The 115,343-nt window shown below is 40.5% G+C and carries 93 protein-coding genes and 1 riboswitch (1 of these 94 only partly in view); of the genes, 78 read left to right on the top strand and 15 right to left on the bottom strand.

Going from position 1 to position 115,343, the window contains the following annotated elements; genetic code table 11:
* The 4 genes from I6N96_RS09610 to I6N96_RS09595 all read right to left on the bottom strand — a co-directional run.
* Positions 1-758 carry the start of a helix-turn-helix domain-containing protein gene (locus I6N96_RS09610; protein ID WP_245186912.1) on the bottom strand. The gene continues 760 nt to the left of window position 1, outside the view, so only the first 758 of its 1,518 coding nucleotides appear in the window; it begins with the start codon at positions 756-758; its stop codon lies off the left edge, out of view.
* Positions 759-913: 155 nt separating this feature from the next.
* Positions 914-2,269, bottom strand: coding sequence for a branched-chain amino acid transport system II carrier protein (gene brnQ, locus I6N96_RS09605; RefSeq protein ID WP_209557359.1), 1,356 nt, complete (start codon positions 2,267-2,269; stop codon positions 914-916).
* Positions 2,270-2,504: 235 nt separating this feature from the next.
* Positions 2,505-2,996: a GNAT family N-acetyltransferase gene (locus I6N96_RS09600; protein ID WP_209557358.1), complete on the bottom strand. Its 492-nt coding sequence runs from the start codon at positions 2,994-2,996 to the stop codon at positions 2,505-2,507.
* Between the two features lie 12 nt (positions 2,997-3,008).
* A complete protein-coding gene (locus tag I6N96_RS09595; RefSeq protein WP_209557357.1) occupies positions 3,009-3,329 on the bottom strand; it encodes a MazG nucleotide pyrophosphohydrolase domain-containing protein in 321 nt (106 codons plus the stop codon).
* A 124-nt stretch (positions 3,330-3,453) separates the two neighbouring features.
* Between I6N96_RS09595 and I6N96_RS09590 the strand changes: the two genes are divergently transcribed.
* Complete coding sequence (locus tag I6N96_RS09590) at positions 3,454-4,068, top strand: histidine phosphatase family protein (RefSeq protein WP_209557356.1); 615 nt, start codon at positions 3,454-3,456, stop codon at positions 4,066-4,068.
* A 76-nt stretch (positions 4,069-4,144) separates the two neighbouring features.
* Entirely contained in the window at positions 4,145-4,714 is a 570-nt protein-coding gene (locus tag I6N96_RS09585) for an LOG family protein (RefSeq protein ID WP_209557355.1), read from the top strand.
* A gap of 52 nt (positions 4,715-4,766) precedes the next feature.
* On the opposite strand, the gene I6N96_RS09580 is transcribed toward I6N96_RS09585, so the two are convergent.
* Positions 4,767-5,507, bottom strand: coding sequence for an amino acid ABC transporter ATP-binding protein (locus I6N96_RS09580; protein ID WP_209557354.1), 741 nt, complete (start codon positions 5,505-5,507; stop codon positions 4,767-4,769).
* 11 nt (positions 5,508-5,518) lie between these two features.
* Positions 5,519-7,129, bottom strand: coding sequence for an ABC transporter permease subunit (locus I6N96_RS09575; RefSeq protein ID WP_209557353.1), 1,611 nt, complete (start codon positions 7,127-7,129; stop codon positions 5,519-5,521).
* 77 nt (positions 7,130-7,206) lie between these two features.
* A riboswitch (Lysine riboswitch) is annotated at positions 7,207-7,379 on the bottom strand.
* A 477-nt stretch (positions 7,380-7,856) separates the two neighbouring features.
* Here I6N96_RS09575 and I6N96_RS09570 point away from each other — a divergent pair.
* The 48 genes from I6N96_RS09570 to I6N96_RS09335 all read left to right on the top strand — a co-directional run bounded on the left by I6N96_RS09570 (position 7,857) and on the right by I6N96_RS09335 (position 66,083).
* Positions 7,857-8,468: a YczE/YyaS/YitT family protein gene (locus tag I6N96_RS09570; protein ID WP_209557352.1), complete on the top strand. Its 612-nt coding sequence runs from the start codon at positions 7,857-7,859 to the stop codon at positions 8,466-8,468.
* Positions 8,469-8,584: 116 nt separating this feature from the next.
* Positions 8,585-9,754, top strand: a complete 1,170-nt coding sequence (gene queG, locus I6N96_RS09565; RefSeq protein ID WP_209557351.1) for a tRNA epoxyqueuosine(34) reductase QueG — start codon at positions 8,585-8,587, stop codon at positions 9,752-9,754.
* 394 nt (positions 9,755-10,148) lie between these two features.
* Complete coding sequence (locus I6N96_RS09560; protein ID WP_209557350.1) at positions 10,149-11,612, top strand: sensor histidine kinase; 1,464 nt, start codon at positions 10,149-10,151, stop codon at positions 11,610-11,612.
* Entirely contained in the window at positions 11,606-12,355 is a 750-nt protein-coding gene (locus I6N96_RS09555; RefSeq protein WP_209557349.1) for a LytR/AlgR family response regulator transcription factor, read from the top strand. The genes I6N96_RS09560 and I6N96_RS09555 overlap by 7 nt, the downstream gene beginning before the upstream one ends.
* Positions 12,356-12,920: 565 nt before the next feature.
* Positions 12,921-14,027: a tyrosine-type recombinase/integrase gene (locus I6N96_RS09550; protein ID WP_209557348.1), complete on the top strand. Its 1,107-nt coding sequence runs from the start codon at positions 12,921-12,923 to the stop codon at positions 14,025-14,027.
* A 371-nt stretch (positions 14,028-14,398) separates the two neighbouring features.
* Positions 14,399-15,112: a winged helix-turn-helix domain-containing protein gene (locus tag I6N96_RS09545; RefSeq protein WP_209557347.1), complete on the top strand. Its 714-nt coding sequence runs from the start codon at positions 14,399-14,401 to the stop codon at positions 15,110-15,112.
* A gap of 114 nt (positions 15,113-15,226) precedes the next feature.
* Positions 15,227-18,091 (top strand): lectin-like domain-containing protein, encoded by a 2,865-nt coding sequence (locus tag I6N96_RS09540; RefSeq protein ID WP_209557346.1) that lies wholly within the window; start codon positions 15,227-15,229, stop codon positions 18,089-18,091.
* A gap of 15 nt (positions 18,092-18,106) precedes the next feature.
* Positions 18,107-18,469 carry an LPXTG cell wall anchor domain-containing protein gene (locus I6N96_RS09535; protein ID WP_209557345.1) on the top strand — a complete coding sequence of 121 codons (363 nt, stop codon included), beginning with the start codon at positions 18,107-18,109 and terminating at the stop codon, positions 18,467-18,469.
* Positions 18,466-19,272, top strand: coding sequence for a WxL domain-containing protein (locus I6N96_RS09530; RefSeq protein WP_209557344.1), 807 nt, complete (start codon positions 18,466-18,468; stop codon positions 19,270-19,272). The genes I6N96_RS09535 and I6N96_RS09530 overlap by 4 nt, the downstream gene beginning before the upstream one ends.
* Positions 19,273-19,303: 31 nt before the next feature.
* On the top strand, positions 19,304-20,071 hold the full coding sequence (locus tag I6N96_RS09525; RefSeq protein WP_209557343.1) for a WxL domain-containing protein: 768 nt from the start codon (positions 19,304-19,306) through the stop codon (positions 20,069-20,071).
* Positions 20,072-20,153: 82 nt separating this feature from the next.
* Positions 20,154-21,254 (top strand): WxLIP family cell surface protein, encoded by a 1,101-nt coding sequence (locus I6N96_RS09520; RefSeq protein WP_209557342.1) that lies wholly within the window; start codon positions 20,154-20,156, stop codon positions 21,252-21,254.
* Between the two features lie 23 nt (positions 21,255-21,277).
* Positions 21,278-21,946, top strand: coding sequence for a hypothetical protein (locus I6N96_RS09515; protein ID WP_209557341.1), 669 nt, complete (start codon positions 21,278-21,280; stop codon positions 21,944-21,946).
* Between the two features lie 24 nt (positions 21,947-21,970).
* On the top strand, positions 21,971-22,696 hold the full coding sequence (lepB, locus tag I6N96_RS09510; protein WP_209557340.1) for a signal peptidase I: 726 nt from the start codon (positions 21,971-21,973) through the stop codon (positions 22,694-22,696).
* A gap of 18 nt (positions 22,697-22,714) precedes the next feature.
* Complete coding sequence (gene lepB, locus I6N96_RS09505; protein WP_209557339.1) at positions 22,715-23,437, top strand: signal peptidase I; 723 nt, start codon at positions 22,715-22,717, stop codon at positions 23,435-23,437.
* 21 nt (positions 23,438-23,458) lie between these two features.
* The gene (locus I6N96_RS09500) at positions 23,459-26,089 is read left to right on the top strand and encodes a YfhO family protein (RefSeq protein WP_209557338.1); all 2,631 of its coding nucleotides are present in this window, start codon (positions 23,459-23,461) and stop codon (positions 26,087-26,089) included.
* Positions 26,086-27,021 (top strand): DUF5067 domain-containing protein, encoded by a 936-nt coding sequence (locus tag I6N96_RS09495; protein WP_209557337.1) that lies wholly within the window; start codon positions 26,086-26,088, stop codon positions 27,019-27,021. Before I6N96_RS09500 ends, I6N96_RS09495 begins: the two co-directional genes overlap by 4 nt.
* A gap of 9 nt (positions 27,022-27,030) precedes the next feature.
* Positions 27,031-27,771 carry a hypothetical protein gene (locus I6N96_RS09490; RefSeq protein ID WP_209557336.1) on the top strand — a complete coding sequence of 247 codons (741 nt, stop codon included), beginning with the start codon at positions 27,031-27,033 and terminating at the stop codon, positions 27,769-27,771.
* 644 nt (positions 27,772-28,415) lie between these two features.
* Positions 28,416-28,994, top strand: coding sequence for an aggregation-promoting factor (apf, locus tag I6N96_RS09485; protein ID WP_209557335.1), 579 nt, complete (start codon positions 28,416-28,418; stop codon positions 28,992-28,994).
* A gap of 239 nt (positions 28,995-29,233) precedes the next feature.
* On the top strand, positions 29,234-29,773 hold the full coding sequence (locus I6N96_RS09480; protein WP_209557334.1) for an HdeD family acid-resistance protein: 540 nt from the start codon (positions 29,234-29,236) through the stop codon (positions 29,771-29,773).
* Positions 29,774-30,001: 228 nt separating this feature from the next.
* Positions 30,002-31,018, top strand: coding sequence for a lipoate--protein ligase (lplA, locus tag I6N96_RS09475; protein WP_209557333.1), 1,017 nt, complete (start codon positions 30,002-30,004; stop codon positions 31,016-31,018).
* Between the two features lie 10 nt (positions 31,019-31,028).
* Positions 31,029-31,760, top strand: a complete 732-nt coding sequence (locus I6N96_RS09470; protein WP_209557332.1) for a methionine ABC transporter ATP-binding protein — start codon at positions 31,029-31,031, stop codon at positions 31,758-31,760.
* A complete protein-coding gene (locus tag I6N96_RS09465; protein WP_209557331.1) occupies positions 31,757-32,431 on the top strand; it encodes a methionine ABC transporter permease in 675 nt (224 codons plus the stop codon). Before I6N96_RS09470 ends, I6N96_RS09465 begins: the two co-directional genes overlap by 4 nt.
* Before the next feature lie 11 nt (positions 32,432-32,442).
* Positions 32,443-33,273, top strand: a complete 831-nt coding sequence (locus I6N96_RS09460) for a MetQ/NlpA family ABC transporter substrate-binding protein (protein WP_209557330.1) — start codon at positions 32,443-32,445, stop codon at positions 33,271-33,273.
* A 469-nt stretch (positions 33,274-33,742) separates the two neighbouring features.
* Entirely contained in the window at positions 33,743-35,506 is a 1,764-nt protein-coding gene (locus I6N96_RS09455; protein WP_209557329.1) for a glucosaminidase domain-containing protein, read from the top strand.
* 255 nt (positions 35,507-35,761) lie between these two features.
* Positions 35,762-37,117 carry a metallophosphoesterase gene (locus tag I6N96_RS09450; RefSeq protein WP_209557328.1) on the top strand — a complete coding sequence of 452 codons (1,356 nt, stop codon included), beginning with the start codon at positions 35,762-35,764 and terminating at the stop codon, positions 37,115-37,117.
* A gap of 230 nt (positions 37,118-37,347) precedes the next feature.
* Positions 37,348-38,511 (top strand): coiled-coil domain-containing protein, encoded by a 1,164-nt coding sequence (locus tag I6N96_RS09445; protein WP_209557327.1) that lies wholly within the window; start codon positions 37,348-37,350, stop codon positions 38,509-38,511.
* Positions 38,512-38,528: 17 nt separating this feature from the next.
* On the top strand, positions 38,529-39,770 hold the full coding sequence (locus tag I6N96_RS09440; protein WP_209557326.1) for a hypothetical protein: 1,242 nt from the start codon (positions 38,529-38,531) through the stop codon (positions 39,768-39,770).
* 616 nt (positions 39,771-40,386) lie between these two features.
* On the top strand, positions 40,387-41,106 hold the full coding sequence (locus I6N96_RS09435; protein ID WP_209557325.1) for a winged helix-turn-helix domain-containing protein: 720 nt from the start codon (positions 40,387-40,389) through the stop codon (positions 41,104-41,106).
* 183 nt (positions 41,107-41,289) lie between these two features.
* Complete coding sequence (locus tag I6N96_RS09430; protein WP_209557324.1) at positions 41,290-45,237, top strand: pectate lyase-like adhesive domain-containing protein; 3,948 nt, start codon at positions 41,290-41,292, stop codon at positions 45,235-45,237.
* A 15-nt stretch (positions 45,238-45,252) separates the two neighbouring features.
* The gene (locus I6N96_RS09425) at positions 45,253-45,642 is read left to right on the top strand and encodes an LPXTG cell wall anchor domain-containing protein (RefSeq protein ID WP_209557323.1); all 390 of its coding nucleotides are present in this window, start codon (positions 45,253-45,255) and stop codon (positions 45,640-45,642) included.
* Positions 45,643-46,452 (top strand): WxL domain-containing protein, encoded by an 810-nt coding sequence (locus tag I6N96_RS09420; RefSeq protein ID WP_209557322.1) that lies wholly within the window; start codon positions 45,643-45,645, stop codon positions 46,450-46,452. It begins immediately after the preceding gene.
* A 35-nt stretch (positions 46,453-46,487) separates the two neighbouring features.
* Positions 46,488-47,258: a WxL domain-containing protein gene (locus I6N96_RS09415; RefSeq protein ID WP_209557321.1), complete on the top strand. Its 771-nt coding sequence runs from the start codon at positions 46,488-46,490 to the stop codon at positions 47,256-47,258.
* A 103-nt stretch (positions 47,259-47,361) separates the two neighbouring features.
* Entirely contained in the window at positions 47,362-48,441 is a 1,080-nt protein-coding gene (locus I6N96_RS09410) for a WxLIP family cell surface protein (protein ID WP_209557320.1), read from the top strand.
* A 37-nt stretch (positions 48,442-48,478) separates the two neighbouring features.
* A complete protein-coding gene (locus I6N96_RS09405) occupies positions 48,479-49,156 on the top strand; it encodes a hypothetical protein (protein ID WP_209557319.1) in 678 nt (225 codons plus the stop codon).
* Between the two features lie 16 nt (positions 49,157-49,172).
* Positions 49,173-49,934: a signal peptidase I gene (gene lepB / locus I6N96_RS09400; RefSeq protein ID WP_209557318.1), complete on the top strand. Its 762-nt coding sequence runs from the start codon at positions 49,173-49,175 to the stop codon at positions 49,932-49,934.
* Positions 49,935-49,956: 22 nt separating this feature from the next.
* A complete protein-coding gene (gene lepB, locus I6N96_RS09395) occupies positions 49,957-50,568 on the top strand; it encodes a signal peptidase I (protein WP_209557317.1) in 612 nt (203 codons plus the stop codon).
* A 24-nt stretch (positions 50,569-50,592) separates the two neighbouring features.
* Complete coding sequence (locus I6N96_RS09390; protein ID WP_209557316.1) at positions 50,593-53,199, top strand: YfhO family protein; 2,607 nt, start codon at positions 50,593-50,595, stop codon at positions 53,197-53,199.
* Positions 53,189-54,187, top strand: a complete 999-nt coding sequence (locus I6N96_RS09385; protein WP_209557315.1) for a DUF5067 domain-containing protein — start codon at positions 53,189-53,191, stop codon at positions 54,185-54,187. Before I6N96_RS09390 ends, I6N96_RS09385 begins: the two co-directional genes overlap by 11 nt.
* A 12-nt stretch (positions 54,188-54,199) precedes the next feature.
* Entirely contained in the window at positions 54,200-54,940 is a 741-nt protein-coding gene (locus I6N96_RS09380; RefSeq protein WP_209557314.1) for a hypothetical protein, read from the top strand.
* A 558-nt stretch (positions 54,941-55,498) separates the two neighbouring features.
* Positions 55,499-56,512, top strand: a complete 1,014-nt coding sequence (locus tag I6N96_RS09375) for a methyltransferase (protein WP_209557313.1) — start codon at positions 55,499-55,501, stop codon at positions 56,510-56,512.
* A 706-nt stretch (positions 56,513-57,218) separates the two neighbouring features.
* Entirely contained in the window at positions 57,219-58,511 is a 1,293-nt protein-coding gene (locus I6N96_RS09370; protein WP_209557312.1) for a hypothetical protein, read from the top strand.
* A gap of 297 nt (positions 58,512-58,808) precedes the next feature.
* Complete coding sequence (locus I6N96_RS09365) at positions 58,809-60,122, top strand: hypothetical protein (RefSeq protein ID WP_209557311.1); 1,314 nt, start codon at positions 58,809-58,811, stop codon at positions 60,120-60,122.
* A 201-nt stretch (positions 60,123-60,323) separates the two neighbouring features.
* Entirely contained in the window at positions 60,324-61,007 is a 684-nt protein-coding gene (locus tag I6N96_RS09360) for an ABC transporter ATP-binding protein (RefSeq protein WP_209557310.1), read from the top strand.
* A complete protein-coding gene (locus tag I6N96_RS09355) occupies positions 61,004-62,293 on the top strand; it encodes an ABC transporter permease (RefSeq protein WP_209557309.1) in 1,290 nt (429 codons plus the stop codon). Before I6N96_RS09360 ends, I6N96_RS09355 begins: the two co-directional genes overlap by 4 nt.
* Positions 62,294-62,457: 164 nt before the next feature.
* Positions 62,458-63,054, top strand: coding sequence for a nitroreductase family protein (locus I6N96_RS09350; RefSeq protein ID WP_209557308.1), 597 nt, complete (start codon positions 62,458-62,460; stop codon positions 63,052-63,054).
* 309 nt (positions 63,055-63,363) lie between these two features.
* Positions 63,364-63,870, top strand: coding sequence for a DNA-3-methyladenine glycosylase I (locus I6N96_RS09345; RefSeq protein ID WP_209557307.1), 507 nt, complete (start codon positions 63,364-63,366; stop codon positions 63,868-63,870).
* Between the two features lie 468 nt (positions 63,871-64,338).
* Positions 64,339-65,163, top strand: a complete 825-nt coding sequence (locus I6N96_RS09340; RefSeq protein WP_209557306.1) for a leucine-rich repeat domain-containing protein — start codon at positions 64,339-64,341, stop codon at positions 65,161-65,163.
* Positions 65,164-65,258: 95 nt separating this feature from the next.
* A complete protein-coding gene (locus tag I6N96_RS09335; protein ID WP_209557305.1) occupies positions 65,259-66,083 on the top strand; it encodes a hypothetical protein in 825 nt (274 codons plus the stop codon).
* A gap of 113 nt (positions 66,084-66,196) precedes the next feature.
* Here I6N96_RS09335 and I6N96_RS09330 read toward each other — a convergent pair whose 3' ends face one another.
* Positions 66,197-66,955, bottom strand: a complete 759-nt coding sequence (locus tag I6N96_RS09330; protein WP_209557304.1) for a MerR family DNA-binding transcriptional regulator — start codon at positions 66,953-66,955, stop codon at positions 66,197-66,199.
* Positions 66,956-67,207: 252 nt separating this feature from the next.
* On the opposite strand from I6N96_RS09330, the gene I6N96_RS09325 reads away from it, so the two are divergent.
* Positions 67,208-69,430: an ATP-binding cassette domain-containing protein gene (locus I6N96_RS09325; protein ID WP_209557303.1), complete on the top strand. Its 2,223-nt coding sequence runs from the start codon at positions 67,208-67,210 to the stop codon at positions 69,428-69,430.
* Between the two features lie 237 nt (positions 69,431-69,667).
* Here the strand turns inward: I6N96_RS09325 and I6N96_RS09320 are convergent, their stop codons facing one another.
* The 3 genes from I6N96_RS09320 to I6N96_RS09310 form a co-directional block, all read right to left on the bottom strand.
* Positions 69,668-71,098 (bottom strand): 6-phospho-beta-glucosidase, encoded by a 1,431-nt coding sequence (locus tag I6N96_RS09320; protein WP_209557302.1) that lies wholly within the window; start codon positions 71,096-71,098, stop codon positions 69,668-69,670.
* Positions 71,099-71,295: 197 nt separating this feature from the next.
* A complete protein-coding gene (locus tag I6N96_RS09315) occupies positions 71,296-72,627 on the bottom strand; it encodes a PTS sugar transporter subunit IIC (protein ID WP_209557301.1) in 1,332 nt (443 codons plus the stop codon).
* 304 nt (positions 72,628-72,931) lie between these two features.
* Positions 72,932-73,693, bottom strand: a complete 762-nt coding sequence (locus I6N96_RS09310; protein WP_209557300.1) for a MurR/RpiR family transcriptional regulator — start codon at positions 73,691-73,693, stop codon at positions 72,932-72,934.
* Between the two features lie 300 nt (positions 73,694-73,993).
* Here I6N96_RS09310 and I6N96_RS09305 point away from each other — a divergent pair, with 300 nt between their 5' ends.
* The 6 genes from I6N96_RS09305 to I6N96_RS09280 all read left to right on the top strand — a co-directional run bounded on the left by I6N96_RS09305 (position 73,994) and on the right by I6N96_RS09280 (position 79,828).
* On the top strand, positions 73,994-75,319 hold the full coding sequence (locus tag I6N96_RS09305; RefSeq protein ID WP_209557299.1) for an MATE family efflux transporter: 1,326 nt from the start codon (positions 73,994-73,996) through the stop codon (positions 75,317-75,319).
* Positions 75,320-75,417: 98 nt separating this feature from the next.
* Entirely contained in the window at positions 75,418-75,951 is a 534-nt protein-coding gene (locus tag I6N96_RS09300; RefSeq protein ID WP_209557298.1) for a dihydrofolate reductase family protein, read from the top strand.
* 185 nt (positions 75,952-76,136) lie between these two features.
* Positions 76,137-76,586, top strand: a complete 450-nt coding sequence (locus I6N96_RS09295; RefSeq protein WP_209557297.1) for a CopY/TcrY family copper transport repressor — start codon at positions 76,137-76,139, stop codon at positions 76,584-76,586.
* A 1-nt stretch (position 76,587) separates the two neighbouring features.
* Complete coding sequence (locus I6N96_RS09290) at positions 76,588-79,050, top strand: heavy metal translocating P-type ATPase (protein ID WP_209557296.1); 2,463 nt, start codon at positions 76,588-76,590, stop codon at positions 79,048-79,050.
* A gap of 201 nt (positions 79,051-79,251) precedes the next feature.
* Positions 79,252-79,503: a hypothetical protein gene (locus tag I6N96_RS09285; RefSeq protein ID WP_209557295.1), complete on the top strand. Its 252-nt coding sequence runs from the start codon at positions 79,252-79,254 to the stop codon at positions 79,501-79,503.
* Between the two features lie 118 nt (positions 79,504-79,621).
* A complete protein-coding gene (locus tag I6N96_RS09280) occupies positions 79,622-79,828 on the top strand; it encodes a heavy-metal-associated domain-containing protein (RefSeq protein WP_209557294.1) in 207 nt (68 codons plus the stop codon).
* A 199-nt stretch (positions 79,829-80,027) separates the two neighbouring features.
* Here the strand turns inward: I6N96_RS09280 and I6N96_RS09275 are convergent, their stop codons facing one another.
* Together I6N96_RS09275 and I6N96_RS09270 are read right to left on the bottom strand one after the other, a co-directional pair.
* Positions 80,028-81,407 (bottom strand): DUF5808 domain-containing protein, encoded by a 1,380-nt coding sequence (locus I6N96_RS09275; protein ID WP_209557489.1) that lies wholly within the window; start codon positions 81,405-81,407, stop codon positions 80,028-80,030.
* Between the two features lie 20 nt (positions 81,408-81,427).
* Positions 81,428-81,799 carry a GntR family transcriptional regulator gene (locus I6N96_RS09270; protein WP_209557293.1) on the bottom strand — a complete coding sequence of 124 codons (372 nt, stop codon included), beginning with the start codon at positions 81,797-81,799 and terminating at the stop codon, positions 81,428-81,430.
* Between the two features lie 192 nt (positions 81,800-81,991).
* Here I6N96_RS09270 and I6N96_RS09265 point away from each other — a divergent pair, with 192 nt between their 5' ends.
* Positions 81,992-83,320 (top strand): C1 family peptidase, encoded by a 1,329-nt coding sequence (locus I6N96_RS09265; protein WP_209557292.1) that lies wholly within the window; start codon positions 81,992-81,994, stop codon positions 83,318-83,320.
* Between the two features lie 158 nt (positions 83,321-83,478).
* Here the strand turns inward: I6N96_RS09265 and I6N96_RS09260 are convergent, their stop codons facing one another.
* Positions 83,479-84,078 carry a recombinase family protein gene (locus I6N96_RS09260; RefSeq protein ID WP_209557291.1) on the bottom strand — a complete coding sequence of 200 codons (600 nt, stop codon included), beginning with the start codon at positions 84,076-84,078 and terminating at the stop codon, positions 83,479-83,481.
* 625 nt (positions 84,079-84,703) lie between these two features.
* Here I6N96_RS09260 and I6N96_RS09255 point away from each other — a divergent pair.
* The 12 genes from I6N96_RS09255 to I6N96_RS09200 all read left to right on the top strand — a co-directional run bounded on the left by I6N96_RS09255 (position 84,704) and on the right by I6N96_RS09200 (position 103,130).
* A complete protein-coding gene (locus I6N96_RS09255) occupies positions 84,704-85,471 on the top strand; it encodes a signal peptidase I (RefSeq protein ID WP_209557290.1) in 768 nt (255 codons plus the stop codon).
* 162 nt (positions 85,472-85,633) lie between these two features.
* Positions 85,634-86,758, top strand: coding sequence for a BsaA family SipW-dependent biofilm matrix protein (locus I6N96_RS09250; protein ID WP_209557289.1), 1,125 nt, complete (start codon positions 85,634-85,636; stop codon positions 86,756-86,758).
* A 40-nt stretch (positions 86,759-86,798) separates the two neighbouring features.
* A complete protein-coding gene (locus tag I6N96_RS09245; RefSeq protein WP_245186911.1) occupies positions 86,799-87,557 on the top strand; it encodes an LPXTG cell wall anchor domain-containing protein in 759 nt (252 codons plus the stop codon).
* 85 nt (positions 87,558-87,642) lie between these two features.
* On the top strand, positions 87,643-88,521 hold the full coding sequence (locus I6N96_RS09240) for a BsaA family SipW-dependent biofilm matrix protein (RefSeq protein WP_209557288.1): 879 nt from the start codon (positions 87,643-87,645) through the stop codon (positions 88,519-88,521).
* Between the two features lie 13 nt (positions 88,522-88,534).
* Complete coding sequence (locus I6N96_RS09235) at positions 88,535-89,203, top strand: hypothetical protein (RefSeq protein ID WP_245186910.1); 669 nt, start codon at positions 88,535-88,537, stop codon at positions 89,201-89,203.
* Between the two features lie 28 nt (positions 89,204-89,231).
* On the top strand, positions 89,232-91,499 hold the full coding sequence (locus I6N96_RS09230) for a VWA domain-containing protein (RefSeq protein ID WP_209557286.1): 2,268 nt from the start codon (positions 89,232-89,234) through the stop codon (positions 91,497-91,499).
* A 455-nt stretch (positions 91,500-91,954) separates the two neighbouring features.
* Positions 91,955-92,665, top strand: coding sequence for a winged helix-turn-helix domain-containing protein (locus tag I6N96_RS19950; protein WP_209557285.1), 711 nt, complete (start codon positions 91,955-91,957; stop codon positions 92,663-92,665).
* Between the two features lie 981 nt (positions 92,666-93,646).
* Complete coding sequence (locus I6N96_RS09220) at positions 93,647-96,655, top strand: SpaA isopeptide-forming pilin-related protein (RefSeq protein ID WP_209557284.1); 3,009 nt, start codon at positions 93,647-93,649, stop codon at positions 96,653-96,655.
* Positions 96,656-96,861: 206 nt separating this feature from the next.
* The gene (locus I6N96_RS09215) at positions 96,862-97,071 is read left to right on the top strand and encodes a mersacidin family lantibiotic (RefSeq protein ID WP_209557283.1); all 210 of its coding nucleotides are present in this window, start codon (positions 96,862-96,864) and stop codon (positions 97,069-97,071) included.
* A 146-nt stretch (positions 97,072-97,217) separates the two neighbouring features.
* Complete coding sequence (locus tag I6N96_RS09210) at positions 97,218-100,319, top strand: type 2 lanthipeptide synthetase LanM family protein (RefSeq protein WP_209557282.1); 3,102 nt, start codon at positions 97,218-97,220, stop codon at positions 100,317-100,319.
* A 16-nt stretch (positions 100,320-100,335) separates the two neighbouring features.
* Entirely contained in the window at positions 100,336-102,510 is a 2,175-nt protein-coding gene (locus I6N96_RS09205) for a peptidase domain-containing ABC transporter (RefSeq protein ID WP_245186909.1), read from the top strand.
* A gap of 35 nt (positions 102,511-102,545) precedes the next feature.
* A complete protein-coding gene (locus I6N96_RS09200; RefSeq protein ID WP_209557281.1) occupies positions 102,546-103,130 on the top strand; it encodes a recombinase family protein in 585 nt (194 codons plus the stop codon).
* A 197-nt stretch (positions 103,131-103,327) separates the two neighbouring features.
* Here I6N96_RS09200 and I6N96_RS09195 read toward each other — a convergent pair whose 3' ends face one another.
* Positions 103,328-103,912, bottom strand: a complete 585-nt coding sequence (locus I6N96_RS09195) for a lytic polysaccharide monooxygenase (RefSeq protein ID WP_209557280.1) — start codon at positions 103,910-103,912, stop codon at positions 103,328-103,330.
* Between the two features lie 392 nt (positions 103,913-104,304).
* On the opposite strand from I6N96_RS09195, the gene I6N96_RS09190 reads away from it, so the two are divergent.
* The 4 genes from I6N96_RS09190 (at position 104,305) to I6N96_RS09175 (ending at position 107,401) form a co-directional block, all read left to right on the top strand.
* The gene (locus tag I6N96_RS09190; protein ID WP_209557279.1) at positions 104,305-105,036 is read left to right on the top strand and encodes an acyl-ACP thioesterase domain-containing protein; all 732 of its coding nucleotides are present in this window, start codon (positions 104,305-104,307) and stop codon (positions 105,034-105,036) included.
* A 154-nt stretch (positions 105,037-105,190) separates the two neighbouring features.
* Positions 105,191-106,024 carry a DUF72 domain-containing protein gene (locus I6N96_RS09185; RefSeq protein ID WP_209557278.1) on the top strand — a complete coding sequence of 278 codons (834 nt, stop codon included), beginning with the start codon at positions 105,191-105,193 and terminating at the stop codon, positions 106,022-106,024.
* 17 nt (positions 106,025-106,041) lie between these two features.
* Positions 106,042-106,893, top strand: a complete 852-nt coding sequence (locus I6N96_RS09180; RefSeq protein ID WP_347339078.1) for a Cof-type HAD-IIB family hydrolase — start codon at positions 106,042-106,044, stop codon at positions 106,891-106,893.
* Positions 106,880-107,401, top strand: a complete 522-nt coding sequence (locus I6N96_RS09175; protein ID WP_209557276.1) for a pyrophosphohydrolase domain-containing protein — start codon at positions 106,880-106,882, stop codon at positions 107,399-107,401. The genes I6N96_RS09180 and I6N96_RS09175 overlap by 14 nt, the downstream gene beginning before the upstream one ends.
* Before the next feature lie 49 nt (positions 107,402-107,450).
* Here I6N96_RS09175 and I6N96_RS09170 read toward each other — a convergent pair whose 3' ends face one another.
* The gene (locus tag I6N96_RS09170) at positions 107,451-108,812 is read right to left on the bottom strand and encodes an aspartate kinase (RefSeq protein ID WP_209557275.1); all 1,362 of its coding nucleotides are present in this window, start codon (positions 108,810-108,812) and stop codon (positions 107,451-107,453) included.
* A 982-nt stretch (positions 108,813-109,794) separates the two neighbouring features.
* Here I6N96_RS09170 and I6N96_RS09165 point away from each other — a divergent pair.
* From I6N96_RS09165 to I6N96_RS09150, 4 genes are all read left to right on the top strand, one after another.
* A complete protein-coding gene (locus I6N96_RS09165; RefSeq protein WP_209557274.1) occupies positions 109,795-111,516 on the top strand; it encodes a septation ring formation regulator EzrA in 1,722 nt (573 codons plus the stop codon).
* A 174-nt stretch (positions 111,517-111,690) separates the two neighbouring features.
* Positions 111,691-112,839 (top strand): cysteine desulfurase family protein, encoded by a 1,149-nt coding sequence (locus tag I6N96_RS09160; RefSeq protein ID WP_209557273.1) that lies wholly within the window; start codon positions 111,691-111,693, stop codon positions 112,837-112,839.
* Positions 112,840-113,184: 345 nt separating this feature from the next.
* A complete protein-coding gene (thiI, locus tag I6N96_RS09155; RefSeq protein WP_209557272.1) occupies positions 113,185-114,396 on the top strand; it encodes a tRNA uracil 4-sulfurtransferase ThiI in 1,212 nt (403 codons plus the stop codon).
* 212 nt (positions 114,397-114,608) lie between these two features.
* Entirely contained in the window at positions 114,609-115,253 is a 645-nt protein-coding gene (locus tag I6N96_RS09150; protein ID WP_209557271.1) for a redox-sensing transcriptional repressor Rex, read from the top strand.
* Positions 115,254-115,343 lie beyond the last annotated feature (90 nt).

Below are 115,343 nucleotides of genomic sequence, written 5' to 3'. Positions count from 1 at the left end.
ACAGGACCTAATACTTTATTCAGACGCTCGAAATCGTAATAGGGATTATCCTTCATCAAGAAATCATACTTTGGATCGTACGTGACAAACAGTTTTTTTCTTATACGAGATAAGAAGATAGCGGCAAAATAAGAAAGCTCCTGAGCCCCTAGATAAGTTCTCGATGATGGAAAATATTCAGAGAAAGATTGAACTAGTGCGACCGCTTCGGATTTTTTTACATTCTTAAAGGGCCAGACAGTACCTCGTGTTCCCAACCATAACGTATTGAACAAGGCAACACGTACAATACGCTCATCACCAATTAGATTCGCTTCACGGTAGCTAAACCGTAAATTAAAGCGCTTTACATGCTTTTTAAGAGGCCCCATTTTTCTTGAGACAGTGGATTGGCTGACATAATGTCGGCTGCAGAAGTCTTTGATCGTAGGCTGTTCATGATTCAAGAAATATAGGATAAACATAAATGGAATAGATTTTTTTAATAGCAGATAGCGATACTCATCAATACTGACGATAAGAGACGCTGTATTTATTTTACCGGCCTTTTTTAAGATGGACGGTTGCCTTTTAGAGTAGTCGGTAATCTCCTGATTGATTTCAGCCAAAATAATCAAAGCCTGCTGATAATTCAAATCAAAAGCTGCTGCTAACTGAGCGATAGAGAGAGTTGTCTGCTTTAGGTTGTAGATTTTTTTATAAATCTTGAACTTCATCAGCGTATTACTATCCATCATCAGCTCTTCAAATAGCATCATTTGTATACATCCCTCCCTGTTGATTATTGTAGTAAAGAAAACCCAATATGCCCATTATAATACATAAAATTAATGAAAATTACTTTTTTCTTATAAAAATTATAAATAAAAAGAATCATCTGTAAAAAAACAGACAATTCTTTTGTGCATACATATTAATTGAAAGAAATTTGATTCGGTTTGAATTTGCTCCAGATCAAGCCAAGGGCAAAACCGATGATTGCAGGAACGATCCACCCCATGCCGATTGAGAAAAATGGAAGATATGCATCAGCAAAATCAATAATAGAGGAGACGATCGCTGTACCCTTGATAAAAGCCGGTGCGCTGTTCAAGGCATCAAGCAATGCCGCAAGTAGCGTGACATACGTTGTCATCCGATATACACTGGAATGATGTTTGAATAATGGACTGAATATGACCAGTAACATCAAGGTAATTGCTAAAGGGTATAAAAACATCAATACAGGAATCGAGAATTGAATGATGTTTGTTAATCCCACATTGGCGAATAGGCAAGGTAAGACGCTAGCCGGAATAGTATAGAAGGAATAGCTTTTTTTAGGAAACAGTTCTGCAAATGTTTCAGAGAAAGCAGTGATCAGTCCAATCGCTGTTTTTAAACAGGCGACAATAATGATCAACGCCAGAAGTAAGCTACCCCAATTGCCCAGATAATGATTAGCAATTTGAGCTAACGCAATTCCGCCATTATCGCTTAGCGGGAAGGTACCGACACTCATTGCGCCCATATAAGCTAGTAAAGTGTAGATGATACCCATCAGGATAATACTGACAGCTCCGGATTTGATAGTATCTTTTGCAATAGCGTTCGGCTCCTCTACCCCCATGCCACGGATCGTTGTGACAATAATGATCCCAAAAGCAAGGGAAGCGAGAGCGTCTAAGGTATTGTAGCCTTCTGTAAACCCTTTGAAGAATGGCTGTAGGCTGTAAGCTTCTCCCACTGGTGCCGAAGCAACTGAACCTAGTGGATTGATAAATGCCAGCAATAATAATATGCCTAGCAAGATCAAAAAGATCGGGTTTAAAAATTTTCCGACGTAATTCAGGATTTTGGTAGGCTTTCTAGAAAAAAACCAGGCTGTAAGAAAGAACAGCACAGAGAAAATTGCTAAAATCAGCGGTTGCTGTTTTTGCTCGATAAAGGGAGCCAGACCAATCTCAAAGGAAGTCGTTGCCAGTCTTGGTAAAGCAAAGAAAGGGCCAATCGTCAGGTACAATAAGGATGTAAAAATAATAGCATAAGATCGATTTACCCGATTCGCCAGCTCAAACACACCGTTGCTTTTGGAAATACCGATAGCGATGACTCCCAGAAAAGGTAGACCGATTCCCGTAATCAAAAAGCCGAGGTTGGCAGAGAAGATGGCGGATCCCGCTTCTTGCCCCATGTGTACAGGAAAAATAAGGTTTCCAGCACCGAAAAACAGGCCGAATAGCATGGAGCCTACGTATAGGTATTCCCGCCATGATAATTTTTTATTCAATAGAAGTGCTCCTTTTGATTTTTTGATGGGTGTCGTTTTTGGCTGCTGACGGAATATTCACTGCTGTTTTTTTACAGGCTTGTATGAATCAAGTCAGCTTTTTCAGAAAGAGCCATTTTCTTTAGTCCATCTTTATAAAAATAGCAGAATTAAAAGAGACAGGCAAGCAAGAAAATCATGAGAAGCGATTTTTCTTAAGCTGTCTGTCTCAGAGATTCACCATAAACTGTGTTGATCAATCATTCAGGATATAGGCAAATAAATAATCATCACAATAAGATCCGTTCATATAGAACTCATCCTTCAGCAGGCCTTCTTGGATGAAGCCGTTCTTTTTATAAAAGGCGATTGCTGCGGTATTGGTTCCCATAACCCGCAAAGAGATCTTGTGGATGCCATGATCTGGTGCGATAGTTTTCAAATGCTGCAGCAGTAATCCTCCTGCCCCCGAGGATTGGAAATCAGGATGGACACCAATTCCCAGCATCCATTGCTGACGATGTGATGGCAGCGGAGTAGGATGATGAACATCAATGAATCCGATAACTTGTCCATTTAAAACGGCAACAAATACTTGTTTTTCTCCCATCCGTTCTTGGTAGTCAGCCACATTGTCGTAATGATGGACAATTGGCGAATTTTCAGTTGTCCAAATCTGATTTTCAATCGCCATCAGTTCCGGATAATCAGTATCCTGTACACTTCTTACAGATATATCAGTAATCATATTCATTCCTCCTTATTGATCGGCAAACCGATCCGTCAGTTTATTTTTATGAGCAACCATGATGTCTTCCAACTGAATATCATATTTATCAGCTAAGATGAAAATATTATCGAGAACATCTCCAAGCTCCTCAGTTAGCTGTTGTTTAAGCAGTTCAGGAGATTTTGGTTCCTCATCAGGTCTGTCACGGCCGATTTCCAATGCACGAACAGCTTGGGCCACTTCACCGGTCTCTTCTGACAGGAAGCTGACACGAATGAAGGGATCAAGAGCGTACCACCCGCGTTCTTTATAAAAAGTACTGATCCATTTTTGATAAGCGTGTATATCCATTTGTTCCCCTCCTTTTTTCATTCCTATCATATCATAAGATGAAGAAAAGAAATGAATAAGACAGATAAAAAAATAACTGATATAATCGAAGGAGAACTAGGAAAAAAGCGGGAGAGAAGAGAAAATGACGACATTTTATTTTGTAAGACATGGAAAAACCGAATTAAATGTGTTAAACAGTTTTCAGGGTGGAGGGATCGATTCCCCATTACTTCCTGAAGGCATCCAGCAGGCTGGAAAGCTTGGGCAGCATTTATCAACGATTGTTTTTGAGGCAGTCGCAGTCAGTACACAAAAGCGGGCGATGGATACAGCGACCTTCATTTTAGCAGAAAATCTGAATTTAGATGGCTTATCTGTTAACTACCACGATGGGCTGCGGGAGCTTGGCTTCGGAGACAAAGAGGGAATGGTTGTAGACTTTGACAGTCAGCAGACACAGTATTTACGAACAAGACCGGATTTGTATGATCCAAGTGGTTTTTCCGGTGAAACCTATGATGAATTGATTCAGCGCTTGATCCCAATCATCGATCGATTGGAAGCCAAGCATCCGGAGGGCAATGTTTTGGTAGTCGCTCATGGCGTGGTATTGATCGTGCTGATCAACTATATGATTGGAAAAGAAAAAAGTGACTGGCGGACAAACGGACCGTTGGAGAATACCAGTCTGACAATATTGAATAAAAAAGATGAGGCATGGAGACTAGAGACATTTAATGATATTTCTTATCAGTAAGCAGAAATATCATATGGTTTTTCACGTGAATCACTAATACTTCAAGTACATGTAAAAAAAGTATGGAGGGCAGCAATTGAAACGGATAGCAGTTTATTGTGGAGCAAGTATGGGTAACAGCTCGGTGTATCAGGAACTGGCAGAAAAATTGGGGAGCTGGTTGGTTTCTCAAAAACTTGGTTTAGTTTATGGCGGCGGGGATGTCGGCTTGATGGGTGTAGTCGCAGACACTGTTTTAGCATCTGACGGAGAAGTGATTGGTGTAATGCCGACGTTTCTGGTAGAAAGAGAAATCGCTCACCCGAAGCTGACAGAGCTGATCATTGTAGCGGATATGCATGAGCGAAAAAAGAAAATGATGGATTTAGCGGATGCTTATATTGCCTTGCCGGGCGGACCGGGGACGCTGGAGGAAATTTCAGAAGTGATCTCGTGGGCACGTGTCGGAGAACATGCCAATCCTTGTGTTCTTTTGAATGCAAAGGGGTATTATGATTTACTAGCGGCCTTTTTTGATAATATGGTAGCAGAAGAATTTTTGTCTCAGGATGATCGAGAAAAGATTTTGATTACTGAATCGTTGGATGAAATGGCGCTGTTTATTGATAATTTTACAGCAGCAGATGTTAGAAAGTATGAAAAATGAAAAATAAAGGAAAGAAGCTGCTCACCCGAGAGCAGCTTCTTTCCTTTTATAGCTATTCCTTTGATAGAATCCGCTTAAGAAATTCTTTTGTTCGTTCTTCTTTTGGATGAACGAAAATATCCTCAGCAGTACCTTCCTCTGCAATGACACCCTTGTCCATGAAAATGACACGATCAGAGACTTCACGGGCAAATTCCATTTCGTGTGTCACGATCACCATAGTCAGCCCTGTATGGGCCAGGTTTTTCATTGTCTTTAACACTTCTCCTACCATTTCAGGGTCAAGTGCAGAGGTTGGTTCATCAAATAAAAGAACATCGGGGTTCATAGAGAGCGCACGGGCAATTGCCACGCGCTGCTTCTGTCCGCCGGAAAGCTGGGCAGGCTTGGCTTGAACAAAACGAGCCATTCCTACTTTTTCCAGATTTTCCAACGCAGTTTTTTCTGCTTCGCTTTTTGACCGCTTCAATACAGTTAGCTGTCCAGTCGTGCAGTTATCTAAAACATTTAAGTTGTTGAACAAGTTGAATTGCTGGAACACCATACCAAGATGCGTCCGGTATTTTGGCAGATCATACCCAGGCTCCAATACATTTTGATCCTGATAAATGATTTTTCCTGCTGTTGGTTTTTCAAGAAGGTTGATGCAGCGCAGCATCGTTGATTTTCCGGAACCGGAAGAACCAATGATCGTTACGACCTCTCCTTTTTTGACAGTCAGGTTGATATCTTTTAAGACTTCGTTTTCTCCGAAGTTTTTTTTCAAATGCTCAATTTCAATAATCGAATTCATACGCTGCCTCCTTATTTATCTTCGCCTGTTGCTACAGCCTGTGTGCTTTCTTCAACCGGAATATAGGCAGAAGGTCCGTCCATCCGTTTTTCGACCCAACGCAGGATACGCGTGATTGTAAACGTCAATACAAAGTAAATCACACAAATGATTGAGAACGTTTGGAAGAACTGATAGTTTGCTCCGGCGGCGGAATTTCCCTGGAAGAATAGATCTGATACAGAGATAACACTCAGCACGGAAGTATCCTTGATATTAATAACAAATTCATTACCGGTTGCCGGCATGATATTTCTAATGACCTGCGGCAGTACGATTTTTGTCATTGTCTGGCTATGTGTCATACCAATTGCCTGAGCGGCTTCAAACTGTCCTTTATCAACAGAGAAAATCCCTCCACGAACGATTTCAGACATATACGCACCCGTATTGATGGATACGATGAAGAAGGCGGCAGCCATTCGGTTTAAGTCGATACTGAAGGCCAATGCGATACCATAGTAGATAACCATTGCTTGTACCATCATAGGTGTGCTTCGGAAAATCTCAATATAGGCAGATAACAGCCAGTTGATGATTTTTTGGAACGCCCGTTTTCCCTTGCTTTCAGATTCAGGAATTGTGCGGACCACACCGATCAATAAGCCGATCAATGTACCAACGATTGTTCCAACCATCGCAAGCAGCAGGGTTGTTCCTGTACCACGAAGGAACAGAATCCCGTATTGATCCAGAATATTTTTGAAATCATTAAGAACGCCAGTCTTCGCTTCAGCGTCTTCGCCTGTGTTTTCAGCAGCTGGCTGATCCACGATTGCCTGATCCATGATTTTTGTACGTTCTTCAGAAGAAATGCCAGCTAGAATTTCATTGATTCGGTCAAGGTTAGGATCATCTTTACGAACACCAACAGCAATTGTCGTGTCTGCTGGATCAGTTTGGAACCCGTTTTCTTTGCTAAATTCCACCATTTTGATGTCTGGATTAACCGTTTCAGCGGTTACACCTTCAGGTCGTTCGCTGACATAACCATCGATCACGCCAGAAGCCAGAGCAGTTCGCATTGCGCCAAAATCAGCCTGTGCCTGCTGTTTTTGCACATCCGGGATTTGATCGATCACGCTGTAATGGAAGGTATTCAGTTGTGCAGTGATTTTTGCACCCTTGAAATCAGCAATGCTTGTTGCATTGGCAAATTTACTATCTTTTCGTGTAACGATCACGAGGTTTGATTCATAGTAAGCATCGGAAAAGTCGATTTCCTTCTTTCGTTCCGGTGTCGGGGACATACCCGCTATTACTGCATCTATTTTTCCAGATTGGAGTGCCGGAGCAAGTCCATCCCACTTTGTTTTAACAATAACCAGGTTTTTATTCAGTCCGGCAGCCACCTTTTTCGCTATTTGGACATCGTAGCCCCCAGCATAAGAATGATCGCCTGGAATAGGGACAGCACCGTTGGCATCTGTTGTCTGTGTCCAGTTGAAGGGGGCGTAACCTGCTTCCATCCCCACTCGGAATTCCCCGTTGGTATTCCCTTCAGCCTGACCAGTCAGTGGTGTGTAGAACATCCCTACAAGCAGTGTGACGAATAAGCTGAAAGATAAAAATCGTCTATTCATATAACTCTCCCTTTCTCTAATAAAAACAAAAAAACAACCATACGCCAGCTGGTTGTTGAAATCAAAGGATTCCTCAACAAGAACATAGCGCAACTTAGCATTACTGCTAAGACAGTCCATCAGCTATTTGCATGATGTCCCAACATACAACAGGAAGGCTGTTGTATGTTTCGGCGATTGTTCCTAGGCTTGCTTCAACATGTCCTCTCACTCCACAAGATTAATAAAAATCGCGACCTCTACCTCATATTGAGGTACTATTCAGTTGTCTTTCAAGTAGTAATTAGTCTACGTCATCTAACTAAAAATGTCAACTACTTATCGGAAAGGAAAAGCCTTGATCAAGCAATCGAGATTAGGGTAGTATGAGATATTTTTTAGAACATGCTGATATCTAATGATCACTTTCACAGATAAGTCGTTCGCCGTATTCTTTAAAAAAGGATTTTCGTGATAGGAAAATGTGAGTTTTTTCATGATTCTTAATGGATTTTCCTGTATTATAGACAATGAACGTGTGACATAAGTGTGTTAGGAGTTCATTGTAAGATGCTATGAAAGCAGTTTCTTTATTTATAAACCACATCTACTTGGAAGTATGTGAGTTTAACGTTGAGAACCTTAACGGATCACTTGAAATCTAACGCTCTTGTCACAGAAAAGTATAAATAAAAGTTGCGGTACTTTTGGGGAAACTGCAAATAATTAAAGGAAAATGTGAATAGAAATGACAAAATTAAATCCGGTATATCGTATTTTTTCAGTATTTTTTGGAACAACATTGACAGCGTTTGCTATTTTTCTGCTGTTGAAAAGCGGCTTTGGTACAGATACTTTAAGCGTCTTTTTGACAGGGATACAACAGCATGTTTCGATAGAATTTGGCTATCTTAGTATGCTGTTCAATCTGTTGGTGATCATCATTGCCTTTTTTGTTCAAAGGGACTTGATGGGTGTCGGAACGATCCTCAATGGCTTTGGTTTGGGGCTGATCCTAAACTTTTTCTTCTATATTTTGGGTGACTGGACGATGTCACAGCCCTTACTGTGGGGCTTGCTTGGTGCAGTCCTATATGGGATCGGAATTGGTTTCTATGTATCGGCGCAAATGGGTTCGGCAGCGATTGAATGTTTGACTTTTATGCTGGAAGCAAGAAGTAAGTTCAGCTTACGGACAGTGCGTATTGCCATAGATACCTCTTTTGTGATTTTAGGTTTATTACTAGGAAGTAAGGATTTCCATATTGCGACCTTTGTTTGCCTTATATTGACAGGTCCTGTGGTAGAATGGATGTTGAAAAGAAGTATGAAGATGAATAGTGTTGAACCGACGAAATAATTGAAGAGAGCTATTATTTTCTATATAGTTTGAATGAGAAGCCTTGATAATTTAAAGGCTTTTCTTCGTTTATTGACGCAGCACGATTACATGGATCAGTAGGAGGTGGAACAAGGATGGCAACATTGAAAGAAAAAATCATTGCAGAGAGTAAACGTCTGGGGATCGATAAAATTGGGTTTGCCTCAGCTGAACCCTTCGATCATTTGAAGGAGTCGTTAGAGGAACAGGCCAATCGAGGCTATACCTCCGGTTTTGAGCACCCGGTGATTGATGAGCGGATATATCCTGAGCGAACCTTTGAAAATCCTCAAACAATCATTGCCATCGCTTTGGCTTATCCTACCAAGTCAAGAGAAAAAATCCCTCGTGATGAGAAGAGAGGTCAGTTTGCCCGTGCTTCATGGGGGATCGACTATCATGATATTTTACGTGATCGGCTGAATAGGCTGATTGATTTTATCCGAGATCAAGCTGATTCATTAGAGGAGCAGGAAAAGTGGCAGTTTAAGCCGCAGGTTGATACAGGGGAGCTAATCGATGTAGCGGCAGCGCAGCGTGCAGGATTGGGCTTCATCGGTAGAAATGGTCTCTTGATCACTGAAGAATACGGCTCTTTTGTTTATCTAGGTGAGATATTGACGAATATCTCCTTTGAGCAGGATGATCCAGTGCCTTTTGGCTGCGGTGAGTGTACACGCTGTATCACTGCTTGTCCGACAGATGCTCTTTTAGGGGACGGTAGGATGAATGCCAAACGCTGTTTGTCATATCAGACGCAAACAAAAGGAATGATGCCGCCGGAATATCGAAAGAAAATGGGCAGTGTGATTTACGGCTGTGATATTTGTCAGTTGGTTTGCCCTTATAATAGAGGAAAGGATTTTCATTTTCATGAGGAAATGGAGCCTGATATTGAGGAAGTCTATCCAAAGCTGCAGCCAATGCTGAAGCTGTCCAACAAAGCATTTAAAGAACAGTTTGGACATCTTGCTGGTTCCTGGCGAGGGAAAAAACCGCTTCAGCGGAACGCATTGATTGCATTAGCGAATTTAGGTGGTAGAGAAGCGCTGCCTGATATTTTACAGTGTATAGAGGATGTTCGACCAGTGATCCGTGGGACGGCGGTTTGGGCGATTGGCAAGCTTGGTAATCGTGAACCGAAAAAATGGCTGGCGATCCTGGAACAGATGAAGCAAGAGGAGCAAGATGAAGAAGTTCTATTAGAAATAACAGCAGCTGTTGAGCAGCTTAACCAAGCGAATGATAGACAACAAAAAAGTTGAGTCATTCTTGGTGTTATTAATAAAGAATAGAAATTCGCTATATGATCTACTGTTATTACTATTCTAAAGGATAGAGATGAAGTCTAATTGACTGATTCATCTATCTTTTTTTTCTGACTGTAAATAATAAAAATCTGTACACTGGTTACAAGAGGGAAATACCCTAAAAATAATGTACAAAAATCTATAGAAAATAGCATGAGATTAAGCTATTATTCAACTAAATAAGGGAGAATTGCTGTCCCTGTTAAAGGCTTTGTACTAATAGAATTATCTTGTCCTGTTTGGAATCAGTTTTGTAAAGTAAGCATCATAAGCGATATGCTTGGCTCTAATCTGATGGAGAGAGAGCTTCATGGTAAACTACTTTAATTTATTTTGAGGGAGTGGGCAGATGGCGTACACAGTAGTTGGTAATCTATTTTCATTTCAAGCAGTATTTCTTTTCAGTGTTTATGTGACAGTGTTATTAGTAAGTATATTGATTCCTTTAAAATCTGTATTGAAAGAGGTCATCACACTGAAACTATCATTGATCGTGTATGGGGTCTTGTATTGCTTCTTTTATATCTGTGCAATTTTTTATGAACAGCTTTTTCCCTATTGCATGGTCATCAATGGCCATCAATTGATTGCTGTAGTGCTATTTCTGTTTTCTTTTTTTAATATTTATATTTTCGGAAAAGAAATCAAGGTTCAATTTTTTAGTGTATGGGTTGTGCTGCTTGCAAGTATTTGGCTATATCTAAGTCAGTTAATGAGCATTTATTTTGCAGACTGGGTCAACCAGCCGATATTGCTCATTTTTTCAGGATTGATGCTTACTTTTGTTCCAATAATAATAGCTATTAATCATTTTTTTGATGTCAGTCGATTGATAACACTCTCAAATACGATCATACTAACAGTACTCTATGTCTTGTTTTTTCTGGTAAATACCTTTTGGCTGATCATTTCTTCTGATTATTTTTCCGAACCGCTGCGAATTTTTATTTCTAGCACGTATCCGTATAGGACATTTCTTCAATCCTTAAACTCAACTGTTGTTATTGCCTCTAATGATGTGGGGTGGGAGGTAGTTTTAATCATTCTTTTTTGGGGGATTGCAACGATTCCGACTGTGTTAATATTACTTTTGCTGATAAAAGAAAACCGCGGGCGGAAAAAAATTTATGAACAGGAGCAAAGAGAGAAGGAATTGTATTCATATATTGGACTCATCGAGTCCTTTAATGATGAGCTTAGAAAAATTCAGCATGATTACAGGAATATTTTGACGACATTAGGTGGACATATTTATAACGAACAAGTAGATGTTTCAGAGCTGAAAGAGCATTATGAAACGATTATGACATCGTTAGATATTAAAAAATTCGAATTCGTTCATTTTTCGAAAATCAGAAATATCAATAACCTTGAAATTGTCAGTATCCTTGTCGCAAAGATTGTGAAGGCCTCTGACTCAAATATTTCACTTACTTTGGAAATTATTGAACCTGTTTACTTTCAGTCCAATGATATAATGAGACTAGTAAGAATACTGGGGATTTTACTAGATAATGCAATCGAAGCAGCTATAGAATGTGAAAATCCTGAAGTAGATATAGCGTTTATTCAAATAGACGCAGACACAACTGTTATACATATTCAAAATAATACGGTAAATGAACAGCTGATCAGACAACTGCTGTCTAGAGAAAAGAATTTTTCAACGAAAGGAGAGCATAGAGGGCTGGGATTGGGGATTGTTTATGAGTTGGTTGATGCCTCAGACTGCCTGAAGCTGGATTTTCAACAGCAGAATGAAATCATTTCTTTTAGTTTATTTGTCAATTGTAATGAGGGGAAACGATGGTAAGAATTTACATTTGTGAAGATAATCCAAATCACTTGAAAGAAATAAACAGACAGGTTGGCTACTATTGTTCTTTTTCTGATTGGAACATGAAGGTAGTTTCTGCGACACGTCATCCGGAAAAATTGATTCAGCAGCTCGTGGTAGATGAGGAAATAAATATTTATCTACTGGATCTGGAATATTCGATGACAAATGGAATGAGCGGTTTTGAATTAGGGAAGAAAATCAGAAAACGGGACCCGTTAGGCTATATCATTTATTTAACCTCGCACATTGAGATGTCCTATTTGACCTTCCAATATAAAGTCAATGCGATTGATTTTATTATTAAGGATGGACCTGATGATTGGAAAAAGCGTCTTACGGATTGTTTAAAAACGATCGAAAGCCAATTGGAAACGATGAAAAGAAACAAACAAAAGGATATTATTGAATTAAATGTTGGGTATGGGATGATGTCCTTTTTTTTAGATGAGATTCTTTTTTTTGAAGCGGCAGTTGCCCATAAAATCTATGTGTATACAGAAAAGAAGACGATCACCGCTATGAAGATAACGCTAAATGAGATTGAAATGATGTTGGCAACAAAATTTATCCGCTGTCATCGCAGCTTTTTGATCAATAGAGAAAAAGTAGCAGCAATAGAAAAGAATTATTCAGAGCTTATTTTGACTAATCAAATGAAGATCCCAATTTCTACAAGAAAGAAAAAAGAGGTAAGACAGCAGTTTCCGCAGAAATAACTACTGCTGAAGGGGTGGACACGCCTAAAAAATACAACGAAATCGAAAGCCATTGTTTTTCACGTTTTTCCTAACTAGGGAAAAGCGAGAAAAGCAATGGCTTTTTTTAGAAATTAAAAAATAACATGCGCTTAGGAATCTTAAACGTGATTTATCGAGAAAATTTGAAGCGCTTGGGAATGAGGAGAACATATTTTTAGAAAAAAATAAAAAAAATGAAATGTATAATTAAAATGAATGTAGAGACTGGTTGGACTTGAACAGGCTTTGTATCAAAGTTTTGATGGCTATCTATTTTTTATAAGAAAAGAATTAAAAAAATCTTGTTTCATAGAGAAACAAGAAAGAAATTTTAAAGTATGCTCGTTTGATTATTTTTTATATTTTTCTGAAAATGAGCTAAATAACAAAAAATAGGAATGTTTCACCGCTCGTTTTTCATTATACACCATTTAAAAAGAATTTTTTTCTCAAAAAATTATAAATTTCGAAAGTTTTTTGAGAATAAGCGGCTTTTTCGTTGCGTAAACCGTCAACTACGCCGTCATATAAAAGAAAGGAATGAATGGCATTGTCAAAAAAAGGCGAAAATATTTATAAACGAAAAGATGGACGATGGGAGGGACGCTACATAAAATCTAAGCGAGAAAATGGGCGTATCCAATATGGCTATATTTATCGTCATTCCTATAAGGAAGTAAAGCAGGAATTGATAAAGAAAAAAGCTGCCTATCAGTTCAAAGTATACCCAAGAGAAATATTTGCAGGCAATATTTGCGATTGGCTGAATTACTGGTTGATCATTCAAAAAAAGAAAGTACGTCAGAGCACATACGCTAGCTACAAAAATAAACTTTTTACCCATGTTCTCCCGATTTTGGGAGAAATTCGACTAAGTAAGCTTGATGAAGCAATGATCGATTGTTGGATCGATGGTCTATGCTGTTCTCTATCCAGAAGCTCTGCTAATGCGGTTGTAAAGGTTTTGAAAAATGCACTACGCGATGCTCAGAAAAAGGGTTACTGTTCAAAGAATCTCTTTGATAATGTTTCCTTTTCAAAGCCTGTAAAAAAGGTTATCGCTCTGACAAAAGAGGAGCGAATCGATGTTGTCCAAGCAGCTAAAGAAGATAGTGGTTACCTGCCCATATTGCTTGCTTTGGAAACTGGCATGCGTATTGGAGAGATTTCCGGATTAAAATGGAGCGATGTTGATTTTTCCCGAAAACGAATATCCGTTCAGCGAACCTTGCAGCGAGTCACGATAGAAGGTAGAGAGAACCGAACAGAGGTTGTTGCAACCCCGCCAAAAAGCAGACAGTCGGAACGAGTAATCCCGATTTCAACAGGCTTTTCTGATTACTTATTGAAATTGAAAAAACAAGTAGATGGAGAGTTTGTTGTCTCCCAAAAGGGTAAATACGTTGAACCAAGAATGATTGCTTATCGTTTCAAGAAATTATTGAAGCAGCTGTCTATCCCATCCTATCCCTTTCATTCTCTACGGCATTCATTTGCAACTCATTGTTTGGAGCAAGGGGTGAATGTTGCGACGATCAGTTCTCTTTTAGGTCATAGCTCCATAAAGATGACCCTAGATGTTTATACGAACTCCACCTTGCTGGAGGAACATTCTGCTATTGAGAAAATCAGTTACATAAATGAACAATAATAGTAGAAAAGTTTTACTCCTGCTCTTAAAAGAGCGTGAAGAATTGCTGTTGAGATAGTCGGGAAATTGGCTGTGATGATTCATTGAATAGAGGAAAGTAAATAGTTTTAACTAAATTGGATAGTATCAGAAAAAAGTGGAGCAGTGATTGCTTCGCTTTTTTTGCACCGTCAACTGCCGTCAGCCTTGTAGTATCTTCTTGTTTAATCAAGGCAGATAGGGAGCTTTTCTTGTTTCTCTATGAAACGAGAAAATATAGTAACAAAAAATATTTTATGTCAGGTCAGTATTTTATCAAAAAAATTATGGATTTGCACGAATTGCGCTTAAATCTAAAAGTATCAACTTATATCAAAAAGGAGGAAGAAGGAATGTATAAAATCGGGATTTTGAACATAGGTGGGAATTTGAAGGAAAGCTACATAGAAGTTCTTAAGAATCATAAATATGAAGTTGTTCAATTTACAAGAGAAAACTTGGATGATGAGTTATCTCAGGTGGATGGTGTGATTATTTATGATGATGAGCAGCAGCATGTCAGTGAAACGTGCAGCCTCATCATGAAGATCAAAGAACAGTCTGAGGCATTAGTATGGGTTGCGGCGAAGCAAACAAAGGAAGTCAACCGAATCATTTACCTTCAATTAGGAGCGGATGCCAATATTCAGGACAGCCATATCGATGAATTCTACTTGATTTTACGTAATGGACTAACTGTGAAGAATATCGATAGTTCAAATACGGAAGAGAAGTTAAATCGTGTAGAGAATGAAAAGGATGAATTGGCACATCTTTTCAAGCTGATTCCAAGCAATCAAAGTGTATTGCTGAATGGCGACCGTGAAATCATTTTGACACGATTGGAATATAAAACTCTGGATATGCTTTGCAGCCAGCCGAAAAAAGCCCTCAGCTATGAAGAACTGTATCAACGAATTTGGGGCGATGGTGAAGTGAAGAACTGCAAGCCTAGAATCGCGAACATCATTTTTCATGTTAGAGGAAAAATTGAAGAAAATCCGTTAAGTCCTAAGTATATTAAAACAGTTCGTTCGAAAGGGTATGTGTTTAGTCCTACTTTATAAAATTAAAGATGGTTTCTATTTTTCTAAATGATGATTTTCATCTAGGAAAATTGAAATAAATAGTATGTAGATTTCTGGAGCATACAAAAATCATAAAAGAAAGGAGTTGAAAAAATGGGAAACAGAAAGAAAGGATTAGGTGCTCTATTACGTAAAGGCGTTCTTGGAATGTTGAGTTTAAGCTTTGGGGCAGCTGCACTTGGCTTAGCACCACTTTACTCTGAGGCTCTCACGTATACAATGACTTTGACTGAGAGAGGCAGACTACCAGCTACTCCGACAGAAGCTGAAGGAAGTAAAGTGGATTTCCGTGATGCCTTTCTCTTTGCCGGAAAATTTGCCTCCGATAAAATTCCGCAGCCTGGTGGCGGCTTTGATGTTTTTAATGCCAACCATGCATACCTGAGTGCAGAAAGACCGAATGTCGTTGTGCTATATGATGGCGTAAATAACGATCAAAAGGCTTCAGCGTGGTACACACAAAAAATCAGCTTGAATCAGCCGTTTGAATTTGAGTCGTATGTATTTTTATCAAATGCAACTGTTTTAGCGGGCTCTTTGGGAGTACCGGATGGAATGACCTTTGTCATGCAAAATGACCCTGCTGGTATTGATGCGATTGGAACAGCAGGTGGAGGTCTAGGGGTTTTTCCAAGAAATACTTCAACAGCAAACATGATCTATAATTCAGTAGCCATAGAGTTTGATACATTTAGTAACCAAGGTACGGATGAAACGAATTTTGATCAGAAGCTTATTAACAAAGGATACCCTGTTTCTTGGCCCCATGTGGCGGTTGCTTCAACAAAAACAAGCGTCAGCTATGGATTTGTAAAGAATACAGTAACACTGGCTTATAACGAGTTTGATCACATGGTACCGACTGTTCCAGCTACAAGAGCAGAAGGGAATACTTGGTTTGGTTCATGGAAAAAGATCAATGTGAAATGGCAACCTTTAGCTGATGGGATTCACGGCAATTTGAGCTATACATTTGATAATTATCCGGAGCAAACGGTGCAGTTGGATATCGATAAGTACTTTAACTCTACACCAACAGCAACTTGGGATCGTAAAGTAACTTGGGGATTTACTGGTTCAAATGGTTTAGCCGGAAATACCTTTGGTGCAATGATCACCAAATTACCGCAAGAACCAGATGTTGATGTTACTCGAAAAGTTCGAAATGTTACAAAAGGTGAAACAGAGTACAGAACGGCAACTATTGCTGACGTGGGCGACCAACTTGAGTATCAGGTCAACGTCAAGAACCAAGTAGTTGAAGATATGGATATTCCTCTGAAAAAGGCGAATATCAGTGAAGACCTTCAAACGAATAATTATGTATCTGGTTCATTCAATTTTACTAATTCTATGAATAGTGGTGCGGTTGCACAACCTATTGTTACGATCGATGGAGATAATCATTTTACATTTGAAGATACAAACTACGAGTATTTACCGGGAGCGAGCTTTGGCTATACGTATTCAGTCACTGTAGGAAGTGACACAACAGAGTTTATCAATGATGTTGCGATGTCCAGCACCTATTCAACAGAGCGAAATTATGGTGAAACAACAGTCAACGTTTTACCGAAAAATCTAGAATTGAAAAAAACGGTGAATAATGCCCTCAGTGCGAATCCAATCGTTGGCGATGAACTGACAGTTCAAGTGGAGCTAGCAGCCGAAAACGGTGTCTATCTAATGAATAAATTGACTGACTCTGTTCCAAATGGCTTCGATATTGTACCAAACAGTACATATATCTATAACAAAGGGGCTGCAGTGCCTAATGAGCTATTAGTAGATAGTTCTGTTTGGTCTGGAAATAACTTGACTGTAGAAAGAGCACCGACTGGTTGGAACGTTATTGGCAGTCCAGAGAACAATACAATGGTTGTTGAATATAAGATCAAACCGACTAGTGCAGTAAAAGGAAAAGAAGTTACATTTGCTAAAGCTGCAACGGATGGAACCAATCAGTATATCACAGCAACGGATAAACAAGAATTTCAAACAGAATCAAATACAGTAACTGTCAAGGTTAAAACAGATGTTGTTCTTTCGTTCAAGGATTTAGATGATAACCTGCTGGCAGCGAATAAAATCATCAGCACCAATACTGATTTTAATGGGAAGAACCCAGTCACGCTTTATTACAACACAGGGGACAGTTTTGATCTGACCTCGATAATCAACGAGATTTCCGGGCATATCTTTACGAACGATCAGTTGACAAAAGTTTCAGTTGACGGCGATATCGTTGAAACAGATTTAGCGGAAGTCGGATCGATCATCACTATTTTCTATAGTGCTAAAACGACATTGACCATTAACTTTGTCAATGAAGTCGGCGCACAGCTAAATGCGCCAATAACACAGGAGCACAACATCGGTGATTTCGTTGATTTAACAACGGATCAGGATGTTATTGATGTGATTGAAGCCATTGAATTACGGCAGTATGTCATGGCTGAACGACCAACGGATGAAGATAATCTAGAGATTATCGTTGGCGGGACCGAAGTAACCTATAAGTTTAAAGGGACCCTGATCTTGAGCTCTGCACCGGATAAGATCGACTTCGGGCTCCATAATACCGGCAGTTACGGCGCCTTCACAGCAGATAAGCCTACGTATGATAATCCGTTAGTGGTCAGCGACAGCCGAGCAACCTTAACGCGCTGGACCTTGACGGCAACAGTAACTGAGGTAATGACATCTGCTGAAGATCCCTCTTACAAACTTCCTGAAGCGCTGGTTTACAAAAGTGATAGTGGTGAAGATATTCTAGAGCTGAATCAGGCAAGAGTGATCACGACGCATCAGCATGCCAGAAATGGCAGCTATAACGTCAGTGAAGAAGAGTGGGAAAACAAAGACAATGGTTTTGAAATGAAAATTTCCAGCACCCAATATAGAAAAATGAGCGAATATAAAGCAACTATTCTATTTACAGTCAGCGAAACACCATAGAAAGGGGTAATAGTTATGAAACGAAAACAGCTATTGTGTCTGCTATTATCTTCCTTTGCGCTGATAATAGTCTGCGGTATCTACATTCAACCAGCCCAAGCGCAAGAAGGCGTTGGCGGAGCTGTTCAAACCAACGGAGAGATCGGCTTCTATGAAGAAACACAGCCTAGTACCTCCAGCTCCACTAGTACATCTTCTTCGAAAACGAAAACGAGCAGCTCTCGAACCGTAACTTCGGAAACAACGACAAAGCCGACAGGGAAATATCCTTCTACCGGTGAATTGATAAAAACAAGCCTATCAATTAGTGGCGTGGCCATTATTCTACTTGCTATACTCTTTCTTTTTATTCGAAAGAAAAAGGAGGTAAGTGAATGAAGCGTTCACTGATTTATATCATGGTTTTCCTATGTACAGGAAGTGCTGCCTGCTTTTTGGCAGAACAAGTTGAGGCGACAGATGATGATGTAGCCGGATCAGGACATATCACGTTCACCGGCGATTACTCAGATGTTGGCGTCAGAGATCCGGAAAATCCTTCTACAGAAGTAGATGCCGGAAATAGTCCCAGCACACAGGGAAAACTGCGTATTGATTTTGTTCCCCAATTTCAGTTTACAAGCGTAAATAAAATTTCGGATAAGGATATGACTTATTCAGTAAATGCTCAGTTATTCAACGATGAAACCGAAGCAAGAGGGAATTTTATCCAGATTTCTGATTATCGGGGGGCGATGTTAGGCTGGACGCTTCAATTGAGACAGGAAATGCAGTTTCAAAATGCGCAAACAGCGAATAGTCAATTAGACGGTGCTGTTTTGTCCCTAGATTACTCGTGGACAAATTCTACCCAGGATGCCGCTCTATCTCCAACTATCTCAAAAGAAGTGATTCATTTAGATAACATTGGTGCTACCTATAATCTGGCTGAAGCCTCTCCGGGAACCGGCGCAGGCACCTGGTCGATCTCATTTGGCGGCTCTGCTGATAATCCGGCAGGAATTGCAGAGACCTTAACGCCAAAAGTAGATCAAAATGGTCATGCGATGCTGGATGCAGCCTATGGAAACAAACAGATGCACGAGAACAGTGCTATCACTTTATCAGTGCCGGGTGGAACGAAAAAAGATCCGGTTTCTTATTCAACGGTGTTAACTTGGATATTAGCCGAGTTGCCATAAATAAAACAGACAATCTTAGGAGGAAACAAAAATGAAATTATCACACAAATTATGCGGAGCTGCATTAGTAGCGGCTGCTGGTGTTGCATTAGCTGCACCGAATACAACAAAAGCGGTAGATACAAAAACAGGTACAGGTCACATTGGCTTTACTGTGAATACAGATCCAACAGATACATCAGGTGTTGTCCCAACTGATCCGGGTGTTACAGATGGAACAACAATCACAAATATTCCATCAGTAGTAAACCCAGGCTCATTCGGGATCATCGCAATCACACCATTGGAGTTTGAAACACATGATGTATTGACTGCAAACACACAACGTGATTACAATGCGTCATTCTTCCATGCAAACCAAGGAACGACAGATTCAAACTATCCTGCATTTGATGTGCAAAACTTCGTGAAGTATCAAGATTTGCGTACGATGGAAACACATGCGTATAAACTGTCAGCAACATTGACACAAAACTTTAAAGATACTGCATCAGGTGTTGAGCTGAAGGGTGCAAACATTACGTATAAAGAAGCGAATTTAACACAAACAGGAGATGCAGCGTTGACACCAAATGCCAGCGATGTAACAACACAAGGAACAATTAGTACAGCAAGCCCAACCTTTGATTTCATCAAGAATCAAGGGGCAGACGGAAAAGGTTATGGCCAGTTCGAATTGAACTTTGGTGATAAAACAAGTGGAGACAAAGCGGTAACGCTGAATATCCCTGCGAGTTCTGCAATCGGTGCTGGTGATTACAATGCAGTAATCACATGGACACTATCTGAAACACTTTAATTTTTAGACTAATCAATAAGTGAGGTTTGCCGACTCAAGAGAGTCGGCGACCTTCTTTTATGAGGAAGAGGAGCAGAAGACAATGAAGAAATGGCCAGTTTTGCTTTTTATCATGAGCCTGTACATAGTCGGACTTGGGTGCATTGCAGCACCAACATATGCAGAAGAAACCACGGGACAAGAAGAGAGCGGTGCCGGACCGCTAGGATTCAATTACAAGGTGATTCAACCGGAAAATCAGCAGAATACGCAAGTGGGTTATTTTGATTTGCGAATGGAGCCGGGGCAGAATCAAACAGTTCAAATCGAGCTTTCCAACGACAGCGATGCGGACACAGAGGTAATGGTCAGCTTGAACGGAATCAAGACAAACGGAAATGGCGTATTGGAATATGGACCAAGTGCAATCGACAACGACAAGTCCTTGAAATATGATTTTGTGGATATTGTTCAAGGACCGGAGTCAGTGATTGTACCAACTATGGGAACCGCTATAGTTGATCTTGTGATCTCAATGCCGGAAGCCAGCTATGACGGGATGATATCGGGTGGTATTCAGCTGAAGAAAAAGGTAGATGAAGAAGCACGAGAAAAAGAAACCGGTGTAATCAACGAGTACGCCTTTATGATCGGTATGGTACTGACAGAGACAGACACTGTAGTTGAGCCTGAATTGGAATTGAACAGTGTTTATGCTGGACTAAATAATTATCGAAACAGTGTCTTTGTTAATTTTTCCAACGTAGAGGCCGCTTATCTGAATGACTTGACTGTTGAAGTGCAGATCATGGGTAAAGATTCAGATACCGTCATTTATGATACCAAAAAGGCAAGTATGCGGATCGGACCGAATAACATGATCGATTTCCCTGTCAGCATGAACGGGGAAAAAATGGTGCCAGGTGATTATCGGGCGAAGATATTGGCTGTTTCCGGGGAACGAAAATGGGAGTGGGAGCAGGAGTTTACCATCTCAGACGAGGAAGCAGATAAGTACAATACACAAGACGTTGAACTAATACAAGAGCAAGGAATCAATTGGCTGTTGGTGGGGATCGTTGTCGGCGGAATGCTGCTTGTTGTATTGATCATATTCATTGTTGTGCGAATAGCAAATAAGAAGAAACATAAAAAAATTAAGAAGAAAAAAGCACCCAAGCGGAAGAAAACGCAGGAAAATTAGAGGAAGGGAAGGAAAAAAGAGGCATGAGTGTATTAGACTGGTCTTTTGTCATACTGTTGTCAGCAGCCCTTCTTTTTTTCCTTTTGGGTATACTCTTTTTCTTCAGCTTTTTGCTGGCAAGCAGAAAGTTTAAACCAGTAAAAAAGAAACGACCACCAAAAAATAAAAAGAAACGACGACAGTTTTTGCAATTGCGTAAACAATTAGATAAAAAGAGAAGGAGTCGACGTTTATGGAGCATCCTGTTTCTGCTTATCGCAGCCATGTCCTTAGGCGGCGGCTTTTATTCACGTTATTACCAGCAGAACAATTTAGGCGGAGACGATTCAGAGGCGTTGGTTCAAAGTTACTATCTACTTGAGGAAGCAGTACTGCAGATCAATAACGTTCAAGCAGGGGAGAATCCCCAGAAATCAATCAAGAACCTTCAGGAGGTAACGTCGAGATTGGCAAGTTATGGTGCCCGTAAAGCGGCAATGAGTCTGTCGACAGATGGTCAGACATTGTTGAATCGACACTTCACCATGCTAAGGGAACTAGGGGTGAATCTGAATGGTCAGACGGTTGAAAGTCTGCAGAATCAAGGAACATCTGAAGGCTATTTAGAAGATATTGAAAAGGTACGGGAAAGTCAAAGTAAGGTATTCAAACGCTTTAATGTCAATGAAGGCGCTTTGAAGAAAAAGCAATAGATGAGGCGATTTGAGGTGCTGAAAATGAATAAGAAGCAGCAGCAGTCATCCCCAAAAAGGAAGCCGAAACCATCAAAAAAACAAACGCAGAAGAAACATCAGCTTGTAGTCAAGAAAAAGAAGCGGAAACAAATCTCTGGAAGCCCTCAAGACAGACTGAAAAAAGGTGCTGTTAAACAGAACAGGAAAAAACGAAAGAAGCGATTGGTAAAAAGGAAGAAAAAAGGAATCATCAAGGAGTTGGCAATCACTCTTAGTGCAGCGGTCTTGGTTTTTCTGACAATTTTTACTTTGACTGTACGTATACCAAAGGTAGAAGGATATGCGATGATTCCAACAATCAATGATCAGGATCGTTTGTTTGTATATAAATGGGGAGAAATACGTCGGTTCAGTCTGGTTTTCTTTAAAGATCCGGCGGGAGATGAGTCGTTGATTCGGCGAGTGATCGGGCTTCCAGGCGAAGAGCTTTATTATCAAGAGGGGCGTCTATTTGTCAACGGAGAGGAAATACCGGAACGGTTTCTTTCAACGAATCTGGCGGAATTTTCAGATGAACCACTGACTGAAGATTTTTCATTGAAGGAAATTATTGAGACGGGACAGGTTCCGAAAGACTGCTACTTTGTTTTGGGAGATAATCGCTCCTATGCTACAGACAGCCGTTATTTTGGTTTTATAAAGAGAAGTGAGATCACTGGTGTTGTAAAAGCACGGATTTTTCCTATTCATGCTATGCGCCAGTTCTAGAAGAAATAGAGGAAGACAATGGTGCGAAAGAAAAAAACAATCAAAGAGAAGGCGACTAGGTCAAAAGGAAAGCAAGGGAAAAAACAAGCATTCAAAAAGAAACGACGAAAATCTCTGCAAAAAACTGGAAAAAGGAAACGAGTCACACTAAAGCAGCGAGTCCTTTCATTGAAGAAGCGCAGGACATGGGAAAAGCTGCTCTATTCTTTTCTGCAGAAGGAGATGATTGGACTTGTTCTTTTATTACTGGTTCTTGTTTTCTTTTTTCGGAGCTGTGCGCCGCATCAAATTGATGGGCAGTCAATGGCGCCAACCTTCCAATCAGGAGATCGAATTATTATAGCAAAAAATCGGAGAATCCAACGATACACTATTGTGACTTTTGAACCGGCAGGTATTCCCGGAGAGTCTTATGTTAAAAGAGTGATTGGTTTACCAGGAGATCAGATTTCAGTGGAAGGTACGGCTCTTTTTCTGCTTCCTAAAGAGAGCAGTTCGGAAGCAAAAGAGCAATTCTCTGAAGGGCTTCCTGACGGGACAATAAAAGTAACCCTATCAGAAGAGGTGGCACAGACACTTGCCCTCCATGATGAAATTCCTGACAACCAGTATTTTGTGCTGGGAGATAACCGACTGCATTCAGATGATAGTCGTGTGTTTGGATTAGTAGATGAAAAACAGATTGAAGGAGTGGTCATGTATCGCTATTATCCATTTTCAAAAATCGGATTCCTTCACTGAAAAGAGAAAGAGAGAAACTGAATGAAACACTTAATAGTATGGATCAAGCAACATTATCTGGCGATGATTCTCAGCTTCAGCATCCCTTTGCTGTTGATGGCTATTGCGTATTACTCTATAGGGATTTATCCGGGAAGCGAGCGCAGCATCCTCGCAACGGACTCTTTTGCGCAATATGCCAATTTTCACGCTAGCTTTCACAATGTATTACATGGAAAACAAAGTATTTTTTATAGCTGGTCAGGCTCGCTTGGTTTGAATTATTGGTCGTTGGCTGCGTATTATCTAAATGGCTTATTCACACCTTTAGTGGGACTGTTTGATAATTCTGTCATGCCGGACACGCTGTATTATCTGACATTGCTGAAATTTGGCGCCAGCGGCTTGTCCTTTTGGTTCTTTGCCTATCATACCTTCAACATCGATCGATGGTTGACGATTGGACTGAGCGTATCCTATGCTTTGATGTCTTATGCCGTTGGTTATTCAGAGGTGATCATGTGGCTGGATACATTTGTCTATTTGCCATTGATTGTTTGGGGGATTCATCGACTGATGGATGAGAAGAAGCCTGTTTTATTGTTTGTCAGTTACTTATTATTGTTCCTGTCGAACTTTTATATGGCTTTTATGGTCGGAGTATTCACCTTCTTATATACTCTGATCCGTACGGTTCTTGACTGGCGAAAATACAGAGGGCGATTTGCGGCTTACCTGCTGACTTCGTTTCTGGCTGGCGGCGCCTCAATGCTCACGATCCTTCCAACTGTGTTGGATTTGAGTAATAACGGGGAAAGTATGACGATCATTGACCATCTATTTACTCAGGATACCGGCGTGTGGGATATCATTGCAAAAAGTATGGTGGGTGTATATGACACTGCTAAATATGAAAGCATGCCCTTTATCTATATTGGTCTGCTGCCGTTGATCTTTTGTGTATATTACTTTTTATGCGGGAAAATTCCATGGAAAAATAAGGTCGGTTACGGCAGTTTATTAGTGTTTTTGATTGCCGGTGTTTATATCTATCCGTTGAATTTATTCTGGCATGGTATGCATGCACCGAATATGTTCTTGTTTCGTTTTAGTTTCCTGATCTCTTTTCTGACGATTTTACTGGCAGGATTTGGACTGGAAAAATTTTCAAAGGAAGAAAGCAATCGCCTGTTAAATGGTGTATTGGGGATCGGCGGTGTTTTTGTCCTATTCCTGATTCTATCCAACAAGAAACGCTATGATGTGATTTCCTTTGAATCACTAGCTGTGACGATTGGTCTGCTTTTCCTGTATTTATCCATCTGGTTGTTCTTTCAGTCCAGCTTCAAATGGAAAAAGTGGCTCCCGCTGCTTCTGGTTGTTCTGATGTCGGGCGAAGCATTATTCAATGCGAGGTCAATGGTAGTAGGGATTTTGTATGATTGGGGTTATCCAGATCGATCGTACTATACAAAATCGTATGAGGATGTTCAACAGTTGGTTGATGAGACAAATCAGGAGGACAGTTCGTTTTTCCGTTTGGAAAATCTGGATGTGGAGTCCTTGAATACAAGCTTTAATTTTGGGTATCATGGTGTGTCGATGTTTTCATCTATACGTAATCGTCACTCTTCGCAATATTTAAATGCATTGGGTTTCCGATCGCTAGGAACGAATTTAACGATCGACTATGCCAACAATACCCTGCTTGCCGATACGATTATAGGGATGAAGTACAACATATCAAAAAACGAACTGAATAAATTTGGCTATGATAAGGTTTCGGAATCCGGCGAGTATACCTTGTATGAAAATCAATATGCTCTCCCTCTGGGCATATTAACAGATGAGGAAATCTACGGAGAGGGATCAGTCAAAAATCAGACGGAGCTATTCAATCAGCTTTCCGGTATGGAGGGTGAGCTATTCAGCTTTGGCGAAGCAGCGTTGATCGATTCAGCAGACGCGATCGTAACCGAGACTGAGGAGATCATCAGTATTGGTGAACAGGAGGCAAGTCTGGCAAAGCAGGTTACGTGGCTTGTGACGATTCCAGCTAAAACACAAGCATACCTGAGTTTGGTTCCATTAGACTGGGCGAAAACACAGGGAGTGGATATTGAATGGACCGTGGAGGGAAACACTAGAAAAAATAAATTGAACAATACAGGTCAATACTACAATCTAGGCTACTATGAAGACCCGACAACGGTTAAATTGACTGCTTCTTTTTCCGGTGGAACGGAGCAAAAAGTAGAGCTGTATCGTCCGGATGCGGTATTTTTGAACACGGATCGCTTTGCTGAAGCGGTGGAGAAAATTCAGAAAAAAGGCGTAGATCTTCAAGTAGATGGTCGAAAAGCTAAGGGAACCGTAAACTTAGAGAAGGAACAGGTTTTACTGACCACTATTCCATATGATCGTGGCTGGAAAGTCCTGATAGACGGAGAAGAAGCAGACATTCAGACATTTAAGGATGCGTTTCTAACGGTGATTGTGCCTGCCGGAGAGCATGAAATAGAATTTGTTTTCCTGCCGCAAGGCTTTATGGTGGGAGCTGCTTTGTTTGTTTCCTGTATTCTTATTTTTACTGGCTATGTCCTGTGGGAACGGAAACGGAAAAAAACGCGCTATTATATAGAAGAAAAAGATCAAAGCGAGGCAAGTCTATGAAACAAATGACTCAACTAATCATACTCTGTTTCTTCCTGTTAACGAGTGTAGGCTGTCAGAAATATGATCTGATGAATGAGGAGGAACAATTCTCTACTGATGGGAGCTCCTTCAGCTTTCGACTACCCTCCGGCTGGCAGGTAGAGAAAGACTATAAGGAAGTATTCAACGAAGCCGCACTATTTGGTGCAGAGGATACGAATAGTCGATCGGTGATGTTCATACGAGCACAGAAAAGTGAGCAACTGAACGAGCAGCAGCTGGTGACACAAACAAAAACAGCGTTGAAACAATATTATTTGGTCGATGAAGTAGAGGAGGAGACGTTTCAGATAGCGAACTTTTCGGCAGTTTACTATCCGTTGAAGAGTGTCTACGATAATAGAGCTGTCTGGCTGGATAACTATTTTATAGCAACGGAGACACATGTTGTCGAGTTTCTATTCTATCGCCCTAGACAGGGAGGAACAGAAGGCCAGCAAGAAATCATTCGTCAATCCGTTGAAACCTTGAAGCAATTGGAAACAACTGCGAGCAGTGAAGAGAAGCGAGAAGAGATAACAGAGCAAAAAGTCACAACAGACATGCTCTCGATTCAGCTGACTGGCCATAAGATTCAAGGGGATAAACTGATCCTAAGGTATGTGTTGACGAATAATTCTGAAAAGCAGTTGATTCCTCTGAAGGAATGGGAAGAACTGATGGAGGTAACAGAGGCTGAAAGCTTATTGGACATTACGAAAGTAACGGATGAGTCGGATTCTGAGTTGACCTACCTGCAAGAGCGAAGCAGTCAACGTCTGCCCGCAGGAGACTCAGTAGAGACTGTAGTTGTTTATGAACTGCAGCAAGATCAGGGAGATATAACGATCCAGGCAGATGAGCAGCGAATAAACGGAGATAAGCCTGTAGTATTAAAAATCGAAAGATAGGGGTATGGAATGAAACGATGGACGATCTGGATTCACATGCTGCTGCCAATCCTTCTACTAAGTGCCTGCAGTCAATCAGCGAAATCAACAGTCGATGAACCGTTAGCTGAGAACGAAGCTGCCTTTACTTGGTGGGAAGAGCGTTCGCACGCCTTTGGCAGCTATGAATATACAATCAGTGATGAAGCAAAGGCCGTATCTGATTTAGAAGATAAATTTGCTCTTCAGCTGCTGCCCTCTTTTGACAGCTTCAGATCTTTGATCAAAACAGATTTTTTGATCGATGGGGTAACACAGGAACCGGAAGAGTTTTCCCTTTATTCCTCTGATTCAGAATTGAATTTTGCAAGTTTGATCAAATTTAAGGACCAACAGGGACAATTTCTTTCCTATGGAACAGTAACTGTCCAATACCACTATATAGAAAGAATCAAAAAGGTGAAGCTGTACAGTCAACGAATGGAAATTTACAATGCAACAGCTGATAATCGATACAATGGAAAAGATTTGACGAAAACCTTGACCTCCATCGGTGAGATACTGAAACTGAAGGACTTGGCTCAGCTGCTGAAAGAGTTTAGCGAATCAACTGCTGCCCCGGAAAAGTTGGCAGGCCAGGATATCGTGATTTATGAAGATTATCAAAAGGGCAAACAAAATCAATTATTCGGAAAATCATTTGGTGTAACCTATAATGAAAATGGTATTTTAGAAAAGATTTATGTGGTTACATATGACTATCGGATATAAATACCTGAAGAAAGCATAGCTAGTTGCTGATCCTTTAATAAAAATTTGAAGCTGAACCATTATCACTGTGATGAATGGTTCAGCTTTTTTGCTGATTTCCTTATTTCATAAAGATCAGTTGAAAAAAATCTTCTGTATAAAAGTAGAAGGATATCGAAAAGCGGCATAGTAATAGCAGTTGCTAAAGCATCTTAGCTGTGTAACTATTGGCGAATGGATTATTTAAGGAAGAGGGAGAGTATATGATAAAAAATGAATAGATTTATTGAAAATATCAATAGAAAGTATCTGAAAAATGACTGAAAACAGCATAAATCTTGACTTTCCACATTACATTTTTGATATAAAAGGACCTTTTATTGAAAAAATGCGACGATTAATACAAGAAAATGATTAAAAAAAGATAAGCAATTTATAATTTCTAAGATATTTTATAAAAAATATAGGTTTTTTGAAATTGGAAACCAGCTATGAAAACTCCTTAACAAAGGGTTTTGTCGCCGTTTTTTTTACAAAGTGTTACGAAAAATAAATCCTTGTAATGAATTGTCACGATATTTTTACCTATGAAATACGGAGGGATGATAAAGTATGGAAAGTCTCATACGAGAGATAACAAAACATTTTTATGGAGGAATCGATTAATGCGATCTATTAAAACAATTCTTGTAGGAACAATTTTAGCAGCAGGCTTTGGAATCTTTGCCGGAACAGCGGACGCACATGCAGACACTTTATATACAGTACAATCAGGAGATTCACTTTCTAAAATCTCACAACAATTCAGTGGAGATAACTCACTGATCGAAGCAATTGCTGCAGACAACAATATTGCAGATATCAACATGATTTTTGCAGGTCAACAATTAGTTGTCAAAACAGAAGACGGCACAGTCGTTGAAACGGCTGCACCAGCAGTACAAGCAGAAGCACAAACAGAAGTACAAACAACAACAGAAACAGCTGCAGCAGCAACAACAGCTGAATCCACATATACAGGAACTTCTTCTTCAGCGAAGGAATGGATTGCTCAAAAAGAATCAAGCGGTTCTTATACAGCAACGAACGGTAGATATATCGGAAGATACCAATTAGACTCTTCTTACCTGAATGGTGATTACTCAGCAGAAAACCAAGAACGTGTAGCAGACCAATATGTAACGCAACGTTACGGTTCATGGGAAGCAGCACAAGCATTCTGGTTAGCTAACGGCTGGTACTAATCAGAGAATAAGCAACAGCAAAATGAAAAAAGACAGCGAGCCGGCATTTAGAATCATTTCTAAATGCTGGCTCGTTTTTTGTATAAATGTATACGTCACTACCGTAGTATTCAATGAACACGCGAAAAAGACAAGAGCGATCAACGGATTTTGAGAACAACTTGCTGAGTTCGATTCAAATTAGTAGTGTTTATGGGAAAAACTTTATACAATAAGGAAAAGAAAGTGGGGGATGAAAAATGGATACACTCATTCATTCTATAAAAAAATATGCGTTGCTCAGAGGAATCATCTATATTCTATTAGGACTAGCAGTAGTAATCAATCCATCGGCAGTATTCAAAGTAGCAGTTTATGCAGTTTCAGGTTATCTGGCTTTTATGGGGATTCTTGATTTGCTGGATGGGATCAAAGAAAAACGCACTTCAGGTGTTTACAACAGCAGCTTTGTTCTAGGTATTTTTCTACTGATCGTTGCAGCAATTGTACTGATTTTTGCTAAAGGAATCGTCAGTATTCTACCAATATTTTTAGGCTTGTTGATTGCTGTTTTTGGTCTTTCGCGCATCGTGCAGTCATTTAATCTAAAGCAATATGTTAATGTGAACTGGACATTATTTTTCATTTATGGAGTCATTTTACTGATTGGTGGACTGCTCTTAGTATTTAATCCGTTTAGAAGTGTTCTGTTTCTTTTCCAATTATTCGGAGGGATTCTTATTTTCATGGGGATATCAGAATTTCTTACCTTTCTCCAATTACGAAAAATCGATGACTGACAGAATGAAAAAAGCCTCGGATGACCGGCAATGGTCTCCGAGGCTTTTTTGTTTTGAAAAGCTGAAAAACAATTGTACTAATGTAATAAACTGTTATATAAAAGCTTTGCAAAGCTATGAATAATAATGGTTTGTAGGCATAAAAAGTGTGATTTAATATTGCCGATGATATAATGAATCCGTTGTTTTATGAGCCGCTGATAAGGCTGAAAGAAATGGAGGAAAGCTATGTATTATGTACTGCTTGAATCAAGAGATATAAGAGAAAATTTAGCTGCGGAGCAGTATATATTGAATCAATTGAGTTTTGATGAGCCTTTGGTGCTTTTTTATATTCAAAAACCTTGTGTGATCATAGGTCGGAATCAGAATGCTTATGCTGAAATCAATATGACATATGCGAAAGAGAAGCATATCACTATCACAAGAAGGCAATCAGGCGGTGGTGCAGTCTATGACGACTTAGGAAATGTCAGCTTCAGCTTTGTGATGGAGGCTGCGAATAGAAGTTTTGGAGATTTTAGAACATTGACTCAGCCGATCCTGACAGCTTTGCATCGAATGGGTGCTGTGGGAGCCGAGATGAATGGTCGGAATGATCTGTACTTAGATGGGCAAAAATTTTCCGGTAATGCCATGTACAAAAAGGGCAAGAAAATGTATATGCATGGCACCTTGATGTTCGATGTTGATTTAGAAGAAATGTCGAAAGTATTAAATGTATCAAAGATAAAAATCGAATCAAAAGGAACGAAGTCGGTCAGAAGTCATGTGACAAATTTGAAGCCGTATCTTAGCAGGAAGTATCAGGATATATCAATCGAGGATTTTCGAGACCAGCTGTTGCTGCAGCTATTTGAAGCTTCTGATTTAGAAGAGATTCGAGGGAAAAGGTATGAACTGACGACCGCTGACTATAGAGAAATAGCGAAGTTGGTCAAAGAAATTTATGGAAATAAAGAGTGGATTTATGGGGAGGCCCCGGAATTTACGATCCATAGAGAAAGAAAATTTGGCGGTGGTCTTGTTGAGGTTGGACTATCAATTGAAAAGGGAAGAATCCATCAGATAAAAATCTACGGAGATTACTTCAGCCAAAAGGATACAAAGGAGATCGAAGCGTTGTTGACGGGGTGTGTATACGATCAGCCGGCGATTAAAGAAGCCTTGGCTGCGATTAACTTTGATGAGTATTTCACTAATATTTCCAGAGAGGAGTTTATCTGTCTGCTGACGGATAGATAGAGGCTGACTGATGATTGTTTTTGATAAGGTAAGCAAATATTACGACTACAAAGGAACTAGAAAATACGCATTAAAGGAGCTAAGTGTATCAATTCCTTCAAAGGAAATTTTTGGTGTGATTGGAGAAAGCGGCTCTGGGAAATCGACTCTGCTAAAGTTGTTGAGTACTTTGGAGAAACCGGATGCCGGAAAGATTCAGATCAGCGGACGGGATATTTTATCTGGTTCCAAAGAAGAACTGCAGTGTAAACGGCGCACAGTGGGGATGATCTTTCAGCATTTCAATTTGTTGTACAATCGAACAGCATTGGAAAATGTTGCTCTTCCCCTAAAGCTAGCAGGAGTAAAAAGTCAGGAGAAAGCAAAGGAAGTACTGCGTTTTGTGCGGTTGGAGGAGAAGACGGATCATTACCCGAAACAGCTGAGTGGCGGTGAAAAGCAGCGGGTTGCTATTGCTCGTGCGTTGGTAAATGATCCGACATTGCTTTTGTGTGATGAGCCGACTTCAGCTTTGGATGGTCAAAATGCCTATGAGGTGATGGAACTGCTGCGGCAAATCAATCAGGAGCTGGGGACGACGATTATTCTCGTCAGTCACGAATTAGAACTAATCAAGCAGCTCTGCACTCAGGCCGCAATTTTGGAGAATGGCAACCTATTGGAAACTGTTTCTTTATCCCCCTTGCCTAAAGAAGAGAACTTTCCTTCTTATTATGAGCGAATAAAGGAGCGGTTGAAATGAATGATTACCTGGCGCAGCTTTCCTATTATCTGCCTGAGTTGCTGAAATCATTGGTAGAAACTGGAGAAATGCTGCTTTATTCCGTTTTTTCAGCGTTGCTGATTGGGTTGCCGTTAGGCACATTTTTGTATCTTGTGAGGCGAAAAAAGAATATCTCTTCTAAGGTGATGATGACGCTATTGAATCGGTTGGTAGATGTGATACGCTCTTTCCCGTTTTTGCTGCTGGTGATTGCGTTGATTCCTTTGACAAGAGCGGTGTTGGGCACTGCTTTTGGAACAAGAGCTGCCGCCTTTCCTCTGGGTTTTGTTGCAGCTGCACTTTATGCAAGATTGGTCGAGCAGGTATTGCTGGATGTTCCGGAAGAGGTAACTGATTTAGCGAATGCACTGGGAGCCGATCGGCGTCAGCTCGTGATTCAGTTTCTTTACGTAGAAGCAAGAGCCGGTCTGGTTTTAACGCTGACTTCAGTTGTTGTCAGTATGGTCTCTTATTCCACTGTTATGGGTGTTGTAGGCGGTGGCGGGATTGGAGATTTTGCTATGCGTTATGGGTACCAAAGATATGAGTATGGATTGATGTATACAGCTATTTTTATCATGATCATAGTGGTGAGTGTTATCCAGATCGGCGGCAGTCGACTGGCAAAATATTTAGACAAAAAGCATTAGGAGGAAGAGAAATGAAGAAGTATACAGGAATAATTTTAACTATAGGGCTGATTCTATTTATTTTTGCAGGCTGCAGCAGTGAAGAGAAGGCGGATGGAAAGAATAAAGTAGACGAAAATAACGTGATAAAAGTAGCATCGCATATGCCCCCGATGACAGATGTAGTGGCAATCGCTGGTGAAGTAATCAAGGAAGACGGGTATGAAATTGAGCTGGTTCAGGTAAATGATAATATTCAATACAACGAGCTACTTAACAATAAAGAAGTGGATGCAAATTTTGCGCAGCATGAACCATTCATGGAGAAATTCAACAGTGAGAAAAAGGCTGATTTAGTCATGGTACAGAAAATATATAATGCTAAAGTTGGTTTTTATTCAAGAGAATACACAGATGTTGAGCAGATACCTGACGGAGCAAAGGTTGCACTTCCAAGTGATGTTTCGAATGAAGGGCGTGCGTTGGCAATCTTGGCAGATCAAGGACTGATTGAGATGAAGGCGGGTGTAGGCTTTGATGGAACAATCAAAGATATCACTGAAAATCCTAAAAATCTGGAATGGCTGTCTGTAGATTTATTGAATCTTGCCGAAGCATACAATGAGAAAGACGTTGCTCTTGTCTATAACTATCCTACGTATATTGCTAAAATCGGTTTGACACCGGATGATGCATTGTTCTTGGAAAAAAATATTGATGATCGTTTTGCAATTAGTCTAGTTGCCCGTAAAGATAATCAGGATTCTGATAAAATAAAAGCCTTGAAAAAGGCCATGACAAGTGAACGGGTTCGTGCGTTTTTGGTAGAGGATCATAGCGATACCTTGCTGCCCGCTTTTTAGTGGTATTGTAAATTTTCTGAGCTTTCCGGCGTTCGTTGTCAATTGCTGTTTTTTTGAATAAAGTGGAAGCGTGAGACTATTTTTTCTCACGCTTTTTTCACTATTTGTTTGTAGGAGGAGCTGTTGACGAACGGAAAAGAGTTGTATAGTATTCTTTTAGCGTGTTTTTTTGTTCTCGTCCTTTTCGAAAAATGCAGATTAATTGTTATTTTTTTTACGCAGAAATGGTTATTCAATACCACTATAGCAAGGATGATCTGGCAATTGCATGAGAAAAAAGGATATTTATTTGTTTGTCTTCAAAATTTTAGCGATTTTATAAATTTTTGAGAAGAAAACGGTCATATTTTCTGGTATAATGGTAACGAGTGTCCTGGGGGATATTGGTTATCAGTAATTAGTGGATACATAAGATAGATAAGTGTGTAGACAAACAAGAGAACGTTTATGTGCTGAAAGGAAGAAAAACATGAAAAGGAAAAAAAGTCTAAAAAGAATATGTCTTGCCAGTGCCGGACTTTTGACTGCTTCAACGGCTTCCGCTTTTACAGAAAGTACGATTATTTCTGCACAGAATAAAACTGAAGATTCCGTGATTGAAAGTACCGAACAGAATCAGGAAGTTGTATTAGAGACGGAAGTAACAACAGAGTATGGAGATTTTGAAGCAAGCCCTTCTTCTGAAACGGCAGCAACAGAAACAGCCGATGTGGAAGAGCCTATTGTTGATGAATCAACAGAAGAAAGCAGTTCAGAAGAAAGTAGTACTGAGGCGAGCAGCGAAGAAAACAGTTCAGATACAACGGAAGAGTCGACTTCTGAAACAGAGGAGAGCACAACAGACAGCAGTACGTCAACCTCTACATCAGAGAGTTCGTCGTCTTCATCAACGAGCAGCAGTTCAGGAACTTCTACAAGCTCCAGCAGCTCAACTAGTTCAAGTACATCAAGCAGCTCAAGTACGACAACAAGCTCAAGCAAACCGAACAAACCAAATAAGCCGAGCAAGCCAAATAAACCGAATAAACCAAGTGTCTCTAACAATAATCAGCAAGGCAGTACGATAACTGGAAATAACTCATCTGCCGGTATTGTTGGGCCTACACAGGTAGCGACAGAGTACAACCAAACTTCAAGTACTGCAAGCACGGGTCAGTATGGTATTTCCACAGCGGTATACTATATTCCTAGGAATCTGACAACACAGGCATTTATTGATGAGATTGGTGATGACGCACGCGAAATCGCCGGTAAAAACAATCTTTATGCTTCTGTAATGATTGCTCAGGCGATCCTTGAGAGTGGTTCAGGCAACAGTGCGTTGGCTTCGGCACCAAACTATAATCTATTTGGTATCAAGGGCAGCTATGAAGGAGCAAGTGTTAATTTCCTGACACAGGAAGACACGGGCGGCGGAGACATGATCAGTATTCGTGCCAGCTTCAGAAAATATCCGTCTTATAAAGAGTCTTTGACAGATTATATGAAATTACTGAGTGGCGGTATCAGTGGAAACGATAGTTTCTATAACGGCACTTGGAAGAATAAGACAGATGAATATAAAGACGCTACTAAGTTCTTGACAGGGCGTTATGCGACAGATACCAGCTATGCATCTAAGTTGAATAGTTTGATTGAAGCTTATGAGCTGACGCAATATGATGAGCTGACAGAAGGAAGCGAAACATTTGCCAGCATGGATAAAGATGTTAGACAAAAGAGTGCTAAAACTGACTTATCCAAAGATGGAAACGATGAAAAATCAGAAGAAAAACTGAATATTATTTATCATATTGTTAAGAAGGGCGATTCATTAAAAACAATCAGTGAGCTCTACAATATTCCGGTTTCTGCTATTTTAGAGCGAAATCAGTTTGAGCGGCGCATGATTTTTGTGGGTCAGAAGCTAGTTATTCCTACTACTGAGATAGAGGAAGAGACAACTGTTGTCAAAACAGAAGAGATCGTTGATCGCTCTCTGCGGAGTGTGCAGCGAGTAATCAATTCACTACGTGGCGAACAAAGCAATGAGAAATCCTCTTATAATCTAACTGCATCGAAGCAAAAGAGCTCCAGTGTATATGAAGTGCAGTCAGGCGATACCTTGGCGAAAATTTCCAAGAAAACAGGGATTTCAGTTCTGTCACTGAAGGAATGGAATAATTTGGATCAGTACTTCTTGACTGAAGGTCAGGAATTGGTCTTAACTCCGCCGTATACGACCTCTCTTTAAAGAACATGTAATCGAAAAAAGAAGGGCGGGACAGAAGTTGCTTCTGTCCCGCTGTTTATTTTGTGAAGCAATAGTTTTTATGATCTGTATAGTGAGAGGAACATCTTACTTTGGATTACTATGGAATCAACTGATTACAAAAATTAACGAATGCGGTTTCTTGATGAAAAATTCAATTTCATGGAAACGATCACTTTTCCAGCGGTATTCTTTTACTGGAATGAGTATGGACTATATAATGTAGGTGGCGGATAAATGAAGAAAAAGTTTGTGATACTACTCTGCATACTGTGTGTGTTGGGCATTGGTCTTTTTTCTGTAACAGCATTTAGAAAGAAACAGCCGGCTCGAGAGATCAAAGCAGCAGAGGCGTTGTTTCAAAAGGAAAAAATGAACTTTTGGATCATGACAGATCCTCATTATATTGATGAAGCACTCTATGATGATGGAACAGCGTTTGACTACATCAAAACGACAGCAGCGGGGAAAGACCTGACCTATCAGAAGGAAAGCCTGCAGGCTCTGGTTGCGGAAGTGCTTAAGGAAAAGCCGGATGGACTGATCGTTACGGGAGATATTACACTGAACGGTGAATTCATCAGCGGAGAAAAGTTTGCGGAGCTGCTTGCTCCGATAAAAAACGCTGGGATCGGAATTTTTGTTATTCCGGGAAATCATGATATCCATGATGGCTGGGCCAGAAAGTTCACAGGAGATAGTCAAGAAAGAACACCTCAGATATCATCATCAGAGTTTAAAGAAATGTTCTCTGACTATGGTTATGCACAAGCAATCAGCCAAGATGAAAACTCATTAAGCTACTTGGTTTCAGTAAATGAACGATATGATTTCATTTTTCTGGATACAAATATTTACACGCTGGAACCGTCCACACGTAATCCGACGACTGCAGGTCGAGTAGATGAAAAAATGAAGCAATGGTTGACGGAACAGCTTGAGCTTGGTGAGGAAAGCGGAAAGCAGACATTTGTTTTCATGCATCATAATCTGTTCTCGCATAATGAGCTTGTCAATAAGGGCTATGTACTGAACAATGCAGAAGAGATACGCACTCTTTTGAAAAAGTATAAGGTTCCTGTGTGTTTTTCCGGTCATATCCATGCGCAGGATATCCTGACAGATGAAGAAACGAATATCACGGAAATCGTGACTGCCTCTTATGCAATTACACCGAATCCAATTGGTTCGATCGAATTGGATAATCAGACAATAAAGTACACAAGAAGAGCAATTGATGTGGCTCAGTGGGCTAAAAGCAATCAAGTAGATAATGAGGACTTGCTGAAATATGATGAGTACCTAAAGGACTTATTCTTAAAGGAAAGTCGCAGTTTAGGTTATCGCTATTTACTGCAGGCCGGTTATACGGATGATGCATCGCTTGACTTGGCGGCTGAATTGGTAGGGGAGTTGAACTTACGATTTTTTACCGGGGAGGATTTTATTTCGGATAAGGAAGCGGAATCGATTCGAGAATCTGAGGCATATCAAATTATTTCAAATGAGTCCTCTGAGTTGAAAGACTATCTTGAATCCATCTTACAGGACAAGAATGAAAATGATATTTTGTTCGAACGATCGTTACCTTAGAAGAGGATGTTTATCCTTGCCTGATTGACCAATAAAGCCTCCTGTCGAAGTGATAAAAAATGATAAATCATAAAAATATTATAGAAAGATACGACCAATAAGCGACTTATCTCTATAATTTATATAAAACTACAAAAAATTGATGAATGGCACGATTGAAGTGAAAAGGAGGATAGGATAAAATAGATGTGTAGCGATTTTTTAATATAAACTAGGAAGGCTGTGAATACATGTTCTCTTTTTTAAAAAAAGGCAAAAATAAATCTAAAAAAGATTATGATGATTACGAAGATGAGTACTACGATGATGACGAGTACGATGACGATGATGATTATGATGATGAAGACTACGACGACGATGATTATGATGATGATGATTACGACGACGAAGATGACGACGACGATGATTATGATGATGATGATTACGACGACGAAGATGACGACGACGATGATTATGATGATGATGATGATTACGACGACGAAGATGACGACGAAGATGATGATTACGACGATGAAGATGATGACGAAGACGACGATGATGATTTCGATGAAGCACCAAAACGCTTCCCATTCAAAAAGAAAGAGAAATCAACACCGCCTGCACCTAAGAAGAAACGTCCAGTACGCGTAGAAAACGAAGAAATGGATGAGCTTCAGGAAGAAAATGAATTATTGCAGGAAGAACTGCGTCAGCTGAAAGCCGAACTACGTAAAAGTCAACGCGCAACTGCTAAGATCGAGGCAGAAGCCGCTGAGCTGAAAGCAGAAAATGATTCATTAGAGAACGAGCTGGCGACTGTCCAAGCTGTTCCAAAGGATTACGAGGCTCGTTTTGTTGAGCTGCAGCAGCTGCAGCGTCAATACGATGAACTATCAAGAGATCATACCCGTCAAACGGATGAACTTGATTTAAATCGTAAGAAAGCAGAGCGTTTCTCTCAGAAGATTCGTCAGTATGAACAAGAATTGCTTTCTAAACAAGATGAGATCGATAAACTGTCTGAGGATCGCATCGTTATTATGTCTAGTGATCCGGTAACGACAGATACCGCTACGTATGAAGAACTGTCTCGGGTACGTCAAGAGCTAGAGTCAGCGAGACGACGTTTGGCTCAACAAGAGCTTTCACATGAGACGAAGCTTTCGAAAGAAGATATTGGTGAAGTATTACTGGAAGCGAAGCGTCAGGCGAAAGAGATTATCAATCAAGCGAATCATCGTGCACAGCTAGTTAATGAAGAAGTTCAAAGAAAAGCTGTGATTTTGAAGCGTCTTGAAAGAGCCGAAAAAGAATATACGAATTACTATAACCGCATCAAGAACGTGAAAGAAGAGTCAGAATTGGCGTTCAATCAAATCATTGAATTAGTCAAAGACGACCAAATGGATATCTAAAAAGGAGGAGAAATTCCGTGAATGAGGCATTTGATGTTTTTTTCCACCAAAGAGCAATTCCCGATCATTTTGGAACGACCATAGTTGAACAAGAGTCTGTGGAAGAGCTTGCAGTTGAATGTGAAGCTATCTATAGCCGAGTAACTGGAAAAGATTTGTCTTTAACAGAAGGTGATGATCTGTTGAAGCAGCTGCAGCATTCACAGAATTATCACCACCATCTTGAAATTCAGTTTTTTCAAGTACAATTGGATGAAGAAGCATTATTAGATGAACTGAAGGAGCTTTTCCCTCAGTTTGTCTGGGTAAAAATGGCTGAAGAAATTGAAGATGAATTCAGTACGTATGCCTGCGAGTTCATTCCATTAGCTTTTCGTGCTGAAACTGAAGCTGAACAGCAGCCAATCGTGTTCAACTTGAAAGCGAGCCTTCAACAAATGAATGGTGAGCTTAAACAGTCTATCAGTGAGCAAGTAGAAAATCATCTTCATAAGATTCTAAGTGACGAAGAAGATACCAGTTTTAGTGTCGGTGAGCTTTCTTTTCCAGTAGACGTAACAGTCGCTCCGCCCTCTGTTCCTGAGGTTGTGGAAGAGCCTGTGAGCCGTGAGGTAAGTAAGAAGACTAAAGCTGCTAAGCCTTCACGCAGAACACCCAAAGTTCAGGAAGTCAGTGAACATCCTGTCGTTCGTTCGGAAGAAAATGAAGTGGTTTTCCTCAAAGAAAGCTTGAAGCGAGAAAAAGCGTCAAAGGAACGTGTGCGGGTAGCAAAAGAAAAATTGGAACAAGAGCTGCTCGCTATAGAAAATAATCTGCTGGTCAGTGGATTAAAGAGATTCAAGAAAAATAGAAAGATAAAGGTAGACGAGGAAGACTGGTATAAGCCGGTAAAAATCGATCTGATTCATTATGATGATTTATACAAAAAGGCGAAATTTATCGAGCAATCATGGAAACTAAATAAGGAATTGGTAACAATCACTGAGAAGATGACTGTCACCAATAACGAGTTGACATATGAACGAGAACGAGTTGAGCGAATCAAGAACAGCGTATCTGAAATGGATCTTCAGTCAATGATGGAGCAATGTCATTTGATTAATAATAGAGTGAGGATCAACCGAGGATTTTTCTTCCTGATCAAGCCTCATGTCAAGCTTTACCAAATTGACTATGAGCAGTTGGAAAGAATCAGTGCATTCTTTGATATCATTCAAACAGAGAATCGCTTACTGGAACAAATCATACTTAAATCTTAAAAAGTAAAGTGCAGTTGAGAGAACAGATACTCAACAGGTACTTCAGAATTCTCTTATGGAAAAGCTGAGACGATATTTTGTCTCAGCTTTTTCTGTTTATAAAGAATAGAAGAGTCTAACAGCCGGCATACCAGGTATATTGTTTGCCTGATATATTTCACAGCTGCAATCGATCGGGAGGTTTATCGCCATCCGGTCTTTTTTGTTGTGTCCGAAGATGGAAGAGCTTGTGAAGAAGGAGAACGGGGCGCATTGTCGCAGGGGAACATCTTGAAAAAATACAGTTATGTAAATAATATCCATAATTTCTCATCGAATTCACATTTTTTGGCGTGTAAATCATGAAATAAGTAGAAATTTATTTTTCATCAAGCATTTGTCTCTGAAATGATTGGAAGTACAAAGGCAATGAAATGCGGTGTTTATACGACCTTTTAAAACGTATATCAAAAATAAATTAAAACGAAAGATGAAAAAATATTGAAATCCAAATGATATTTATCATCAAAATATATTTTTTAATGATAAAAAAGTGAGAGCGAAAAGAGAAAATAATTTGATATAATTAACAAGAAAATTTGTTTCTTTTGATAAAAAAGCTAAAGTAGGTGAGTTAATGAGCATTTCTTTAAGGTTCGTTGATTTCTCAAATGAGGGAGAAACATTTGAGAAGATACAAAAATTTTTAAAAAAAGATTTTTCGATACATAGAGTCGGTAAGGATGATTTGTTTGATAAGGATGAATTGGCTCAAGGAAACGCAGTCATTATAAACATAGGCGATGAAGATAGTTATGCTGTTTGTGAAACCATTACGAGTATCAGAAACAGTCGTTTTGGAATGCTTCCGATTTGGGTTTTTGGTGATCGTGAATTGACGTATGAGCGCCTGTTATTTCTGCAATTAGGCGTGAATGGCGTGTTTGATAAATCATTCAGTCTATCAGAGCTATTCCTGTCTATTGATAATTCTATTAAATATCCTCATGAGCTTCAGGAGCAGACGAAGGGGATCGATAGTGGAGAAGAAAACTGTGACATAAGATTGCTTCATAGTAATTTTTCAGTCAGTCTGGAAGGGAATTCAGAGATAGAGCTCACTAAGATGGAATTTAAGCTATTGGAATTTCTATCAGCGAAGCCTAAGTGCACTTTTGCTTATAAAGAAATTTATGAACACTTGTGGCATCAGGAGTATCACAGTAGTAAACGGTATCGAATCAGTAATACGATTTTTCGTATAAGAGAAAAACTGGGGGACTTGGACGGCTCCCGATATATCAAAACGGTCCATTCAAAGGGGTATTTACTGAATGTAGAAGAGGTACAGAGGTAACAATCGTTCTATAACTAAGAGGTAAAAATGAATTTGGTTTCTCTTTTTTGGAATTGGCAGGTTGAGGTTGGTTAGGCGGTATAAGGATTTAGCTTCCGATCAGCCATCCAAAAAATTGAAATATATAGTGTGTTGGACAAGCATGCGAATAATCTTTTAATTGGAAAGGAGTTGAAATAAAAAATGAAAATCGGAAAAAAGTCGTATCTGTTGATAATTATGGCGCTGGTATTATTGCTTGGCAGCATTCCTTTTCTGGGGAGTACAAATTCCATCAAGGCATCTTCAGAGGACTATAAATTAGAAATCGTCAGAGTGCAGGAGTACAACAAGCTGGTTATTGCAAAGTTGAGTGTAGCGAAGCTGTCAGGGCAGAAGCTGCAATTGAAGGCAGAAGGAACGACCTATGTTCCTGTCGAAGGGCTTTTCGAAGAGTTGGCTTTAGAAGATTCCGAACGGCTATCTACTAATGGGACCGATCGGAGAGACTTGATTGATATTGAGTTTGTCGATGACGGCAAAGCTTTTACAGCCTTTATCACAATGGATATTGACCGAAATAGTACTTTGGAAGAAGGAAATATTCAATTGCTGACAGAAAGCGGAAAGGTTGTCGCTGAAACAACGTTTGAAATCAATAATCAAGGTGAGTTGAAAAAGGCAGCTGGGAATAGTCCGGCAGCTGCGCTAAAGCAGGAGCGGAATGCAGCAGAAATCGCAGCTTTTGATTTAGCCATACCTACTCCCGGTGTGACTGCAGATGTAACGAACTGGGCAGATTTTAAATCTGCAATGGAATCTCCTACTATAGATTGGATCAATATTAAAGGAGATTTAACTGCAAGCTCGACAATAAGTAATGTAGGTGTTTCGAAGGTCATCAATGGTAATGATAACGGGACAATCAGAAAAATCGATATGGGCTCTGAGAAAGTTACCTTGGTAGCAGCTGCAGCGGGTTCACAACTTATTTTGACGGATGTTGATTTGGTTGGAACCTCAGATGAGCCTATGCTCAGCGCATCTACTCCAGCCAATAGTGCCAATTGGACGGTTGCGACAAATAATGTCAATGTCCTTTCAGGGAATCAACGGCCGCTCGCGCATCTTGATGAAGGAAACATTACGTTAGCTGGTACCAGTGATTTTCAATCGACAGGCTTTGTACTGACAACATTTCTTCGAGCGAAGAATCTATTAGTGGAAGAGAATGCAGATATAACAGCAAATTTGACAACGAAATTTTTTGAAGCAGTAACAGACAACGCCAGCATGAATGTAACGAATGGAAAGTTGGTAGTTTCAGTTGATGCTGAAAATGCTGCGGTCAGTTTTACTGGTAAAGCAAGCTTGAAATTTACCGGTAGTAAAACGAATGTTATATTTTCTGCCAATCTTACTACTTTAGCAACGACAACAGGATCTAATCCTAATGCTATCCATGCGAATACAGCAGCAGCTCTTGCAATCAGCGATCTAATAGGCGGATCTGAAATTTTGCTTGATGATCAGGCGCAAGTAGTTATTGAATCGCGTGCTGTTAGTAAAGGAACGCCTGCATTGTTGATTTTAGGTATAAACAGCAAAATTGAAGTATCGAATGATTCTAAATTGACGATCAGCGGAGAAAGTGCAGATTCTAATAGTAACGCCGCACTGATTCGTTATGGTAACTCTACTGCCAATGTTGGTGGAGGAAACAGTATAAAAGCCTCTAATGATTCAGAAGTGATCATTGATAAAAAAGGTGGTGCATCACCGGGGATTCGGATGTATGGAGATGCAAATGAGATCAACATTGAAAGTGGTTCAGACTTTATTCTTCATAACGTTGGTGATGGACAAGCAAAGGACCCAGGTGCGAATGCCAGGAATCAAGGAATTCAATATCGGAATGGAGCTGCTGGAAATACAAGTAGTTTTTCCGTTACTGGCGACCATTCCAATGTATCGATCATCACAACTAGCGGTGCAGCAATTGACTGTAACGCACAAATGTTGGATGTGACTGCAGGAGAAGGTTCTTACTTCATCGTTCGTGGTAAAACTGAAAGTCAGGCAAGAGGTGTTTTCAGTGCCTCTGGGAATAAGCTGACCTTTAACATGGACAAGCCGAAATACTTCGATTTCCGAAACGATCGTTCTGGCGGTGGATATATCTTTGAAGGATCCGGTGATTCTGAATTCAATATGATTCAATCGGATTTACAGGTGTGGAAATCCGGAATAAATCTTGATGGAAACCCAAGTGATTCATGGAGCTTGATCAATAGTAAGTGGTCGGATGTAAACTTCAGCACGGGGATTACAACGAATGGCGTTGAGTTTGGAAATTTTGAAGGAGCACCTGCTTATTCAAGGATGACAGCAAACAATCAAAAAGCCATCATTGATGAATTACGTGTTCCGACAGATGCGGACAAATACATCTGGGGACATGCGACTGTGCCGGAAGGGAAATACGATCCGATTCGTGCAGCTTATACAGGCGAGGTTGGTGTGAGAGTTTCTGTATCTGAAGCAGGTTCAGTTGCGGCATCTACAGCTGCTGGAACTATTGTTGAAGATCCGAGCGGAACAGGAGCAGTATCTGTTTATGGCGATGATGCACGTGCAGGGATTTTCAAAATTCCAACTTCAAATGGGGACTTTTTAGTTAAGGGCCAACGAATAGAAGTAGTGACGGCTTGGCGTGGCGCGCTGGCAGATGAAGGTGGTTCGAATGTACATATCAGTGATTCGGGCGACATCCAAACACCACAGCGTACAGTTCTTGATGTAACGCCGCCGCAGCCGACCAGATTAACGGATGAGAATTTGAACAATGCAGCAAATATTCTTTCCGGAACAGGAGCTGAAGCAGGAGCGACTGTCTATATCTATTATGATACCGGTGATCGAGCTTCTGGGACTTTGTTGGGAACAACAACGGTTCTTCCTGATGGTTCTTGGTCTTATCAGCTTACAGATTACTTGATTGACACAAAAGAGTTAAGTGTCTATTTAGGCGATAACGTCATTCAGCATGCTGCTGCCCAAGTGGTATCAGGAGCTGGAGAAACACCCATACTTTATGATCAAACAGGATTGATCAAGCCGCCAGCTACAAATCAAAGCGGAGGCAACATCAATCCATATACAAACTATTCTTACCACGATGCTGTGTTTGAAGGTGTCAAAAAGTACATTGTGGCAGATGTATTGCCGAATCTTCCAATCATGACCAAAACAGTAGTTGCGGATAGCGGAAGTACTACTGATGCGGATATTGGAGAAGAGCTTACCTATACATTAATTGCTAAAAACGATAAGCCGACTTCTGTTGCGACAACCTGGAAAGGTGTCGTGGTTACAGACGTACTGCCAAGAGGACTGACATTTACACCTGCGACTGCTGAAGTTGCAATCAACGGAACCCTTATTAGCCATGCGGCAGGGACTCCAAATGTGAATGAATACTCCTACGATGCAGGAACACGTTTATTGACAGTCAATATAGGCGATCTGAACAGTGCAGCAAGTGCGACAATCACCTTTAAAGCGGTTGTTGCAGGAACAGCTTCCGGCTCGATCAACAATACAGCAACGGCTCTTGGCGAGTCGCCTCGTTTTGCTGATGGACCTGAAAGTGTGACTGGTGAGTATGAAAAAATATCTGAAACAGATAATGCCTTGCTGACAGTAGCAGGTACCTTGAGTATTGCTTCTGTGCCGGACATTGATTTCAAAATCGAAGAAGCTAAGCTGAACGAAGGGACAAGGGTGATCGATCCTAAGATTACTGGAAACTTGGTTGTGGCTGATAATCGTGTGAGTCAAAAATCATGGACGTTGACAGCTAAGCTATTGGCACCTATGAAAGCGGTCGGTGAAACAGATTCAAGGTATATCCTTGAGGATGCTGTTCGCTATGACACAGGGACAGAGGAAAAAGTCATTACAATTGATGGGACGAATATACTTACCCATACACATGATAGTGCGGGGGAATATAACGTTAATTCACGATGGAGTACGACAGGCGAAGGCTTCAAGTTTTATATTGATGGTGGAAAAGTGAATAAACTAGGTAAATATGAAGCGATTCTTGAATTTACCCTAGAAGATACACCGATACCACCTACACCATAGGATGGGGGAAGATACATGAAAAAAATGCAAATTGTTTCTTTGATTGCTTCCTTCATTCTGGGGTTTGCTCTTTGTTTTGTCATTCCTGTAACAAGTGAAGCAACCACTAATGGTGGAGCGGTTCAAACAAATGGAGTCGTTGGTTTTTACGAAGAAGGCTCAAGTGGCAGCAGCTCTTCTGACAGTTCTTCTTCCGATGGCAGCAGCTCTTCAGAGAGTACGTCTCAATCAACACTGCCTCCAACTGGCGGTACAACCAAGCCGACAGGCAGCTATCCTTCTACCGGTGAGCTAGTCAAGAACAGCTTGACGATCAGCGGTGCAGCCTTGCTCGTTATTGCTGCGGTATTCCTGTTTTGGAAGAAAAAGAAGGAAAAAGAGACGCAGGGAAAGGGGAATCGATGAATGAAGAATAGACATTTGATCCCCGCTGTCCTTTTTATTGCCTTGTTTGGCTTATGTGGAACAGAACAGGTGCAAGCTGAATCTAATTCTGCAAAGAATAGGGCAACAGTTGAATTTTCCAACACAGATACAGAAATAGATGATATTCGAGATCCGGAAAATCCGGATGTTTCAGTTGATCCGGGAGAAAGTCCAAGTACAAGCGGTCCGCTGCGGATCGATTTTGTCCCGCAATTGAATTTTCATGTCAATGCAATCTCGGATAAGGATGTTTCTCTTCCTGTCAATGCGCAGTTGTTTTTAGATGGTCAGACGACAGCCAGGGGAAACTTTGTGCAGGTGTCGGATTATCGAAAAGCTGCAAAAGGATGGACCTTGCAGCTGCGTCAGGAAAGTCAATTTAGTAATTTTGATACAAAAAACAGTGTTCTGAATGGTGCAGTTTTGTCGTTTGATAAATCTTGGACAAATTCTGTCAATAAGGATACTGTTGCTTCTCCGTTGGTTTCAAAAGAGATCATCCGGTTGGAGCATGTAGGCGAAACGTACAATCTAGCAACTGCTGAATCGGGCGGAGGCACAGGTACATGGAGTATCAGTTTTGGTGCTTCTGCTGAAAATCCGGCAGAATTGATTTCTACGCTGACTCCAAAAGCTGACAAAGAAGGAGAGCCGGTTTTGGATGCTGTCTTTAATAATCAGCAGGTACAAGAAAATAGTGCGATTCGTCTGTCTATACCGGGAAAGACAGAAAAAGACCCGGTCAATTACTCAACGGTGTTAACTTGGATATTAGCCGAGTTGCCATAAATAAAACACACACAATATTTTAGGAGGAAACACAAATGAAATTATCACACAAACTATGTGGTGCAGCTTTAGTTGCTGCAGCAGGAGTAGCATTAGCTGTTCCAAATACAACAAATGCATTGGAGCATGCTCATCAAGGGAATGCGTATATCGAGTTTACTCGTGACTCTTCTCGTGAAACAGATGTGACACAAATCACTAAACCAACAGACAGCACTGGATCTAAAGCAACAGATATCGATCCTACTGATGTACAACCAACAAATCCAGGGGACTTCGGTATTATCTTTGTAACACCATTGAACTTTGGTCAGCATGAAATCATGAACGGTACAGTAACAGAAGATTACTTCGCTGCACCATTCACAGGAAATGCGAATGCAGCAGACGAGTGGTCTTCACCAAACTTTGTTAAATTCCGTGACGATCGTCAAACATTGGATCACAAATACAAATTAAGCGTTCAAATGATTTCACCATTTACAGGAACTGTTGATGGCGGCACACACACATTGAACGGGGCGACAATCACTTACAACAACTTGAACTTGGCTTCAGTTGATAACCCTGCTCATTATCCGACAACACCACAGTTTGAAACAAACATTACGATCGCTGACGGACTTGAGAAGCAACTTGCTTACACAAACGTTGAAGCAACAAAAGGTATTGGTGTTTATGAGCTTTGTTTCGGTGACGATACAACAGCTGATACATCTGTAAAATTCCACCTTCCTAGCGATGAGTTGGCTTATACTTCTGCTTACCAAGCAGTAGTTGAGTGGACAATGGAAACAGTAAACTAATCCGTAATTGAATTAAATTTTAATTTATGTGAAGCAGAAGAATCTACCGGTTTTATACAAATCGGTAGAGTTCTTTCTGTTTTAACTGAAAGAGGTAAGAATAATGGTAAATAAAGAAAAGAAAATCATTCCCTTTTTTCTTCTGTACATAGTTCTATTTTTTATGGCTGGTATCCCTACATATGCAGAAGAAGCAACTACTGAAAACGGCGCAGATGCCTATGGAGAGTTTAACTATCGGGTGATCCTGCCGGAAAATCAGTATGATCCGGAAGTCAGTTATTTTGACTTGATGATGACGCCGGGACAGCAGCAGACGCTTCAAATCGAGCTGGAAAACGCCTCGGATCATGAAATGCAAATCGAGGTATCCCTCAATGGGGCGAAAACAAATCGGAATGGTGTCATTGAATATGGCCCTTCAGATATACAAGATGATAAGTCGTTGAAGTTCAAGTTCACTGATTTGGTCAAAGCGCAGGAGCGAGTAACGCTGGCCCCAAAATCTAAGACAATGCTGGATGTGACGATCGCTATGCCTGAAACTCACTATGATGGATTGATTGCTGGTGGTATCAAGCTGAAGCAGGTGATTAAGAGAGATGGGGCACAAGGTGGTGTCGTCAACGAATTTGCGTATCTAGTCGGCATGATTTTACGAGAAAGTGAAACGCCCGTTTTACCTGAGTTGGAATTAAATGATGTTTATCCAGGTCTGTCTAATTATCGGAATGCGGTGTATATCAATTTTTCCAATATAGAAGCTGAATACTTGAATGATATGACTGTTGATGTGCAGATATCACCAAAGGATTCTGAGGAAGTGCTTTATGATACGAAAAGTGCGGGGATGCGTATGGCGCCCAATTCTCTGATTGACTTTCCTGTCACGATGAATGGAGAGCGGATGGTTCCGGGTGATTATAAAGCTCATATTATTGTAACCTCTGGGAATCGAAGATGGGAATGGACCCGAGAATTTACGATAACGGATGAAGATGCGGATAAGTTCAATGGACAGGATGTTTCTTTAGTTCAGGAAAAAGGGATCGACTGGAAGCTGATTGCGTTGCTTGCCGGAATCGCCTTCTTATTGTTAGTTTCGATTTTCTTTGCTGTGAAAAAAGTAAGAGAAAACAGCAAGAAGAACAAGAGAAAAAATAGACCCTCAAAGAAAAAATAATCGATTGTTTTGAAAAGTCAAAACAGGAGGAAATGAAATGAATTTGAATATGAGTATGCTGGATATGACTTTTGTAGGGTTATTATCTTTCGGCGTTCTCCTACTGTTATTTACTGTTTTGTCTGTTGTTTTGGGACTTAAATCAGGTAGCCAGTTGAAACAAATGACCCGCAGACGTCCGAAAATGAAGAACAAGAGAAAGCGCTGGAAACGTGCATGTCATACGTTGAATAAACAGAGGAAGAGTCATTATCGAACGGCGATAGTCGTCTTTTTACTAGGACTATTACTAGGTGGAAGCGGTTTTTATGCCAGACATTATCAGCTGACGAATTTAAGCTCTCCGAATGCTGCGGCGATTTCCAAATGCTACTATTTGTTGGATGAAGCCCAGCAGCAGTTTGAGAATTTGAAGGGTGGAGCGAGTCCGGAGAAAACAGTAAAAAATCTACAGGAGCTTTCATCACAGCTGGCTTCGGCAGCTTCAGAAACGCCGTATGGCGGTATGTCTGCTGACTATCGCTTGCTGCTGAATAAGTATTTTAAGAAAAATCTTGATTTGGCTATCAACTTGAATGCGCAAACGGTTCAAAGCCTTCAAGACACAGAAAACATAGAGATTTATATGAGTGATATCCAAAGTGTGAAGGAGCAGCAGCAGAAAATCATCGAGGAATTTGAAGTCAATGAGCAAGCCTTGCTGCAGAAAAAATAGAAGTGGGGTGTAGAAGATGACACAGCCCCATGAGAAAAAGACTGTAAAAAAGAAAAGAAAGCCCGTTGAGGGAATAAAGAAAAAAAAGAATGCATCTTCGAAGACGAAGAAGACTGTTGCAAGAGGACGTAAACGATCTGAGAACACCAAAAAAGCACCGATTAAAAAGCACCGAATGACTCCTGTAAAGCGTAAAAGAAAAAAGAAACCCGGAAAACAAGGTGTGCGAAGGAAAAAACAATCCCCTAAAATCATTCTTATAGAAATCGGAATCACGGTGTTCATTTTCCTTTTGGTTGTATTTGTTTTGTCCAAGGTGACATTTACAACAATCAAGCTGGAGGGGTATTCCATGACGGAGCAGTTGAATGATGGTGACCGCTTGTTCATCAATCGAATGAAGTCGCCTTCTTCCTTTGATTTAATTGCGTTTAAGGATAGCAAGGGCGACGTGTTGGTTCGGCGTGTGATTGGTGTTCCGGGAGATCGGCTTTATTATAAGGATGATCAGCTCTATGTGAATGAAGAAGAGAAGCTGGAACGATATTTGGAAAATGCTGTATCCCTTGCTCGACAAGGTGGTATGAAGGCAACGGAAGATTTTACCTTGACCCAATTGACGGGTGAAAATAGTGTGCCGGAAAATAACTATTTTGTTTTAGGTGATAATCGTCAGTATGCGACAGATAGTCGATATTTTGGTTTTGTTGATAAGAAAGCTATTATCGGTGTTGTAGAATTCCGCTTCTTTCCATTTCATACGCTAGCTGGATTTTGAGAAAATCAGAGGAAAAAGTGAAATGAATAAAATACCAGATCGAAAAAAATTTAAATTGACTAAACCTGAAAGAATAGCGTCGAAAAAGCAGAAAAAAACAATTCTTTCTGCTTTTTTCTTTCTTTTTATAGGAGTGGGACTCATCTTTTTTATACGAACAGTTCGTACGTATCAAGTTGATGGAATTTCGATGGCTCCGACGTTTGAGGAAGGTGATCGGCTATTTATTCATAAAGATAGGCAGCCGGAGCGCTATGACCTGATCACGTTTTATCCCAATCAGGAAAGTAAAACCTCTTATGTCAAAAGGATAGTCGGTATGCCGGGAGATAAGATCCATACAGAAGGGAATGCTTTTTATATCAATGAGCAGCTGTCTGAATCAGGAGAGCTGAAGTCTGATTTATACGCTAAAGAATTACCGGATGGTACGTTGAAGGTAACGATCACAAAAGAAGTATGGGAGATGTTATCAGAGTTGAAAGAGATTCCTCGAGATAGCTATTTTGTGTTAGGAGACAATCGGGGCAATTCTACAGATAGTCGACATTTAGGATTTATAAAAAAAGAGCAGATCGATGGAGTAGTGATCTTCAGGTACTATCCTTTTGACTCTATTGGATCAGTGAAATAGAACAAACATGAATGTGAGGTTTTTATGAAAAATAAGATAGGATGCTTCTTAAAAAATAGAGGGGGGTTTCTGCTGCTCAGTTTTTTGATTCCCTTAGTGGTGATGATAACTGTCTATGCATTAAACGGTATTTATCTGGGAAGCGACAGGATGATTTTAGCGAGTGACGGTTATTCCCAATATGCTAACTTTCACGCCAGCTTCAACAGTATGCTTCGTGGCGAACAGAGTATTTTCTATACGTGGTATGGCTCCCTTGGGCTGAATTATTGGTCCTTCTCTGCATATTATTTAAATGGTTTATTCACGCCGTTGGTATTGCTTTTTGATAATCATTCGATGGCGGATGCGTTGTATGTGATCACGCTGATCAAGTTTGCGTGTATCGGTTTATCCTTTTGGGTATTTGCGGTCAATACCTTTAAAAAAATGGGTCCTTGGTATCAGCTGTCTTTCAGTATCGCGTATGCCTTGATGAGCTATGCAGTAGCCTATTCTGAGGTCATTATGTGGTTGGATACATTCGTTTATTTGCCGCTGGTTATTTTAGGGATCCATCGAGTAATGGATAAACGTAAGCCTACGCTTCTATTTATCAGTTATCTTGCTTTGTTTTTATCCAATTTTTACATGGCATTTATGGTGGGGTTGTTTTCATTCCTGTATTTCTGGGTGCGTCTATTAACGGATAGAGAGCGTTATAAAGGAAGTATTTTCAGTTATTTGATTACCTCGTTATTAGCTGGCGGTGCCTCGATGCTGACGATTTTGCCAACTATCTTTGATTTAACGAACAATGGCGAGGGATTAGATCCGCTGAATAGCTTTTGGACAAGAGATACCGGTGGCTGGGATTTTATTGTAAAGAATCTGGTGGCTGTCTATGATACCAGTAAATACGGCAGTGCACCGTTTATCTATATTGGACTGGTTCCATTATTGTTTGCCATCTATTATTTTTCCACGAAAAAGATTCCTCGGCGGAATAAAATACTGTATGGAAGTCTGCTGCTGTTTTTGATTGCGAGTGTTTATATCGACCCGCTAAATCTGTTGTGGCATGGTCTGCATGCACCGAATATGTTTTTATTCCGATTTAGTTTTTTATTTTCATTTGTAATTATTCTGCTAGGAGGATATGGGTTTGAGCATTTTGAAAAAGAGGATATCAATCAGCTAGTCAATATCGTTTTGGCTGTCGGAGCTGTGGCTATTACTGCCATAGTGTTATCCAACAAGAAACGCTACGATTACATCACTGATTTTTCTTTATATTTAACAATCGGCTTTTTGGCTCTCGCTCTTCTGTTGCTTCTACTGAAAGGGAAACAAGGTGTTTTTCAGAAATGGGTTCCGGTGTTGTTCTTAGTAATGATGGTATCGGAAGCATCTCTTAACGCTAATGCAATGATCCAGGGGATTGGTGCTGAGTGGGGGTATCCGTCAGAATCGGCATTTGACTATGATGAGCGTTCTGAGTCGATACAAACGCTTGTGGATAAGACGAAGGCTGAAAATGATGGTTTTTACCGATTGGAGAATTTGGATCGTATCACTTTGAATGACAGCTTTCGCTTTGGGTATAGCGGTATTTCTATGTTTTCTTCTATTCGAAACAGGCATTCATCGGCATACCTGAACAATTTAGGCTATCGCTCATTAGGGAGCAACCTAAATATAAAGTATGAGAATAATACGCTATTGATGGATTCTCTACTAGGGGTCAAGTATAACCTTTCGAAAAGCGATATCATGAAATTTGGTTATGAAAAGATTGGCGAGGAAGGCGATTATTCCCTATATGAGAATCAATATGCATTACCTCTGGGGATATTGACTGACGATGAGATATTTGAAACAGATGCCGTTAAGAGCCAGGTAGGCTTATTTAACTACTTATCTGAGGAAGAAGAGGAGATGACGAAAGTTGTTGAGCCTAGAAAAGTGGAAATGAAGAATGTGATAGAGACCCAATCAGGGAATGAAGTGACCTATACAGGTGCTGGATTGACTGAACCGAAGGAGATCACTTGGGAAGTATACGTACCGGCAAAGCAGCAGGCGTATCTTAGTATGTATCCCTCTAGCTTCAGCTACTTAGAGGATTGCACCGTTGAGTGGACGGTGAATGATGTTACTCGATCAAGTCCTTTATCCTCAACAGGCCAATATTACAACCTGGGATATTATGAAGAAGGAACAGCAGTCGTGGTGAAGGTTAGCTTTACAGGGACTAGGCTGGTCAATCTGTTTCAGCCGGATGTGCTGTTGATCGATACGCAGAAGTTTGAACAAGCAGTTGAAAAAATCAATGAAAAGGGAATCGATCTTGATGTATCTGATCGAAGAGCAATGGTAGAGGTTGAACTTGAAAAGGATCAGGTACTGTTTACGACAATTCCTTATGATGCTGGGTGGAAGGCGTATGTGGACGGAAAAGAAGTGGGAATGCCGAACTTGAATAAGGCCTTTCTTACGCTGAATATTCCGAAGGGGAGTCATAGGATTGAATTTGTCTTTTTACCGCAGGGGTTTAAACTTGGGGCAATCATGTTTGCAGGATGTCTAGCTATGTTTATTGGTTACAGTGGATGGCTGTATTCTAAAAGAAGGAAGGCATATGATGAATAAAAAACGAGTGATTTGGTTGATGGCAGTGATCGTACTGGTCTTATCAGGATGTGGAGCAAAGCTTTCGGAAGAAAAAGAAGAGTTCAGCAGTAATTCTTATGTATATCAATTTAATTTGCCGAGTACTTGGGTGAAAAGAACGGAGGCTGATTATAAAGCGGAATTTGGCACCCGAACGGTTTTTGCTGCAGAAGATAAACAGAGTAAGTCTCAGATGTTTATTCAGATTTCTTCTAAGGAACAGCTGGACTTGACTGATTTTGGGAATGCTACCCGAGAAAACCTGAAAAAAATCTATGGATACTCCAACTTAGAAGATATCTATATGATGGATTATGAAGCGAATGGAAACCAGATATATAAATATACGTTGAATGGAAGCTATAAGGATGAAAGTGTCTGGGTTCATTCTTACTATGTGATTACGGATGAAGAGGTATTGGAGCTTATCTTTTATTCCGCAGATGATAATAGGTATGAGGATCGAGTAAAAATAATCGATGAATCTGTTGATACGTTGGTGGAGAAAAAACAGAAAAACGAATCAAAAACGAAGGAGTCTGATGCGGCAGTTACGGAAGAATCAACAGAGCTTCCGGAAACTGCAGTTGAAAGTGAACAGATGACGGTTAATGTTGCTGGATTCCGTAAAGTGACTGTAGAAGATCAGGAATATCTAGCTGTTCGATTTAGTATTTTGAACAATAGTGAGAAGGACATCAAACCGCTGATATGGTATGAGAAAACCAATGTGAAGCAAGGAGAGTCTGTTTTGAAACAAGCAGAATTTCCGGATAGCGACGAGGTCGGAAATCTTAAAGTGTTGGCTGAAGACAATAAGAAAACGCTGAAACCTGGCGAAAGTAGTGTTGGACTGGCCTTTTACTCACTTCTTCCTGATGGGGAACAAATGGTCTATGTCGAGTTCCTTGAATCTGAATTTGAGCAACCGGAGCCAATTGGATTTGATCTGAGCACATTTGATTAGGAGATGGATAAGATGAATACATGGAAAAAGATGTTGCTTATTACTGGATCAATATTGGCTTTGGCAGGATGCAGTGAGAAAGAGACGGCTGCAAGAAAAGGACTTTCTGAATCAGATGAATCACTGATCACTATTATAACGCAAGCCAAACCATTCTCGGTGTATCAATTACAAAATGTTGGTAAAAAAGAAGCGGAACAAGCGGTAACGGAAAAGCTGAATCTTAAAATTCCCGATTTTTTAGAAGCGATTGAAGCGCTGACTATTCAGCATCTTGAAGCAGATGAAGGGTTGATTCTGGATGCCGCTTTCTATTCAGTTTCGTCACAGGAGCGAGAAGCGACGTACAGCACAGCTGTTGTTATGAAGAACGAAGAGGGACTATATCCTATCTATAGCAATAGTCAAATTGATTATGCTTATAATGCTGAAAAGGGAACCGTCTACATGGATATTTATAAGCTGGAGGTCATCAACAGTGGGGCAACCGAAAAATACAATGGCGGAGACCTTCAGGAATATATCATGAAGCTGGGAGAACAGGCTGGTATCTCAGAAGAGGACATCGCCGGTGAAGTAGAACTTCTAATGGCGAAATCAGAAGAAGAACTGAAGAACCAGTATATTGTGTTGTATGATACCTTTGAAAAAGCGAAAGAAAAAGGAGTGCTAGGAAAACGACTGCGTATCGCATATGGAGAAAAGGGTATTCCGGTTAAGATACAGCTTTATTTGAAAGATTATTATAGCTGATTCATTCGCTAGTACTGAAAATAGTGGTATTGTATAAAGCATTGATAATAGTATCGCTTATCTTTGGGCGAGTAATAGCGAAATCAAGCTGATATTTTATAATTATATTTGATATCTGTTTAATTATTTCATAGGTAAGTCATAGTGGAAATCACTTTTTTATAGGGGGAGAGCCTCGATAATACGTGATTTTTTACTATGATTTTTTTGTTTTATCAGGCAGCTTACTTGATGATGAGTTCTGTGGTGTTTAGAAAATTATTTACTTCTATTAGTAAATAATCATCATCAATTATAAAAAGTTGAAAAGTAAGCAAAGTGCGATAGGTTACCTGGTTTTAGTCTAGGATGATAGTATAGGTGTCCATTTTATTAAATTGGAAAAGAAGAGATAGAACAGAAAAGTCGCTTGGTTTTATGCGTTTTATATCACTTTATGTATGTAATTTTCCTCGGAAATTAAGAAAATTTTAAGCGCATTTTTTTTTAAGTATAACCTTTGACTATTTTCAGAACACAAAATATAATCAATTAACAATTTGTTAGGAGGAATCAACGATGAAAAATAATGTATACCACGATTATTTAGTAGAAACATGGCGTCCCATCGAAAATGAAACCGTTTTCTCTGCTTTGGAACTAGGATTATTTGATGACATTTCGCATGGATTGAATACTCCGGAAAAATTAAGCAGTAGCAAAGGGTATCATTTACCTACGATTGAAAGAGTTTTGCTAACGTTAAAAAATTTAGATTTTTTAAAAGAGGTATCAGGTGAGTATCAAATTGGGGATAAATATTCTCCATACATACTAAAAGAAAGTCCGTTTTACAATGGGGATATTTGGCTGCTGCACAAACAGTTGATTAGAGATTTAGCAAGTCATTTATCGGAAATGATTGTTAGCGGACAGAGTGGCCTTAATGTATTTGCTTCCAAAGATAGTAAGGTTTGGGAAAGCGCGATGCCGTTTCTAAACTCTTTAGCTAAAATCAGCGCTAAAAGCCTAATTGACCAATTGAAAAATGGATTGCTTGAAGAAGATAATCTGAAAATATTGGACTTAGGCTGTGGAACTGGAATCTATACTACGACATTGCTAAAGGAGAATGAGAGCTGGGAAGGCTTTGCGATAGATATTGATAGCGTTATTCAAATAGCGAAAGATAGAAATGAAGATTTAATATCCCAAAAACGAATGACCTTATATCAGGGGGACATCTTTGATGTAAATAAAGAGGTACCGGAAATTGATCTAGTTATCCTAAGTAATGTGATGCATGGGTACAACGATCAAGAAAACATTGAACTGCTAAAAACGGTCAGTCATTATTTGAAGCCATCAGGAAAAATCATTGTCAATGAATTCATGCTGACGAATCCTTCTGATAATTTAGAATCTATTTTTGACTTGTTCTTTTCGTTAGTTGGAACAGGCAGTTCCTTTACACCTGCGCATTTGCTTCAACTATTTGATGAAGCTGGTTATAAAAAAGTTGATGAGATCAGTTTAAGTGGACCTTCAACGGTTTATTGCTTTGCTAATGATAAGAATGAAAAAATAGATTAACAGGGATGCGGCTGTGGTTAGTACGCTGGAATCATAAAGAAGTATTTTGGTAGTTATGTGCTGGTTCATAGTGTGAAAATTGAACAGAAATGCCATTGATACTATCGAGTCGAGGTGTTTGAATTAAGGGAGCGACAATCAGATACCTACACCGTTGATGAATTTCCCTGGTTGGAAAGTTGAATGGCTAGATCATGTCTTTTGTTAATTGTAGAAAGTTTATCTGGATAAGCAAATTGAGGACAACTGAAGGAAAGTATGATAAGCCTTTAGGTATAATAGCTTTGAAAAATCAGTGTTGAAAATGGAGGTTGACTCTGTTTTCAGCACTTTTTTTGCTTAACTCTGACTTTTATCAATCTCTAAACATAAAGAGTGAAGCGGTTCACTTGTTTTATGACACGAGTTTTACCGAACGCACTGCAGCGTCATCCTTTTTTTGATTTTTCGGGAAAGTTCTGTTTCGTTTTGTTATTTTTTAATCAAAAATGTTATTTTTATATATTTAATGATTTTATTCAATTATTTACCTTTCATTTGTGTAACGTTGGTTTAAAAGGGTTTTTATTTTATTTTATGAAAGAAATAAATTACTGACTTATCATTGTTTTGATTTTATATACAAAAATGTGATAAAACTTATGTTATTTATTATGGTAATATTGTGAATGTAAACAAAATACTCGTTTTTGAAAGGATGAATGTAATGAAAAAAAGAAGTCTTGCAGGAATGCTGGCTCTAGGGTTTGCCGGTGCAATGTTTATAGGAGCAAGTGATGCTTCGGCAGCACAAGTACTAACAGGAAATGTTGATTTGAAAGGGGCGGACTCTACAATTGTTGTAGAGAATGGCGTAAGCTTGTTAAAAACGAAAAGCGCTACTTACGAGTTGACAGAAGATAGTATGATTTACAGCTCGAAAACATTGAAATTAACTTTGAATAACTCTGCTCCAGTAAGTATTGATTCAATCTATACGAAGAATCATTTGAAAATTTACGGAAATGGTGAATTGAACGCAGATGCTGATGGCCAATTCGGTATCAATGTTGGGGACGATCTGGTCGTTGATTCAAAGAGTAAAGCGGTTATCAATTCTAGAGGGAATGAAGCTGGTGTACGTACTTCTTCTCAAATTGAGCAGCATGGCGGAACGATCAATGCTTACGGAAAACAATATGGCGTTTGGGTGAAGAGTGATGTGCAGACGTATACAGGTGCTGTGTTGAATGCGAACTCAGAAGAGAAATTCGGTGTATATGCCGGAGAAGATGTTTTTGTACGCTCAGGCTCAAAATTGACTGCTGAAGGTGAATTAGCTGGTATCTTTACTGGTGAATTGATCAAAGCGGATCATGAAGGCAGTGTGATCACTGGTATTTCACGTAACTTTAACAGCGGTTATGCAGCGTTGCATAATTCAACAACACTACGTGCGAGATGTGGCGGAGTGGTTCGTGAAGTGTACCAAAATCCAACAATTGTTGTAGATAAGAAAGATGGAATCAAAGTAGAAGATATTACACAAGTTGGCTGGCATTTGAAAAATGCTAAAAACTATACTTGGACATCTGATCCTGCTGGTTTAGTAGAATTGAACAATGGAAGATTGTATAGTAAAGAGGGTGCGCCGATCAACATGACGATCACTGGTACTCGTAAAACAGGTTTCTACGCAATCGTAAACAAATATGTTAAAGAAGAATCTGTATGGTTGACATACAACGGTTCTCATCAGGTTGTTTTTGAAGGTGTGAAAACTGCTAATGAAGTAACGATCAGTGTGAACTATCATATTGATACTGATGGCGATGGCGTTTACGATATGACTGAACCGAAAGAGTTCAAATTTGAACCAGGTTCGACTGTATCTATCGAAGAGTTAAAAGCGCAACATCCATTTAGTGCTAGTGCAGATTTTGTTACTGGTAGTGAAGCGGCTGATTTCGATGCAACTGATGATAAAACAATTGATTTTTATTATGAAGGCGACGCGTAACAGATAGCTGTTGAAAGTTTAAAGGAGATCGGTTCATCCGATCTCTTTTTTTGTTTTTTTATCAATTTTTAATTATTGATAAGTGTTTATTTATATATATAATAAACGTAATTAAATTTTATTAATGATTAATTTATCCTAATTGGTTAATCTTATTTCTTATAAGTAATAAATAAATTACTTTTCAATCAAAGGTTTAATTAGTTTGTATAAAAACATGATAAAACCTTTGTTATTTATTGTGGTAATATTTTAGTTGTAATAAAATATTGGTATTTTTTTGAAAGGATGGACAAAATGAAGAAGAGACATCTTGCAGGAATGCTGGCATTAGGATTTGTCGGAGCATTGTTTATTGGTGGTCATGAATCATCAGCAGAAGTATTGAGAGGTTCAATCGATTTAAAGGGTGGAACAACAACGATCGTTACGGAAAATGGCGTAAATGTATTAAAAAAAGGAACGAAGAAGTACGAACTGACAGAAGAAACAGTTATCTACAGTTCTTGTGCGCTTACAGTGAACTTGAATAATACGATTCCTGTGAACATTGATTCTATTTATACAAAGAGCTCTTTGTATGTCAATGGGAATGGCGAACTGAATGCTGATACAAAGCAGGGGCAGTTCGGTATTAATGTAGGCGGCTACTTTAAGCCTTTCTATTTTAGCGGAAAAGGAAAAATCACTGCTAAAGGAAATGAAGCAGGAATCCGTGTCCATAATGAGATCCGTATGAAGGCTGGTACTGTGGAAGCTTATGGAACAAATTATGGTATCTGGTGTAATAACGATATCAAGCCTTTCTTAAGCTCAGTTCTTAAAGGGACTGCAACTGAAGGAACTGGTATCTGGGCTTATCGCGATATCTACGCATGGAGTGGCGCAACAGTTGTAGGAGAAGGACAGGTTTCCGGTGCTCGTTCGGCAATTGCGCACATTCAAGCAGAAGGTAAAGGCAGCTCAATCACCGGTGTTTCTAATGATATCAACAGTGGGGTTTCAGCATTACAAGCAGACAAAAAAATGCTGCGTGCATACTGCGGAGCGGTTGTCCGTGAAGAATATAGAAAACCAACATTTGAAATCAGCTTTGATACGCCAGTCTTCGTTACAAATTATAAGACGGTAAAACGCAACATGAACGACATGAAGAATTACACTTGGGCTTCAGAGCCTGGTGGTGTTTACTTGAATAGTCAGGGTGGACTATTAGCAGATCCTGCTAAAGGTTCTCCATCTTCTATGAGAGTTGTTGGAACACGTCAGGCAAAAAACTGCTGCATCATTAACTACGGTGTGAAATGTGAGCCGACACAATTGAAATATGCAGGTGTTCATCAAGTCGTATTCTCAGAAGCTCCGACAGCATTTAAAGTAACAATCAAAGTAAATTACTGGATCGATGCTGATGGATCAGGGAATTATCATTTGGAAACGAAAGAATTTGAATACAATTTAGGCGAAAACGTATCTGTTGATGAATTGAAAGCTCAACATCCATACAATCCGGGTGCTGATTATGTATCAGGTAGTCATGCTTCAGACTTCGACGCAACAGAAGATACAACGATTGACTTTTACTACGAAGGCGATTTAATGAAAAAATAAAATCATCTATGAGAGGTTGGAAGCTTTTCCAGCCTCTTTTTTTTATGAAAAAAAGGCTGAAATATATCTTTTACTAATTGGAAGGGGATACAAGACTTTAGCCGAGTAAGAAATACATCTCAAGTACCATGACAAATAATCAGCGTTACCTCAAAATGAAAGATGTGATAAAAATGTTAGTGAGAATGATGGAGGGAAAAAATGTCTGTAATTGAAGCTAAAAATCTGAAAAAGAGCTATGGGCGTAATGAAACAAGATTCGACGCCTTGAAAGGAATCGACATACAAATCGAAAAAGGAGAGTCTGTTGCAATCATTGGGAAAAGCGGCTCGGGGAAATCTACTCTGATGCATATCCTGGCACTCCTCGATAAACCAAGCTCAGGGGAAATACTATTGAATGATAAAAGCGTCAGCAACATAAAAACGAAAGAGCTGAATCGTACGAGAAATGAGCAATTCGGATTCGTATTCCAGCAGTTTTTTATGAACCCGAAGGATAGTGTGTTGAACAATGTCATGCTGCCGCTAAAAATAGCGGGTATATCCGGTAGACAAAGAAAAGAAATGGCGCTAAAGGCGCTGAAATCTGTTGAACTGGAAAGTAAAATCCATAACAAGGCAAATGATTTATCCGGTGGGCAAAAACAGCGTGTTTGTATTGCGAGAGCTCTGGTAAATAATCCGGAAATTATTTTTGCGGATGAACCGACGGGAAACCTTGATTCCAATACAGGGGAAAAAATCGAGAATTTATTATTTGATCTAAATAAAAAAGAAGGAATCACGTTGATCATCGTAACACACGATGAGGATTTAGCCGCGCGCTGTGATCGTCAGATTCATATTAAAGACGGATTGATTGTTAAGGGAGAGTTACTATGAAGATAACAGATATTTTAAAGTCAGCAAGTTCTAATTTGTGGAGAAATAAGGGAAGAACGATTTTAACGATCATCGCGATCTTTATTGGTGCGTTCACGATTACCTTGACGACAGGGGTCAATATCGGGGTAAACGATTATATTGATAAACAGATCGGCAGTGTCGGGGGAGAAGATCAGCTGATGATCTCACCGGGAGCGGATTCGATGGGGATCAATGTAGGTAACAGTGATGATCCGGTAGAGTATGATGCAGATAAAGGGAGTGCAACAGAAGCAGAGACCTTGACGCAAAAGGATCTTGATAAAATCAAAGATACAGATGGTATCAAATCTGTGAAACCGTTCTTGATGGTTTCGCCTGATTATATCGAAGGAGAATCAGGAAAGAAGTATGAATTTTCTGTTGCCAGCTCCAGTGATATCAAGATTGATTTAGAAGAAGGAAAAGAAGTTAGTACAACAGGCGATGCGTATGAAGTGAATCTAGCACCTGAATATGTTAAAAGTCTAGGGTATTCTTCTGCCAAAGACGCACTGAATAAAAAAGTGAAAATTGCGGTCACTTCTCAGGCAACTGGGGAACAGGAGATTGTTGAAGCAACAATCGTAGGTGTTCGTAATGTCAGCTTGGTCCAAAACGGGCAATCAATCATCAGCAATGGTCTGACAGACAAGATTGTTGAAATCAGTGAAAAGGGATTGCCGGATAGCATGAAGAATGTGTACTATATGGCTTTTGCTACAATGGAAAAAAGCTATGTAGGAGATAATGATAAAATCGACAAGTTGAAAGAACGGTTGAGTAAGCAGCACTACTCTGCAATGACTGTAGAAGATGAAATCGGTATGATTCGTCAAGTGGTGAACGCAATTACCGGTGTTCTGACAATGTTTGGAGCGATTGCTTTATTGGCAGCCAGCTTCGGGATTGTCAATACATTGTATATGTCAGTACAGGATCGTACACGTGAAATCGGCTTGATGAAAGCTATGGGACTGGGCAGCGGAAAAATCTTCCTGTCATTCAGCGTGGAAGCATTGCTGATTGGTTTCTGGGGCTCCATTATGGGGATACTCGGTGCAATGGGAGTTGGTAGTCTGCTGAATGAGTATGCGTTGAAATCCTTCCTTGAAGGAATGACAGGATTTACGTTGCTGCAATTTTCAGTGCCTTCTATGTTTGTCATCGTATTGCTTATCATGCTGATCGCCTTTCTTGCAGGAACGTTGCCGGCAAGAAGAGCTGCAAAGCTGGACCCAATCGAATCTTTACGTTACGAGTAAACAAGAAAATACTGTATAAATCAGGATCTGACGCCATATTTATGGTCGTCGGATTCTTTTTTTGAAATAAGTGAGCATATTCTTTTACTTACTTTTAATAAGTTAGTATACTGATGTAGTAATAGTAATTATTGACTTGTAAATATGAAAGGATGAAATTAATTATGTCAAATTTTGTTAATCAACTAAAAAACCGTCGTTCTATCTATGCTTTGGGAAATAACTTACCACAATCAAAAGATGAAATCACAGCTTTGGTCAAAGAGGTCGTAAAAGAAAGTCCTTCTTCCTTCAACTCTCAAACACAGCGTGTGGTCTTCCTATTCGGTGACGCACATAAAAAATTATGGGAAATAACAGAAGAAGCATTAAAACCACTTACACCACCAGAAGCTTTTCCAAATACACAGGAAAAATTAAAAGGCTTTGCAGCAGGAGCCGGAACGATTCTATTCTTTGAAGATCAAGATATCGTGAAAAATCTGCAAGAACAATTTGCATTATACGCAGACAACTTCCCAGTTTGGTCTGAACAAGCAAGCGGATTGACTCAGGCGAATGTCTGGACTGCTTTAGCACAAGAAAATATTGGGGCAAACCTGCAGCATTACAATCCAGTTATCGATGAAGCGGTAGCCAAGGAATGGAATATCCCAGCGAGCTGGAAGCTGAGAGCACAGCTGGTTATTGGTTCAATCGAAGCACCAGCAGGTGAAAAAGAATACATGAACGATGCAGATCGCTTTATGGCATTTGGTTAATACAAACTTAGAAAATACCGAAACTGATTTATCATGAATCCGTTTCGGTATTTTTTGTATAGCTGCTATATTAGCTTTAGGAAAAAGAGAGGAACGAACGGTAGGAAGTAAAGAATCAGCAGTTATTTTATATAAGAAAGGTTGATAACTTAAAAACATTTACTCTGACGAGATTGTTCTTTCTAAGTCTATGATACAATAATGTAGGTAAGCACTAACAATAAGGAATTGACGAGCTAAAGGATAAATAACTTTTCTCATATAGGTGTTAGCAAGCGATTGATTGTAGAGTGAAGGGGCGTTTCTAATATGAAAAATTACCAGTGGTATAGTGATCAGTGGGGAGAGCCGACACGAGATGACCGAAGGCTTTTTTTGCTTCTTACAATAGGAGTATTTCAAGCGGGATTAAGCTGGAAGGCCGCTGCCGCGAAAAAAGATGTTTTTCTGAAAAACTTTTGTGATATGGATTTTCGACAGGTGGCTGCACTGTTTCCCGATGATATTGAGCGCATCGCTCATGATCCTGAAATGATTCGAAACCCAAGAAAAATCAAAGCAGTTATCCAAAATGCTCGAGCAATCGTTAAACTGCTTGAAGAGTATGACAGCTTTGCAGATTACCTTTGGGATTTTGTTGGTGGCGTTCCAATCATAAAGCAATATGAATCTGTGGAAGAGGTTGGAAATACGTTGCCGGAAGCGACTGTTATTGCAAGAGATATGAAGAAGCGTGGTTTTTCTTTTGTCGGGCCGGTAATTACCTGTATGTTTTTGAAAGCTGCAGGAATCATTCAGGATCAGGTGCTGATTTAGCGACTTTTCAGCTGGGCTGTGTCAATGATAGTGATAAAATAGGCTAGCACTTCACTCTGTGGTTATTCTCACAGAGTTTTTTTGAATATTAAAAAATAATTTTATTATCACATTTACTTCTCTAATTTATTTGATATAATAAAATTAAATTACCACAAGGAGACCTTTTTGTGAATAAAAGGATGAAATTTTTTTCGATGTTTTTGATAGCGCTAACAACGCTCTTGTTGGGGGTGGGACTTTGAATGCTGGGTTGTAAATAATGTCGGCGAAATCGATCCAGATCAAGAGCCGGTAATCACAGCTGATGGGGGGAAAATCACTATCAGTAATATCGACGAGCAGGTAATGAAGGTAGCGATAAAATTTGGAGCCTACTCCCAAAATGGAAATTTTGTGGCCTTTACAACCTGTGTCGTACCAATTATCTGGTATTAATAAATAAATTAGGGTGAAGGAGTGTTTCAAATGAAGAAGAGTGTGAAAGTATCGTTATCATTTTTAGCAGTATCAACAGCAATTGTTGCTAGTTTCGTGTTGGGGCAAAGGACAACAGCCGATGAGAAAAAGGTTTACATTCCTGACGAAAGCATCCGAGCAAGCGTTATTGGACAGGCTGGGTGGAATCCAGAAACAGGGGAAGAAGAGGTTATAGAAAATGAGCTGCCGACGGTTAGTCAAATGGAGAGAGTAGAGTCGCTTCAATTTGGTGGAGTAAGGTCCTTGGAAGGGATTCAATATGCAAAAAATGTGAGGTACCTTTCATACTCGCTGCCGGCAAATGATGTCGTAGACTTTCGACCGCTTGCTGAAATGGAAAACTTAGAAACACTGTCTATTCATGCTTCTTCTGAAGAAGGAGATAAAGTTCTGGATATTTCTGCTTTTAGTGAACTGAAGAATTTGAAACGTTTAGACTTAGGTTACTACGTTCAAGTACTTGATTTCAGTCCGCTATCTGAACTAGAGAATTTAGAAAAAATATTAGTGACTGGTACCGGCGGCGTAGAGCTTCCAACTATGTATGTGAGCAGAGCCTCCAGAGAACTTATCATGAGTCACCCAGTTACTTACTCTACTCAGCTTGATGGTGAGCAGAGTGTTCAAGCTTATGGATTGGACAGTAGCGGAGAATATGGAGACACTGTTGAGGTTCATTTAGATGGAAATAGGGTCACTGCTAGTAATCTTGATGAAAGCATAGCAAGAATCGAATTTTCTTTTAATGTATTTTCAACGGATGGGATGTCCGGCGCTCAAACCAACTGCTCTGTGCCGATTATCTGGTATTAAATAAATAGAGGGTTACGGTTAGAAGTTAGAGGGGATAGTATCTTACTGTCAATAATCTCTTAACTATAAAAATATGAAAAGGGAGTTGGAAGCAAATGAAGAAAAGTGTAAAAATTTTGTTATCAATGTTTGGAGCAGCAGCGATTCTTTCGGCAGGGTTTGCATTGGGGCAACGAACAACAGCGGATGAAAGAAGGGTCTATATTGCGGATGAAAATCTTAGAGCAGCTATTATAGATGAAGCTCGCTGGAACCCTGAAACAGGGGAAGAAGAAATAATTGAGAACGAGCTGCCAACAGTTGACCAAGTAGCAAGAATTGAAATGATTGATTTTTCTGATGTAAGATCATTAGAAGGGGTTCAATATATCAAAGATGCACGACGCTTTTCTTACTCAGTGACTCGTAATGATGTCATTGATTTTCGTCCGTTGAGTGAGATGGAAAATTTAGAAGAGCTTTATATCTATTCTTCTGAGGAGTATGGACATAAACCTTTGGATATTTCATCCTTTGGCAATTTAAGTAATTTGAGACGCTTAGACTTAAACTATTATGCCCAAGTGCTTGATTTCAGTTCCTTATCTAGTTTAGAAAATCTAGAGACATTAAATGCAACAGGAGGTGGGATGATAGAGCTTTCTCCACTATATGTGAGCAGAGAAACGAGAGAAGCTATAATAGGTCATCCGGTTACTTATTCTACTCAATTCGATGGCGAGCGGTCAGTATTCGCAGATTTGGTTGATACCAATGGGGCGTATACATTTGATGTCGAGGTTTCTTTAGATGGAGATAAAGTTACAGTTAGCGATCTTGACGTGAATACAGCTAGAATAGAATTTACATTCTATGCATCTGCTGAAACTGCAGGTTTTGGCGCAAGAACAGGATGTTCTCTACCAATCATCTGGTATTGAGTAACGGAGAACACATAACATAAGCTAGTTATCGATAGAACAATAAAAGAGCGGTGCTGAACACTCATGGTGTTCGGCACCGCTCTTTTTGTTTTACTGGGACTAGTCAATAATCAACTACGTTCCGGTCGTTCAAAATCATAGATTTCCATGCCGGGAAAATCAGTGAAATAATCCGGCGATAGAAAGGCAATCAGTTGATAGAGGTATTTTTGCGAAATAAAAAGTCGCTCTAATCTCGTATTCAGCATTTGCAGAGAGCGCTCAGCTAACTGAATCATCTCAGTTGGTGTTTCTGCTCGAAAGGTTGTCAGAATATCCCGCACAACATCCAATGACCAAGTAGAGGCACGAATCAGTCGAATCAGAAGCAGCTGTCTTAACGCCTGCTCATCAAACTTTCGATAGTTGCTCTCCTCATCTCTGGCAACCTTCAGGAGTCCTTCTTTCGTCCAATGACGGATAGTTGTTTCTGTGATAGAAAGTCGTTCGGCTGCTTCACCGATCGTGATCCAGCCTTTTCTGGGCATTTGGGTGATCAAGTCGCTTTCTTCTTCATGGAGTAACGCCAATGTTTGGTTGGATATTTCTTTTTGCTGGTGCAGCTGGTATTGCTCTTGATTAACCAGCCAAAAGGCCTGCATATATTCTCCGCTGCTTACTAAGTCCATCAGCTTTTTAGTAGTTCGGTAACCATAAGCCAGTGTAGCGGTGCGTACAGCTTGAATATAGAGAAAGCTCGCATCAGAATAGATCCTATAACCACTGTCTGAACGCTCCGGAGCCGGAAACAGTTCGTTTTTTTCATAATGCCGCAGCAGGCTGGTGCTGATGTTTAATTTTCTTGCAATATCAATTGGCCGATAATTCATCTCTTCTCCTCTGGGTACTAAACTTGATGATTGTATTTTACTATAAAATAAGCGATTTTAAAATGAAAGTTTAGAACTTGCACTAAAGTGGTATTATAAGGTTGTCGCTGTTTTTTAAACCATTCATTGAAATTGATGGATGAATAAGAAAAAGTATCGGCATGGATTTGAGTAAAGGAGGATATTGAAAAGAAGGAAACAGTTGAATTGACTTGACGGCTGTTTCGCACAAAGAATCAAGGGGGAATTGATATGACAGAGTATCTACGAATTACTGGAGCAAGAGAAAATAATTTGAAAAATGTGGATGTGGTGATTCCAAAAAGAAAAATCACTGTATTTACAGGAGTTTCCGGATCTGGAAAATCATCCATCGTTTTTGAAACGATCGCCAGTGAGTCTCAGCGGCAGTTGAATGAAACCTTCAGTGCTTTTGTGCGCTCTTTTCTACCTAAATATAAAGAGCCGGATGTGGATGCGATCGAGAATTTGTCTACTTCTGTAGTCATTGATCAGAAAAGACTGGGTGGAAATTCTCGCTCCACCTTGGGAACGATTACAGATATCAACTCGTTACTGCGGGTCCTGTATTCAAGAGTCGGCAAGCCAAGTATCGGGACAGCCAATTACTTTTCCTTTAATGATAAGGAAGGCATGTGTGAGGAGTGTCATGGAATTGGAAAGAAAGTAGTTGTTGATGAAAGCAAGCTGCTTGATCCCACCTTGTCCTTGGCAGAAGGAGCAATCACCTTTGCTCCAATCAAGAATACTGACTGGTATATGAAGAGTTATCTAGATTCCGGTTTGTTTGATGTGAACAAAAAAATCGAGGAATATTCAGCAAAAGAGTATGAGCTGCTGCTTTACGGCAAGGATTTGAAGGTGAAGATCGATGGTGTGAATTCCAGCTACGAAGGATTGGTAACAAAGTTCAATCGCCTTTATCTGCTCAAAGAAGGCGAACTCACACCTCGGGCACAAAAAATTCTAAACGAGCATAGTCATGAAGCAGTTTGTTCTCTTTGCGAAGGGAAAAGACTGTCGCAAAAAGCGTTGAAGGTTCAAGTCGCCGGATGGTCGATCACTGATTTGTTGGAAATGCAGCTGACGGAGCTGCAGAAGATTTTAGCAGCCATCCAGCTGCCGGAAGCTTTGCCGATCTTAAAAGGACTTCAGGAAAAAATCGGCAATCTGGTGGATATTGGTTTAGGGTATCTTAGTTTGAATAGAGAGACCTCTACCTTATCTGGAGGAGAATCTCAGCGAGTAAAGATGGTCAAGCACTTGAACAACAGTCTGGTTGATTTACTCTATATCTTTGATGAGCCAAGTATCGGGCTTCATCCAAGGGATGTTCATCGGTTGAATGAGCTGTTGATGAAGCTGAGAGATAAGGGGAATACGGTAATTGTCATTGAGCATGATCCAGATGTCATCAAAATTGCCGATCATGTGATCGAAGTCGGCCCCCACGCCGGAAAGCATGGAGGGGAGATCATGTTTACCGGGACTTATACCGAGCTGCTTGCGTCAGAAACATTGACAGGAACGTATCTAAACAATCAGGTAACGATCAATGAGGAACCACGAAGAGCAAGCGACTTCTATCAAGGACGACCTTCCTCTAAGCATAATCTGAAAAATATTTCATTGAAGATTCCGAAAAAGGCGTTGTCATTGATTACCGGAGTGGCTGGTTCAGGAAAAAGTACCTTGGTAAAGGACTCTTTTTTGACACAATTCCCTGAGACTATTTTGATCAATCAGGCAGCTGCTCAGACCAATTCTCGTTCGAATCCTGCCACTTACATTGGCATTTTGGATAACATAAGAAAACTATTCAGCAAGGCAAATGATGTTTCACCCTCCCTATTTAGCTACAATTCCAAGGGAGCCTGTGAGAATTGTAAGGGACAGGGTTATATTGAAACAAACTTGGCGTTTATGGATGCGGTACGAAATGAATGCCCCGTGTGTGAAGGAAAACGATTCAGCAAAGAGGTATTGGACTATCGTTTCCAAGGGAAGAATATCAATGAAGTGCTGAGCTTGACTGTGGAAGAAAGCCTGGCATTCTTTCAGGAGAACGCTATTGTGAAAAAGCTGGATGCAATGTCTCAAGTTGGATTAGGCTATCTGGCAATTGGTCAGCCAATGAGCACCTTATCGGGGGGTGAGTGCCAGCGAATGAAGCTTGCTAGTGAATTTTATAAAAAAGGCAGTATCTATCTTTTGGATGAGCCGTCTACAGGGCTGCACTTATCGGATATCGCTCATATCATGAAGATCATGAATCATTTGGTGGATCAGGGCAATACTGTGATCGTCATTGAACACCATGTGGATATCATCAGACAGGCGGACTGGATCGTAGACATTGGACCAGACGGAGGAGACAAGGGCGGAGAGCTTGTCTTTGAGGGCTACCCTACAGAAATCAAAAAGACAGATTCATTAACAGGTCAGTATATATAGGGGAGTGGAGAATGGTGTCTGTAAAAGGCGAAATAATCTGCTGAACAAAAATTAAGAGTTGAGCTTGGGGAAATGGTCAAAGTGAAATTTCTCTCATCCTCTAAATATAAATAAACGGCGGGCCAAAAACTGCTCCTTTGACGTATTTCTCGGAGTGCTTTGTTTTTGGCTCGCCGCTTTTTTTGAACGGAGTTTTTTTATAGCAGGTATATTACTGTAGACTGTTTAAAAGATTGTTTAAAGCTCTTCGCCGTTGGTGGCGATCACTTGCTTGTACCAATCGAAGGATTTTTTCTTATAACGTTCCAGAGAACCGTTACCTTCATTGTCTTTGTTCACATAGATGAAGCCGTAGCGTTTTTTCATTTCCCCTGTACCGGCAGAGACTAGGTCGATAAACCCCCAAGGTGTATAGCCGATCAGGTCGATTCCGTCATATTCGACAGATTCCTTCATCGCTTCGATATGAGCGGTCAGATAGTCAATTCGATATTGGTCATCGACAGTCTTGTCTTCTGTTAGTTCGTCAATCGCGCCAAAGCCGTTTTCAACAATGAATAATGGCAGCTCGTATCGGTCGTTGAACCAGTTCATAGCGTAACGTAAACCAGTCGGATCGATTTGCCAACCCCAGTCAGATGCCTTAACATAAGGATTTTCTACCAGATCTTTTGATTCATCATAATCATAGGCAGGAGCCTTGTCATGGTCTTTGACCGCGAAAGACATGTAATAGCTGAAGCCGATATAATCAACACAGCCGTGAGCCAACGTATCTAGATCCTGAGCAGTGATATCCAGGCGATAGCCTTTTCGGTCAAGATAACGTTCGATATAGTTCGGGTAATGCCCTCTAACATGGACATCTGTAAACCAGTAGCGTTTTTGCATGGCGGTAACAGCGGCCATCATGTCTTTAGGATTGCAGGAATATGGATAAATCGGAACCATGGCAATCATACAGCCAATCTGGAAATCAGGGTTGATTTCGTGGCCGATCCGAACAGCCTCGGCACTGGCAACCAGCTCATAGTGAGCGGCTTGATACATGATTTCTTCTCGATTTTCACCTTCAGTGTATTTGATTCCTGAGTTAGTGAAGGGGGCAAAATCTTCTTCGAAGTTTGTTTGATTGTTGATTTCGTTGAAGGTCATCCAATAGGTAACTTTATCTTTGTAGCGAGTGAAACAGACCTCAGCAAATTTAGCAAAAAAATCGATGGTTTTTCGATTGCGCCAGCCTCCATACTCTGTCACTAAGTGATAAGGCATTTCGAAGTGAGATAGTGTGATCACTGGTTCGATGCCGTATTTCAGACATTCGTCAAACAAGTTGTCGTAGAACTGCAGTCCTTCTTCGTTAGGCGTTTCTTCATCCCCTTTAGGGAAAATACGTGTCCAGGCAATCGATGTACGGAAACACTTCAAGCCTAGTTCAGCAAACAGTTTTACGTCTTCTTTATAGTTGTTATAGAAATCAATGGCTTCGTGGTTCGGGTAATTTTCTCCAACGACTACACCGTCAGTGATCCTACGGGGAACCCCGTGAGCTCCGACAGTCATGACATCAGCAACACTGATTCCTTTTCCGCCTTGATTCCAACCGCCTTCCAGCTGGTGAGCAGCTACAGCGCCGCCCCAAAGAAAATCATTTTTTAAAATTGACATAATAATCGTCCTCTTCAATCGTTAGTATATGCAGCAAGCAAATTGTTCTAATAGAAAACGGAACAGAAACAGAATCAGTGATGGTATCTTTCGATTGATTCCGGCTTTCTGTTCCGCGATGTTTTTATTGTCTAGATTCACTCAGCAATAAGCCAAAATTGGTCTCATAGCAAATGATACCATTGCTGGTGATGCTCTTATTGTTCAGCTTCAATTTTTTCCAATACTTCTTCTTCAATAGGCTGCCCAGTTTCTTGTGCATAGTTGATTGCATCCATTTTTCTTGCAAATGGCAGATAGATGAAGAAACCAAGAACTAATACAAATGCTTGTAGAAGTGCCGTACGCCAACCGCCGATCAACAGCCCGGAAAGGATGGCTGGTGTAGTCCACGGCACCTGAACGGCTGTAAAGAGCGGAACCAAGCCTGTATAAAGAGCAAAGTACGTGATAACAGAAGAAACAACAGGTGTCAGAATGAACGGAATCACCATGATTGGGTTCATTACGATCGGTGTAGCAAACGTGATTGGTTCATTGATACCGAAAATGGCAGGTGCTAAAGATAAGCGACCTAATTGCTTGAACTGTGCTGATTTCGCGAAGAATACCATGAATACAACCAGTCCAATTGTCATACCGGCACCAGTTACTGTTTGGAATTGATCCATAAACTGTTTCGTAACAATGTGTCCGCCGTTTTCAATTGTCAATGCTTTTCCGGCATTCAAGATTTCAGTATTTTCCAATGAGTTAGCCTGTAGGATTGGTTCCATGATACCACCAACGATGGTTGAACCGTGAACCCCAAAGAACCAGAAGAATGGAACCAAGAAACCAATGATCAAGGCGCCGCCCAATGTATCTGTTACCCCTTGCAGTGGTGACTGCAGGACATCGTAGATAAATTGGAAGAATGTTGTATTAAATACTTTGTCAAAGAAGATATAGACAAGCATAGCACCAGTGATCAATACAGAAGCAGGAATCAACGCAGTAAATGAGTTTGCTACGTTTTCAGGGACCTGTTCAGGTAATTTGATACGGATGTCGTGACGCAGGAACCAGCTATAGACCCAACCGACAACTAGACCGACAAGAATAGCAGTGATCATTCCTTTACCGCCAGTCCAGTCTTTATTGATGATATTACTGATAGTTGCACCGCTCTCAACATCTGTAATTTCAGCCGACATGAACATGATGAAGATAACCAGACCGATCATACCGGCAGGAAGACCTTCAAAGCCCTCAGACTTAACATACGAGTAAGCGATACCCATAACAGCGAAAACAGCCATAATAGCAAATGAAGCGCCAAAAGCTTGGTTGAAATAGACAGCTAATCCGGAATCAGTTACCCAGTTTGCTGCAGGCTCATAAGGGATGTTGGCTAATAGTAGAAAAATCGAGCCGACGATCGTAAATGGCATCGTATAAAGCATACCGTTTCTTAGTGCAGTAATGGGTTTCGTGTTTACAAATTTCAGTACGGGTGGAAGAAGTTTTTCATTAATCCATTCGTTCATCTTTAACTCATCTCCTCTTGAATAAATAAATATAAGTATAAGTTCATGTAGAGTATTCGTGAAATAATCATGGTCCTCCTTTTTTATATTGAATACGTTTACACATTCAATATAAAAGATTTTGATCGGAAAAGAAACAGTTTAGGCGCTTTGAGAAACATGTTACGCTCGAAAAAACAAAGCAGATCAGAAATGCTGATTTAACAGCATTTTCGAATCTGCTTTTTTATAAGCTGGAACAAAATTGAAAGATTTGAAGCATTGCAGCTTCAAAAATCATGTAGGTCATTTTTGTGAAATAGGGTTATTCTTCGGCTGATTTTTCCATCAAAAGTTGTTTTCCGGCTTGGTGGGCAAGGAGCTCAATCAAAGCAATCACCGGTATCTGTGTTGTCAGGTTGATAAAGGGATCTGCGTAGGCCGATTTTTCCTCCGGCATATAATAGGAAATATTGTAATTCGCAAGCTTGGCGATTGTTGAGTTTTCATCATTTGTAATACTGAGAACATCCGCATTTGACCGTTTAAAATCAGAAACCATCTTCAGTATCTCTGACGTTTCGCCTGAGACGGACAGGACAATCACTAAGGTGCTTTCAAAGCCTCGTGGCGGGATCGGAGTAAACGGATCACTGACATTGTATGAGTTGATGCCAATATTTGAAAAGTAACGACTTCCATATGCGCCGAGGACACCACTGGTACCAAGTCCTATAAAGACCACATGACGTGCTTTTATAATCAAATCAACGGCTGGCTTGAAGGTATCTTGATAGTTTCCTTGATTGATTTTTTTCAAAAAAGAATCGACATGAACAGCTGAAGCATAATAATCTTCAAAACCATTGGAATGCTCCTGTGCATTTTTTACAGCAAATTTCAATTCAGAAAAACCTTCAAAGCCCATTTTAGTACAGAATCTAAGAATAGTTGATGTGGATACATGACAGTTTGCAGACAGCTCACGAATCGTTAATTTAGGAATTTGATTGATATGCTCAAGAATATATTGATAAACAATCATTTCCAAATCGTTCAACGACTGAACTTTTTCCAGATCGAACAACGTAAGGTCACCTCTTTTTTCTCGATGTTTCTTCCAGTTTACAATACAAAGAGTGATTGGTATAGTAATTCCTTTAAGAGAAAAACGATTAATAGATTCTGCAGTTGTTTTTCGCTGGAAAAATTGTTAGAATGGTTTGGAGTTCAATGTTTTGAACGGATATCTGAGGAATTCAGATGGAGAATGATCATAAACTGCATAGAAACAAAATCGCCGGGTTTTGTATAAATAATGAGTAGAGAAATTATCCGATAGGCCATCGAAGGATAATTGATCTGCTCTTTTTTTGGAGGAACAGAGATGGAAAAGACGGAAAAAAAAGAGCTGATAGGGTATGTCAGTAGAAATGTATTGAGTATGCTGGGGCTTTCCCTATATATTTTAGCGGATACCTATTTCATAGCCAATGGGGTAGGACCGTACGGGTTGACAGCCCTTAATCTGGCATTGCCGGTATTTAACTTGATCAATGGTTTGGGTTTGCTGATGGGAATGGGAGGAGCAACCCTGTTCTCTCTAAATAAGAGTAGTGCGCCTGAAATGGGAAAAAAATATTTTTCTCAGCTGGGAATTATCAGTATCATTCTAGGACTACTTTTCACATGTTGCGGTTTCTTCTTCGTAGAGCCTCTGGCGAGACTGTTAGGCGGCGGGGTGGAAACACTGCCCTACCTGATGACCTACTTAAGAGTGATTCTGATTGCTGCCCCATTTTTCTTAGTCAATAACTTTGTTCTTAGCTTTGTAAGGAATGATAACAATCCGCATCTGACGATGGTTGCAATGATCGCTTCGAGTTTGTTTAATATTGTATTTGATTATATTCTGGTTTTTCCTTTAGGGTTGGGGATGTTTGGTGCAGCCTTAGCTACTGCCGCGTCACCGATACTAAGTCTGCTGATTTTGACAATGCATCGCCGTAAGCCAAATCGCCTGCTTGGACTGGAATGGGCACGACCAGTATGGAAAACGGTCAAGGAAAGTGTCAAACTGGGGATTCCCTCTTTTCTAACGGAGATGAGCAATGGTGTCAGCATTTTAGTTTTTAATATCGTACTATTATCATTAGCGGGAGATATAGCGGTTGCCGCATTTGGTGTTCTGGCAAATATCTTCTTGATAGGTCTATCCATGTTCACGGGAACAGCTCAGGGAATCCAGCCAATCGTCAGTCGAGAATTTGGTAAAAAGAATTTCACCGCAGTTGCCGCCGCATTAAAGTTTGGCAGTCTGGTCAGCGTAGGTATCGGTGTGGCTTTATATGTATTGATGGTGCTCTTTAAGCTTCCGGTCATTCAATTTTTCAACAGTACAAATAATCAGGAGCTGATTCGCTTTGCCAGTCAGGGGATTCCCATCTATTTATTCAGTTTTCTCTTTTCCGGTATGAATATAGTATTCAGTATCTTTTTTGCTTCGATCGCAAAACCAAACTATTCCTTTGTCCTGGTCCTGCTTCGCGGGTATCTGCTGATTATTCCCGCAGTCTTTATTATGGGAAATGCGTTTGGCGTTCTTGGTGTTTGGAGCAGCCTTCCTGTAGTTGAGCTAGCGGCCTTTTTCGTCAGTCTGTTTCTTCTGGTAAAAACAAAAAAACAGCTGCAGCAGGAAAAAGAATTTAGATGAAATAATAAAATTGCAGACATGTCTTGAGCATCATATAGCAGGAGACCTCCGCGTATAACGTATAATGAAAGCAATGACGAAATAAAGGAGGAACCACCATGTCCAGAAAAATCATTTTATATATCGCAGCCAGCTTAGACGGCTATATCGCAGAAGCAGACGGATCGATCGATTTCCTGACAGACGATACCAGCTCTGAGGTCGAAGCATTTGATAGCTACACTCAACTATTGGAACGAATCGACACAGTTGTTCTTGGGCGGACGACGTATGATCAGCTGGTGAATGAATTATCCCCAGATCAATACCCATATGAGGACAAGATATCATATATTATCACACATCGTCCAAAGGCCGGGACCGATCAATTGATTTTTACGGAGGAACAGCCGGAACAGTTGATTCAACGATTGAAGCAAGAAGAGGGAAAAGATATTTGGATCGTCGGCGGCTCCCAAATCATTGCTCCTTTAATTGCCAATAACTTAATTGATGAGTATGTGATCACGACGATTCCGATCATCCTTGGAAAAGGCATCCCTCTATTTAGTGAGACAGATACAGCGATAAAGCTGAAGATTGTGGATTCTCAGATAGAGCATGGTTTGATCACCTCATTTTATCAAGCGTAAAGCAGGTGTATAATTTAAAACAAAGAAGCCCATGAAGATAGTGAATTCATGGGCTTTTTGTTGATTTAAAATACAAGGGTGAGGGCTTAAAAATAAAAACTTTGACAGGTCAAAAGAAATCAGTTAGAATGAAAAAGAATAAACGACTACAAATGTAATCGATAAGTTGAAAGAAGGGATAACTGATGACTGAAGCGAAAATAACCGATGCTGAATGGGAAGTGATGCGTGTTGTTTGGGCGCAGGGAGAAACCACCAGCAATGACGTCTATACGATCCTGAATGAAAAGATGCAGTGGAAGAAAAACACTATCAAAACATTACTGGGGCGTTTGGCAGAGAAAGAAATGTTGGCAACGAAGCCATCTGGAAATAAATTTATCTACTATCCACTTATTGAAGAAAGAAGAAGTCTTCAGGATTTATCTGATGAGCTGCTGACAAAAGTCTGCAGCCGTAAAGTCGGGCAGGTAGTGGAGCAGTTGATTCAGGGTAGTGTATTGAGCTTTGCAGACATTGAACAGTTGGAGCAGCTGCTTCAAGAAAAGAAGCAGTCAGCGGTCGAGCAGGTGCCCTGTAATTGTATTCCCGGTCAGTGCCAGTGTCATTTGATCGAAAGAAAAGGAGTGGAATGATTTGGAAACAAAAACTTTTGATATAGAAGGAATGAGCTGTGCTTCCTGCGCCCAGTCAGTTGAGAAAGCGACTGGCAAGCTGTCAGGTGTCATTAAGTCCAGTGTCAATCTTGCGACAGAAAAGCTGACGATCCAATATGATGGGGAACAGCTTAAGGAAGAAGAAATAAAGCAGGCGGTATCAGATGCCGGTTTTCAGGCAATCAGTCAAAGTATACAGCGAACATTTGACATAGAAGGAATGAGTTGTGCTTCTTGTGCGCAAACAGTGGAAAAGGCAGTCAGTCGTTTGAATGGCGTGGATCAAGCTGCTGTTAATCTTGCGACAGAGAAGATGACCGTTCATTTTGATCCGACTATTTTAAACAGTAGTGAAATCTCGGCGGCAGTGGATCAAGCAGGTTTTCAGGCGATTGAAGAAACGACCGGGAATGAGCAGGAGAAAGCCGATGCAGATCAGGAGAAAAAGCAGCAGCACATTCAGGAAATGTGGCGTCGCTTCTGGTTATCCGCTGTGTTTACAGTTCCATTACTATACATTGCTATGGGACATATGATTGGCTTGCCATTACCGGGCGTACTTGATCCAATGATGAATAGCACGGTGTTTGCTATGACACAATTGGTTCTAACGCTGCCTGTTCTCTATCTAGGAAGAAGCTTTTTCACTGTTGGGTATCGTTCATTGTTTAAGGGGCACCCGAATATGGATTCTTTGGTTGCATTGGGAACAAGTGCGGCGTTCCTTTATAGCTTGTACGGCACTTATATGGTATTTGAAGGACATGCGCATTTTTCAATGGAGCTGTATTATGAATCAGCGGCAGTGATCCTTACCTTGATCACACTAGGTAAATACTTCGAAGCAGTTTCAAAAGGAAAAACCTCTGAAGCGATCAAGAAGCTGATGGGACTTGCTCCTAAAAATGCTCGAGTGATTCGAGAGGGTCAGGAAATAGACCTGCCTATCGAAAACGTTCGTGTGAACGATGTGATCATTGTACGTCCCGGAGAAAAAATTCCTGTAGATGGTGTTGTACTGGAAGGTACGACTGCCATTGATGAATCGATGCTCACCGGAGAGAGTATCCCTGTCGAGAAAAAGCCCGGCGATGCAGTCATCGGTGCAAGTATCAATAAAAATGGGAATATTCAATTTAAGGCAACTAAGGTAGGGAAAGATACTGCATTGGCACAGATCGTCAAGCTGGTTGAGGATGCGCAAGGATCAAAAGCACCGATTGCTAAAATGGCAGACAAGATATCCGGAGTGTTTGTACCTATCGTTATCGTGCTGGCTGTGTTATCTGGTTTAGCTTGGTATTTCATCGGTCAAGAATCTTGGATATTCGCATTAACGATCACGATTTCTGTCCTGGTCATCGCCTGCCCATGTGCATTGGGACTGGCAACACCAACGGCAATCATGGTAGGGACAGGTAAAGGCGCTGAGAATGGTGTACTGATCAAGAGTGGCGATGCGCTGGAGACGACGCATAAAATCCAGACGATCGTATTCGATAAAACAGGCACGATCACTGAAGGAAAACCAATAGTTACAGATATTTTGGTTGCAGGGGACCTATCAGAAAATGAATTGTTACAGTTTGCGGCTTCAGCAGAAAAGGGTTCTGAGCATCCATTAGGCGAGGCAATCGTATCAGCAGCAGAAGAAAGAGGATTGGAGATCCATCCTATTGACAACTTCCAAGCTATTCCGGGTCATGGGATTGAAGGAGACATCCAGAATAGTCGTTTCCAGCTTGGCAATAGAAAGCTGATGGTGGATCAAACGATTGAATTAGGAGAATATTACGAGCAATCCAATCAGCTGGCTGAGCAGGGAAAAACACCGATGTTTATTGCTAAGGATGGTAAACTAGCTGGAATCATCGCTGTTGCAGATACCATCAAGGAGAACAGCAGACAAGCGATTGAGAAGCTGCATCAGATGGGAATCGAAGTGGCAATGATCACCGGAGATAATAAGCGGACAGCGGAAGCAATCGCAAAGCAGGTAGGGATCGATCGTGTCCTCAGCGAGGTATTGCCGGAGGACAAGGCGGCTGAAGTGAAGAAGCTTCAAGAGGAAGGCCGTAAAACTGCGATGGTCGGAGATGGTATCAATGATGCACCAGCGCTGGCACAGGCTGATATCGGTATTGCTATCGGCTCCGGAACAGATGTTGCCATGGAATCAGCAGATATCGTGTTGATGCGCAGCGATCTGATGGATGTTCCGACAGCGATTGAATTGAGTAAATCGACAATCAAAAACATCAAGGAAAATCTGTTTTGGGCATTTGCATACAATACGCTGGGGATTCCGGTAGCCATGGGTGTCTTGCATCTGTTCGGCGGTCCGTTGTTGAATCCGATGATTGCCGGAGCGGCAATGAGCTTCAGTTCGGTCTCTGTTTTGCTGAACGCACTGCGGTTGAAACGGTTCAAGCCATCAAAATAAATGATTTTACTCTTGCGGAATTTTAAAGGAAATGCAAAAATAAGAAGCATGAATGTCTGTAACTCATTAGTAGAGAAGAGTGTTAAATGATAACAAAGCCTAAAATCTGTAGAGACTGTTTAGAAATGATTTAGAGCTGGTCTATCAAGTTGACACATAGATATTACTACTAAATAATGTTACTCAATAAGGAGAATTTTTATGTGGTTACTGCTATTTTTTTCTAAATCCAAGAGAGAACTCATCAGCCTGATCATAAGTAATGTTGTAAATATCTTTATTTCGATTTTGACAATTGTCTTTGGAGTAAAAGGTTTACTGAAGGGTGAGACAATGGGCGGTCTCATTCTTTTAGCTATTGGTTTACTTGTCGGCAGTATAACTGTCTATCTTATCCAAAAATCAATTAGAACTATGAGTAGGGAACAAAGTAAAACAAATTCGATGAACTAATGCCGCACCCCCGTACAAAGCTCGTTTGTTTTTGAAGGGGAATCACTAGAGTACAGCTGAAATTTACAGTAAAATCTAAATTTCCAGATAGGTCTCAATAAGAAAAGAGGAAAAAAGAATGAGTCAAACAGTAACGATTGAAGGAATGAAATGCGACGGTTGTGTAGGGATCGTCAAAGAAAAATTTGAAGCGATCAAAGGCGTGCAGTCTGTTGATGTACAGTTGGATACAAAGCAAGCAACGATTGATGCAGACAGCGAACTATCTAAAGCGCAGCTTGATGCAGCCTTGGCGGATACGAAGTTTACAGTGGTCAACGAATAATAAACCGAAAACAACCAGAGGCTGAGCCAGAAGTGTTTAGCTACAAGCAATAAGCCGGAATTCACGAAAATTGTTTCACAAATTTTTGTTGAATTCCGGCTTATTGTCCTAGGAGCTACTTCTGACTCGCCGTTTATTCGGATTTAGGGTATGGAAAAGAGTGGCAACAGATTATTGTCCCACTCTCCGGTTGTTTGTTTTAAGCTAATTTTTTAAGAAGCAGTTCATATTCTTTTTGTGTTTTTTCCGGGTCTTTATTCGTATAGTAATAGGTATATTCTTTAGTTGTGATTTTCATAATCGGCGTTTCTTTTTGATACACCAGCAGATAAGCAGGCTCATCGTCTACTCTGAATTCCCCAGTCAAGTAATGCTCTGTTGCTGCTCCGTATACCCGTAGACTGTTTTCCGGCAGCGTATCTACCAGTACAACCGATTCGATGGACTGAATTGGGATTTCTCTGGTTTTTGAGAACGGAGCAGACAAGGAAACCTCATTCGCTGTGAGCTCCATACGGAAGGGATCGCTGGAAAAATCATTGATCAGCAATGGCACACTGGCGATGAAGGTAGTTGCTATGACCACGATCGATAAAACAACCATGGAGATTTTTCCCGCCGGACGTCCCAAGTTCACTGACATGTTCATCCCCAACCGATCAGGAACCATGATTCGAGGGTCTTCCGGATTGATGTATAGCCCATAGCGCCAATATTGATCGTCGTCGCCATAGCGATAGTCAGAAGCTTGTAAAATCAACTGATCCTGTGTTTTTCTCAGACGAAACATCAAGAAAAAAATGAACCCGATATAAATAAACAGCAATGTAAAGTAACCAATCACCAGATACATCATTTTTCCGTACGCCATCGTGAGAGACAACGTTGGAAGGAAAGACAGCGGACTGAAGACAAAGGTAGAGGAAACCAAAAGCAAAGACCAGTAGTAGCGCATTGCGTCGTTGACCTGTTGGTTGGTCTGTTCATCACTGGTCAATGCTTTGACTGGTAAACGGCTGACTAAATAATAAGAAAAAATGAATAGTCCGGCTGTCAGTAAAGAGATGCTGCCGAACAGGAGCATACCGCCAATTGGCTTCACTGAAAAAATAGTATAGATGATGCCGCTAAGAGAAATCAGGATACTAGGTAAGAACCAGTAAGCCTTGAGCATTTTTCGATTTTTGTTCAGTATCAGCTTTGTATCAACTAACAGAGGTTTTGTTGGCAAAATCCAATTGTTCTTCATTTTGACAGCTGTCATTTTTCGAATATAGAGAACCTGTGTGTAGTAATTTACACCAATCATGCCGAACAGTGACAACAACAAGAACAATATCGCAATCGAGTCATAAGGAATAAGGAGTAAGAGCAAGTCCATTAGAGAAAAGACGACAGCTACGATGAGCAGTGTCTTCTTATAGCTTTGCCTTACTTGAGTAACCTGTGAATCATTGAGTTTGTCCTTTGGCAGAGTTGTTTCCAAGATGATATTTTTATGTGGATTGGCAACGATCCTGCCAATAAACGCCATTAGGAAATTCATACTGATAAGTACTAATAGGAGCATTATATTCATGTTCATATGGACCACATCCTTTAATTAAAATTCTGCAAGATTTGACTGACGATCGCGTGAATATCTACTTCGTCCATTTGATGAATGGCAGCTTCAGCTAATAGGAGCTCAAGAGATGTGCTAAATTGTTCGATGAAATATTCGGTCGCTTTTGGGAATTCAGCAATCTTGGTCCCGTTCCTTCGGTCGGTTACAATGTATCCTTCCAGCTTCAAGGCATTATAGGCTTTTGAAACGGTCATCATATTTACACCGATTTCATCAGCCAGCTGTCGCACTGACGGCAGCGACTCATTTGATTCCAGCTGACCTCTTGCGATCCCCAAAATTACTTGGTTGCGGATCTGCTGATAAATGGGGGTATCGCTCTTCATATCTATTTCCATTAGCATTTGAAGCACCTCACTATAGTTTATCGTCTTTGTATTATAAAGTATAATACAGTATATGCAAAAATGCAATGAGATGATAGTTGAGAGTTTCTTGAACGAGGCATATAATAGAAAAAGAGCAATCAGGATATGCAGGAAAAGCTCGAAGGAATCATACTCTTTCAGGTATATCCTAGTGAAAGGATGGAAGTTATGACAGAAATAAAAAATGAAACAACTAAAAAATTTAGAGAAGCGTTTGCCGCAGATACAAAACAGCGGGCACTGCAGAATGCGGTAGTAAAAAACGGCATTATGCGGTCAGCGGAAACACAGGAAGCAAGAGTAGAGAATGTTCAGGTTTTTTCTGTGGATCTAGAGACTGGTAAAGTGGCTAATCAAAAGAAAAGCGGTCGTTGTTGGATGTTTGCCGCATTGAACACCTTTCGCCATAAACTGATCAACAGCTTCCAGCTGAAAGATTTTGAACTGTCTCAGAACTATACGTTTTTCTGGGACAAATATGAGAAATCAAATTATTTTTATGAAAACATCATTGCAACAGCAGATCAGGAGCTGGATTCTCGTAAAGTAGCTTTCCTATTAGCTACACCGCAGCAGGATGGCGGACAATGGGATATGATCGTATCGTTGTTCAAAAAATACGGCGTTGTACCGAAGACTGCCATGCCTGAAAGCAAGAACAGTTCAGATTCCAGTGAGCTGAACAACTATCTGAATAAAAAGCTGCGCAGAGATGCCGTTGTCCTGAGAACGATGCTTGAAGAAGGACAGTCAGCAGAAGCTGTTCAAGCTAGAAAAGAGGAACTGCTTCAAGAAATTTATAACTTTTTGGCAGTATCATTAGGGACACCTCCTGATGTCTTCGATTTTGAATATAGAGATGAAAACAAAGACTACCATCTTGACCAAGGCCTAACGCCTTTATCCTTTTATGAAAAGTATGTAGGCGTAGATTTAGATGAGTATATCAGTGTGATCAATGCACCAACAAAAGATAAACCCTTCAATAAAACCTACACGGTAGAAATGCTGGGGAATGTTGTAGGCGATAAGCCAGTCAAGTACTTGAATGTGGATATGACTACGTTTAAAAAACTGGCTGTTCAGCAGCTGGAGCAGGGAGAGTCTGTCTGGTTTGGTTGTGACGTAGGTCAATCGTCAAATAGAGAGAATGGTATCATGGCACTGAATGCGTATGAAATCAATGAGTTGTTCGATATTGATTTTACAATGAGCAAGGCGGAACGCTTGGATTATGGTGAGAGCTTGATGACCCATGCAATGGTTCTGACAGGCGTAGATGTTGTAGACGGAGAATCAACAAAGTGGAAGGTTGAAAACAGCTGGGGTGAAAAAGTCGGTGAGAAGGGCTTCTTTGTGATGAGTGATGCATGGATGGATGAATACACGTATCAAATCGTTGTACGCAAGGAGTTCCTAAATGCTGAATTGCTGAAGGCTTGGGAGGAAGAACCAAAAGTTCTAGCACCTTGGGACCCGATGGGGGCGCTGGCATAGCAGTAGCCTGATGAAATGAGACAGCTACCTACTTTAAGTAGGTAGCTGTCTCATTTATTTTTTATGTATCTCCTCTTAGTTTCATATGTGTTGAAAGCAATCGTAAAAGAGTTGTGCGCGCTGAAAATCAGGGAAGACCAGCGTGTCAAAAAATGAAGCTATTGCTTCTGCGGCACTCTTTTTGTTTTTATGTGTGTGGGTCTGCTTAAATTTCGCTTTCTGATGTGGTTGTATACAGTAGGGACCGAGATGTTGCATTTCTCAGCAATCTCGGAAACAGATAGATCAGAGGTTACGTATAGCTCAAGGGCGTGGTTGACTTCATCTGTACGTGGAGGCCGTCCAAGCTGTTTGCCATTCTCTCTTGCTGCATCTAGTCCGGCAAGGACACGCTCACGAATCAATTCGGCTTCCATTTCTGAAAAGGCACTCATGATCGTGAAGAAAAAACGTCCCATAGCGGTACTTGTATCAATATTGTTTTGGATACTGACAAAATTGATGTTTCTTCTATCAAACTCTTCCAGAAGTGCAAGAAGTTGTCGTGTACCACGTGCTAAGCGATCCAGCTTGAAAATGACCAAGGTATCTCCTGACCGGAGTTTCTGAAGAACAGTATTCAATACACTTCTTGCCGGATTTCTACCGCTTTCGCGTTCTTTGTAAATCTTGTCTACACCATAGTGATTTAAAGCCTGTAGCTGTGAATCGAATTTTTGTTGGTGGGTGCTTACCCGCATATAGCCGATAACTGCCATTTTTATCACACTCCTAATAAATTCGAGCTGCTGCCAAACTGAAAATCCTGCTGAAAATAAATAAATACTATTTTATTTATATAATTAGTATTTATTTATTTTGGATTTTCAAATTTGATAGATGTTGAGATCTCCCCGGAGCCCTTTCCCTAAATAAGCAGATATATCAACTGTTTATCGAGGAGTGAGGTCACTCATCTCATCTTATATCTATCAAAAATCATTCACTCCTTTCAAAAATAATTTGCAGGATCAAAAAAAAATGTTGACGGCTCGATATCTTTATAATAAACTAATGTTTTTTAGAAAGTAGAACCACTTGTTATTTAAATTAGGCGGACACACTTCAGAATATGGATAGAAAGGACTTTTCCTTTTTGTCCATATTCTTTTTTTGCATGTTAGTTGCATTTCTCAATATCATTAGTTTTTTAGAAGGTTCTAGTCTGTCAGAACCTTCTATTTCTATTGTTTTTCATCCATATGCATGAGTAGAAAGTCTGCAAAGATAAGTAGCATTAAATAACAAAGTTAGTTGCTTTCTCAGTTTAAAACTATTTTCAGGCTTGTTAAATCAATTGATTTAGCTTGCTACATCGGTAGCCGGGGGGAATCGTCGTCAATCATGGATCAGGAAAAAAAGCGAAAACAACAAAAAAAACGGCAATTGCAACATCCCAAAAAAAGAAAAACTTCGACTTCGCTCGTTGAAAGAGAACAGGTTGTTGGAAATCCTCAAAAAATCAAGAAGAAGAAAACTGGGTCAACAAATGGGTCAACTAAGAAGAAAAAGAGAAATACACAAAACACTTCTAAAAATGGAAAGAAAACAACGAAAAAGAAAAAAAAGCAACCCAAAGCAATATCTTTGCTGCTAAACGTTCTCTTTTACGTGTTTATCCTATCTATAGTTGTCGGTTCGGTTCTATTTGCTACCAGCAATGACGAAAATAAATCATTTCTCGGCTATCGCTTCTTCGGAGTGTTGACGGATTCAATGGTTCCAAGGGATCCCAAAACACAAAAAGGCGGGTTTCATTCCGGAGACATCATTATTGTAAGGGATATACCAGGTGAAAGTGCTGAAGTGGGAGATATCGTTACGTTCCGTCCCAGTATCACAAGCCAGGCTTTTCTGACCCACAGGGTGAAAGAAAAGATGGATAAGCTAGGTGAGACGGAGGGCGTATATTACATTACTCAGGGTGATGCCAACAAAGCAGAAGATGTTCCAATCAGTGCGAAACAGGTAGTCGGGAAAAAAGTGTTTGTTATACCAAAAGTCGGAGGGGTCTTGAATTTCGTTCAAGATAATGTGGTAGTTTCTGTCGTCTTTATCCTTTCAGTGTTTGGGTTTATAACAATCATACGGTATTACTTTTTGAACAATTAGGTATTTTCTCTTTGGGCGGGACTGCGGCATAAGCTAGTTGCACAGAAACAAGTGAGGCGCGAAATGATATCAAACAGTGCCTAGCTGATTCTCGGAGCTAAACGCTTTTGTCACAACCTCAAGCAAGGAGTCAATAATATATTAAGAGGGGGAACTCTACAAATGAAAAAAAATCTGAATAATACTCAGAAGAAGAGTCAGAAGAAAAAAGTACTTGCTGCAGCTGGGGCTTTTGCAGCAGTAGCCGCATTATCGGCAACATTCGCTTGGTTTACAAGTGAAGATTCAAAAACCAACCACTTTGAAGGTGAAATTGCTTCAGGTAAAGACATCGAGATCGTGGAAACATTTGAACCACCGACCGATTGGGAACCAGGTTCAGAAGTAAACAAGGATGTACAGGTAGCCAACGTTGGTAAATACGATGCGTTGATCCGTGTTGGGCTGGATGAGTCATTGCAATTGTTGGATGACCATGTAGCAAAACAAACAACAACTGGTACTGAATTGAATGGATTAACTGAAGCTCAAGCTTATGTTGTTCCAGGAAGCTTACCAACAGATCCAGCTTATGTTGCATCTACATTCCCAACTGCACCAACAATCACAATTGCTGGCGGAGACTACGCGGGTACGTACACATTGAAAGTTGTTGAGAAAACTGAAACAACTGGTACGGCTCCAAATATCGTAGTAACACACACGTATCGTCAAGTATGGGATAACGGAACAAAACAATTCCATGCAACTGGTATCAACGGATATGATCGTGACGAAAACACTGGCGCAATCACTCTGAAAGCTGGTTCTGCAGCAGCAATGTCTTATATTGACTTGACTTATGCAGCAGCAATCACAAGAGATTGGACAGCTCCAACAATTTACAACCCAACTCCAGCATTTGTTGATGGAAATAACGATGTATTGACTTCTCTTGTTAATACAGCTGTAACACCAAATGAACAACACCCAATCGAATTGTTGTTCAACAACATTACAACAAACGCTACTGGCGCTGACAAATGGTTCTTCAACGTTGATGATGGTTACTTCTACTATACAAGTGTAGTTGCACCAGGCGCGTTGACTACTCAATTATTGGATGCTGTAACATTACTGGGAGCTGCTGACAATTCATACAGCAAGCTGAAATATGACTTGACTGTAAATGCTGAAGGAATCTCTGCGTTCCAAGGTGCGGTTGACCAATGGTTGCCTACACCAGCAGCAGGAAGTGCAAGTGCACAAATTGCAAATGCATTGAAAGCTATTACACCAGAAAAATAAGCACTAATTTGATTTGATTACCGACTTAGGAGGAAGGGAAATGAAAATGAAAAGCAATATTAGAAAGGCAATATATATGAGTGTGGGGATTCTTTTCCTACTCTTGTCACTAGTTATTGCTGATACAGCGAAAGCCGTTGAACTTCCTCCCGGTATGGTAATCGGAGACGATCAGGGAATAAAAATCGAAGATGATGGAGAGTACTTGGTCGATGTGCGAGATGTGATGCCGGGGAAAGCCTGGTCAATGAAAATCACAATTACTAATTTAGAAAGAGATATTCCGTATCATTTAACGATGCGGGTCAGCAAGCCGACCCTGATTCAGGGGACATTGGACTTGTCAGAAGCAATACAGATGCGCTTAGTTTACGACGGCGAAGTGATTTATTCTGGTCCATTATCTGGAGATAACGGCAAAATCAATCTTCAGGATGTTGCCTCACCAGTCGATCTTGGAACCTTCAAAAGTGGGGATACACGAATGCTGGAAGCGTATTTCGAGTTAGATGGAAAGAAATACGGCAACAAGGATTTTGCTGAAAAAAATGTTTTTGAGAATATCTGGTATTTCAAAGCAGTAAAAACGAAGCTGCCTGATACAGGAAGCAGCAGTAGTGATGATCCGAAAAAACCGGGGACTTCAAGCAGTACGACACCGGGGAAGGATTTGTTAAAGTTGCCGAATACTGGGGAAGAATGGCGAAACGCCATGATATTTGTCATCATAGGTATGTTTTTAGTTATGGTGGCTCTGTTGATTGTTAAGCATAAGGTTTTAGACAAAAAGAAATCATAGTCATAATCAAGAGGTTGATTGGTAATGGATGTACAGTAAATCATATGTATTTCCGGAGAGCGATTAAATAATAAGGGGGAAGCAAATGTCAAAAAGAAAAAGAATGGGTCGTTTGCTAAAAAAGAAACAAAAGAAAAAGCGGAGCTTTCCTTTGAACAGTAACAAGCTTCCGATACTTTTGCTGGTTTTCTTTTTTTCCAGTTTAATGGTTCTGGGAAGTACGTATGCATGGTTCACTTCAGAAGCTGAGAAAGAAAATAATTTTATCGGTACGCGCTTAGCGGCCGAAATAGATGAAGACTTTGAGGCGAACTATCAATGGCAGCCTGGACTGACGACTCAGAAGGTCGTTCGAGTTAAGAATACAGGAAATGTCCCAGCGTTGATTCGTGTAGCATTTTACGAATACTTACTATTATTCGAAATCGATGTGACGGACCAAACCGGAAACGGGAATCTGAAGCTGGCTTCTGGGGAAATAATGCCAAGTGTTGACAGTAAAAAGGTAGAAACCTGGGCCCCTGCTGCACAGGCAGGTGGTACGTATAAATATGATGAGAAGTTCTATATTGCAAAAGAGGCGGTTGTACCTGATCGATCAACAGGAACTGAAATGTTCAAATTTCAGGATGTGAACAGGGAAAGCAGTCTGTTCAAGTGGTTTGAATTGAATATGCCAAACCATATTTATACGACGACTCCGCCAGCAGGAACCACAGATTACTGGCTATACAGTGATGGTTATTTCTACTATTCAGAGTTGGTAGATCCGGGTCAATCGACAGCACCGGTATTGAACAGTATTCTGCTTAATGCCAGCGCACCAAACAAATACAAAGGAGCATTGTATCAGTTCAATCCTGTGATGGATGCACATGATGCAACAGAAGTGATCCTTGACACATGGGGGCTGCCTCAGTTAGGTGCTGTTCATGAAATGTACAGAGACTATTTGGAAAAATAAAGGAGGGGCATCGTTGAAAAAAGTAAGACGTAAACCGAAAAAAAAGCTGCTTTTGAACAAAATGTCCTTTGGTATTCTTGCTATAGTCGCTGTTATCAGTTTGATTGCCTATAAAGGTGTGCAACAGACCTATGCAGCATTGACCGATGCGGATGAGAAGCAAAATGAGTTCCGTATCAGCGATTTAAGGACGGAAATTGAAGAAGAATTTATTCCACCTGGCACATTTGAACCGGAGATCGATTATACAAAAATAGTGACCGTTAAGAATGCCGGCGAGATGAACAGCTTTGTTCGAGTGTTGGCCTTGCCAGTCATTACAAAAACCAGCGGCAGTGGTGCTGTTACTTTACTACCGGCAACCACAGAAGGAGCAGATGCTGTTTTAACGATCGACTACAATTTAACGGATTGGATCGATGGTAAGGATGGGTACTTTTACTACAAAAAGAAACTGACAGCAGGGGAAAAAACCACTCCGTTATTCACGACAGTGCGAATGAATCAGGCCAATATAACTACTGAATATACCGGTGCAGTTCTTGATTTTGAAATCAAGGTTGAAGGAATCGGAGCGACGAAATATGCATATCGGGATGCTTGGTGGAACGGCCAGACACCATCTGCAAATCCATTATTAGCAGTTGATGATTTGTTGAAGGATCAAACAGATGGAAATTAAACGGAATACGCACTAGAGGAGGAAGATAATGAGCAAAATAAGAAATAATAAGGGTATGTTCAAGCTTGCTGCACTTTTTCTTTTCTTTATCAGTATGATCATTTTTTCCCAGTCTTTGTTGACAACGAATGCGCCAATCAAGGCAAATGAGTCTGGCGAAAGCGCAGCAGCAAGAAATCAATTCGGCTTAGACTATGGAGAGGTGGGCGTTAGTAAAACAGCAACACCAGTGGATGGTATGGTCAATCAGTGGGATGTTACCTTACGTGTTGAAGCACGCCACAGCTTTCCGCCACCAGCTGCAGAAGTAGTATTGATTGTAGATACTTCTGGAAGTATGTCAGAAGGAGATCGAATGCCTAAAGCAAAAGAAGCCGCAAAAAGCTTTGTTGAACAGTTGCTTCAGGATAATTATCTTCATAAGATTTCTTTGATTACCTACGACAGTACAGTTACAACACATAACTTTTCTACTGGACAATGGGTAGGTGCATCAAATAGGACTGAATTGATCAATACGATCGAAGCATTGGATTATACACGCGAGGGAACGACATTTACACAAGCTGCATTAAAAGAGGCAACAAATATCATAAAAACAGCTACTTCGAATAGTAGAAATATTGTATTGGTTTCTGATGGTGTGCCAACGATTAGTTATGCACCTAAATCGCCATATAACAGTTTAAGCGGGATGGAAGCATTTAATCAGGACTTTTATCCTGGTAAAAATGCTTATCAAACGGTTCAAACGATACCAGAAGATAAGTTTGATTACAGTGTTAGATATGGCTTTGGTAAAACCTATTTGTCGATTGGAGAATCACCAATATTTGTTCCATCTACAAATAGTGATGATGTCCTTTTTGGAAACCATGCAAACAGTGCTATTGCTGAAGCAACGATAAGTAAAGATATAGATAAATCAGCTGGAGAAAAGTTGATCACCAATATTTATACGATTGGGCTGGACTTAGATAAACAGATTAGTGTGGATGGATTGGTTGCTTCAGAGATTATTCGTACATCGAAAGAAGTAATGGAAAAAGTCGCTTCCTCACCAGATAAAAGCTATGATGCAACGCCTGATGATTTAGAAGAAATTCTAATGGGGATCGCGGGAGAATTTGTCGGAAACGTAAAAGTAGCGAATGTAACAGATCCAATGGGAACAGGGTTTACTGTAAATGGGACTGTGACAGATACGAATGCTTCACAAGGAACGGTGACGGTGTCTGGTTCTGCTGGTTTGCAAACGATCGCTTGGGACATCGGTGAAATGCTGAATCCAATCAGCAATGATCCAGATGAAGACATCATGTATGCGGAATTGACCTATCGTGTGGATGGCAACAATGATGTACTTGGGGTTCTTGATGGCAATGGTTTAGCAGAAACCAATGGGCCGACAATCTTGGACTATACAGATGCATTTGATGTAGATCACTCAGTAGATTTTAAGGTACCAAAGGTCAAACCAACTATCGTTCGTTTGAAAAAAGAACTTTATGATGAAGACGATCAGGAAATTACAGGCTCTACAGAGGAATTTGATGTTGCCTATGGGAACGATCAATATACAGTTGATGATACTTTCAAGGTAAAAGCAGATGGTCAATTTATTGAAACAGTCCATCCTTGGCAAACCGACACTGAATACAATGTGGCGGAAAGCCTGACCTCATCACAAAAGTATAGTGTATCTATTGATATCAATGGTGTTCCGACATCAGGCAGTACAGCAATTTTTGAATTTTTAAGCGGTACCGGCGACTATGATGACGTAGAAATCATAGTAAAAAATAGAATGGTGTCTAAAGGGTTGAATATCCGTCAAGTAGTCTTGAACCCTAACGGTGAGTTAGTTATTCCAAGTAGAGCATTCTACAATGCAGTGATAGACTCTTCAACTGCAACGCTGAACCTTACCTCAGGGAGTACAACGTTGAACACACCAGCTGAGGTAAATGAATCGCTGTTCACAAAATACAAGCTGTCGATTGAAAATCGGGAAGCTGCAATCAAAATCGATGATTTGGTTCCTGAGTATTATGAGCTGCATGGTTATATATTGACAAAAGATAGCCTTGACATAAGCAACAAGCATATATCATCGAATACGGCTGATTTGGTTACGACAAACGGCGCAGTTCTGACTTACGATATTGATACCGCTGAGTATTGGTTGACGATGTTCATTGAACCTAAGCTGGGAACAGACTCAGGTGGTCAGAGTGAAGATTCGCCAAGACCATATAGCTGGGACTATGAAGTGAACAAATTTGGTACTCCGTAAACAAAGTGAAACGCTTGGACAATGGTTCGAGTTTCCAACTTGACCATTTATAGAACGAAATATCAAAAGCTCAATTAAAAAAAGTACTGGACATCAACAATCATCCAATAGAGACCTGAAGAAGATAGAAGCGCTCTTGGCTTCTTTCAGACAGAAAGCGTGAGAAATGCTTATGGAACACGGTCTTGACTATTGAGCATTGATGAACCAGTACTTTTTATTATCCATTTTTTGAAAGCTGTTAAGACTGGCTCTTTAAATCAAAAAAGTGCCGGCAATAAAAATAAACGAGTTGAAATCAGTAATGCCTACGGATTTTCCACAAATCAATATCTGTTGAGGATTGCTGTTCATGCATGGCTTTAAGAGTTAGTTACCTGCTTTTTAAGGAGAAGCAGGGGCAATAGCTCCTTAAGTGAGTTAAATGGTTACATATAAAGAGGGGAGGAATAGTTGTGCCTACAATTGGAGTATTTAATTTATCCGGTACACTAAAGCAGCAGCAAAAGGAACTTTTATCCAGAGAGGACATCAGTATTGTCGAGTTGGAAAAATCGGAAATAGACAAAGCCCTTTCGATGGATGCAGCAGTGATTGTGGATGAGCATCAGAAAAATATCAGTGAAAGCTGCGTATTGATCACAAAGCTGCGGGAGAAAAAACATATGCTCTTATGGACATATGGAAATGAGATTTCGGAAGTCAATCGTATGATTTATCTACAGTTAGGTGTAGATGGAAACATCATCAGCGACCAAGGTCAGGAGTTCTTTTTGATTGTTCGCAATGCATTGACGGGAAGAAAGGCATTATTGGAAAAAGATTTTGAGCACACCTTCAACAAGGGGCAGCGTTCGGATTGTCTTGAGTTGAATCCGGACAATCAGAGTGTCATTGTTAATGGAGAAGATGAAATTGGGCTGACGGGGCTGGAGTATCGAGCACTCTCGGTTTTGAGTAAACAGCCGAAGAAAACATTTAAATATGATGAGCTTTATGAGAAGTTATGGGGAACGAAGCGGGTCAATGGGAAGCCTAGAATAGCAAATATCATTTTTCATCTGCGAAGTAAGCTGGAAAATGATCCGGTAAATCTCAGTGTGATCAAGACAGTAAGAAGCAAGGGGTATATGTTTGTTCCGCCTACAGATAAAGTAGATGGATGATTCGTTTTAATAAAATCCTGAAAAGCCGGTAATTCCACCTAAGCAAACAATCAGTTATTATCTTTTGGAAGAATTATATTTTTTTTAGTGAAGATAACTGAACTTTGTGTTACTATTGTTTTGTTGGGTAGTATAGCGAAGAAAGGGAGCATGTGTAATGGGTACTGGTTTTTTGTGATTTTATCAACATGAGTAATTATATAAAGCCTGTTAAATAAACGAGAAATCATCTTATTTCCTTTGTTTACATTACAAGTTAAGGGATAGTTAACTCTTATCAATGTATGAGTTTTTTACAGCTTCACACAATCTCGTTTTTGCAGCGATTCTGCTGATTTAGTACAGTAACCCCTTCAAAGAAATGGTGCGTAATACATAGACCATTCCACTGGAAGAGTTGGTCTTAAAGGCAGAACTGGTAACTTGACGCACTTGTGAGCCCTAAACGATGACGAGTGCCTGCATGAGAAAGTAAAGCACTGTTTTCACAAAAAAATTTCCTTGCGTTCTGTTTCACTATGACCTTGAGATAATGCGCTGATTTGAAAGATATGTCTCTATGGTTCAAGAGTTACAGCTCGTTTCGAGGAAAGCACTAATAAAATTGTTTTTATATTTTTCACAATGCTGCGATCTTCGAAGCGAAGTGTTGAATTAAAAGATTTGTCTCTGTAACCCTCGCGATACTGAGAGAATTGAGACAAAGTATTGAACTAAAAGATTTGTCACTATAATTCTCACAATACTAAGAGAATTGAGACAAAATATTGAACTAAAAGATTTGTCACTATAATTCTCGCAATACTAAGGGGATTGAGACAAAGTATTGCTTTAAAAATGTGTCTCTCCGGTTCCTACATTACTACGATCCTCGAGACAAAGCATTACGCCTAAATCGCTTCACTAACAACTTCTCGTGTAATAGATAATTTAATAGGGTTTATATGATAAAAAAATAAATATGTAAAGGACGAGTTGAGAGTGAAAAAAGGAATCAAACGAGTAATTTATCCAATCGCCATGATGATCATGGCACTTGTGCTTTTCTCCAGTCAGGGAACTGAAGCAGAAGCAGCAGTTAATGTACCCGCAGGTGGAGGCTGGAACGCAACGGGTGTATCTGAAACAGGACAGGAAGCTCCAGTAGATCCCGCTGCGTCGGTATTAAGCGGCGTGCAGACAACTTCTTTAAGCCTGAATAGTCGTTGTTTTCTGCCAGTTTTTGGCGGATATATAGAAATCACAAAATATGATTCAACAACGTTCAAGAAGTTGGCTGGGGCCCAGTTTACTATCTATAATAGTGCTGGAAAAGTCGTTGAGGTTATTACCTCAAATGCTTTTGGGGTAGCAAAATCAAGTAAACTTTCTCTTGGTACCTACAAGGTTGTAGAGACGAAAGCGCCAGCTGGTTATGAGCTGGAAAGTACTCCTGTGACAGTTGCGTTGAAGGCGTGTGTGACAGTTTGTTTGAAAAAATACAACAAGCCGGCATGTACGACTGGAAACCTGAATATCAAAAAGGTGGATGAAAACGGCCGTCCTTTAGCCGGAGCGACCTTTGATGTTTTCAATTCATCAGGAACGAAAGTTGGAACAGTAACTACAAATGCAAATGGTGTAGCGCAATTGACCAATCTGCCATATGGCGAATATACATTGGTGGAAACAAAAGCACCGGACGGTTATGAGCTGAACACAACACCAATCAAAGTAACTATTTCAAAAACAACACCAAACCCAACGGTGACTGTAGTCAATAAGAAATCAAAGGGCGGTTTGGAAGTAGTTAAAAAGGACGAAGACGGCAATCCATTAGCGGGAGCTGAGTTTGATGTATTTAATGCGTCAGGTGTGAAAGTAGCGACGGTCACAACAGGTGCAGATGGCAAAGCGCAACTGACTGGCTTGCCGTATGGTGAATATACATTGGTAGAAACAAAGGCACCTCCAGGCTATGAGCTGAATACAACGCCTATTAAAGTTACCGTTTCTGCAAAAACACCAAATCCGTCTGTAACTGTAGTTAATAAGAAATTAAAAGGCGGCTTGGAAGTAGATAAAAGAGATGAAGCGGGCAACCCATTAGCGGGAGCTGAGTTTGATGTGTTTGATGCGTCAGGTACGAAGGTAGCAACGATCACAACAGGCGCAGACGGTAAAGCGCAACTGACTGGCTTGCCATATGGTGAATATACATTGGTAGAAACAAAGGCACCTCCAGGTTATGAATTGAATGCAACACCAATCAAGGTAACTATTTCAGCAACAACACCAAATCCGTCAGTAACAGTAGTTAATAAAGAGTCAAAAGGCGGCTTGGAAGTAGATAAAAGAGATGAAGCGGGCAACCCATTAGCGGGAGCTGAGTTTGATGTGTTTGATGCGTCAGGTACGAAGGTAGCGACGATCACAACAGGCGCAGACGGTAAAGCGCAACTGACTGGCTTGCCGTATGGTGAATATACATTGGTGGAAACGAAAGCACCAGATGGCTATGAGCTGGATGCGACACCAATCAAAGTAACAGTTTCAGCGACAACACCAAATCCGTCAGTAACAGTAGTTAATAAAGAATCAAAAGGCGGCTTGGAAGTAGATAAAAGAAACGAAGCGGGCAACCCATTGGCTGGGGCTGAGTTTGATGTGTTTGATGCGTCAGGAACGAAAGTAGCGACGATTACAACGGGTGCAGACGGCAAAGCGCAGCTGACTGATTTGCCATACGGTGAATATACATTGGTGGAAACGAAAGCACCAGATGGCTATGAACTGGATGCGACACCAATCAAGGTAACTGTATCAAAAGACACACCGAATCCATCAGTGACAGTAGTGAACAAAGAATCAAGAGGTGGTCTGGAAGTCATCAAGGAAGATGAGACCGGCAAACGACTTGAAGGAGCAATCTTCGATGTATTTGATGCTTCTGGAACAAAGATTGACACAATTACAACGAATGCAATTGGTGTGGCGCAATTGAATAACTTGCCATACGGTGAATATACATTGGTGGAAACAAAAGCACCAGATGGTTATGAACTGGATGCGACACCAATCAAGGTAACTGTATCAAAAGATACACCAAAACCAAGTGTGACAGTCGTCAATAAAGAGGAAGAAGCAGAGTTGGGCTCATTGAAGATTATCAAATATGAGAAGGATTCTGATCCAATTGTTTATTTATCGGATGCCGTTTTTGAAGTATATGATAAAAACTATTCATTAGTCGGCACATACACAACAAATCAAGATGGCGTGATATTGATCGATAATTTAGAACCTGGGACATACTATGTTGTAGAGAAAACAGCTCCTCCGGGATACGAAGAAGATAATACGTTCTATCCAATTGAAGTTAAAGCTGGTGAAGTCGCAGAAATCGCTCATCCAAATGTGAAAATCAATGATGTCGGTGCACTGAAAATCGTGAAATATGCTAGAGATGCATTTGGAGGGACGACAACGACAACACTGCCGGGGGCGACCTTTAAAATCACATATCCAGATGGTTCAGAAGTGACAGAGGTAACAGATGAAAACGGCGAAATCAACTTATATAATTTAGCAGCGGGTATGTATGTGATAGAAGAAACAATTGCACCGCCAGGCTATTCTCTTGATCCTGTTTCAAATGTTTATACAGTGGGGGTCACAGTAGGGCAGACAACGATTCAAAATGTTTATAACAGACCTACTGGACAGCGATTTGGTGAAGGTAGAGCCGTGATTTTTGTCACTTCAACGACGCTAGATACTAAAGGACAAAAATTCTGGTTGATCGATAGTGACAATAATGTGATTCAAGCTGAAACAAATAATTTTGGTCAAATCAGTACGTATCTTCCTGTTGGAGATTATAAGATTCTGCATGCTGCTGCATCAGAATTAACAATGCAAGCAACCGAGTTGAACTTTGATGGAGTAGAAGATGCTGCTGCATTCCAGATTCAAAAGGACAAGCTGACAATCGTCAATTTGAAAATCTAAAAGGATACACCCCTATTTGGTTTAAAATAGCCGTTTAGGGCGGCTATTTTAAATATATATGAATACGACTAAACAAGCGCCAAAGAATAGGAGCGTTGCTGCTTTTACTGTAGGCAGCAGCTTGATTTTCTGTGATGAATGATTTAGTACGATTCGTAATAGAGTATTGGTTTTAAAAACCGTGTTGTACGAAGGGAGGAATAAAAGTGGATAAACAAGCAGAAAAGAAGGTTGGAAAATCTTTTGAAGAATTGACGCCGGAAGAAATGAACAAAGTTCAAGGAAGCTTCTTCGGAATCGGAGGAAGCTGGAGCTGGTCTTCATCATCTTCGTCATCATCATCATCTTCAAGTAACTGTTATTCTACGAAATGCAGTTATAGCTGTTTCACAAGCCGTTGTTGCGGTTGGCGTTAATGAAATACTGAATTTGCTAGATAAGCAACTGTTCCAGCAGTGCTTATCTAGCACTTATTTTTAATAACATTATACATAGGTTTACTATAACTGAGGAGCAAGAAGTTCGCTGACTGATCTCTTCAAAAACTTAAAAGGAGCTACTTATGAGAATTGAGAACTTGGCAAGAGCGACGTCGATCAAGCAACGATATACATTGCTGAAAGACTATTATGACAGAAATAACCTGTCTTATCCAGAAGAAAGATTGGCTAACTTCTTGAGTTGGCGTAAACGTCCGACATTGGTCACAGAAGAACGATTTCAACAAATACTCTCCAGTATGGAGTTGTCTGAACAGGATTTTGGCTTCGCCATTAAAGCGATGACACAAGAGGAACAGAATGATCTATTCCAACAGCTGTCGCAAGAAGACTGGCTGAACACTACCAAAGAAATATTTGAATCGGTGGATACAGATCAACGTGACATCGAGGCTCAGGTAAACGTCAACTTTACTTACGCATTGCGCCTGCATATCAATTATTTTGATTCGAAAATTAGAGAGTCTGCAAAAGATTTTCCAACTGTTAGTATAGCAGAACAGGCGTTGAGTAACTACATAGAAGAAGGGATCAATCGCTTTTTGGATATCAGCTTGCGAACCTTTGTCTATGACCTTCATGATCAAAAGCAGTATATAACCCTCAAGGGTGAGGATGAGAAAGAGCGGTTCAGGGAATATTTGATTTATCGCTTCTATAATAAAGAATCGTTATACCAATTTTTCTACAGCTTCCCTGTATTGACACGGATGCTGGCAGAAATCATGAGCTATCAGCTTGCGAACTTTCAAGCGTTGCTATCGGCATTGGCAGAGAGTAAGGAAGAATTGCAGAAGACCTTTCATATAGGAAATTCGTTTTGCGTAGAACGTTTGAGAATGGGGGCAGGGGATTCTCACGATCGAGGGAAATCTGTTGCTATTTTGACGTTTGACGATGGTTCTGAACTGGTCTACAAGCCGAAAAACTTGGAAATCAGTGTCCGCTTCGACCAGTTTATTTCACGTTTGCAAAAAGAGGATGCCCGTTTTGATTTTTATCTAACGAAGAAAGTCGTTAAGTCGGAGTATACCTTTGAAGAGCGATTGACGCATAGTGAATGTGAGTCAGAAGAAGATTTACAGCATTATTATCGTCAATTTGGTCATACGATTGCATTGGTTTATTTATTGAACGGAAATGATTTTCACTTGGAGAATATTTTGGCTCATGGAAAATATCCGGTGATGATCGATCTTGAAACAATCATTCAGAATAATTTTCCAGCACCGAACAGCGAGAATGCGATTGTCATGGCGCAAAGGGATAATATGGAATCCGTTATCATGAGCGGCTTGGTTCCAATCTATCTATTTGAGGAGAAGGCAGAGGGCGATGTGGAAGGCGCAGCTCAAGGTGTTCAGCTAAGCGCACTGAGTGGAGACCAGCAGAAGCTTCCTTATAAGGTATTGAAGCTGATCAATTTCGATTCTGATAATATGCAGTTTGTCTATGAAGAACATATGACAGATGCGGCGGAAAATATTCCTTTGTATAAAGGAGAGAAGGTAGATTTTACACCATATATTCATTTGATTCTTGATGGTTTTCGTGAGTTTTCAGCCTTTGCCAGAGAAAATAGAGAATTTCTTATCCAGACAGTAAAAGGCTGCTTTTCGAATGTGCTGGTGAGAAATGTGATCAAGACAACTCAGAGCTACGGAGATCTTCTGGATTACTCTACTCATCCCAGCTGTATGGTGGACTATATCGAGAGGGAAAAACTGTTTGAAAATCTTTGGATGCATAGCTACTCGAATGAGCAGCCAATCCCTTTTGAAGTAAGAGACATGCTGCAGCATGATGTACCGATCTTTTTCAATCGGACGGATTCCTGTAATTTGACAGCCAGTCGTGGTGAGGATGTCGGGAAGATGTATGACGCAGCAGCGATCCATACTGAAATTGAAAAGCTGAGTCATTTCGATCAACAAGAAGAAGAGGAACAGTTGGATTATTTATATACCTCATTTGGCACCTATGATCCGATGGAGCTGCAGGAAACAGTGGTTGAAGCAGTACAGGAAAGTGAGACCGATTCCTATCTGGAACAGGCGGCAGCCATTGGGCAGCGACTACTGGACTCGGCGTTTATCGGAGAAGACTCGATTGCCTGGAAGAATGTAGAGGAAACTTCTTCTGACAACTATATGGTCACTGTTATGAACGAAAATCTGTACGATGGCATCACAGGGATGTATCTGTATTTCAGTGAGCTGTATCATTTGACCGATGATCCTCGATTTAAGGAACCTTATGAGTTGAGTGAGGCGCTGGTTCTTAAACTGAGTGAGGAATATATAGATAGTATTTCTGCTTTCTATGGCTCATTCGCGGCGGTTTATCCGTTATTGTATACCTTTAAGCTGAGTGGAAAGTCTGCGCTTTTGGAGGCTGCTGAACGGATTGCGGTATTTTATATGGAAAACTATCAAGCAGAGCAAATCGGTGGTTATGACTGGACAGGGGGAACAGCATCCATCATCAAGGTGTTTACGCAACTTTTTGAGATAACCGAGAAAATAGCATATAAGCAGTTTGCGCAACGACTGCTTCAGGATTTGAAAACGGAGGGGATTACCCAAGGCGGTTTTGCCCACGGTTATTCCGGAGTGATCCATGCAGCGAACAGTGTCAGAAAGCTTGAGGAAACAGATGCGTGTGACCAGCTGATTCGCTGGGGCTTGGCAGAGGAGCGGAAAACATTTGATGCTGCTCAAAAAGGCTGGCTGGATCTTAGACCAGCAATTCCAATGGTCAATGATTTGTGGTGCTATGGTGCAACAGGTATCGGCATGGCTTATCTGGATTTACTGGAAAGCGGGTTCACTGATGAGTTGTTGGCAGAAGAAGTAGTGATGGCTGCAGAACGTCTGTTGAATCAGGAAAAGGCGGATGATTGTCTTTGCCATGGCAACTTCGGAGATCTTGAATACTTGCTGAGTGCACAGAGTCACTTGAAACAAGAGCAGCAGGGAAGGCTTCAGGAGAGAATCGACTGGCTGCAACAAAAGCAGAGAACCGCTGATTATCATTTTGAAGGATTGAAGACTGTTCCCAAATATGGATTGTTTACAGGATTGTCAGGCATTGGACACCAATATTTACGTCTATCCAATCCTAAAAAAAGTGCCAATATATTAACTCTGGAATTACCGGAATAAGGATAGGGGGGATGTTATGTTGAAGAAAAAGGTACCGTTTGTTGAACCTAGTGAACACAGTGAATGCGGTCTTGCTTGTGTGACGATGATTTTGAATTACTACAAGGACTCAGTGACCTTGAATCAGCTGCGGGATATCTATGGTGTTCCTAAAGGCGGCAATACATTATTGAATTTAAAAGAAATTCTGGAGGAACGTGGGATTGAAACGAAGGCGATCCGTGTTCTTGAACTGGATATTTTAATGGAACAGACGGAACCGGTGATTTGTTTTTGGGAGAACAGGCATTACGTTGTTTTGGAAAGGCTGACCAAGGACTTTGCTGTTATCTTAGATCCGGCGGAGGGGAAGAAAAAAATTCCGCTAGCTGAATTTGAAGCGCTTTTTACCGATTTTGCTCTATTAGTAGAGGCTCAGGATGTGACGATCCAGCGCACAGAGAAAAGAAAGAATGCAGCGTTGTCGATTTTTAAACGAATCTTCAAGGAGCAAAAGCTAAAGGCTTCTGTCTTTATTGGCTTGACCTTACTGATTCAAGGCGTCAGTATCTTGGTTCCGCGTTTAACACAGCTGATCATCGATCGCTCACAGGCATCGAACCAACTGATCACGCAAATCGGCTGGGGTATTCTGTTGATGTTCATTGCCTATTATCTTCTTCAGGTAGCTAGAGGCTTGACCCTGATTGTCTTAGAGAATCTATTTGATCTAACCTTAATGAAGGCTTTCATGCGAAAAATCATGCATTTGCCGTTGCGCTTTTTTGTCAATCGTTCTACCGGGGACCTGATTTTTCGGGCAAACCTCAGCGTGATCATTCAGCAAATCATGAGTCAGCGGATGCTGACCTTATTCGTTGATTTTCTATTTGTATTTATTTATCTGATTTTAATGCTGGCGATTTCTCCGCAAATGACGCTGATTGCATTTGCCGGAGCCATTGTGATGGGAGGCATCTCCTTTGTTAATTCTAAGAAGGTACAGGCCATAACAGATAAAGAGCTGCTGGCACAATCACGTGTACAAAGAATCTTGGTGGAGCTGTTTGAGGGGATGGAAACAGTGAAATCTTCAGGCTCTGAAAAACAATTTTACAATAAATGGCTGGGGAATTTCAGGCAGCAGATCGACCTTCGAGTAGAGAAAGATCGCTTTTCTACTTGGGTGCGTACAATTCAGACGTCAATCCAGTTTATTTTACCTGTTCTGCTGATTTACATTGGTGTATTCCAGCTGATGGATGACCAGCTGACGTTGGGGCAAATCATTAGCTTCAACTCATTGGCAGGTGCGTTTATTACACCAATCGTTGTCGTGTTCGATTCTTATACGGAGATTTTATTACTGCGATCGTATTTCGGTAAGCTTAATGAGATACTGGATGCTTCGGAAACACGGAAGAAGCCAAAAGGAGCTGTAAAAGTAAAAGAGATTCAATCATTGGATGTTCGATCCGTGTCCTTTAAATACAGTCGTTTTGAAGAAAATATTTTAGAGGATATTTCCTTCAGTGTTAAAGCCGGCGAGAAAATTGCGATTGTCGGGAAAAGCGGTTCAGGAAAAAGTACCTTGCTGAAGCTTCTGGCAGGGCTTTATGAACCGACTGAAGGCGCAATCGAAGTGAACCAGCAGGACCTTCGTACGATTAACGAAGAATCAATCAAGCGAGTTACCAGTATCGTGAACCAGAAGCCGACGATTTTCAATGCTTCGCTTCTGGAAAATATTGTCATGAATCAGGAAGAGTTCGATGAACAGAGACTGGAACAGGCAATCTATGATTCCAGAGTCAGTGAAATCATTCAGAATTTGCCATTGGGCTTGGAGACGCCGATTTCAGAAGGCGGCATGAATCTGTCAGGCGGACAGATGCAGCGAATATCCATTGCTCGGGCGCTAGTCAAAGAAACACAGCTGCTGCTGATGGATGAACCAACGAGCTCCCTTGATAATATCTCTGAAAACTTTATCATGAATCAGTTGAAGCACTATAGCTTTACTTGTATCGTTATTGCTCATCGCTTGAACACAGTGAGGCATTTTGATCGGATTCTGGTAGTAGATCAAGGACGAATCGTGGAGGAAGGAACACATGAAACACTGATTCAAAAGAAAGGATACTATTATTCGATTTACCACGAGCCGACAGAATCAAGCGTCGAGGGCCCCTTTTTTTCAACTGAGTATTGATAGACTCAAAGACAGACAAAAGAAGGAGGGATTTGATGGCGGTGATTGGGTATATGCGTGTGAGCACGCCACATCAAAAGTTTGATTCACAACTGCAGGCACTGGAAGCCTATGGGGTAGATAAGATTTTTAAAGAGCATGAGAGTGGACGAAAGCTAGAGCGCACAGAGCTTAAGAAGGCATTGAGTACACTTAGATCCGGCGATACCTTTGTGATTTTTAAGTTGGATAGACTGGCACGGGGAACAAAGCAGCTGTTGAGTTTGATGGAAGACTTTGAACGAAATAAAATCAACTTTGTCAGTATTCAAAACAACATTGATACAACTACAGCGACAGGCCGTTTCTTCTTTACCATCATGGGCGCCTTTGCAGAAATGGAGGCAGAGATGATCCGAGAACGTGTTTTGGCCGGCTTGAGTGCAGCGAAGAACAAAGGTGTCATACTTGGGAGACCACCATTGGTGGAACAGGTGAAAGAAGCACTGGATCTATATCATAATACGGATATTCCTGCTCAGGAGATTTCTAAGCGCTGTGGTATTTCCACAGCGACAATTTACTATCATTTGAAAAAGGACGGTGTTTACCGTACGAAAAGAGAGATTTCCAGCAAATAGCAGAATAAAAATCAGCGGACAGAACTTTCAATGGGTTCCACCTGCTGATTTTTATTTGCCGTTTATTAAAGCGACGACACTCGGAAGTGATGGATTCCGAGAACCGATCGGCTTTCATTGTTACAAGCTTTGATAGTCGCAGTACTGATCCTTATAAGATCGAATAGATGACCCTGCGATAATTTACAGCTGTATGCTTATTGAACGTTTACATCGATGACTTGATAGAATGCATTTGTTGTATCAGCGACATTCCATACACCATAAATGATATGGTAGCCTGAACGGTTGCTTGGAACTGTCAGTGTATGATTCACTGTTGAACCTGGAATAGCATTGTTGTCATTCACTTGACCGATCATTTCAAAATCACTGATTTTTAGTGGAGAATTTGGATCCCATCCTTGTTTTGTCATATAGTAATCCCATGTGGAGGTACGGTGTTGAGCGGTCAATGTCCACTTAAGCGGTAATGTTCCTGTTGAAATCGTTGTTTTGTGCCAGCGGGTCGCTGTCTGCTCATCCAACGCTTCAAATCCGCTAACGCCTGCACTGGCTAATTTCCCATCAATGAATACGCCTTTTGTTGCTTCGATACTTTGTGGTTCCCACTCTGCACGTCCAACGTTTGTATTGAGTTTCCCACCAGCCGCACTGCCGAAGTAAGCTCTACTGCCGGGACTGGAAATATATCCATGAGCTTCTGAAACAGTTGCTGCTGCTGCGGTACCTACTGTGAATAACCCAAGTGCCAAAATCGTTTTCAACAATACTTTCTTCATTGTGTTGCCTCCTAAAGTTTTTTTGTAACGCTTACAATGCTAAAGTAACATGGATTTTTCTGGAGTTCAAAGGATATGCTTTTATCCTTTTATAATCTTTCGAACGTATCGTGCATAATGCTCGGCATTCTCTGAGGGCCTTTCTTCAAGCAAAATGGAAAGTTTTTCTCAGGCTGATTGCTGCTCCAGCTGTAAGGAGACAGGGTCTGAGGAGGAGCGGATTGGAAAAAATACTAAGAAAATAAGTTTGATGGGCATACATATTTTCCACGTATGTTATAATTTACAGAAATGGAAATACCTGTTGAGAAGTATGACATGTTGCGGTATGTGTCGCTTTTGAATGATGAATGGATAAGTAATAGAATCATGTTTGGGAGGAGAAATTATAGATGGGAAAAAGATATACAATGCCCTATGAAGTGGCTTATTATGATGGTGATATCACGAAGCAAATGACCCTGCCGTCTATGCTGGCGGTAGTCATCAAAACTTCAGAAGAGCAAAGTGCTCTGCTGGGAAGAGATGCGGAATATATTGCTGGTTTAGGGCTGGGCTGGGTAATCACAAACTATGAAATAAAGATCGATCGTTTGCCTAAAGTTGGCGAAAAAATCACAGTAACAACAGAGGCGTTATCTTATAATAAGTATTTCTGTTATCGTAATTTTTGGATACATGATGAAGAGGGAAACGAGTGTGTGCTGATCAAGTCGACATTCGTATTGATGAATAGAGAAAACCGAAAAATGGGCAGCGTTTCAGAAGAAATCATTGCACCATATGAAAGTGAAAAAATCAAAAAAATTCAACGAAGTGAAAAAATTGAAAAGGTTGAGGACGGTCGTTCACAGAGCTATCGTGTCAGGTATTTTGATATTGACGGGAATCAGCATGTGAACAATGCCATTTACTTTAATTGGTTGTTGGATGTTCTGGGGTATGATTTCCTTTCAGCTCATCAGCCTGTTCATATCAATGTGAAGTTTGACAAGGAAGTGGAGTATGGTCATGAAGTGGAGAGCCATTACGACATTGTTGAGGAAGAACAGGGCTTGAAAACACGCCATGAAATCAGGATAGGCGAGCAATTGTATTGTGAAGCGAATATTCGTTGGAATTAAGTCGGTATTTGCCGACAGCTAAAATAGATAAGGCTGAATTGGAGTTAAGTATTTCAGAAGGTATCTGTTTCGAGGGTATCAGTATATTTGAAATTTTCAACACATTCTTCCCTATAGTGAGGAAGAAAAAAGAGTAGTGAAAGGAAGCGAGAGCATGATCCGTTTGGGGTTGACCTCCTTTAATGAACATGAGACATTAACAGGGAAAAAACGCTCAACACTGTATGAATATGCCGGTCATCTACCATTAGTAGAGATGGATACAGCATATTATGGTATTCCTAAACAGGAGTCTGTCAAAAATTGGGTTGAGGCTGTTCCCGAGGATTTTCGCTTTGTGATAAAGGTGTATAGCGGGATCAGCTGTCAGGGCGAGTGGGAAACCTACTATCAGAGTGAAGAGGAAATGATTCAAGCGTTTCTTCATAGCATGGAGCCCTTGATCCAAAGCGGCAAGCTATTCGCTTTTCTTGTCCAATTTTCTGCAAGCTTTAGCTGTACAAAGGAAAATGTCAATTACCTTGTAAAAATAAGGCAGTGGTTTTCGGAGTATCCAATTGCTGTTGAACTGAGAAGCGGTACATGGTATCAGCCGGAGCTGATCAAGCAGACACTGGGTTTTATGAAGCAGCAGGATTTCTCTCTGGTAATAGTAGATGAGCCTCAGATTCCTACAAATCCAGTCCCGTTTTATCCATTTGTGACCAATGAGGTGTTTACCTTGTTTCGCTTTCATGGGCGAAATGCGGCGGGATGGCTGGCGAATGATAAGGAATGGCGCAAGAAACGGACCCTCTATCGTTATAACAAAGAAGAAATCGCTGAGCTTAGCCAAGCGGTTGGTGCAGCGGCTGAAAAGTCAAAAGAGGTAGGGGTCATTTTTAATAATAATTCCGGCGGAGATGCTGCCGGTAACGCATTAGATATGCAAGCAGAACTTAATTTAGAATATGAGAATTTAAATCCAAAGCAAATGGGTTTATTTTAAGGTGATTTATGATAAAGATGATTTTATTTGATATTGATGGAACGTTAGTAAACAAGCATGCACGTGCGCTTGAGTCGACTAGAAAAGCAATTCGTGCTGCTCAGAAGCAGGGGATTATTTGCGGCGTTGCAACTGGTCGGGGGCCTATCCATTTAACAGAGCAGATCGATGCGTTGAATCTGGATGTGTTTGTGACCTATAACGGCCAGCTGGTGTATACAAAAGATACAACTCTGTACGCCAAAGCCTTTGATAAGGACACGCTGGAAAGAATCGTTGATTTTGCTGATGAGGGACATCGACAAATGATGTTTGGCGGTCGTACTAGGATGGAGGGCAGTTCGTTGATGAAATTTGGGCAGAATACGAGGGCAAAGAAATTGGCTCGTTTCATCCCCAAATGGTTTCCTATTTCCTTCGTCAAAAATTTTTTAATCAAGTTTCGTCCTGGGAAAGAAGAGTGTCGCTACCATGAGTTGAATATTTTGGATGAGGAAATCTATCAATGTGTATTGTTGAGTCCGGTGGAGGAAAAAGACTTTCTTGTCCAGCAACTGCCGAACTGTACCATGACGCGCTCGAATCCGTATGTTGTGGATATTATTCCTCAAGGAGGATCGAAGCTTCAGGGGATTCAAAAATGCATTGAGCATTTTCAGCTGACATTGGATGAAGTAATGGTATTTGGTGATAACTGGAATGATGTTGAAATGCTGGCGGGTGTCGGAATCGGGGTAGCGATGGGAAATGCGCCGTCTGGAGTAAAAGCTGCGGCAAAGTATGTAACGGATTCTAATGAGGATGACGGGATTTATCATGCATTGATCCATTATGATGTAATCAAGGAGGAAGCCTATGAAAATCGATAACCCTTACGAGAAAGCAGAGCTTTTTCATGAAACTTTTGACAATCGACGACCGGAAGCGCCAAAAGCATTCACCAGTAAAGAAGCTTCTGCACGTGCCGGTTTTAAGGTGGAAGAGCTGGTGGAATTTCTATATGCATCGGCTGATAATGATGCGGAGCAATTTCATACACTTGTCCAACAGCTGAAGGCAGATGTGGATACTGCTGAAAAGAAAATGCTGCAAAAAGAAAAACAGATTGATGACGTATTAGTGGATCAGGTGGATGCTTTGATTGACCTGCTTTATTTTACATACGGCTCTTTTTCGTTGCTGGGCGTTGATCCAACAGAACTATTCACAATTGTCCACGAGGCGAACATGGGCAAGCTTTTCTCAGATGGAAAGCCTCGCTACCATGAGGTGACCCATAAAGTATTGAAGCCTGATGACTGGGAAGAGAAGCATGCACCGGAACCAAAGCTTAAGGCGGAACTGGAGCGTCAAAAAAAGAAAAGACAGCAATCCTAGAATCCTTCGATTCTATGGGTGCTGTCTTTTTGCTTGTAGAAGGAAGTGATCATTCAGCTTGCTCGCCGAAGAATGTTTCATAAAGTGCTCGAATGGCGTGTTTTTCTTCTTCTTCACGAATACCAAACATAATACTGACCTCAGAAGAGCCTTGGTTGATCATTTCCAGATTGATTTTATTTTTTGCAAGGGCAGCTGTACTATCCGCTGTTACCCCGATGCGACGCTGCATTCCTTCGCCCACGATCATGATCATGGAAAGACCATGAGTGATTCGCAGCTCATCAGGTTTTAGCTCTTGCTCAAGCTCGTGGATCAGGTGTTCTTCGATTTCTGGTGTTAATTGGCGTTCACGTAAGACGATTGAGATATCATCGATCCCAGATGGCATATGCTCATAGCTTAAGCCCATATTTTCTAGGATTTCCAACACTTTACGTCCGAAGCCCAACTCTCTATTCATCAAGTACTTACTAATATAAATAGTCGCAAAATTTTGGTCACTGGCGATCCCCACAACAGGTTCCGCATCCGCTTCACGCTTTGTTGTGATCAAGGTACCCGGATGAGACGGGTTATTGGTATTTTTGATTACTACAGGGATATGAGCCTTATAGGCAGGCATCAGCGCTTCATCATGAAGTACTGCAAACCCGGCATAAGCCAGCTCCCGCATTTCCCGATAAGTCAGTTCTTTGATTGTTTTTGGCTGCCGAACGATTCCAGGATGAGCGACAAAAATACCATCGACATCTGTAAAGTTTTCATATAAATCAGCCTGAACACCAGCAGCAACGATCGATCCGGTAATATCCGAACCGCCACGTGAAAATGTACAAATTTCCCCAGCCTCTGTGTAGCCAAAGAAACCCGGAACCACAAAAATCTCTTCGCTGTCTCTATAACGGCGGATTTTCTCATAGGAAGAAGGAAGGATACGAGCATTTCCCGGTTCGTCTGTCACGATAATGCCTAAATCATGAGGATTTTTATAAACAGCAGGCAACCCCTGCTCTTTGAAAAAAGCAGCAACCAGCTTGGCATTATTATTTTCACCACTTGCCAGAAAAGCATCAAAAAGATGCGGATTGTTTTCCTTAGGCAACTGCGCCAATGCCTCCACTGATTGTTGAATATCCGCTAAAATTGTTTTATCCATAGCAAGCTCATCCATGATATTTTCATACCTTGCGATGATTTTCTGAATAAACTCTTGGGGATCTTCATTGTTCAGATACTTTTCATGGTAGCTGATCAATAAATCAGTCACCTTGATATCTTCATCGGAACGCTTACCAGGAGCGGAAACAACGACGAACTTTCGTGTTGCGTCATCTTTCACGATTTGAACTACTTTCTGTAATTGCTGCGCCGAAGCCAAAGAACTCCCGCCAAATTTAATAACTTTCACAAATTCCACTCCTTTATATTGTTGAGGAAACTGCTCAGATAACTGATCAGTTTCACCATTTAAGCTGTCCGTTGTCCATTTCCCTAGTATACCTGTTAAAAGGGAACTGGCACTCCTTTACATTGTTGAGGAAACTGTTCAGGTAACTGCTCAGTTTCACCATTTAAGCTGTCCGTTGTCCATTTCCCTAGTATACCTGTTAAAAGGGAACTGGCACTCCTTTATATTGCTGAGTAAATCGGTCAGGTAACTTCCCGATTTCTTCATATCAGCTGTCCGTTGTCCAATTCCCTAGTGTACCTGTTAAAAGGGAATTGGCACTCCTTCATATTCATTGATTTTACAGGTTGCAGGGTGCACATTTTAATATCCACAATATTGGGACAATTCAATCTGAAGTTCTGCTTCGTAAGTCTCTTTGTGGGTGCTTGGTTGGGTGTATATAGCAATCAGTTTAAGTGATTTATTACTGAATGGTTTATAGTTATTTTCTATTATATACAGAATAAGTGATTTGTGGTGCTTTCCAGATGTTTTATCTTCTTGTGATTAGAATATCAGGAATGATTCCTATTCTATTCTCATCGTTCTATAATATTAATAGTATAAAGGATACCGAAATTCTTGATGAAATGCAACAGGAAAAAGGTCTTTTCTGCCTCTTTTATCAAGTATTAAATAAATCACTTCATTTTTGTTCGAAATTTTGATAAACTGGAAGCAATGAAATTATTATCACTACTGGTGTGCATAAAGCTTAAGAGACTCTTAAGAGGAAGAGTGGAACAGAAATAATTTTCGCGATTTCCTCATTAAATTAGTGCTTGAAGAGCTGCTTTGTGATATAATTTTCTACGGTTGTCTTTTTGACGAGAATGATAAAGAATTTGTCCCAGTCTTTCAAGTTGTAATCTAGCAATTATTCATTGAGAGAGCTGCCTATTCCTAATTATAGAATGCTGAATAAACGGAGGAAACATTAATGAAGAACAATTTGATTATTATCGTGGTTTTAGTGATAATCATCGTTGCGGCTATCTTATACTTGATTGGTCATTTTATGCGGAGGCAAAATCAATCTAAACTCAAAGTTCTTGAAAAGAGAAAAGAAGAGTTATTCGATTTGCCTGTGATTGAAGAAGTTGACGAAATCAAAAAAATGCATATGGTCGGACAGAGTCAGAATACGTTCCGTGAATGGAATCAGCGTTGGGCAGACATTTCTACTCGTTCATTTGCAGAACTGGAAAGCCAGATTTTTGAAGTTGAAGAATTGAATGATTCATTCCGTTATATGAAAGCAAAACGAGCAGTTACAGAAGCTGAGCAAACAATGGATGAGATGGAATCTGAGGTTGAAGAGATTCGCCGAGGTCTGAAGGAACTTAGCGACAGTGAAGGACGTAACTCACTGGAAGTTCAAAAGGCATTGGATATCTACGAAGAGATCAGCGGCTTGCTTCAAGAGGAAAAAGACGGCTTTGGACCAGCTTATTCCGAACTTCAAAAGCAAGTGAAAAATATTGAAATCGAGTTTACACAGTTTGTGACACTGAATACATCAGGTGATCCTGTGGAAGCTAGAGAAGTATTGGAAAGCGCAGAGCGTCATACCTATGAATTGGATGATGTGATGAAACGAATTCCACCATTGCATGATGAGCTTAGCCGAGTATTCCCAGATCAGATCAAGGAAATCGAAGAAGGATACAAGCGTTTAAGAGAAGATCATTTTGTCTTCCCTGAACAAAACTTCGATGAAGAATTGAATCGCGTGAAGAAGCGTGTGAAAAACTCTACTGTTGATTTGGAAAAAGCGGAAGTTGCTGCGGTAGAAGTGGCAAATCGTGATACAGCAGCTGCAATTGATGCGCTGTATGAAGTAATGGAAAAAGAAATCAATTCTAAAAAATATGTGGTCAACAATCATAAAACGATTGGCGATTACATTGCCCATGTTCTTAGAAACAATCGTCAGCTGATGATCGAGCTGGATCATACGTCTCAAAGTTATACACTGAACCATAATGAGCTTGGACGTTCACGAGGCTTCCAGTCTGAAATTGAAGAACTGATTCGTCGCTATGAAGATTACGAGCCGAAAATGGCTGAACATACTGTTGCCTATTCAGAAGTACAGGTTTTCTTCAAAGACTGTTATCGTGTACTTGCTGACATTGAAAATCAGCAAATGGAAATCGATTTGTCCTTGAAAGAACTTCGTAAAGGTGAAAAAGAAGCACAGGATAAAGTGGATCAATTTGAATTCCGCTTACGTAACCTGAAGCGTTTTGTAGAGAAGAAACGTCTTCCCGGTTTACCAACGACTTATCTGGAATTCTTCTTTGTCGCTACTGACCGTATCGAAGAATTAAGTAAAGCATTGAATCGTATTCGTATCAATATCGATGAAATTAATAAGCTGGCAGATTTATGTGAAGAAGATCTGGAGCTGTTGGATAAGAAGACCAATGATTTGGTAAACTCAGCTGCTTTAACAGAGCAGATGATGCAATACGCAAATCGCTATCGTCATACAAATGAAGCAATCAGTCAGGCGATGGAAAAAACATTGGATCTATTCTCTAAAGAATATCGCTATCAGGATGCATTGGATGTGATTGGTACAGCACTTGAAAGAGTGGAACCAGGAGCATTCAGACGGATTGAAGATATTTACTTCAAAAACTTAGATGCTGTATAATAGAAACGGAGCAACTGTACAGGTTGCTCTGTTTTTTTCTTTGGTTGAGAACAGTCAATTAATACTGTTTGTTGATAATAAACGAGTCTGAGGAGCATAAAACGTGAATGATTGAAGAACGGCAGTAAAAACGATATAATGGTAAAGAATTTTTTTGGGAAGAAGGACATGAGAATGATTTATTTTGATAATAGCGCCACAACAGCTATTTATCCTCAAGTGTTGGATACTTATATAAAAACCAGTCAGCGGATCATCGGTAATCCATCTAGTCTGCATGAGCTTGGTAATCAGGCGTATCGCTTGTTGGAACAAGCGAGAAAGCAAATCGCTGAGTTATTAGCTGTTGATACAGGAGAGATTTTCTTTACCTCAGGTGGAACTGAGGGAGACAACTGGATAATGAAGGGTACTGCAATTGAGAAACAAGCATTTGGCAAGCACATCATTATTTCAGGAATTGAGCATCCAGCAGTTTCAGAAACGGCGGCTCAGCTGGAAAAATTAGGTTTTGAGCTTTCGGTTTTACCGGTAGATGAGCGGGGCTTTGTTCGTGTGGAAGAATTAAGAGCATTGATCCGTAAAGAGACTATTTTAGTTTCTGTCATGGCAGTGAATAATGAGATTGGTACGATTCAACCGATAAAAGCAATCAGTGAGGTTTTAGAAGAATTTCCAACGATCCATTTTCATGTAGATGCGGTTCAGGCGATCGGTAAAGTTTCTAAAGAAGACTGGCTGACGTCGCGTGTTGACTTTGCAGTATTCTCAGCACACAAATTTCATGGTCCGAAGGGTGTCGGATTTATCTATTGGAAGAAAGGACGTAAGTTAGCGCCGTTGCTGACTGGCGGCGGTCAAGAAGAAAATCAGCGCAGCGGCACAGAGAATATCGCAGGGATTGTAGCGACAGCCAGAGCTCTCCGTCTTTACATTGAAAAGAATCAAGAGCGAGAAGGTCGTGTGGAACAGCTGCGTGATTACTTGCTCGAGCAGTTATCGGGGTATACGAATGTACGGCTGTTTTCTGAAAGTACGACAGATTTTGCCCCTCATATCGTGTGTTTTGCTCTACCGGGAATTCGCGGTGAGGTAATGGTCCATGCGTTAGAGGAAAAACAAATTTTTATCTCTACTACTAGCGCTTGCTCCAGTCGAAAAAAGACTGTTGGGAGCACACTTCATGCAATGAGAATTCCGGAAGGAGAGGCTAGTGCGGCCGTACGAATCAGTTTGGATGAGAGCAATACATTGGCAGAGGTGGAGCAGTTCATGATTATTTTCAATCAGCTGCATAAGAAATTTCTGAAGATCAATGGCTAGGCGTAAATCGATCGACTGAAAGCAATTGTTTGGAAATTTTTAGAATGAGTGATTTTCTTGACAGATTTCTCATAGATAAAGGCTTGAAAAATCCTGTTCCTATGTTATAGTGGAACAGGATTTTATTTCTAAAAGGCTCATCATACGAGAAGTGACCTTTGCATAATATGCAGAGCAAAGAAATTAGAAACGAATGTCATTTCTTCAACAGAGTTTATAATAGAGAGAAGCCGTTAAATAGAAAAATGGATCGATCCTATTTGTCCTAACGTAATCATCTATACATAGTAAAATAATCAAGCTGCATTGGCATAACAATGAAAGCAAGTGAAAGAGGGTTCTTATTTGAAATATACAGAAATCATGGTTCGCTACGGCGAGCTGTCTACTAAAGGAAAAAATAGAAAGACATTTATCATGCAGCTGGCAGCAAATGTGAAGCAGGCATTGAAGGGTTTTCCCGCAATCAAAATCCATGCAGATCGTGACCGCATGCATCTACTTTTAAATGGGGAAGATAGCACACAAATCATGCCGAAGCTGGCGAAGGTTTTTGGCATTCAGAGTTTTTCTCCAAGTATTCGTGTGGATAGAGAATTTGCAGTCGTGCGTTCGGCAGTACAGGAAATCATTAAAGAAGTCTATCAAGAAGGAAAAACATTTAAAATCACGACAAAGCGTTCCGACCATAGTTATGAAATGGATTCTAATGAGTTGAATCGTGAATTAGGCGGGGCAGTATTTGAAGTCTATCCAAATATTCAGGTGCAGATGAAGAAGCCGGATATCAATATTCGTGTGGAAATCCGTAGAGAAGGAGTCTATCTTTCTTATGAAACGATTCTTGGGGCAGGTGGTCTGCCTGCAGGAACTGGTGGACGTGGAATGCTGATGCTGTCAGGCGGGATCGATTCCCCGGTAGCCGGTTATTTATCGATGAAGCGAGGAGTAGAAGTCGAAGCTGTTCATTTTGCCAGTCCTCCTTATACAAGCGAGCAGGCCTTACAAAAGGCGAAAGATTTAGCTGGAAAGCTGGCCCCTTATTCAGGAAGCGTTCAGTTTATTGAAGTTCCCTTCACTGAAATCCAAGAGGAAATCAAACGAGTAGTGCCGCAAGGCTATTTGATGACGGTGACGCGTCGCTTGATGCTGCGTTTGACTGATGCACTGAGAGAACAGCGCAATGGGTTAGTGATCATCAACGGAGAATCGTTAGGTCAGGTTGCTTCTCAAACCCTGCAAAGTATGGTGGCAATCAATGAAGTCACAACGACACCGATCATTCGTCCAGTCGTTTCAATGGATAAAAATGAGATCATTGAGATTGCTGAGCGGATCGATACCTTCGAGCTGGCAATCCAGCCATTTGAGGATTGCTGCACGATTTTTGCGCCGCCGCAGCCGAAAACAAGGCCAAAACTGGAGAAGGCACGGGCTTATGAAGCACGCCTTGATCTCGAAGGTTTGATGGAACGTGCCCTTGCGGGAATCAAAGTTAGTGAAATAACGGCTGATAGTCAGAATGAAACGGAAGATGATTTTTCTGACTTGCTATAAGTAGAAAAAATGAAAGGATTGAGTGGGATCATGCCATTTAATCCTTTTATTTTTTGTGAAGAGTGTCTGTTTAGCGGCATAACCTTTAATGAGGATTTTTTTAATAAAATAATCTTTTTTGTAAAGAAAATCACTTTTTTTCACAAAGTGATTGCTGTATTCTTTGGCGGATGTTACACTAGAATGTGAAATAATTAACAAGGAGAAATCAAATGGAGATACTGGCAAACGAAAAAAAAATACCTAAAGCAACAGCCAAACGCTTACCATTGTATTTGCGCTATTTGAAAATGCTGGACGACTCGGGTGTTGTCCGAATCAAGTCCAGAGAATTCAGTGAAATCGTTCAAATTCCGCCTGCGACGATCCGTAGGGATTTTTCTCATTTAGGCGAGTTGGGCAGAAGCGGCTATGGCTACGATGTCCCTTACCTGATTGAGGTATTCAGTAATATCTTGAATACACAGGAGGAGAAGCGGATTGCACTGATCGGTTGTGGTAATCTTGGTCGGGCATTGATCAAAAACAATTTCAGACGAAACGAGAACTTGAATATTGTTTGTGCCTTCGATGTGAATGAAGAACTGGTGGGGGAAAAAGTCAACGATATTTGCGTACAGCCAATGGATCAGTTAACAAGAATGATCGAGGAAAATGGCGTGACTGTAGCGATTTCCACAGTTCCCAGCAAGTATGCACAAAGAGCCATCGATGAAATCGTTGATGCCGGTGTTACTGCGATTTTGAATTTTGCACCGGATCGAGTAACTGTTCCGAATCATGTGAATGTGCAGTATATTGATTTGACGACTGAACTGCAGACCTTGATCTATTTTGATACGACCTTTTCAAAGTAGGCAGTTTCTTTGAGTTCTTAAAATCGTTCCTCTATACTCATAGATGAAACCTGTTGAAATCAACGGAGGCTGCGCTTTTTTTCTCTAGCA

Source organism: Enterococcus larvae (assembly GCF_017830045.1).
GTDB lineage: Bacteria > Bacillota > Bacilli > Lactobacillales > Enterococcaceae > Enterococcus_L > Enterococcus_L larvae.
The sequence above is the reverse complement of the archived record's forward strand: the minus strand, read 5'-3'. Positions and strand labels throughout refer to the sequence as shown.

What these genes read in the sequence shown, in the direction of transcription:
- I6N96_RS09405 (WP_209557319.1), top strand. Translation starts at nt 48,479, where the DNA reads ATGAATTTGAATATGAGTATGCTGGATATGACTTTTGTAGGGTTATTA.
- I6N96_RS09530 (WP_209557344.1), top strand. Translation starts at nt 18,466, where the DNA reads ATGAAGCGTTCACTGATTTATATCATGGTTTTCCTATGTACAGGAAGT.
- I6N96_RS09165 (WP_209557274.1), top strand. Translation starts at nt 109,795, where the DNA reads ATGAAGAACAATTTGATTATTATCGTGGTTTTAGTGATAATCATCGTT.
- lplA (WP_209557333.1), top strand. Translation starts at nt 30,002, where the DNA reads ATGTATTATGTACTGCTTGAATCAAGAGATATAAGAGAAAATTTAGCT.
- I6N96_RS09275 (WP_209557489.1), bottom strand. Translation starts at nt 81,407, where the DNA reads ATGAATATAATGCTCCTATTAGTACTTATCAGTATGAATTTCCTAATG.
- I6N96_RS09390 (WP_209557316.1), top strand. Translation starts at nt 50,593, where the DNA reads ATGAAAAATAAGATAGGATGCTTCTTAAAAAATAGAGGGGGGTTTCTG.
- lepB (WP_209557318.1), top strand. Translation starts at nt 49,173, where the DNA reads ATGACACAGCCCCATGAGAAAAAGACTGTAAAAAAGAAAAGAAAGCCC.
- I6N96_RS09470 (WP_209557332.1), top strand. Translation starts at nt 31,029, where the DNA reads ATGATTGTTTTTGATAAGGTAAGCAAATATTACGACTACAAAGGAACT.
- I6N96_RS09420 (WP_209557322.1), top strand. Translation starts at nt 45,643, where the DNA reads ATGAAGAATAGACATTTGATCCCCGCTGTCCTTTTTATTGCCTTGTTT.
- I6N96_RS09415 (WP_209557321.1), top strand. Translation starts at nt 46,488, where the DNA reads ATGAAATTATCACACAAACTATGTGGTGCAGCTTTAGTTGCTGCAGCA.
- I6N96_RS09175 (WP_209557276.1), top strand. Translation starts at nt 106,880, where the DNA reads ATGAAAATCGATAACCCTTACGAGAAAGCAGAGCTTTTTCATGAAACT.
- I6N96_RS09570 (WP_209557352.1), top strand. Translation starts at nt 7,857, where the DNA reads ATGACAAAATTAAATCCGGTATATCGTATTTTTTCAGTATTTTTTGGA.
- I6N96_RS09295 (WP_209557297.1), top strand. Translation starts at nt 76,137, where the DNA reads ATGACTGAAGCGAAAATAACCGATGCTGAATGGGAAGTGATGCGTGTT.
- I6N96_RS09255 (WP_209557290.1), top strand. Translation starts at nt 84,704, where the DNA reads ATGGATCAGGAAAAAAAGCGAAAACAACAAAAAAAACGGCAATTGCAA.
- I6N96_RS09465 (WP_209557331.1), top strand. Translation starts at nt 31,757, where the DNA reads ATGAATGATTACCTGGCGCAGCTTTCCTATTATCTGCCTGAGTTGCTG.
- I6N96_RS09370 (WP_209557312.1), top strand. Translation starts at nt 57,219, where the DNA reads ATGAAAAAAAGAAGTCTTGCAGGAATGCTGGCTCTAGGGTTTGCCGGT.
- I6N96_RS09385 (WP_209557315.1), top strand. Translation starts at nt 53,189, where the DNA reads ATGATGAATAAAAAACGAGTGATTTGGTTGATGGCAGTGATCGTACTG.
- I6N96_RS09260 (WP_209557291.1), bottom strand. Translation starts at nt 84,078, where the DNA reads ATGGCAGTTATCGGCTATATGCGGGTAAGCACCCACCAACAAAAATTC.
- I6N96_RS09445 (WP_209557327.1), top strand. Translation starts at nt 37,348, where the DNA reads ATGTTCTCTTTTTTAAAAAAAGGCAAAAATAAATCTAAAAAAGATTAT.
- I6N96_RS09535 (WP_209557345.1), top strand. Translation starts at nt 18,107, where the DNA reads ATGAAACGAAAACAGCTATTGTGTCTGCTATTATCTTCCTTTGCGCTG.
- I6N96_RS09345 (WP_209557307.1), top strand. Translation starts at nt 63,364, where the DNA reads ATGAAAAATTACCAGTGGTATAGTGATCAGTGGGGAGAGCCGACACGA.
- I6N96_RS09160 (WP_209557273.1), top strand. Translation starts at nt 111,691, where the DNA reads ATGATTTATTTTGATAATAGCGCCACAACAGCTATTTATCCTCAAGTG.
- I6N96_RS09460 (WP_209557330.1), top strand. Translation starts at nt 32,443, where the DNA reads ATGAAGAAGTATACAGGAATAATTTTAACTATAGGGCTGATTCTATTT.
- I6N96_RS09455 (WP_209557329.1), top strand. Translation starts at nt 33,743, where the DNA reads ATGAAAAGGAAAAAAAGTCTAAAAAGAATATGTCTTGCCAGTGCCGGA.
- I6N96_RS09195 (WP_209557280.1), bottom strand. Translation starts at nt 103,912, where the DNA reads ATGAAGAAAGTATTGTTGAAAACGATTTTGGCACTTGGGTTATTCACA.
- I6N96_RS09560 (WP_209557350.1), top strand. Translation starts at nt 10,149, where the DNA reads ATGGCGTACACAGTAGTTGGTAATCTATTTTCATTTCAAGCAGTATTT.
- I6N96_RS09575 (WP_209557353.1), bottom strand. Translation starts at nt 7,129, where the DNA reads ATGAATAGACGATTTTTATCTTTCAGCTTATTCGTCACACTGCTTGTA.
- I6N96_RS09500 (WP_209557338.1), top strand. Translation starts at nt 23,459, where the DNA reads ATGAAACACTTAATAGTATGGATCAAGCAACATTATCTGGCGATGATT.
- I6N96_RS09315 (WP_209557301.1), bottom strand. Translation starts at nt 72,627, where the DNA reads ATGAACGAATGGATTAATGAAAAACTTCTTCCACCCGTACTGAAATTT.
- I6N96_RS09330 (WP_209557304.1), bottom strand. Translation starts at nt 66,955, where the DNA reads ATGAATTATCGGCCAATTGATATTGCAAGAAAATTAAACATCAGCACC.
- I6N96_RS09185 (WP_209557278.1), top strand. Translation starts at nt 105,191, where the DNA reads ATGATCCGTTTGGGGTTGACCTCCTTTAATGAACATGAGACATTAACA.
- I6N96_RS09450 (WP_209557328.1), top strand. Translation starts at nt 35,762, where the DNA reads ATGAAGAAAAAGTTTGTGATACTACTCTGCATACTGTGTGTGTTGGGC.
- I6N96_RS09285 (WP_209557295.1), top strand. Translation starts at nt 79,252, where the DNA reads ATGTGGTTACTGCTATTTTTTTCTAAATCCAAGAGAGAACTCATCAGC.
- queG (WP_209557351.1), top strand. Translation starts at nt 8,585, where the DNA reads ATGGCAACATTGAAAGAAAAAATCATTGCAGAGAGTAAACGTCTGGGG.
- apf (WP_209557335.1), top strand. Translation starts at nt 28,416, where the DNA reads ATGCGATCTATTAAAACAATTCTTGTAGGAACAATTTTAGCAGCAGGC.
- I6N96_RS09555 (WP_209557349.1), top strand. Translation starts at nt 11,606, where the DNA reads ATGGTAAGAATTTACATTTGTGAAGATAATCCAAATCACTTGAAAGAA.
- I6N96_RS09210 (WP_209557282.1), top strand. Translation starts at nt 97,218, where the DNA reads ATGAGAATTGAGAACTTGGCAAGAGCGACGTCGATCAAGCAACGATAT.
- I6N96_RS09230 (WP_209557286.1), top strand. Translation starts at nt 89,232, where the DNA reads ATGAGCAAAATAAGAAATAATAAGGGTATGTTCAAGCTTGCTGCACTT.
- I6N96_RS09600 (WP_209557358.1), bottom strand. Translation starts at nt 2,996, where the DNA reads ATGATTACTGATATATCTGTAAGAAGTGTACAGGATACTGATTATCCG.
- I6N96_RS09265 (WP_209557292.1), top strand. Translation starts at nt 81,992, where the DNA reads ATGACAGAAATAAAAAATGAAACAACTAAAAAATTTAGAGAAGCGTTT.
- I6N96_RS09545 (WP_209557347.1), top strand. Translation starts at nt 14,399, where the DNA reads ATGTATAAAATCGGGATTTTGAACATAGGTGGGAATTTGAAGGAAAGC.
- I6N96_RS09205 (WP_245186909.1), top strand. Translation starts at nt 100,336, where the DNA reads ATGTTGAAGAAAAAGGTACCGTTTGTTGAACCTAGTGAACACAGTGAA.
- I6N96_RS09540 (WP_209557346.1), top strand. Translation starts at nt 15,227, where the DNA reads ATGGGAAACAGAAAGAAAGGATTAGGTGCTCTATTACGTAAAGGCGTT.
- I6N96_RS09590 (WP_209557356.1), top strand. Translation starts at nt 3,454, where the DNA reads ATGACGACATTTTATTTTGTAAGACATGGAAAAACCGAATTAAATGTG.
- lepB (WP_209557339.1), top strand. Translation starts at nt 22,715, where the DNA reads ATGGTGCGAAAGAAAAAAACAATCAAAGAGAAGGCGACTAGGTCAAAA.
- lepB (WP_209557317.1), top strand. Translation starts at nt 49,957, where the DNA reads ATGAATAAAATACCAGATCGAAAAAAATTTAAATTGACTAAACCTGAA.
- I6N96_RS09550 (WP_209557348.1), top strand. Translation starts at nt 12,921, where the DNA reads ATGGCATTGTCAAAAAAAGGCGAAAATATTTATAAACGAAAAGATGGA.
- I6N96_RS09250 (WP_209557289.1), top strand. Translation starts at nt 85,634, where the DNA reads ATGAAAAAAAATCTGAATAATACTCAGAAGAAGAGTCAGAAGAAAAAA.
- I6N96_RS09240 (WP_209557288.1), top strand. Translation starts at nt 87,643, where the DNA reads ATGTCAAAAAGAAAAAGAATGGGTCGTTTGCTAAAAAAGAAACAAAAG.
- I6N96_RS09190 (WP_209557279.1), top strand. Translation starts at nt 104,305, where the DNA reads ATGGGAAAAAGATATACAATGCCCTATGAAGTGGCTTATTATGATGGT.
- I6N96_RS09300 (WP_209557298.1), top strand. Translation starts at nt 75,418, where the DNA reads ATGTCCAGAAAAATCATTTTATATATCGCAGCCAGCTTAGACGGCTAT.
- I6N96_RS09245 (WP_245186911.1), top strand. Translation starts at nt 86,799, where the DNA reads ATGAAAATGAAAAGCAATATTAGAAAGGCAATATATATGAGTGTGGGG.
- I6N96_RS09520 (WP_209557342.1), top strand. Translation starts at nt 20,154, where the DNA reads ATGAAGAAATGGCCAGTTTTGCTTTTTATCATGAGCCTGTACATAGTC.
- I6N96_RS09425 (WP_209557323.1), top strand. Translation starts at nt 45,253, where the DNA reads ATGAAAAAAATGCAAATTGTTTCTTTGATTGCTTCCTTCATTCTGGGG.
- I6N96_RS09360 (WP_209557310.1), top strand. Translation starts at nt 60,324, where the DNA reads ATGTCTGTAATTGAAGCTAAAAATCTGAAAAAGAGCTATGGGCGTAAT.
- I6N96_RS09325 (WP_209557303.1), top strand. Translation starts at nt 67,208, where the DNA reads ATGACAGAGTATCTACGAATTACTGGAGCAAGAGAAAATAATTTGAAA.
- I6N96_RS09490 (WP_209557336.1), top strand. Translation starts at nt 27,031, where the DNA reads ATGAAACGATGGACGATCTGGATTCACATGCTGCTGCCAATCCTTCTA.
- I6N96_RS09480 (WP_209557334.1), top strand. Translation starts at nt 29,234, where the DNA reads ATGGATACACTCATTCATTCTATAAAAAAATATGCGTTGCTCAGAGGA.
- I6N96_RS09580 (WP_209557354.1), bottom strand. Translation starts at nt 5,507, where the DNA reads ATGAATTCGATTATTGAAATTGAGCATTTGAAAAAAAACTTCGGAGAA.
- I6N96_RS09340 (WP_209557306.1), top strand. Translation starts at nt 64,339, where the DNA reads ATGAAGAAGAGTGTGAAAGTATCGTTATCATTTTTAGCAGTATCAACA.
- I6N96_RS09350 (WP_209557308.1), top strand. Translation starts at nt 62,458, where the DNA reads ATGTCAAATTTTGTTAATCAACTAAAAAACCGTCGTTCTATCTATGCT.
- lepB (WP_209557340.1), top strand. Translation starts at nt 21,971, where the DNA reads ATGAATAAGAAGCAGCAGCAGTCATCCCCAAAAAGGAAGCCGAAACCA.
- I6N96_RS09365 (WP_209557311.1), top strand. Translation starts at nt 58,809, where the DNA reads ATGAAGAAGAGACATCTTGCAGGAATGCTGGCATTAGGATTTGTCGGA.
- I6N96_RS09375 (WP_209557313.1), top strand. Translation starts at nt 55,499, where the DNA reads ATGAAAAATAATGTATACCACGATTATTTAGTAGAAACATGGCGTCCC.
- I6N96_RS09595 (WP_209557357.1), bottom strand. Translation starts at nt 3,329, where the DNA reads ATGGATATACACGCTTATCAAAAATGGATCAGTACTTTTTATAAAGAA.
- I6N96_RS09335 (WP_209557305.1), top strand. Translation starts at nt 65,259, where the DNA reads ATGAAGAAAAGTGTAAAAATTTTGTTATCAATGTTTGGAGCAGCAGCG.
- I6N96_RS09495 (WP_209557337.1), top strand. Translation starts at nt 26,086, where the DNA reads ATGAAACAAATGACTCAACTAATCATACTCTGTTTCTTCCTGTTAACG.
- I6N96_RS09320 (WP_209557302.1), bottom strand. Translation starts at nt 71,098, where the DNA reads ATGTCAATTTTAAAAAATGATTTTCTTTGGGGCGGCGCTGTAGCTGCT.
- I6N96_RS09410 (WP_209557320.1), top strand. Translation starts at nt 47,362, where the DNA reads ATGGTAAATAAAGAAAAGAAAATCATTCCCTTTTTTCTTCTGTACATA.
- I6N96_RS09305 (WP_209557299.1), top strand. Translation starts at nt 73,994, where the DNA reads ATGGAAAAGACGGAAAAAAAAGAGCTGATAGGGTATGTCAGTAGAAAT.
- I6N96_RS09180 (WP_347339078.1), top strand. Translation starts at nt 106,042, where the DNA reads ATGATTTTATTTGATATTGATGGAACGTTAGTAAACAAGCATGCACGT.
- I6N96_RS09525 (WP_209557343.1), top strand. Translation starts at nt 19,304, where the DNA reads ATGAAATTATCACACAAATTATGCGGAGCTGCATTAGTAGCGGCTGCT.
- I6N96_RS09430 (WP_209557324.1), top strand. Translation starts at nt 41,290, where the DNA reads ATGAAAATCGGAAAAAAGTCGTATCTGTTGATAATTATGGCGCTGGTA.
- I6N96_RS09380 (WP_209557314.1), top strand. Translation starts at nt 54,200, where the DNA reads ATGAATACATGGAAAAAGATGTTGCTTATTACTGGATCAATATTGGCT.
- I6N96_RS09270 (WP_209557293.1), bottom strand. Translation starts at nt 81,799, where the DNA reads ATGCTAATGGAAATAGATATGAAGAGCGATACCCCCATTTATCAGCAG.
- I6N96_RS09515 (WP_209557341.1), top strand. Translation starts at nt 21,278, where the DNA reads ATGAGTGTATTAGACTGGTCTTTTGTCATACTGTTGTCAGCAGCCCTT.
- I6N96_RS09435 (WP_209557325.1), top strand. Translation starts at nt 40,387, where the DNA reads ATGAGCATTTCTTTAAGGTTCGTTGATTTCTCAAATGAGGGAGAAACA.
- I6N96_RS09355 (WP_209557309.1), top strand. Translation starts at nt 61,004, where the DNA reads ATGAAGATAACAGATATTTTAAAGTCAGCAAGTTCTAATTTGTGGAGA.
- I6N96_RS09280 (WP_209557294.1), top strand. Translation starts at nt 79,622, where the DNA reads ATGAGTCAAACAGTAACGATTGAAGGAATGAAATGCGACGGTTGTGTA.
- I6N96_RS09150 (WP_209557271.1), top strand. Translation starts at nt 114,609, where the DNA reads ATGGAGATACTGGCAAACGAAAAAAAAATACCTAAAGCAACAGCCAAA.
- I6N96_RS09200 (WP_209557281.1), top strand. Translation starts at nt 102,546, where the DNA reads ATGGCGGTGATTGGGTATATGCGTGTGAGCACGCCACATCAAAAGTTT.